Raw genomic sequence first — 113930 nt, 5'->3', positions numbered from 1 at the left:
GCCGAACATGTGGTGATGATGATCCTGTCGCTCGTGCGCAATTATCTGCCTTCGCATGAATGGGCGAAGAAGGGCGGCTGGAACATCGCCGATTGCGTCGAACACGCCTACGACCTTGAGGCGATGCATGTCGGCACCGTCGCCGCCGGGCGCATCGGTCTCGCCGTGCTGCGCCGTCTCGCACCCTTCGACGTGAAGCTGCACTACAATGATCGCCACCGTCTGCCGGAATCGGTTGAGAAAGAGCTGAATCTCACCTGGCACGCCAACCCTGAGGAGATGTATCCCCATTGTGACGTGGTGACGCTCAACTGCCCGCTTCACCCCGAAACAGAGCACATGATCAATGAGGAAACGCTGAAGCTGTTCAAGCGAGGCGCCTATATTGTCAACACCGCGCGCGGCAAGCTATGCGACCGCGACGCGGTCGCGCGGGCGCTCGAAAGCGGACAACTTGCGGGCTATGCGGGCGACGTGTGGTTCCCGCAGCCGGCGCCGAAGGATCATCCATGGCGCAGCATGCCCTATAATGGCATGACGCCGCATATCTCGGGCACGACGCTGACCGCGCAGGCGCGCTATGCGGCGGGAACGCGCGAGATCCTCGAATGCTTCTTCGAGGGACGTCCGATCCGCGACGAATATCTCATCGTCGAAGGCGGTCATCTCGCCGGAACGGGCGCGCATTCCTACAGCGCCGGCAACGCCACCGGCGGCTCCGCCGAGGCTGAGAAATTCAAGAAAGCGGTCTGATCTTCGGCGGTGAGCGGAGCATCAGACATTCACGCTTGAACGTCTGATGCTCCAACAATCGTTCTACCCGAATGTAATGCGCATTGGCGAGGTGTAGGTTTTTGCGCCGTCCGCCTGTTTGCCCGCAAAGTAGATCTGTCGGAACCCGTGCGGGCCGTTCTCCGGCTCGATCTCGACAAAGCCGCAGATGTCGCGCGCAAGCGGCGCGTCGGGGATGCGTTCGAGAGAAATGAAGAGATCGGCGCCGCCGAGCGCCTGATCGATGCGCCGCCACGCGAAAAGTTCGGCGCCCGTTGTCTTACAGGCAAAGGACGGGCAATGGACGAAGGGATTGGGTTTCGACGGGTCGCCGACCTTTACATAGCCGCTGATCGTTCCCTCGACGGAGATCTCGCAGCGCTCGAGCCCGGTCAGTTCGATCTCGATTGAATCCGTGTCGCCAAACGTATCCGAGCGAAAACCGATTTCGCTGGGGCCAAGGCTCCAGACCGCCTCTTCCTGGTGTTCGAAACCGAGCACGCGGAAACTGCGGATGATTCCATTGCGAATGGCGATGCGGCCTTGCCATTGCGCCGCGCGGTAGCGGTCCTTGATCCGCGCGCCGCCCCAGCGCAGGCGGATGCGATGGTCGGAGAGGCCGGCTTCGACCTCAAGGTCGCGGCGCCAGAAACAGCCGCTGTGATCATAGGCGGCGATCTCCTCGAATCCGGCCTGACCGAGAAAACGGTAGTTCGCGCGCAAAGGACCGTTATGCGCAAAAGCTTCGCCCTGCCAAGAGTCGCCGGCCCAGGCGAGCGCAACGCTGCGTTCCCCGGTGGTCGCAAAAGTCTTGCGCGCGCGTAAAGCCTTGCCGATCGTGGAGCGGTCGAGTTTTTCGGCAATGACGCCGGTGAGGCCGCCGCGCACGCCGAAAACCGCCGTGCCGGGCGCGCCTCCGCCACAGCGTCCGCGATGCTCGTCGCTCGCCGCCGAAGCGCCGAGATGATAGCCGCGCCGCACGGCGTCCTGCAGCATCCAGGGAAAATGCCCCCAGGTCGAGCCGATCTCGATCAACCGCTCCAGTTCGGGGTGATGCCAGCCGAGATTGGCCCGGCGCCCGCCGACATGGGGGATCAGAAGATGGCCTTCAGGGTCATGCGCGTAAGCCGCGTAAAGCTCGTCGAGCGGCCACGCGCCGGGCGTGATCTCGTTGCTCGCCATATCCTCGCTCCATTCGAAGGAGCGCAGGCTCTCGCCTTCGCGGCCGCGCGGAAACAGCGGCTCGCCGTCGCCGAGAAAAACGACGTTATGGTCGCCGCCGGCGCAGGAATTGCCGCACCATTCCGTGCCGGGATAGCAGACGAAAGAGCCGTCGACGCTGATCTTCCGGATGCGCTCGACCGAGGCGCGCCAGCGCGCTTCCGTGATCTGAAAATCATTGGCGGTATAGCCGAGCACGTCGAGCCCGGCGACGTCGCGCCCGTAGGAGAGATTATAGACGGTGTCGTTGGTTCCGATCGTGTCGTCCGAATGGACATGCAGATCGGCGTAAAAAATGCGCGGGACCGGGCTTTGCGGGTCGATCGTCACATAGGCCTGACCGGCGTCGGCGAACGGGCCGTCGGCGATCTGCGCCGTGATGACGAGTTCGCCCTTGGCGCCGGTCGGGATGTCGTCGAGGCGTAGGATCGCCCAGCCGTCGGAAGCGAGTTGCGCCTGCCGGCGATAAATCTCGACGCCGCCCTGCGTGGCGGAGACCTCGACCGCGACGGAAAGGTTGCGGCACGTATTGCCCCAGGAATCCTCAAGGCGGATATGACAGGGAAGATCCGCGCCCGGCTGGATCAGGCGCGGCGCGGTGACGACAAGGCGGCGCGGCGCATCCGGCTCGATCTGCAGCACGATATCGCCCGGAACCGCGGCGAAGCGCGAGGTGCCGACCGGATCGATATAAAAGCGGAAGCGGAAATCCTTCTCGACGAAGGTCTGCGCGCGAGTGCCCGGCCCGCCGTGGCGACGGTCGCCAAGCCGAATCAGAATATGGTCGCCGGGATTAAGATAGCCGTCGACGATATCGACGATGATCGCCTTCTGGAATGGCCGCTCATGGCCCTTCTGGTCGAAGCGGCAGGCAAGGCTCTGCACCGTCGCCGGCTCTTGCCCCGGCAGCAGCGGGGCGGCCTGATATTCGGCGGACACATAATTCGCCGCGCGCGGATCAGAGGTCTGGAACAGCGCCCAGTCCGAATAGAATTTGAAGGTCGCCTTGATCCAGGCGCCGTCGGCGAGGCCCGAGGCGCCGACCTCATAGTCGAGCAGCAGTTCGGTCCACTCGCCGGCCTTGATGACGCTGGCGCGGCATGTGACGTGGCCGAGGAAGGGCATCGCCTTCGTCTTTTCATAGTAGCCCTGCGGGGCGATATAATCGCCGGCGGGCGGACGGTTCGAGGTCTCGCTCATATCTCGAAATCGACGAGTTCGCCGTCCTCTTGCAGTTTGGCGCGGATTTCGGACATGAGCCGCCATGTGCGCGGGTCCGACCGCAGATGCGGCCGCTGCGGCGTCGCAAAGCATCCCTGCACCCGCGCTGGGGATCCCGCGAGCACGATGACGCGGTCGGCGAGGTAGATCGCTTCGTCAATGTCGTGGGTAACGAAGAGGATGGTCTTTTGCGTGCGGCTCCAGAGCGTCAGAAGCTCATCCTGGAGATCGGCCCGCGTGATGGCGTCAAGCGCGCCGAAGGGCTCGTCCATCAGCAAGAGTTCGGGCTCGACCGCGAGCGCCCGCGCGAGGCCGACGCGCTGGCGCTGGCCGCCGGACAATTGATGCGGCCAGCGGTCGATCTGCGCGTTCAAACCCACAAGATCGAGCGCCGCCTCAACGCGGGCGCGAATCTCACGCCCCGAGAGGCCGAGCCCTTCAAGTCCAAAGGCGATATTGGCGCTGACTTTACGCCAGGGCAGCAGCTTGGCGTCCTGAAAGACGAGCGCCATGCGACGGCGCCCCCGGCCTTCCGGAATTTCGACGCGGACCTCGCCGGCGCTCGGATTGACGAGGCCCATCAGCACGCGCAGCAGCGTCGATTTGCCGGCGCCGGAGGGGCCAAGGATCGCAACAAATTCGCCCCGCTGAAGATGCAGGTCACAATGTTCGAGAATCTGCACGCGGTCCGCGCCCGATCCGTAAGACAGGCCGACGCCGAGCAGCTCGGCTATGATTGCCATGCGGTCAGCCTCCGCCGGACGGCGACGAACAGAATGTCGGTAATGGCGTAAAGCAGCGCCATGGTCAGCATATAGACGACGACGAGATCGGTGGCGAGAAGGCTTGCGGCCTGCATCATGCGCGCGCCGATGCCCGGCACGCCGAACAATTCGGCGGCGACCACCGACATCCAGGCCTGGCCGAGGCCGGTCCGGACGCCGGCGAGAATGCCCGGCGTCGCGGCGGGCAGCGCGATCTTGAACAGGCGCCCGAAAAAGCCGCCATGGCCGAAGGCGCGCGCGACCTCCATCAGATCGCGGTCGATCGCCTGCACCGCGCCGAAGGCGGCGTAAAAATTGATCCAAAATACCGCGATGGCGATGACGAAGGCGGCGGCTGTGGACGACAGGCCGAACCACAGAATCGCGAAGGGCACCCAGGCGAGGCCCGGGATTGGCCGCAGCAGGCGCACGAGGCCGGACAGCAGCGCTTCGAACCAGGGCAGCACGCCGCAGACGAGGCCGAAGGCGACGCCCAGACTGGAGCCGATGGCGACGCCGATCAGATAATGCGACAGGCTGTTCTTAACCGCGGCGAGCCAGAAGCCGCCTGATATTTCATCGAGCCAGGCGCGCGGGATCTGGCTCGGCATGGGGATCAGCGCGGACAAGGACGGATTGAGCCGCGCCGCGATCTCCCAGCCGGTGAAAAACAGAATCAGTCCGAGCGCGGCGAGCAGATGCGGCGTGGCGGCGCCGCCAAAATTGGTTATCCCGCGCCAAACCCTCCGGGCCGGAGTCGTCGGCGCGGCGAGAGTCATTTTGCGGCGGCGACGCGCTGATAGAAGGCGAGATCGAACAGATCCGCGACCGGCGTCGCGTTCTTGACGGTTCCAAGCTTGATCTCGAACGCCTGGAGCTTTTCCACCGAATCGACGATGCGCGCCGGATCGGTGACGAAGGACGACAGCGATCCCGCCAGCGCGCGATCGATCTGCGCCGGCGTCAGAATGCCGGAGCCAAGCGCCTTGAGGATGAAGGGCGCGGCCTGATCGGGATGCGCCTTGATCAGCTCGGTCGCGCGCAGATGCAGGCGCAGCAGCTTTTCGCCGGTCGCGGCGTTTTGCGGCTCGCCGGGCTTATAAAGCGCAAGCACCGAGCCGGGCTGATCCGGCATGAATTGATGGCCGGTGACGAGGACCTTCGAATCTTTTACCCGGTCGCGCACGACGGTCAGGGCCGGCTCGCGCAGCACGGCGGCGTCGACCGATCCGGCGAGGAAGGCCTGCTGCGCCGCGTCGATGTCGAGGCCCGTGATGTCGACGCTTGACGGATCAATCCCGTTTTCGACCTGCAGCCAATAGCGCAGCAGCGTGTCGGGAACCGAGCCCTGCGGCTGCGCCGCGATTTTTGGCTTGCGGCCCTGCGTTGCGGTGAAATTGGCGATGGCGGTCTTGAAGTCGGCGCCTTCCGTCGCGGCGAGCAGGAGGCCGCGCCCGACGAGCTGCAATTCCTCAATGGCGGCGGCGGCGACGACCCTGACGTCGACGCCCTTGGAGCGCGCGACGAGAAGCGGCAGGACGCCTGCAAGATAGGCGTCGAGCTGGCCTGCGGCCAGCGCCTGGATCGCCTGCGTGCCGGCTTGAAAGCGGATCAGTTCGAGGTCGAGGCCTTCGTCCTTGGCCCAACCCTGGCCGTCGATGACAAAGAGCTGCGCCGAGCCGAGGACGGGGATATAGCCGATCTTCACCTTGGTCTGCGCCGAAGCGTCATGCAGGGGAAAGAGGGCGCCGGCGGCCAGGGCAAGACCGAGCCCCAAACCGCGCGCCAGTTTCATGAAATTCATTCGTCCCTCGCAGTTGAACGGACCAAGACTTTGCGCCGGACCGCCGATTTCGGCGCGCATAAACCTTGTCATCATCAAGGACTGGCTCTTATTTTACTCCATATTTTTAGTCAACTTGTGGGAGCGGCCCTGACGTCGGCAGACGCCCGAGGCTTCAAGCCAAGCAGTAAACGCAAGCAGATTTTAAGAAGAGCCAGTCTCAGAGGACCCGAAATTTTCTGAACTCCCCAAGCAGGACGAGACGACTTTTTTGGAAGCCGTCGTTGCGGTCAATCTTGCTGAAGGCATCGGCCAGCTCAGACGAAATTGAGTCTCGCCCGCAACAGTTCAGGCGCGGGCGGGAGGCGCCATGAACTCCGGCCCGACCGGATCGGGGATTTCTTCGCGCAAGATTGTCTCGATCTCGGCCTTTGCTGCGGCGTCGAGCGTCCAGCCGGAGATCTCATCGACCGGCTTCAATTGGCCGGGATGGCGCGCGCCCCACAGCGCCGACGAGATCCCCTGGTCGAGCGCGAAGCGGACGGCGAGATCGATCACTGTCTTGCCGAAGCGCTCGCGGGCCAGCCGGTCGAGTCGCGCCACCGCGGCGAGATAATGGGAAAAGCGCGGCGGTTGAAATTTTGGATCGACCCGGCGCAGATCGTCGCCTTCGAAAAGCGTGTCGATCTTCATGCGGCCGGAGAGCAGGCCGCGGCAAAGCGAGCCATAGCCGAGGACCGCGACGCCGTGCTCGAGGCAGTAGGGCAGAATGTCTTTCTCGACCGCTCGCTCGAAAAGATTATAGGGCGGCTGCGCTGTATGCAGCGGCGCAACCTTGCGGAACCGCTCCATCTGATCGACGGAAAAATTGCTGACGCCGATCGCGCCGATGACGCCCTGATCGAACAGCGCCTTCATCGCCTCTGCAGTTTCCTCGATCGGAGTTTTCGGGTCGGGCCAATGCACCTGATAGATGTCGATATGATCGGTCTTCAACCGGCGCAAAGACTGCTCGATCTCCGCGTTGATCCGGTCGCGGCTGGCGTTGCGGAAGACTTTTCCGTCCTTCCAGTCGAGTCCGACCTTTGTCGCGATCAGCGCGCGGCTGCGCAAACCATGTTCGGACAGGGTCGTGCCGACCACCTCTTCGGAATGGCCGAAGCCGTAGACGGGCGCCGTATCGATCAGGTTGATGCCGTGATCGAGCGCGGCGCGGAGCGTTTCCATCGATTGCGCATCGTCGGCGCCGCCCCACATCCAGCCGCCGATCGCCCATGTGCCGATCGCGATCCGCGAAATTCCAAGCGACGTCCCCGCGATCGGAACGTAATCCATTTTGGGCGCGGCGTTGGCTGCGGGGGCGGGCGCATTCGACATTGGAAACTCCGTTTTCGACAGCCGAACCCGGCCGCGGCTTAGGCCGTCTTGACGCTCATCCCGTCGGATACATTAGCGGGCGGGCTCAGGATGATTCGATCGCCGTTCTTGAGGCCGGAGCGCACTTCGACATTGGCGCCATTATCCTGTTCGAGCTCGATCTTGCGCAGCTCGATCTTTCCGTCGGAGACGACCGCCACGCGCAAACCATCCTTGTTGAAGATCACCGCCTGCGAGGGGATGACGATCACAGGATTGGGCCGGCGCACCGCGAGGTGGACGATGCTGTAGAGGCCGGCGCTGAGGACGCCATCCTTGTTGTCGACGTCGACCTCCATCAGCAGCGTCCGCGTGCCGGCCGAGAGCGCTTCGGCATTGCGCGCAACATGGCCGGTGAAGGTCTTGCCCGGCAGTTCGGAGACGGTGATCGTCGCGGCGTCGCCGTCCTTGATGCCGAAAGTAGCCGATTGCGGGACAAACGCCTGCACGCGCAGGACGTCGGTGCGGGCCATCGAGAACAGCGGAGTTCCGCTCGCCGCATCCGCGGTCACGAGACTGCCGACGTCGACGAGGCGGCTGGTGACGACGCCGTCGAAGGGCGCCGTGATCCGCTCGAACTCGGTCAGTTGCTGCAGCCGGCTCACGGCCGCTTCCTGCGCGGTGACATTGGCCTTGGCGACGGCGACCGCCGCGGTGCGCGCCGCGAGCGTCAGCCGGTCGTTGTCGCCTTGTTGCGCGCTCGACCAGCCCTGCGCGACGAGGCGCGAGGTGCGCTGGTCGGTGACGCGGCCGAGATCGGCGTTGGCTTGCGCCTGTTGCACGGCGGCCTGAAACTGCACGAGCTGGGCCTTCGCCTGCACGAGCTGCTGATCGAGGTCGGGCGCGGCGATGACCGCGAGGACGTCGCCCTTTTTCAGCTTGGTTCCGATGTCGGCGTGGCGGACGCTGATATAGCCGGTCGCGCGGGCAAAAAGCGTCGCGCTGTCGAACGCGGTCATATTGCCGGTGAGCTCGATGGTGCGCGGCGTCGAGTCTTCCTTGACGATCGCCGTTCGCACGGTCGGCGTCGCATTCACCCGCGCCTCCATCGCGGCGTCGGCTTCCGCATTGCGGCTCGACTTGGTCCAGAGGCCGAAGCCGACCAGCCCGGCGACGATCGCAACCGCCAGAAAGCCGATCAGGCGCGCGATGATCCGGCGGCCGCGCTCGCGCCGTTCCGTCTCGCGCGGGGGCTCCTTGCGCTTGTCTTCCCCCTCTTCATTGGCGCGGAGGCCCGTCTGATGCAAAGCGGGATCCGGAGGCATGCTGTTCATGACGGCGATCCTTGGGGCGTTCTCTGGGGCGATCCGTGCGCTGACCCTTGCGGGGTGGGATCCTTGTGGACGTGCGGCTCCGCGCGCTCAAACCGGCCGACGATGGAATAGAGGAAGGGCACGAACAGCAGAGTGGTCAACGTGCCGACGGCGACGCCGCCGATCACCGAGCGCGCCAGCACGGCGTTCTGCTCTTCGCCCGGGCCGCCGATCGCCATTGGAATCATGCCGACGATCATCGCGGCGGCCGTCATCAGCACGGGCCGGAGCCGGGTGACGCCGGCCGACAGAGCCGCCTCGAAGGGCGTATGGCCGGCCTCGCGCTGCTCGCGCGCGAAAGTCACGAGCAGGATCGAATTCGCCGAGGCGACGCCGATCGCCATGATCGCGCCCATCAGCGACGGCACGCTCAAGGTCGTGCCGGTGACGAACAAAAGGAGGATGATGCCGGCGCCGGCGCCGGGCAAGGCGAGAATCACCGCCAGCGGATCGACGAAGCTCTGATAATTGACCACCATCAGCATGTAGACGAACACGGCGGCGAAGATGAGCCCCAGCGCCAGATTGCCGAAAGCCGATTCCATGCTCTCGATCTGGCCGCGGATGACGATCTTGTTGCCCGGCTTCAGCTCGGGCGAGACCTCGTCGACAATTCGGCGGACCTCCTTCGCGACGGAGCCAAGATCGCGGTCCTGCACGCTGCCATAGACGTCATAGACGGCCTGGATGTTCGAGTGATTGTAGACCGATTGCACGCCGAGGCGCTCCGCCGTCGCAATATTGCCGAGCAGGGTCGGTATCGGCGTGCCGTCCGCGTCGGAACTGGTCGCCAGCGGCGTGTTGTCGAGCTGGTTCTTGGTGGCGAGTTTATATTCCGGCGTTTGCGCCGGCATGAAATAGGGGATGCCGGTCTTGGGATCGGTCCAGAAATTCGGCGACACCTGTTCCGACGAGCTGAGGCTGATGTTCAAATTGTTGGCGACCTGCTGCATGTTCAGCCCGAGCTGCTGCGCCCGGGTGCGGTCGACCGTGTAATAGAGCATCGGCGCGTTCAGCTCCTGCTGAATGTGGGCGTCGACAAGGCCGGGCACGCGGCTCATCTTGTCCTGCAGCAGCGCGGCGACGCGCTTGTTGTTCTCGCGGTCGCGCCCCTGAATCTGGACGTCGATCTGCGTCGGCACGCCGAAATTCAACACCTGCGTGACGAGATCGGCCGGCTGGAAATAGAACATGACGTCGGGAAAAGCGACGCTCAACTCCCGCCGCAGGGTTCGGATGATGTCGGCCGTGCCTTGATGCCCCTCGGCGAGTTCGATCTGGATCACGCCGTCATTGACGCCGATGGCGCTGCCGTCGGTGAAGGCGAGATTATAGAGCCGCTGCGGCAAGCCGATATTGTCGAGAACGAGCTTCAGGTCCTTTGCTGGAACGACCTCGCGAATCTTGTCCTCGACATCCTGGAAAATTTGCTCCGTGCGCTCGATGCGGGTGCGCGCCGGGACGCGAGCATGCAGCTGAATGAGGCCCGCGTCGACCGTCGGAAAGAAATCGGACCCGACGTTCAGCGAAAGGAGGCCCGCGCCGGCGACGACGAGGAGCGCGATCGCAGGCGTCAGGATCCTCCGCCGCAAAATGCCGGTCAGCAGCCACGCATAGAAATCGCGGAAGCGGTCGAAGCCGGCGTTGAAGCGCGCGTGAAACCTTGCGAGCCAGTCCGTCGCCTCGCCATGCCGCTCATGCTCCTTGCGGATCAAAAGGCCGATCATGATCGGCGTCAGCGTCCGCGAGATGCAATAGGAGGCGAGCATGGCGAACACGACGGCCATCGCCAGCGGCGCGAACAGATAGCGCGCGGCGCCCTGCAAGAAGAACACCGAGATGAAGACGCAGCAGATCGCCAGCGTCGAGATCAGCGTCGGAACGGCGATGCCGGCGGCGCCCTCGAGCACGGCCTTGTCGAAATCCATGCCTTCCTCGAGAAGGCGATGCGTATTCTCGATTGTCACCGTCGAATCGTCGACGAGAATGCCGACGGCGAGAGCGAGGCCGCCGAGGGTCATGGTGTTGATCGTCTGGCCGAGGACAGACAGGATCGCGACGGAGGTCAGGATCGAGAGCGGTATCGACACCATGACGACCAGCGTCGAGCGCCAGGAGCCGAGGAAGATCAGGATCATCAAGGCGGTCAGGGCGGCGGCGATCGCGCCTTCATGCAGCACGCTGTCGATGGCATTCTGCACGAACACCGACTGATCGAACAGGAGCTTGATGTCCATGCCGGGCGGGGCGGCCTTCTGGATGTCCGGAAGCGCCGCCTTGACCCGATTGACGACGTCGAGCGTCGAGGCGTTGCCGTTCTTGATGATGGTGAGGAGAACGGAGCGCTTGCCCTCGGCGCGCACGATGTTCTGCTGCACCGCCCAGCCGTCGCGCACATGGGCGACGTCGGACAAAAAGACGGTGGCGCCGCCGACCTTCTTGATCGGAATCTGGTTCAGCGCGTCGATCGAGGGCGCCGCATTATTGACTTTGACGATGAATTGCTGGTCGCCAAGCTTCACGTCGCCCGACGGCAGGGTCAGGCTCTGCGCATTGACGGCGTTGACGATGTCGTTCGGCGTGATGCCTCGCGCGCGTAGCGCGTCGGGATCGAGATCGACCATGATCTGGCGGTATTTGCCGCCATAGGGCGTCGGCAGCGTGATGCCGGGGATCGGCGCCAGCGCCTGGCGCATCTGATAGATGCCGTAATCATAGAGCTGTTGCTCATTCAGCGTATCCGAGCTCAAGCTTAGCTGAAGCACCGGCACCGACGAGGCGTTGTATTGGATGACGATCGGCGCCTGAATGCCGGTCGGCATCAGCGCGCGGATCGAATTGGAGCCGGAGACGACCTGGGCGATGGCCAGATCGATATTCACATTGGGCTGGAAATAGATCTTCTCGACGGCAATGCCAGCCATCGTCTGGCTTTCGATATTCCGGACGTCGCTGACGCTGGAGCTGATCGAATATTCGCTATAGGTGGTGACCCGCTGCTCCATCTCCTCGGGCGTCAGGCCGGTATATTGCCAAATGACGGTGACGACCGGGATATTGATGTTCGGAAAAATATCCTTGGGGGTGGTGAAAATCGCCGCGCCGCCCAAAAACAGCATCATCAGCGCCAGCACATAAAATGTGTGGCGGTATCGCAGCGCGAAACCGACAATGCCCATTTTTAATCTCCGAACTTCGGTCTTGACGTATTGTATTGTACAGTACACATCAAGAGGCGAGTCCTTTTTGTCACATGCTTGTGAATGACCGACCAGACAGATAAATTCGAACCTCCCGCGCCTGCGCCAAGCAAGCGCCTTGCCGCGCGCCGGCAGGCGTTCCTTGAGGCGGCGCGCGTCGTGTTCGAGGATAAGGGCTTCGCCGCCGCAACGATCGACGAGGTGATCGCCTTGTCGGGCGGATCGCGCCAGACCCTTTATACGCTTTTCGGCGACAAGCAGGGCCTGTTCGAGGCTCTCGTCACGGGAACCTGCCAATCGATCTTTCACGGCATGACGCCGGAAAAACTGGCGCCGCAGGAGCCGGAGGCGGCCTTAACCGGATTTGGCGCCCGCTATCTTGGCATCATTACCTCTCCCGCGGCTCTGAGCCTCAATCGTCTCATGGTCGCCGAGGCGCCCCGCATTCCCGACATCGCGGAACGCTATTGGACGCTTGGCCCGGGACGCAGCCGCGCATTTCTCGCCGAATTCTTCAGGCGCCAGGGGAGCGCCGGCAAGCTCCGGATCGACGACGCCGAAACGGCGGCCGACCATTTCCTCGAAATGCTCTCCGGCACGATCCGGTTCAAATGCCTGATCGGCGTGCGCAAGCCTCCGGACGCCGCGGAAATCGAGGCGATCGTAGCCAAGGCGGTCCGCCAATTTCTCGAAGGCGCGGAGCCTCGCCGCGTGGTCGCTGGGCAAGCGATCCGCCAGCCTTGCGCCGTTCCGGGCGGCTCGGCGGCGAGAGACTGACGCCGATCGTCACAGTCCGCGGCGCCGGGCCGAGAAACCCGGTCGCCGCCTTGAGTTCTTTTTGCCGGCGGTCTTGTGGAGGCGCTGCGCCCCGCGTTAGAACGGTCGCGCCTACGCAAAATGTCGGATGGCGCGGCGATGCTTCGGAGACGATCCTGAATGTTTGTAAAAAAGTCCCTGACCCTTGCCGACGCCAAGGCGATCGCGGCGGCGGCCGAAGCCGAAGCAATCAAGAACGCCTGGAACGTCACCATCTCCGTGGTCGACGACGGCGGTCATCTTCTGGTTCTGCAACGGCTCGACGACGCGCCGACGGGCTCCGTCACGGTTTCGCAGGAGAAGGCGCGCACGGCGTTCCTCTTCAAGCGCACCACCAAAAGCCTCGAGGAAACGGTCGTCGGCGGCCGCACTGTGATGCTGACCCTGCCCGGCGCGACGCCAATCGAAGGCGGGCTGCCGCTGATCAATGACGGGCGGGTGGTCGGCGCCATTGGCGTGTCGGGCGTTCAATCCTCCCAGGACGCGATCATCGCCCAGGCCGGAGTCGACGTCGCCGCCAAATTGTAGACGGCCGCACGCGAAACACGCGGCGCCGTCCGTTTGACAAGGCCTTCGCGATCATCCACCAAAATGCGCGCCCGCCGATGCGGCAGGGCGCGAATCCCATGCAGCGATCGGAGACATTATGGTTGAGGCGCAATGCAGGTCTGTCGAAGGGACTTTGGCCCGATCGGCGCGGGCGATTTTCGCCGCCGCGCTGCTGGCCCTGTCGGGAGGAGCGGCCCTTGCGCAAGGGTTCGAGGGAACCGCGGAGGAGCGGGAAGCCTGCACGCCCGACGCTTTGTCCATTTGTTCCTCGGCGATCCCCGATCCGACGAAGGTCAAGGAATGCCTGGTCCAGCACGTCAGCGAGCTTAGCCCCGGCTGCAAAGAGGTGTTTGAGCAAAGAGGCAAGGCGGAGAGCGAGCGGGCGCGTTAAGGCGTCAGGGCCCGGGAATGGTTCGCCGGAAGAGATAATGATTTAACAAAGGGCTAGGGATATTTTCCAGTTCTGGCGCGGGAGCGGCCTGCGATGACTATGGCGGAGATGCAGCCGGCGCAGCTGTTCTCTCTCATCGCCGAGCATTCCGATATCGCCGTCATGGCGGCGGCTCTCGGTCTCGGCTGCATTTCCCTCGCAATCCTCGCCCTCCGTCGGGACGCCATGTGGCGGCTCGCTGGCAGGATCGGCTCCTTTGTCGCCTTGACGGCCGCGCTCGCCAGTCAAGGCATTCAGCCCTATCAGCCGCGCCATGACGCCGAGCAAAGCTCGGCGCATCAGATCGGGCTCTATTTCATCGAAGTTTTGTGGTGGATTGCGCTCGCGCGCAGTCTTGTCGGCATCGTCGACGCCTTTGTCATCTTCGAGCGCAAGCCGCAGGAAAGCCGGCTGTTTCAGCAGCTGATCGCCGGGCTGATCTATCTCGGCGTCGCCTTCGCCATTGTCGGCCAGGTCTTCGAGGTTCCGGTCGGGGCGCTGTTTGCGACCTCCGGCGCGGTCGCCATCATCGCCGGCCTCGCGCTGCAAAGCACGCTTGCCGATGTTTTCTCAGGGATCGCGATCAGCCTCGGCCGATCTTACCGCATCGGCGACTGGATCGTCGTCGATAGCGCCGTCGAGGGACGCATCGTCGAGACGAACTGGCAGAACGTGCATCTTTTGACGTCGACGCATGATCTGGCGATCATCCCGAACAGCGTCGTCGCCAAGGCGAGGCTGCTCAACCAGAGCTGGCCCGATTCGGCGCGCGACGCGCGGGTGCTGGTGCGGCTGAGGCCCGCCCTCTCGCCCGCCGCCGTCGTCGAACTGGGGCTTGAGGCGATGGCCAGTTGCAATCTGATCCTGCATGATCCGCCGGCGACCGCCACGGTCAAATCGCTCAACGGATCGGCAATCGAGGTCGAACTGAAATGCCGAGTGCATGACCGCACGCTCGTCGATGGCGCCACCAATGAGGTGTTTGACCGTTTCTTTCGCCACGCCGTTGCGGCCGGCCTCAGCTTTGCGCCGGACGCCGGCGATTCTTACGCTCCGGACATCGAATTCGAGACGGCTGCGGCCGCCGCGGGCAGGATCACGATGCGCCTGCCTTTGTTCGCCTCCCTCGCAAAAGAGGACAGGGCTGCGCTCGCGGCGAAGATGAAGCGCAAGGAATATGCGTCGGGCGAAGTCGTCATCGGGCCGGGCGAGCTGGCGCAATCCCTTGGCATCGTGCAGGCCGGCGCCCTTGCGCTCTATCACGCCCGCGACGATCGCGAGCTGACGCGGCTGGCTCCCGGCGATTATTTCGGCGAGGGCGGCCTGCTGCTCGGCGAGCCGCAGCAAAATGCGTTGCGCGCCGTGACCCGCGCCGTCGTCTATGAGATCGGCGCTGCGGACCTTGCTCCCGTGCTGCGTTCGCGGCCCGGCCTGTCGCATCAGCTCGGCGAGGCGCTGGCGCAGCGGCGGGCGATGGAGCAGAAAAACGAAGTGGACGTCAAACACCATACCGGTCACACGGCCAAGCGCTTCGCCGATCGCATCATGGAGCTGTTCCAGCTCGATCTGACCTCTGCGCGCTGACAGCGTACGGGAGACAGCCGCCGATGCAAGCCATGATCTTTGAAGGCAAGGGCAAGCCGCTCGTCCTGCGCGAGGTGGCGACCCCTTCGCCGGGCGCGGGGGAGGTGCTGATCAAGGTCCATGCCTGCGCCGTCTGCCGCACCGACCTTCATGTCATCGACGGCGAGCTGCCGCGGCCCAAGCTGCCGCTGATCATCGGGCACGAGATCGCGGGCGTGGTGACGCAGCTCGGCGCCGGAGTCAGCCGCTTCAAGCTCGGCGACAGGGTCGGCGTTCCCTGGCTCGGCTGGACCTGCGGCACGTGCAAATTCTGCCGCTCGGGGCGCGAAAATCTCTGCGATCAGGCCCGCTTCACAGGTTACGACATCGACGGCGGCTATGCGCAATTTACGCGCGCCGACGAGCGCTTCGCCTTTCGCCTGCCCGATGACTATACGGACATCGACGCGGCGCCGCTGCTTTGCGCCGGGCTGATCGGCTACCGGACGCTGCGCCTTGCCGGCGAAGGCCGCCGGCTCGGCCTCTACGGCTTTGGCGCCGCCGCGCATATCGTCGCGCAAGTCGCCCGGCATTCAGGCTGGGCGATCTACGCCTTCACCCGGCCGGGCGACGCTGAGGCGCAGGAATTTGCGAAAAAATGCGGCGCGGTCTGGGCGGGCGGCTCAGATGATTTGCCGCCGCACAAGCTCGACGCCGCGCTGATTTTTGCGCCCGTCGGACCGCTGGTCCCGGCCGCCCTCAAGGTGGTGGACAAGGCCGGAACGGTGGTCTGCGGCGGCATCCATATGAGCGATATCCCAAGCTTTCCCTATGCCGATCTGTGGGAGGAGCGGACGATCCGCTCTGTCGCCAATCTCACCCGGCGCGACGCCGAGGAATTTCTGGCGCTCGCCCCGAAAATACCGGTGCGGACGGCGACGACGATCTATCCGCTGGAGCGCGCCAATGAGGCGCTCGACGATCTGCGCCAGGGACGGCTATCGGGCGCCGCCGTGCTGACGCCGCCGGAGAGCTCGGCTTGAGGCAAATGGCGATGAATTCTCCGCTAATGGCGACAATCGCCGAATTTGTGCTTTCGAACTTTGCGCCGCTGTTGTTCGTCGCGGCGCTGCTTATCGTCGCTTTCGATCGCGGCAAGCCCTTGGCCGATCGCACCTTGTCATGGCTCCTGCTGCTGCCGATCGGTCTCGGCGGGTTGTGGAGCGCATTTTTCCATCTCGCTTTCCCGGAAGTCGCCGCGCGGGCCATCGGCTGGATGGACAGCCCGTTCCAGTTCGAGGTCGGCATGGCCGATCTCGGCATCGGCGTCGCCGGCTGTCTGGCGTTTCGGGCGAGCTGGGGGTTTCGCGCCGCGGTTGTCGTGATCAGCGCGATCTTCTTTTTTGGCGATTCCATCGGGCATTTGCGCCAGATGATCGTGGCTCGCAATTTCGCGATTGATAACGCCGGGCCGGTGTTCTGGCTCGACGTCGCGCTGCCGGTGCTCAGCCTCATCGCGCTGCTGCTGTCGCGGCGCGCGCGCAAATAGGTCGACCGCTCAAGCGCCGGCGCCCCCCGCCGCATCCAGAATTTCGTCGAGCGATCCGCCAAGATGGGCGACGTCCCCCCATCCCTGCACAGCCCATCGCCCGTCGCGCCGTTCGATCCAGTTGAGGGCGGCGTTGAGCAGCGTAAAATCGCGTTTTTGCCGCAAATCCTGACCGGACGCGAGGCGACGCGCCATGTCGAGGACGCCGCCATGGGCGACGATCAGGATGGTCTGGCCGGCAAGCTCATCGGCGAGATGATTGAGCGCGCCGCCTACGCGACGTGAAAAGGCGCAGAGGCTCTCGCCGTCGCCCGGCAGCGGCGCCTCGGGATCGCGAGCGGAAAAACGCGCATAATCGGCCGGAAAAAGCGCCTTCGCCTCGGCATGCGTCAGGCCCTGAAACGCGCCGAAAAACCGCTCGCGCAGCGCGGGCGTCGGCTCGACCGGTAGGCCGAGCGCCCGCCCGGCCGGGACCGCCGTGTCATAGGCGCGTTTGAGGTCGCTGCTGAAGATCGCGTCAAAACGGCAGGCGGTGAGCCGCGCGGCGACGGCTGCGGCCTGCGCGCGACCGCTGGCGTTAAGCCCGATGTCAAGCTGGCCCTGGAGGCGCCCTTCGGCGTTCCAGTCGGTCTCGCCATGGCGCACGAGGCAAAAACGGGTCGTCATAAGCCTCGTCTGGCAAGCGTTGCGCCAACGGATGATTTGATATGAACCGGGGGTCAGCCTCGTCCGTTCATGCTAGACTAGCGAAAGCTAGCCATGCCGCCAACGCTCAAGCAAGCGGGGTTGTTCATGTTCGATTTTCTCCTCAAAGGCGCCGAATTACGCTTCGACCTGTCCGAACCTTTGCCCTTGCGCGATCTGGTCGCAGGGCTCCGATCCGGCGGCATTGAGGCCAGCGCCATCCTCAACCGCCTCGACCCGGACCTTGCCGACGAGATTCACGCCGTCGCTGTGCATCGCGGCGTCACGACCGAGAGCTATCTTGCCGGCGCGCTGGTCAATTTTGCGCTGGAGGCCGCCGACGAAGCCTGGCGGCGGCTTGGCGAGCGCGCCGCCCCCATCGACGCCGATCAGGAGGCCGCGGCTTTCGGCGTGCTGCTGTCCGAGGCGCTGCGCCGCACGCTGACGCGCGATGCGCGCATTTCCTCGGGCGTCGGAGCCGAGCCGGCGGCAAAAAAAGGCCGGCGCGTCGCGACGCTTCTGTCGTAAGGCCCGCGTTCCATCTGGCGCGAGGCCGGTAAAGGCCTTGCGCGTGGGGACGGATCTACCGCCGCGCGCTCGATCGGCTCGACGGAATTTTGCGCAGCCGGCTTGACGCCCTACAGCGGCGCGAAGGCGGCCTCCATGGGCGGCGGCGGCTCCGTCGGAAATGTCGTCTGCCAGCCGCCGCCGAGCGCCTTGTAGAGCTGGATCAGGCTGATCGACACATTCGTCGTGCTCTGCGCCTGCTGTTGCATCGCCTGGAGCACCGTGCGCTGCGCATCGAGCACGGTCAGAAAATCGGCGACGCCATTGTTGTAGCGCGTGCGCGAGATCGCGAGAGCCTGACTGGCGTGATCGACCTGCGCCTTGAGGCTGTCGCGGCGGCGCTGCTCGGAGCTGTAGGCGTTCAGCGCATTGACAATCTCGTGCCAGGCGGAAAGCACGGTCTTGTGGTAGGCGATCGCCGCTTCCTGCTGCTGTTGCGACCGGAGGTCGAGGGTCGATTTCAATCGCCCCGCTTCAAAAATCGGCAGCGAGACGCTCGGCCCGAACTGATATTGCAGCGAGCTTCCTTTCCACAAATTTTTGGCGTCGAGCGCGTTCAGCACGAGATTGCCGTTTAGCTTCACGCTCGGATAGAAATCGGCCACGGCGACGCCGATATCGGCGGTCGTCGCATGCAGCTGCGCCTCCGCGGCGCGGATGTCCGGCCGCCGGCGCGCGAGTTCGGACGGAACGCCAAGGGGCGGGCGCGGCGGCGCCGGAATGCGGCTTTTCGCCTGCATCAACTCACCCTTGAGCGAGCCTGGCTGCTCGTCCAGGATGAAGCTGATCGCATTGGCGTTGACGTCGACGTCGTTTTGCAGCGCCGGCAGCTGCGCCTTGATGCTTTCGACCAGCGCCGCCGCATTCTGCACGTCGAGGTCGCTTGTCAGCCCTTTGGCGGTTCTCGTGCGCGTCAGCTCGAGAATGTCGCTCGCGCTTTTGAGATTCTCGGTCAAGATCGCGATCTGCGCCTGCGCGCCCCGCAGCGTTACATAATCGCGCGCGAGCTCGGCCAGCGTCGACACGAGAATATCGCGGCGCTGATATTCCGAGGCCTCCAGCGAAGCGTCCGCGGATTCGACCTGCCGTCTCACGCGGCCCCAGATGTCGAGCTCCCATGACGCGTCGAAGCCGGTTTGCCAGACGCTGATCGGCGGCGCGTTGATGTTGGGACCGGCGAGACTCAATATGCCGTTCTTGCTGTAGAGTTCGCGCTGGTAGGACGCCTGGCCGTTGATCGAGGGGAAGGCGGCGGAGGCGACGACTCCGCGCTGCGCCCGGCTTTCGCCGAGCCGCACGGTCGCGGAGGCGATGTCGAGATTGGCGCCGGCGACCCGCTCGGCGAGGGACGTCAGCGTCTTGTCGTGAAAGGTCCGCCACCAGTCGGCGCCCGAGCCCTGTTCGCTCAAACGTGGCGGCTCCGGCTCCGCGCGCGGCTCCGGTTTGCCAAGGAAAGACGTACGCGGCAGCAGCGGATCAGGCGCCGTGAAATCCGGTCCGACCGAATAACAGCCGCCTATCGTGAGGCACGCCAGCATAGCCGCAGCAAGGCCTGTGGCTTTTCTCGTCGTCATGACCATTCCGGCGCGTTGCAAAGGCAGGAGGAATTGCGCCAGTCTAGGGCGTAAAGATGGCGCAAATTATAGTCGCTGTGATGAGGCGGCATGACGGACGTCATCGTCAATGCGCCGCGCCGGCGGCGCCGCGCGACGCCTTCTTGCCCGTCAGGAAGAAGCAGAACGGCACGATGCAGAAGGCGACGACGCCCGTATACAGAAAGACGTCGGAATAGGCGAGGATCTGCGCCTGGGTGCGGAACGATTGGTAGACCATTCCGACCGCGATATCATGCGCAGCGTCCGCAGCGTGGCCCATCGCGATCAACGATTGCTGGTAAGTCGCGATCAGCGCATTGAAGGGTTCGTGGAAGGGGTTCGCCCATTTCGACAGCTGCGCCTGGTGAACCTGCCCGCGCTCGGTGATCATCGCGGTCGCGAGCGCGATGCCGATCGAGCCGAACACATTGCGGAACATCGAGAACAGGGCCGTGGCGTCGCCGTTGAGGCGGCGCGGCAGCGTGATGTAGGCGATGGTCGAGATCGGCACGAACAGAAAAGCGAGGCCCATCGTCTGCGCGGCGCGCATCATGACGAGCGTTCCGAAGTCGATGTTCGGCGTCAGCCGCGACGAATAGAAGAACGCCGAACCCATGACGAAAAATCCAGCGGCGATAATGAAGCGCGTCTGCACGAAACGCATCAGCATGCCGATGATCGGAATGAGCACAATGATCGCCACGCCGCCGGGGGATAGGATAAACCCGGCCCAGGTCGCCGTGTAGTGGATCACCGACTGCGCGAATTGCGGAATCACCACCGCGCCGGCGTAAAGCACGCCGCCGACGGCGGAGATGCAGACGCAGCCCATCGCGAAATTGCGGTCCTTGAAGACGTCAAGATTGACGATGGGGTTCTTGGCGGTCTTCAGCCAGATGATTCCGCCGACAATGCCGATGAAGGCGAGGACGGCCATGAACTGGATGAAGCCTGATCCGAACCAGTCGTCATCCTCGCCGCGATCCAGCATGACCTGAAGCGCGCCGAGACCGAGAATGATGAAGCCGAGGCCGACAATGTCGATGCGCTTGCTCGCAAGCTTTTGCAGCCAGGGCGGATCCTCGACCAGAATCGAGACAAAAAACACGGCGATGATTCCAACCGGAATATTCGCAAAGAAGATCCACCGCCAATTGTAGGTGTCGGTGATGACGCCGCCGAGCGTCGGCCCCAGCACCGGGGCGACGATGGTCGCGACCGCCGTGACGCCGAAGGCCGCGCCGCGCTTTTCCGGAGGGAAGGTGTCGAGGATGATCGCTTGCTGGCTTGGCTGCAGGCCGCCGCCGAAAAATCCCTGCAGCAGGCGGAAGAACACGAGCTGCGGCAGGCTGTCGGCGATGCCGCACAGGAAAGAGCACACCGTGAACATGCCGATGCAGATCATGAAATAGCGCTTGCGGCCGATCACCGACGAGAGCCAGCCCGAGATCGTCAGGACAATGGCGTTGGCGACGAGATAGGAGGTCAGCGCCCAGGTTGCCTCGTCATTGCTCGAAGAGAGGCTGCCGGCGATATGCGGCAGCGCGACATTGACGATCGTCGTGTCGAGGATCTCCATGAAAGCCGCGAGCGTGACCACGACGGCGATCGCCCAGGGATTGCCCGAAGGCCGCCACCCTGCATGCGCGTCCACCGCAGTCATTTCAGCCGCACCGTGGGCACGGCGGAGACGCCGAGCGGCAGCGGCAGGGCGGGATCGAGCCCGCTGTCGATGACGATCTTGACCGGCACGCGCTGCACGATCTTGACGAAATTGCCGGTCGCGTTTTCGGGCGGGAAGGCGGTGAACTTCGATCCTGTTCCAAGCTGGATGCTATCGACGTGGCCTTTCAGCTTCAGCTGGGGATAGGCGTCGATCTCGATATCGACCTCCTGCCCCGGCCGGATGCGGTCGAGCTGCGTTTCCTTGAAATTCGCGGTCACCCAGACGTCCGGCGAGACGATCGAAAAGATCGACTGGCCCGGCGTGACATAGCTGCCAACCTCGACATTGCGTTTGGTGATCCAGCCGTCCTGCGGCGCCCGCACCACCGTCCACTCGAGGTTCAGATTGGCCTGATCGAGCTGCGCCTGCGCCTGCTCGACTTGGCCGGTCAGCCGGCCGACGTCGGCGTCGGCCTGGCCGATGCGCTGGGGCACGGGCGTCGCCGCGTCAAGCTGCGCCTGCGCCAGCATTACTTGCGCCTGCGCCTGACGCAGCGACGCCGTCGCCGCATCGACTTCTTGCTGCGTGGTCGCCTGTTTCGGCAGGCTTTTCTGACGCTGATAGTCGGCGTCGGCCTTCGCGGCCGCCGCCTGAGCGGATGCGAGTTGCGCCTTCGCCTGCTCAAGCTGCGCCGGGAAGTTTTTCCGCGCGATTTCGACGCCGAGCTTTAAGCCCTCGAGCTGCGCGCGCGCGATTTCGAGCGCGCCCTTCGCCGAATCGCGATCCTGCAAATAGCGGCGCGGATCGATATGGATCATCGCATCGCCCTTGCGCACGAATTGATTGTCGGTGACGTCGAGCGAGACGACGAGACCGGAGACCTGCGGCGCGATCGTCACCGCGCGGCCGTCCGTGAAGGCGTCGTCGGTCGACTGAATGTCGCGCGTCGAGAGGTAAAGATAGCCGCCGCCGGCGATCAGCGCGGCAAAGATCAAAAGGCCGATGCGCAGCAGGGAGCGCTTCTTTTTCGGCGGCGCGACGGGCTCTTGCGAAGCCTCTTCGGCCTCTACGGCGGCCTCCGCCGCCTCCTGTGGTCGGGCTTCGTCCTCGTGCGGCCCCGCGGGCTCCTGCGGCTTTTCCGCCGTTTCGCCAAGGTCGTCGTGGTCAGCGCGTTGATCCATGGTCATTGCCGCCGTGGTGATGCAGGAACTGGAACGGCGGCTTGCGCAAAGGCCGCGAAAAGCGCATAAAGTAGCCGAACCATTTGGTACGGTTAATGCCAAACCAACCTTGAGTCAATTCGCGCCGGCTCCATGCAGCAAAAGTCCGTCAGACGCCGATCCACAGACGCCCCATGCGCGCCCGCTCGCGCGAAAATCGTGCCGCGCGGGGAGAGGAGGCGCGACGAGATCGCGGCCGTCGCAGAGGCGGTTTTCCTCGATGGCGGCTATGCCGATACGACGATGCAGATCGTCGCCGCGCGGGCCGGGGCCTCAAAGGAGACGCTTTACCGCCATTTTGGCTGCAAGGCGGAACTCTTCGCCGAAGTCGTGCGGCGGCGCTCCGCGCTGATCTCCGGCGGAGAGGATAATTTGCGCGGGCCCCCAGAGCAGGCGCTTCTACGTTTTTCTCTCAATTTCCTTGAGTTCCTGACGCGCCCGGATTCGGTGTGCCTTTATCGCGTCGTCGTCGCCGAGGCGCCGCGCGAGCCCGAACTCGGCCGCATCTTTTTCGATCAGGGTCCGGGCCGGCTGCTGCTGCGGCTCGCCGCCTTTCTGAAAAGCGCCGCGGAGGCGGGCGAACTCCACTGCGCCGATCCGACGCTCGCGGCGCGCCTGTTTCTTGGCTCCGTCATTTCCTACTATCAGCTCTCGGTGCTGACGGGCGGCCGCTCGTTCGACAAGAATGACATTCTGGCTCACGCCCAAGGCGCGGTGAGCCTGTTCATGGCGCGCTACGGCGCCAAATCGCAATGATCCTCAATCGGAAGGCCGCGGATCGACAATGAGGCCGTGCAGGAAGGCCGGGCCATGTGCGCCCCGAACGAGCCGTCCCTCGATGTCGGAGGTGCCGCTCGCGCCGGTGATGAAATTGATGTTGCGCGGCGGCTTGGCCCCCGCTTCAGCGATCGCGTAATCCTCAAGATGAGCGAGGATGCGGTCGGCTTCGATAATGCACAGATGATGCATCGGCAGATAAGACAGCAGCACGGGGGAGGCCGGCCCCGAATGAAACACGAAGGTTCCAGTTTCGGCGATCGCCCAGCGCGCTTTGGCGACCGCGATCGCTTCATCGCCGCCGATCTGGGAATGAAGCTCAAATCCGCTCCAGTCGAGCGCCGCAAGCTCGGGGTCTGGCTGCAAGGCGATGGCGAGGCCAAGCCCATGCGTCTTGCAATAGCGGGCGACGGCCGCGGGCGCGTCTTCAATCCGGGCGATCCGGTCAATGCTCGCTCCGACGACTTTGACCGAGGTCAGGCGGGCGGCGAAGGCCTCGACGAGATCGGCCAGCGGCAGCTCCGGCCGGCTCAGCGCCGATTCCGCGGCAAGCGCCTCCGCCTCGGCTGAAACCGCGCCGGGGTTTTTCGCCGGCGCGCCGAGACTCTGCCGGATCGCTGTCAAAATATCGTCGCGGACGCTCAATTCTCTCGCTTTCGCTCTTGCGCGTCGAACTCCTGCCAGAAGGTTCGGGCGGCGGGTTTTGGAAAGTCGCGGTAGCGCGTCCAGCCCGAGGCCAGCGGCAGGCTGGAAATCCAGCCGCCGCGCCCGAACAGCCGCAGCGCCTTGACGGCGAGGCCGGTCCCGAACCGATACAGCGCCGGACGTTCGGCGGCGAAGGCCCAAAGCCCGAGAAAGCTGCGCTGCGTCTGCGGCTCGAGGCCGTCTGCCCAGCTTTTCTCGCGCCAGCCGCGCAGCATGGCCGGCAGCGGGATGTCGACCGGGCAGACCTCCTGGCAGCGACCGTTGAGCGTGCAGGCGCTGGGCAGATCGCGCGAGGCCTTGAGCCCATCGAAGACCGGCGTCATTGCGGCGCCCATGGGGCCCGGATAGACGCCGCCATAGGCGTGGCCGCCGATCTCGTTGAAGACCACGCAATGATTCATGCAGGCGCCGCAGCGCAGGCAGCGCAGCATCTCCTTGATGCCCTCGCGGATCATCCGCGTGCGGCCATTGTCGACGAGCACGATATGGAATTCGTCCGGACCGTCGCGGTCGCCCGGCTGCTTCGGTCCGCAGTGAAAGGTCGTGTATTGCGTGATGTCGGAGCCCGTCGCCGAGCGCACCAGCAACCGCAGCAGCGCGAAGGCGTGCGAGAGGCCAGGCACGAGCTTCTCGATCCCGGCCGTGACGATATGCACGCGCGGGATCGTCGTCGTCAGCTCGGCGTTGCCTTCATTGGTGACGGTGCAGACGGCGCCGGACTCGGCGATCAGAAAATTCGCGCCGCTGATGCCGATGTCGGCGCCAAGGAAGCTTGGACGCAATTCGCGCCGGGCGCTGGCGACCATCGCGCCGACGTCGTCGCTGTTTGGCGGCGCATGGTGATGTTCGCGGAAAAGCGCCGCGATGTCCTCGCGCTTGTGATGCAGCGCCGGCCAGATGATGTGCGAGGGCCGGTCATGCGCGAGCTGCACGATATGTTCGGCAAGATCTGTCTCGACGCGGTTGAGCCCGGCGTCGTCGAGAGCGTGCGGCAGGCCGATTTCCTCGCCCAGCATGGATTTGGAGCGGGTGACGGTGTGGCCCTTGGCCTTGCGGCAGATATCGATGACGATGTCGCAGGCCTCGCTCGCGGTCGCGGCATAATGCACCTTCGCTCCCGAGGCGGCAGCGTTGCGCTCGAATTCGACGAGATAGTGATCGAGGTTTTCGATCACATGATCCTTGATGCGCCGGCCGAGATCGCGCGCCCGCGCAAAACCCGGCCAGTCGGCGACCGCGGCCTCGCGTTTCTGCCGCGCGGTCCGCGTCGTGCGGTCGATGGCGATCTTGAGGTCGGGGTTGGCGAGAGCCGCGGCGACCCGCTGCTTGAACGAGCCCGACGCGGCGTCCGTCGCAGGCGCGTCGTCGATGGCGGCGGACATTACGGCTCCTCGCCGATCGCCGGTCCATCGCCCATTCCGGCGATGATTTCGGCGAGGTGGAACGCGCGCACGCGCGAGCCGCGGCGGTGCAGCTTCCCGGCCATGTTCATGAGGCAGCCGAGATCGCCGCCAAGCAGCAGATCGGCGTTGGTCGATTCGATGTTGCGCGCTTTTTCATCGACGATGGCGTTCGAGATGGCCGGATATTTGACGCAGAACGTGCCGCCAAAGCCGCAGCAGGATTGCACGTCGGGGAGCGGGACGAGGCTCAATCCCTTGACATTGGCGAGAAGGGCGCGCGGCTGCGGCTCGACTTTCAGTTCGCGGAGCCCCGAGCAGCTGTCGTGATAGGTGGCCAGCGCTTTGAGCTCCACGCCCAGCGGCCGATAATGGCAGACGTCGACGAGAAAGCTGAGCAGCTCGTTAGCGCGCCCCGCGAAATTTTTGGCGCGCTCGCGCCAAGCCGGATCATCGGCAAATAATTCGGGATAGTGCTTCAGCATTCCGACGCAGGAGCCGGAGGGCGCCACCACATAGTCGAAGCCTTCAAAGGCCTCGATCACGTTCTTGGCGAGCTTGCGCGCGTCGGCGCTGTCGCCGGAATTGAAGGCGGGCTGTCCGCAGCAGGTCTGCGCGCGCGGCGTCTCGACGTCGCAGCCGGCCCGCCGCAGCAGGATCAGCGCGGCGAAGGCGGTGCGCGGCCGAAACAGATCGGCGAGACAGGTGACGAACAGCCCGACCTTCATGGCCTAGTGAATCACCATCTGCGTGAACGGATAGACATAGGCCTGCAGCATCACGAGAAGGCCGACGAGGCAGGCGAGCACGATCGAATGCGGAAACACGAAGCGCAGGATCGAGCCTTCGTGACCGAACCAGTTGGTCGCCGTCGAGGCGACGACGATCGATTGCGCGTCGATCATCTTGCCCATCACGCCGCCCGAGGAATTGGTCGCCGCCATCAGGATCGGCGAAAGCCCGAGCTGCCGCGCGCTGACCGTCTGCAATCCGCCGAACAGCACGTTGGACGCCGTGTCCGATCCCGTCAGGGCAACGCCGAGCCAGCCAAGCAGCGCGCCGAAGAACGGATAGAGGAATCCGGTTTGCGCGAAGGTGAGGCCGAGCGTCGCGTCAAGGCCCGAGAATCGGGTAAGCGTGCCGAGCGCCAGCATGGCGGCGATGGTGATCAGCGAATTGCGCACCACGCCCAGCGTGCGCCAATAGGATTTGACGAGCTGCAGCGGCGAATAGCCCATGACGAAACCGCTGACGATCGCCGCCAGCAAGATTGCCGTTCCGGTCATGGTGAGGATGTTGAAGCTGAACACGGCGTGTTCGATCGTCTCCTTTGGCACGACGGGCGGCACTTTGGTGACAAGGTCATGCAGGCCGGCGACCTCGAATTTCGGCAGCCACAGCGCGTTGATCGGCTTCTTGAAGGATTCCGTGCCCCAGATAAAGACGAAAACGCAAAGGATGATCCAGGGCGTCCAGGCCTTGATGACGACGCTGCGGTCGTCGGCGATATGCGGCCTGGAGAGATCGCCCGGCGCGAATTTCGATTCGCTGGCGAGCGCGAGGTCGCTCTCGCCGCCATGGGCGAGAATGGTCGGCGGGGCTTCCGGCGCCGAAAGGACGGAGTGCGCCGCGCTGTGGTCGACGCGCCCGACGAGAGACGGATTGGTCCAGATCTGGGCCGGCTGCCAGAATTTCAAGAAAAGCGCGAGGCTGCCCATCGAGACCAGCGCCGCGATCACATCGACGAGCCAAGGTCCGTGGAAATTGGAGACGAGGAACTGCGGCACAGCGAAGGTGACGCCGGCGACCAGAACTGCCGGCCAGATCTGCAATGCGCCTTTCCATCCGGCGAAGACGATGATCAGCCAAAACGGAACGAGCACCGAAAAGAACGGCAGCTGCCGGCCCGCCATGGCGCCGAGCGCGACAGGGTCGAGGCCGGTCACTTGGCCCAGCACCACGATCGGCGTGCCGAGCGCGCCATAGGCGACGGGCGCCGTGTTGGCGATCAGCGACAGGCCAGAGGCGGCGAGCGGCGAGAAGCCAAGCCCGATCAAGATCGCGCCGGTGACGGCGACCGGCGTGCCAAAGCCCGCCGCGCCCTCGAAAAAGGCGCCGAAGCAAAACGCCACCAGCAAAAGCTGCAGCCGGCGGTCGGAGGTGATTCCGGCGATGGATCTTTGCAGCACGGCGAAGGAGCCGTTCTCAACGGTGAGACGGTGCAGAAAGATAACGTTCAGCACGATCCAGCCGATCGGGAAGAGGCCGGTCACCGCCCCGAGGAGCGACGCCCTGATGGCCATCGGCGCCGGCATGGTGAAGGCGAACACCGCGACAATAAAGGCGACCGCCAGAGCGATCAAAGCGGCGATATGAGCCTTCGTCTTCGTGAAGGCGATGAGGCCGAGCAGTGTGACGATAGGCAAACATGCGACGAGCGTCGAAAACAGGCCGTTGCCGAATGGATCGTAAACCTGGCGCCACATTGAGCATCTCCCCCCAAAACGATCGGCGCATGCGCGCCGGATTTTCTTTAAGCAGTCGGTTTTCCGTCCCGCCGCGCTCCTGGCGACGCGCGCTCCGCCGCGGCGACGGCAAAGGCGCGCGCAAACGGCTTTAGCGGATAGGGTTCAATGCAATGCTTTGAAGCTATTCGGATTTCGGCTGAGGCGCGCGCTGGGATTAAGCGGAAGGTTATAGAACGCTAACCGGCTTGACAAGCGCTCCGGCGTCGCCTCCAAGACCGAATTGCGCGTCTCCGGCGACCCGGCGACGCGGCGCTTGCCTCGCCGATTGGAAAGCGCGCCGCGTTGGGTCATTGTCGCGAGGTGGAGCGGCTTGCGGCGAACGGCCTCCTTCGTTAGAACTGCAGAATAAATCCGCAAATTACGAGCTATAACAGAATGATAATGTTAAATTGGAGCGCGGCCGTTGCAGCGCGTTGATCCCTCGCAACTGCCCGGCCCAGCGCTCAGCGCCGAGCAATTGCGGCAGGTCAATGATCTGTCGGCGTCGCTGAACGCGCGCCAGGCGCTATGGCTCAGCGGCTATTTCGCCGGCCTTGAGGCGGCTTTGGCGCAAGCCGGCCCGGCCTTGGCCGCGCCGCCGCCTGCTGTCGCCCCCACCGTCGCGTCGGCCCGCACGCTGACCATTCTCTACGGTTCGGAGACCGGCAACAGCGCTGCGCTCGCGAAAATCGCCGCCGCCGAGGCCAAGGCGCTGGGGCTCGAGGCGAGCGTCGTCGACATGGCCGACTACAAGCCCCGCCGGCTCAAAGAGGAGCAGGATCTGCTGCTGGTCGCCAGCACCTATGGCGAGGGCGATCCGCCGCAGCCGGCGATCGGCTTCTTCGAATTTGTCGAAGGGCGCAAGGCGCCGTCTTTGGCGGGCCTTCGCTTTGGCGTGCTGGCGCTCGGCGATTCCACTTATGAAAAATACTGCGAAGCCGGAAAGCGGCTCGACCGACGCTTTGAGGAGCTCGGCGCGACGCGCCTTCTGCCGCGCGTCGATTGCGACGTCGATTATGACGAGGCCGCCAGCGCCTGGACTCGCGAGGCGCTGGCGCTCCTCGTCGCGGACATAGGCGGCCAGCTCGCTCCGGGCGTCGGCGCCGCGCCGCTCGCCGAGCCGCAGCAATCGGTCCACGACAAACGCAACCCCTTCGTCGCGCGCATCCTCGATAATCTCGTGCTGACCGGCCGCGGCTCCAGCAAGGAAACGCGCCACATCGAAATCTCGCTCGAAGGCTCAGGGCTCACATTCGAGCCGGGCGACGCGCTTGGCGTCATGGCGCGCAACAATCCTGCCGTCGTTGACCGCGTGCTGGAGGCGCTCGGCCTTGACGGCGCGGCGGGTGTGAAGGTCAAGGATCGCGAGGCGCGGCTGGCGCTGGCGCTCGAGGAGCATTTCGAGATCACCACGGCGACGCCTCGCTTCCTCGAACATTGGGCCGGGCTGTCCGGAGCTGATGATCTCGAAAGGCTGATCGGACCCGAGCGCGCGGAAGAGCGCGCCGCCTTTCTGCGCGAGCATCATATCATCGACGTGATCCGGGCCTTTCCGACGTCGGAAGTCACGCCCGAATCCTTCGTCGCCGGGCTGCGGCCGCTGCAGCCGCGGCTTTATTCGATCGCCTCGAGCCTTGCGGCCAATCCAGACGAGGCGCATCTGACCGTCTCCACCGTCCGCTACATGCTTCACGGCGAGGAGCGCTGCGGCGTCGCCTCCGGCTTTTTCGCCAAGCTCGCCGCCCCCGACACGCGCGCGCCGGTCTATGTCCAGTCCAATCCGCATTTCCGCCTGCCGGCGGACGACGTTCCGATCATCATGGTCGGCGCCGGCACAGGGGTTGCGCCCTATCGCGCCTTCATGCAGGAGCGCGAGGCGCGCGGCGCTTCGGGCCGCTCCTGGCTCTTCTTCGGCGAGCGCAATTTCGTGTCGGATTTCCTATATCAGGCCGAATGGCAGGCCTATCTGAAGGACAAGGTTTTGAGCCGGATGGAGGTCGCCTTCTCGCGCGATCGCTGGGGCAAGGCCTATGTGCAGCACCGAATGCTGGAGCAGGGGCGCGACCTCTTCGACTGGCTTGAGGGCGGCGCGCATTTTTACGTCTGCGGCGATGCGGCAAGGCTCGCGCCCGACGTTCATGAAACGCTGATCGCGATCATCGAGACGCATGGCGCGCGCTCGCGCGAAGCCGCCGAAGATTATGTGCGCGCCCTGCAGGACGGCCATCGCTACCAGCGCGACGTCTACTGAGGATTTTTCAAGATGACCAACACCCTCGCCGGCCCCGACCGCAGCCGCGATATCTCGCAGCCGCTGGAAAAACTCGGTCCCGATGAAGCGATGAAGGTCCGCAGCGATTATTTGCGCGGCACGATCAATGAGGGGCTTCTCGACGCGATCACCGGCGCCGTGTCGGGCGATGACAACGCCAAGCTGATGAAGTTCCACGGCGTTTATGTGCAGGACGACCGGGACCTGCGCGACGAGCGCCGCCGCCAGAAACTGGAGCCGGCCTATTCCTTCCTGATTCGTCTGCGTCTGCCGGGCGGCGTCGCCACCGCGGCGCAATGGCTGAAGCTCGACGAATTGGCGCGCGCCTATGGCAATTCCTCGCTGCGCGTGACGACGCGGCAGACGTTCCAGTTTCATTGGGTCTTGAAGAACGACCTCAAGGCGACGATCCAGGGCCTGCATGAGGTGCTGATCGACACCATCGCCGCTTGCGGCGACGTCGTGCGCGGCGTCATGGCCTCGGTCAATCCGAGCCTCTCGAGCCTTCACGCCGAAGTTTACGATGATGCGCGGCGGGTCAGCGAACATGCGATGCCGAATATGCGCGCCTATCATGAGATCTGGTATGGCGAGGAGCGCGTCGCGACGTCGGAGCCCGAGGAGCCGTTTCTCGGCAAGCAATATCTGCCGCGCAAATTCAAGATCGGCCTCGTCATTCCGCCCTATAATGACATCGACGTCTACACGCAGGACCTCGGCTTCATCGCCATCGCCGAAAACGGCCGGCTCATCGGCTACAACATCGTTATCGGCGGCGGCATGGGCCGCACCGATCAGGCGCCCGAAACCTATCCGCGGCTTGGCGATGTGATCGGCTTCATCCCGAAGGAGCAGATTTTGGCTGCGACCGACGCGGTCGTCGGAACGCAGCGCGATTTCGGCGACCGCACCGTGCGCGCGCACGCCCGCTTCAAATACACGATCGACACGCATGGGCTCGACTTCATCCAGGGCGAGATCGAGCGCCGGCTCGGCTACGCGCTGGAGCCGGCAAGACCGTTCGAATTCGTCTCGAACGGCGACGCCTATGGCTGGGCGAAGGGCGAGAACGGCCGCTATCATTACACGCTGTTTATCGAGAACGGCCGCATCGTCAATCGTGAGGACGTCGCTTTGCTGGACGGGCTGCGGGCGATCGCGGCTGTGCATCAGGGTAGTTTCCGGATGACGCCGAACCAGAACGTCGTCATCGCCGACATTCCGGCCAAGCAGAAGCCGAAGATCGCCGCGCTGCTGCGGGAATATGGGCTCGACCACCGCAATGAACAGAGCCTGTTGCGACTCAATTCCATGGCCTGCGTCGCGCTGCCGACCTGCGGCCTCGCCATGGCCGAAAGCGAGCGCTACCTGCCGACGCTGGTCACCAAGATCGAGACGATTTTGGCGGAGAAGGGTCTGGAGAAGGAGCCGATCACGATCCGCATGACCGGCTGCCCGAATGGCTGCGCGAGGCCCTATGTCGCGGAGATCGCGCTGACCGGCCGCGCGCCGGGAAAATACAATCTCTATTTCGGCGGCGGCTTTCACGGCCAGCGCCTCAACAAGATGTATCTCGAAAATGTCGGCGAGGACGCGATTTTGCAAGCGGTCGACGCGATCGCCGGGCATTACGCGCAGGACAAAAACCCGGGCGAACATTTTGGAGATTTCACCATCCGCGCCGGCTATGTGAAGGAAGTCCGTGCGGGTCGGGAGTTCAATGATTGAGGGCCCCCGTTTTCTAGCCTTTCGTGGCGGCTTGCGCTAGATTTGCCGGTATGATCCATCTTTCTCAAGAGATCGAAGCTCTTGCCCGGCGGCTCGCCGCAGCGCAAAACCTTCCCGTCGAAGAGGCCATCAGGCGGGCGCTCCATGAGAAGCTGCGCGCCGCTGGGCTCCGTCCACGCCGGCGCATGAGCGTCGAGGGCATGCTGGCAGTCGGAGCCGAGGTCGCCGGCCTACCGCTCCTCGACTCACGTTCTCCGCGTGAAATCACGGACAACCTGAACGATTTATGATTGTCGTCGATAGCTCCGCCCTGATCGCCATTCTTGAAATGGAGGCCGACGCGGCGGTCTACGCCGCAGCAATCCAACAGGCAGACCGCCTGTTGGTGTCTGCGGTCAATGTCCATGAGGCAGGGCTCGTGTTGCGTATTCGACGCGGTATGACCGCCGCCGATCGAATGTGGCGTTTTCTTCAGGTTGAAAACGATTTTGAGATCATCCCCTTCGACGAAATTCAGGCGCGCGCGGCGCTCTCGGCGTTTGACCGTTACGGGAAGGGCGTCCATTCGCTGGCGCGGCTCAATCTCGCGGATTGCGCCGCCTATGCGCTTGCCGTGACGATGGATGCGCCATTGCTCTTCAAGGGAGCCGATTTTTCAGCGACCGACGTTCGGACCTGCATTTGAAACGATTGCTAGCCTCAAATCCATCCCGCCTTCCGGAATTGATAAAACAGATAAAACAGGTCGAGAAAATCACGCCGAGCGCGGCGAAATAGCCGTGCTGCCATTCGAGCTCCGGCATGTTCTCGAAATTCATGCCGCAGATGCCGCCTTTGATGCGGCGGCCGATCGCGTCTTGCCGCAACTGCGCATATGATCCGCCACCGATACGCTGTCGCTGACGTGCACGCGCGATCGTTGAATCGATCATCTATGGCGCGCTTTCGTCAGCCTAGGCACAAAGCGCCCGCTCAACTATCATCTCAGAAACGCGGCTTGCCAATTGTCGCGTATTTGAGGGGGTACTTATGAAAGCGCTCAAGACTGCGATGCTCGGTGTCATCATCCTTTCCACGAACTTGTCGCCGGCGTTTGCTTTAGGCGGCTGTGGTCCAAACGGCCATCGCAATGGGTGGGGCCAGTGCGTCTGGGGGGGTCAAAATCAGGATTGGTGCTTGAGACGAACGGGCCATACCGCCGTTCGCATGCCTAATGGAAACATGCGCTGCTTCAGGTGATTGCAGCTGACGTCTGCAGCAGCCGACTAACTGTCTGCCGGAGCAAGCCGGCAGGCATGGCGCAAGCCCCGTCTCGGGTCGCGACCCTGTATTGTTGCTCGCACATCGAAGTCCTGCCTACCGTCAAATCCACCCGGCCTTCCTGAACCGGTAGAACAAATAAAAACACGTCGAGAAAATCACGCCGAGCGCGGCGAAATAGCCGTACTGCCATTCGAGCTCCGGCATGTTCTTGAAATTCATGCCGTAGATGCCGGCGATCGCGGTCGGCACGGCCAGAATGGCCGCCCAGCCTGTGAGGCGGCGGCCGATCGCGCCTTGGCGCGAGGATTCCAATAACAGCCCCGCCTCGAAGGCGAAGCCAAGCATTTCGCGCAGAGAATTGATCTGCTCCAGGGCTCTGTTCACATGGTCGCCGATGTCGCGGAAATAGGGCCGGAAATCCGCGTCGATTCCGGGAATGTCGGCGTGCTCAAGCCGCCTGCACACTTCGACCGCCGGCGCGGCGACGAGATGCAACTTTTGCAGCTCCCGCCGCAGCTCATAGATCCGCGCCACCCGCGTCTCATCCAGCGGCTCCAGCACATGGTCCTCAAGCGCCTCCACCTCGGCGGCGAGCTTTTCGACGACGATCAGATAATTGTCGACGATAAAATCAACGATGGCGTAGACCACATAGTCCTCGCCATGGCTGAGCTGCTTCGGCGTCGCCTCGGCGCACTGCCGCACCCGCGTATAGGACGCCGAGGCGCCGTGGCGCACCGAGATGACATAGCCCTTGCCGACGAAGATCTCGGTTTCGCCGAGCGCGATATGGCCGTCGATCAGAAAGGCGGTGCGCAGCACCAGAAAGCTGGTGTCGCCATAGACTTCGACCTTCGGCCTTTGATGCGCGTTGAGGGCGTCTTCCAGCGCGAGCTCATGCAGGCCGAATTGCTTTTGCAGCGCGCGCAGCTCGTGCTCGCTCGGCGCCTCTATGCCGATCCAGACGAAATGGCCGGGGCGGTTGGCCCATTCGCCGCTCTCCGCGATGGAAATATCGGCCACCTTGCGGCCGGCGCTATAGGCGGTCGCGGCGATTACCTTGCCCATTGACGGCTTCTCCAGACCCGTGGCGGCTTTTGTTATGCGCGAAGGCTACAGGCGAACTAGCGGCCTGCAAAGCCGAGATAGGCCGCGATCGTGACGGCTGAGAGCGCCGTCGAGATCAAAATGACCTTGGACGTCAGGCCTGCGTCCAGCCGGTAATATTCGGCGAGCATGAAGGAGCCCGTGCCCGTCGGCAGCGCGGCCATGACCACCGCCGTTTTCGCCGCGACCGGCTCCAGCGCGAAGATTTTCTCGACGAGCAGAAAGGCGATCAGCGGCTGCGCGATGAGTTTTAGACCGATCAGAAAAGCGGCGGCAGCCGCCTCCCGCTTTGGCGCCGCCTCCTCCGCCCGATCGCGCCCGCCGGCGAAGAACAGGCCGAGCGCGACGAGAGCGCAGGGAGAGGCGGCGGAGCCGAGCAGCTTGAAGAAGACCTCGGCCTGATCGGGGATTTTGAACCCCAGCGCATTGATGAGCGCGCCAGCAGCGGGCGCCGCCACCAGCGGATTGCGCAGCAGCGATTTCGCCACCTTGAAAATCAGCGGGGCGATCCGCTTTTCCGCCTGCAGCCCGATCTCGATCAGAACGATCGCGCCGCCAAACAGAACGCAGGCGGTGAAGATCGTCGCGATCACGGCGCCCGTCTGGCTCGCCGGGCCGAGCGCGACGAGGCACAGCGGGATGCCGATATAGCCGGTGTTGCCATAGGCGGCGTTGAGGCCGTCGACGCCGGCGTCGGCCAGCGGTCGTCCAGCGGCGAGGCGGACCGCGACGGCAAGCGCGAAGACGATCGCTGAGCTGAGCCCGAAGGCGCCGATAAAACCCGGCTGCCAGATCGACGACCAGCTGGCGTGCGCCATGATGTCGAACAACAGCGCCGGCAGCGCGAGAAAGACGACGAAGCGGTTCAGCTCGCGCGAGGCGCCGGGACCCAAAATCTCCCAGCGCCGGATGGCGACGCCCGCGACGATCAGGGCGAAGATCGGAATGACGGCGCCGAAGGCGCTCAGCATCAAAGCGCCTCAGCGGTCATGGGCGCCGCTCCGAGCGCAGGCGCATTGGCGACGCCCTCAAGGTTCGAGACGGCTCTTCCAGCCTCCTCCGCATGAGGGATATGGGAGAAATGGGAATTTCTCCAAACCGACTTTCAGATCCCGCCGCCGTCGTGAAAATCCTCGCTGCGAAGCTGCGCCTGCGAGATCGTGCTGCCGGGCGGCACGCTGCGCGTCAGCCAGACATTGCCGCCGATCGACGAGCCGCGGCCGATCGTGACGCGGCCCAAGATCGTCGCGCCGGCATAGACGACGACGTCGTCCTCGACGATCGGATGGCGGGCGCCCCCCTTCAGCAGCGCGCCGTGTTCGTCGGTGGCGAAGCGCTTCGCCCCCAGCGTGACCGCCTGATAGAGCCGCACGCGCTTGCCGATGATCGTCGTCTCGCCGATGACGACGCCGGTGCCGTGATCGATGAAGAAGCTCTCGCCGATCTCCGCGCCCGGATGGATGTCGATTCCGGTCGTCGAATGGGCGATCTCGGCGATCATGCGGGCGAGCAGCGGCGCGCCGAGCTTATAGAGCACATGGGCGATGCGGTGATGGATGATCGCCGTGACGCCGGGATAGCAGATCAGCACCTCGTCGATGCTGCGCGCCGCCGGATCGCCGTCGAAGGCGGCGCGGATGTCGGCGTCGAGCAACGCGCGGATCCTGGGCAGCTCTTTGGCGAGCGCGCCGACGACCGGCGCCGAGAGGTCGTTTTCGGGGGGGATGACGACGCCGCGGGCGCAGGTGAACTCGAACTCGAGCCGGACCTGCTGCAATAGCTCGGTCAGCGTCAGGTCGAGCGTATGTCCGACGAAAAAGTCGACGCCTTCGTCGCTGATTTCACAAAGGCCGAGGCGGTTCGGAAACAAGGCTGCGCTGAAGCCCTCCATAACCTTGACCAGCGCCTTGCGCGAAGGGAGCTTCACCGGTCCTTCACGCAGCTCGTGGTCCTTGACGCGCAGCTCGCGCAATTCGGCGGTTATCGCCTTGATATTCCAATGCGGGCTGGCGCTACGCAAAGCGCTCGCCTTTCTCGATACGGGACTCATGCTGCGACCTTTCCGATCCGCGGCGGGATTTGAGGGCTATCTACCCAAACAAGCGCGCGGCCGTCGATAGAATTAAAATCTCCCGCCCCTGCGGCCCGGCGCCTCATTCAAGCCGGTCGGCGCGGCGCAGCTCGGGGAATCGCCAGGCCCAGAGCGCGACGACGAGAAGCGTTCCGACGCCGCCGATCACGGCCGCGCCCTTTGCCCCCGCGAAAGAGGCGACGACGCTCGATTCGAAGTCGCCGAGCTGGTTCGAGGCGCCGATGAAGACATAATTGATGGCGTTGACCCGCCCGCGCATCGCATCCGGCGTGCCGAGCTGCACCATGGTGAAGCGGATGACCATGCTGACCATGTCGAAGCCGCCAAGGGCGATCATTGCGGCGACGGAAAGCGGCATCTTCGTCGAAAGCGCAAAAAGGATCGTCGCCGCGCCAAAGGCGGCGACCGATGCGAGCATGATCGCGCCGACGTTCCGGCGCAGCGGGAAGCGGGCGAGGATGAGGCCGACGACAATCGCGCCCATCGCCGGGCCGCTGCGCAGCAATCCGAGCCCGACCGGGCCGGCGTCGAGAATGTCGCGGGCGTAAATCGGCAAGAGGGCGGTGACGCCGCCAAACAGCACGGCGAACAGATCGAGCGAGATGACGCCGAGCAGGAGGCGGTTGGCGCGAACATAGGAAAAGCCGGCGAGCAGGCTTTTGAAGCCGGTTTCTTTCTCCGCTTCGCCGCGGCCCTGCCGCGCTTTGATGAAGGCAATCATAAGCGCCGCCGCGGCGTTGAGCGCCGCCGCCAGCGCAAACAGCGCCGGAGCGCTCCAGGCCATCAGAAGACCGCCCGCCGCCGGGCCGGCGATCATTGCGACCTGCAGCGAGGAGGTCGTCATCGCCACCGCGCGGGGAAAATCCGCAACTTCGACGATACCGGGCAGCAGCGCCGCGAGCGCCGGCTGGGCGAAGGAGCGCGCCGTCCCGAGAAAAAATACGATGGCGTAAATGAGCGCGAGGTTCGGCGAGGCGCTGGCCGCCGCATAAAGGAGACAAACCGACGCGAAGGCCTGCGCCGCAGCGCTGACGACGCCAACCTTGCGGCGATCGAGCCGGTCGGCGACGCCGCCGGTCACGAGGATGAACAGCACGGACGGAAGAAATTCGACAAGGCCGATCAGGCCGAGGCTCAACGGATCGCCGGTCAGCGCATAGACGGACCAGGCGATGGCGACATGCTGCATCTGCATGGAGAAGGCCATCGCCATGCGCGCGCCGACGAACAGCTGCACGCTGCGCTGGCGCAGCAGGGGCGTCGCTGGGGCCGCGATTGCGTCGGGCGTCCTGTCATCCATGCATGCGGCTTTACCAAAAATAAAACGGAGAAGCAGGGGGCTTCTCCGTTTCACACGCGATTGTGGTCTGGCTCTGGGACGATCAGGCGCCCGCGGCGCGCAGGCGGATCGGAACCGATTTATAGGCTGGCGTGCCGCTGCGATGATCGTAAGACTCGAGCGCGATCAAATTATTGGCTTCCGGGTAGTAGGCGGCGACGGAGCCTTCGGCGATCGTGTAGGCGACGGCTGTGAGGCCCCGCATCCGGCGCGGCGCGCCGCCTGCGCCGTCGGCCGGCACCGTCTCAAGATCAACGGCGTCGCCGTGCTTGAGCCCCCTCGCGGAAAGATCCTTGGCGTTGACGAAGACGACGTCGCGCCGCCCGGTTATGCCGCGATAGCGGTCGTTGAGGCTGTAGATCGTCGTATTGTACTGGTCGTGGCTGCGGATTGTCGTCAAGACCAGCGCGTCGGCGCCGACGGCCGGATCCTCGGCCAGCCCCTCGGCGGGGATGAAATTGGCCTTGCCGGACGGCGTGCGCCACTCCCGCTCCGAGGAGGCGACCTTCAGCCGAAATCCGCCGGGCTGCATGATGCGTTCGTTGAAATTGAAAAAATCAGGGAACACCTCTTCGATCTTGTCGCGGATGCGGGAATAGTCGGCGATGAGATGGTCCCAGGCGACCTTGCTTTGCGGCAGGGCGGCCTTGGCGATGCCGGCGACGATCGCCGGCTCCGAGCGGAGCTCGTCCGACGCCGGCTTCAGGCCGCCACGCGAGGCATGCACCATCGACATTGAATCCTCGACGGTGACCGCTTGCGGCCCGGTCTCCTGCACGTCGATCTCGGTGCGGCCGAGGCACGGCAGGATGATCGACTCTTTGGCCAGGATCAGATGGCTGCGGTTGGGCTTGGTCGCGATATGGACGGCAAGATCAAGCTTGCGCATCGCGGCGAAGGTGGCCTCCGGGTCTGACATCGCCACGGCGAGGTTGCCGCCAAGACAGATGATCGCCTTTGATTTTCCGTCGCGGATCGCCTCCACCGTCTCGATCGCATTATGGCCCTTCTCCCGTGGCGAGGCGATGCCGAAGGCGGCGTCGAGCCGAGCGAGAAACGCTTCGTCCGGAATTTCGGTGACGCCGACGGTGCGGTCGCCCTGGACGTTGGAATGGCCGCGCAGCGGGCAGATTCCCGCGCCCTCCCGGCCGATATTGCCGCGGAGTAGCAGAAGATTGGCGAGCTGATGCACGTTTGAGGTGCCATGCCGATGCTGGGTGACGCCCATGCCATAGCAGAGGATGACGCGGCTCGCCTTGGCGTAGACCGCCCCCGCCGCCTCAATGTCAGCGCGCGAGAGGCCGGACTGGCGCTCGATCGCCGCCCATTCGGTCCCTTCAAGATCAGCCGCGAGCGCCTCAAAGCCCGATGTGTGCTCCGCGATGAAGGCGCGGTCAAGCACGCCCGGGCCGCCGCTCGCAAGAGAGGCGGCGTCGAGCGCGAGCGTCGTTTTCATCATGCCCTTCAGCACGGCGAGGTCGCCGCCGACCTTGACCTGATAGTAGGACGAGGCGATCTCCGTCGAGCGCATGGTCAGCATCTCGATCGGATCCTGGGGCGAGGCGAAACGCTCGAGGCCGCGCTCGCGCAGCGGGTTGAACACGACGATCGGCACGCCACGCCTGGCCGCCTCGCGCAGCGTCGCGAGCATGCGCGGATGGTTGGTGCCGGGATTGTGGCCGATGCAGAAAATGGCGTCGCAATGGTCGAAATCTTCGAGCGTGACCGTGCCTTTGCCGGCGCCGAGCGAGTCCGGCAGGCCGACGCTCGTCGCCTCATGGCACATGTTGGAGCAGTCGGGAAAATTATTGGAGCCGAATTCCCGCACGAACAGCTGATAAAGAAACGCCGCCTCGTTGGAGGCGCGCCCCGAGGTGTAGAATTCCGCCATGTTCGGATCGGGCAGGGCGCGCAACGCCGCGCCGATGCGCGTGAAGGCTTCATCCCAGGAAATCGGCAGATAGCGGTCGCTCGCCGTATCATAGGCCATCGGATGGGTGAGCCGCCCCTGTTTCTCGAGATCGAAATCCGACCAGGTCCAGAGTTCGGCCACGGGATGCGCGGCGAAAAACTCCGGGGCCGCGCGCTTGGCCGTGGCCTCCCAGGCGACCGCTTTCGCGCCGTTTTCGCAAAATTCGAAGGATGATCGGTGGTCGGGGTCCGGCCAGGCGCAGCCGGGGCAATCGAAGCCCATCGGCTGGTTCGCCTTGAGCAGGGCTCGCACGTCGGACGTGACGGCAGTCTGGTCTTTGATCGCCTTGGCGACGGCGTGAAGCGCGCCCCAGCCGCCCGCGGGACCGTCATAGGGTTTCACGCCCGGCGGGTCCATCTTGCTCATCTTGGGGATCTCCTCGGGGCTCGTAAAGGATGAAAGGCCGGCGCTGCGGGATGAATCCCGTTTGCGCCAGATCAATCCTTATCATCGAGATGCGGTTTCCATAAACCGCCTTGCCCGGCTCGCGCGGCGTCGAATCGCCGCGTTGGCGCGCCGGCGGCAGGGCAAAAAAAAAGCATGATCGCGCAAGCTTGCGGCGATCATGCTGGTCCGAAGTTCGGAGCGGCGCCCAAAGGGCGCCGCTTGATCAGTTATGCGTAAGATTGGTCGCCGAGCGGGTCCAATCGAGCAATTTGGTCGTGGCCCCGCTGATCGAACTCACCGCGGTGTCGACGAAGGCGAGCGGATTTGGCTTCGGCGCCGGCGCCGGCTCGATCGGCGCCGAGGCGACTTGAACGGGCTGCGGGTCTTGCTGCGCTTGAGCCGCGCTCTTCGGACGGTTGTTCGCGTCATTGTGGGCGGTTTTGGCGGCGGCGTCGGCCGGCTTGGCGGCGACCTTGGCCGGCCGCGCCGGCGGCAAAGCGGCCGTTTTGGCGGGAGCGGGCTTTGCGGCGTCTCTGGCCGCGGTTTTCACAGCCGCCTCCTTGGCGGCGACATGAGCGGCCGGTTCGGCCTTGGCGATCGTGCCATCCGGCCGCACCGAGGCCGTCTTCACCTTCTTCGGTTCGCCAAGGGCCACCGGGGCCGATGCGGCCGGCGCCTGCGCCACGGTCGCGGCTGCGGGGGCTGCCGCCGCAGCGGCCGAGGTGCGAGCGGCGCCATAGGGCGGCGGGGCGAGCAGGCTGCCCATCGCGGCGGTCGGGGGCGTCGCGGCGTCCTGGAGCGACAACGCGCCGCCTGCGGCTTGCGCCGGAGCTGCGTCGGCGGCCGGCGTCTCAGCCGGCGCCTGCCCGATCGAGGCAAGCTGCGGCGCGGCGGCTTGCGGGGCGGACGTTTCCGCGCCTGCCGCAGGCGCCGGGGAGGCCGCGGACGAGGCTTCGGCGGCAGCAGTCGACGCGGGCGCCATCGCTGCAGTCTGCATCGGCTCGCTGCGATCGTCGGAGCCGGCGTCGCGTTTCAGCGCCGAGCTTGTGATAATTCCGGCCATGCCGGCGATGACCACCGCGGCCATCAGATAGAGCGGCCGGCGCGACCGCTTTTCTTCTTCGTAGAGGGCGGCTTCGCCGGACACGGCCGCGTCGTCGACATAGACGAAGTGGTCGACCGGGGCCTGCGTCAGGAGGCGCTCGTCGTCGAGGGCGGAGAACGCGGCCGGCTGTCCTTCGCCGGTCTCGGCGGCGAAAGCGCTGAACGGGGCGCTGGCGAAAGCGAACGGCTCATCCTCATGATCGCGCGTCGCGCGCAGGGCGGGAAGAATGATGGGCTGGAAGGCCTGGGCGTCAGCGTCCTGTCGCGCCGGGTCCGCGACGAGGGCGGCGCGCAGCAGGGCCGCCTCGATCTCGGCGAAATCGCCGCCGATCACCGGCTCGGCCGCTTCGAACGGGATGGCGTGGTCTTCGGCGTAGGCCGGGAAGGAGGTGTTCTGGCGAGAGGCCATGATGGGCGCGTGCTCCGGTTCCGCGCCGGCCGAAGCGTCGGCCTCGCGCTCAAAAAACTTTCCATCCCCAATCGCCAGGGCGGTTTCGCCGCGCATGCGACGCTCAAATTCATAAAGATCGATCAGTGGCTGCCGTTTCGGTGCTGGCTCGCTCATGGTTCCGACCCCTCGACTCCATACTTAAATCTTGCCGCGCGTCTCAAGCTGCGCCTTAATTCTTAACCGCCATTAAGACTGTGCAATTGTGGCTGTTCTTTGCCGCGGGCGCAGAACATTCGTCATTGATCCGCCGGATCGGTCCGGCGCGCCTCGCACGCGCAACTCTGTAAAAAATGGGCGAAAGCTCATTTTGCCTTATGGATATCGGCGAGTTGGGTCTAACTTTACGTAAAAACCGGCTTGTTTTTCGTTCGTCATGCTTAACGCCCCTTGAACGAAGCGCTCCAAAAACGGCGAGGAACGAAATGGCGCACAGCGCAAAGCTATGGATCGTCGTGGCTGATGGAGGGCAGGCGCGCGTCGTGATCCCGCGCCCCGAAGATTTTACCCTCGAAACGCATGATCATATGACGTCCGAAAGCGCCCATTTGCGCTCCTCCGACCTTGGCGCGGATCGGCCGGGCCGCGTCCATGAAAGCGCCTCCGCGACCCGCCATAGCGCCGAACCGCGCACCGACCCGGCCGAAGCGGCCAAGCAGCATTTTGCGCAGAAGCTGGGGCGCTGGGTGGCGGACGCCTCGCGGCGGGGCGAATTCGATGAGCTCGTGCTCGTCGCGCCAAGCCATATCCTGAGCGAACTTAAGGACAGCCTCGACAAGCCGGCGGCCGATAAGCTGCGCGGCGCTCTCGCCAAGGATCTGACCAAGGTTCCGGACCACGAACTGCAGCCGCATCTTAGCCAATGGGTCCGGCCGCCCCATCGGATTCGTTAGGCTTCAAGGACGGGTCCCCATCTTGCATGGGGACCGCCGGCCTGCGTGACGCTCGGCGGGGATCTGATCGGGGCAGCGTTAAGGGGGAACTTCGCATGGAAGAAGCACATGGGCATCATGTTGGCGTCGTAACGCATCATGAGCTGAAGCAGAGTCTGTCGACTCTCCAGCTTTGGGCCATCGCCGTCGGCCTCGTCATTTCCGGGGAATATTTCGGCTGGAGCTATGGCTGGGCCACGGCGGGAACGCTCGGCTTCACCGTCACGGCGCTGTTCATCGCCGCCATGTATACGACCTTCATTTTCAGCTTCACAGAGCTCACGACCTCCATCCCTCATGCGGGCGGCCCGTTCGCCTATGCGCGCCACGCCTATGGCCCGACCGGCGGTTATTTCGCCGGGGCGGCGACGCTGATCGAATTCGTTTTCGCGCCGCCGGCGATCTCGCTCGCCATCGGCGCCTATCTTAACGTGCAATTTCCGGCTCTCGATCCCAAAGTCGCGGCATTGGGCGCCTACATCATATTCATGGGGCTCAACATTATCGGCGTCGAAATCGCCGCCACTTTCGAACTTGTGGTGACGGTGCTGGCGATTTTCGAACTGCTCGTCTTCATGGGCGTCGTCAGCCCGGGCTTCTCGATCGCCAATTTCGTCAAGGGCGGCTGGTCCGGTCAGGATCAATTCAGCGGGGCGGCGATTTCCGGCATGTTCGCGGCGATCCCCTTTGCGATCTGGTTCTTCCTCGCGATCGAAGGCGTCGCCATGGCCGCCGAGGAAGCCAAGGATCCAAAGCGCTCGATCCCGATCGCCTATATCACCGGCATCCTGACCCTTCTGTTTCTGGCCATCGGCGTCATGCTGTTCGCCGGGGCCGCGGGCGACTGGACGTTGCTTTCGAACATCAATGACCCGCTGCCGCAGGCCATGAAATTCATCGTTGGGGAAAAGAGCGGCTGGCTGCACATGCTGGTGGCGCTTGGCCTGTTCGGCCTCGTCGCCTCCTTTCACGGCATCATCATCGGCTATTCGCGGCAGATTTTCGCGCTGGCGCGGGCGGGTTATCTTCCGCCCGTGCTCGCCAAAGTGCATCCGAAATTCAAGACCCCGTGGATCGCGATCCTCGCCGGCGGCGCCGTCGGCATCGCGGCGATCTTCAGCGACAATCTGCTCGTCATCGGCGGCCAGCCTCTGACGGCGAACATCGTCACCATGTCGGTGTTCGGCGCGATCTTGATGTACATCATCAGCATGGCGAGCCTGTTCAAGCTGCGCCAGACCGAGCCGACGATGGCGCGTCCGTTCCGCGCGCCGTTCTATCCGTGGTTCCCGGCCTTCGCTCTGATCGCGGCCGGCGTCTGCATGATCGCGATGATCTACTATAATTTCCTGATCTTCATCATCTTCTGCGTCCTGCTGGCGATCGGCTATCTCTACTTCCTCACCACCGCGAAGCGGCGCGAGGAGTCGCCGATTGACGCGCTCATCGAGTCGACCGATGAATTGAAGGCCGAAGGCGTCCAGCCCTAAGTCTTGCGGCTTTGAGTCTGAACGAGGGGAAGCGATGACCTATGCGAAAAGCGTCGGGGGGCGAACCTATCGCTTCCCCGACCTGAAGACGCTTCTCGCCAAGGCGAGCCCGGCGCGCTCCGGCGACTATCTCGCCGGCGTCGCGGCCGAGGATGATTCCGAGCGCGCCGCGGCGCAAATGGCGCTGAGCGACACGCCCCTCAAGGCGTTCCTCAACGAGGTTGTGATCCCTTACGAGGACGATGAAGTCACGCGGCTGATTATCGATCGGCATGACGCCGACGCCTTCGCGCCGGTGAGCGGGTTGACGGTCGGCGATTTCCGCAACTGGCTGCTCGGCGCCGAGGCCAATGAGGCCGCGCTGACGAAGCTCAGCCCCGGCGTTACCCCCGAAATGGCCGCGGCCGTCTCCAAACTGATGCGCGTGCAGGATCTGATCCTCGTCGCGCGCAAATGCCGCGTCGTCACCAGGCTGCGCAACACCATCGGCCTCGCCGGGCGGCTTTCGACCCGCCTGCAGCCGAATCATCCGACCGACGATCCGGCGGGCATCGCCGCGAGCATCCTCGACGGCCTCCTCTACGGCAGCGGCGATGCGGTGATCGGCATCAATCCGGCGACCGACAGCGTGCCTGCCGTCTGCGCCCTTTTGACCATGCTCGACGAGGTGATCCATAAATATGAGATCCCGACCCAGTCTTGCGTCCTGACCCATGTCACGACCTCGATCGAGGCGATCAATCGCGGCGTGCCGGTCGACCTCGTCTTCCAGTCGGTCGCCGGCACGGAAGCCGCGAACAAAAGTTTCGGCGTCGATCTCGCGGTGCTCAAGGAAGGGCGCGAAGCGGCGCTGGCCTTAAAGCGCGGAACGGTCGGCGACAATGTGATGTATTTCGAAACCGGCCAGGGCTCGGCGCTTTCGGCCAACGCCCATCATGGCGTCGATCAGCAGACCTGCGAGGCGCGCGCCTACGCCGTCGCGCGCGAGTTTCATCCGCTGCTCGTCAATACGGTGGTCGGCTTCATCGGGCCCGAATATCTCTACAACGGCAAGCAGATCATTCGCGCCGGACTTGAGGATCATTTCTGCGGCAAGCTGCTCGGCCTGCCGATGGGCTGCGATATCTGCTACACCAATCACGCCGAGGCCGATCAGGACGATATGGACATGCTCTTGACCCTGCTGCCGGCCGCCGGCTGCAGTTTCATCATGGGCATCCCGGGATCGGATGACATCATGCTGAATTATCAGACGACGTCCTTCCATGACGCGCTCTATGTGCGTGAAGTTCTGGGTCTGCGCATGGCCCCCGAATTCGAAAGCTGGTTGATCCGCAAGGGCGTCTTCGAGGGCGCAGATCATCCACGTCCGCGCAAAGCCCTGTCGTCCATGTTCGCGCCCGCGCTGGCGCGGATCGCGTAGAACTTGTGATATTGAAAGGCCCGCGATGAACGATCTCGTCGTCGTCAATCCCTGGGAAGGGCTGCGCCGCCTGACTCAGGCGCGCATCGCGCTCGGCCGCGCCGGGGTCAGCATTCCGACCAAGCCCCTGCTCGACTTTCAATTCGCCCATGCGCGGGCGCGCGACGCCGTGCATTTGCCGATGGATCGCGAGGGGCTTTGCGCGCGCATGGAGGCGGCGCAGTTTCCCGTCATTGAATTGCATAGCGCTGCGCCCGACCGCACCACCTATTTGCAGCGCCCCGATCTCGGCCGCAAGCTCGGCGCGGACTCGCGCGAAAAGCTTGCGGCGCTTGCGGCCAAGGGCGCGCATGGCTTCGACATCGCCTTCGTCGTCGCCGACGGCCTATCGGCTTTCGCGGTCAATGAGCACGCGCTGTCGATGCTGGAGGCGATCCGCCCGAAACTGACCGAGGCCGGCTGGCGCATGGCGCCGGTCGCTCTTGTCGAACAGGGACGGGTCGCGATCGGCGACGAGATCGGCGCGATTTTCGGCGCGGAGATCGTCGTCATTCTGATCGGCGAGCGACCGGGCCTTAGCGCGCCGGACAGTCTCGGCCTTTATATGACCTACGCGCCGCGGGTCGGTCTCACCGACGAAGCGCGCAATTGCATCTCCAATGTGCGGCCGGAGGGACAGAGCTTTGGCGCTGCGGCGCACCGCCTCGACTACCTCCTCAAAGAGGCGAAGCGGCGGAAATTGTCGGGCGTTGACCTCAAGGATGAATCCGAAATGAAGGTTCTTCCCACGGAGGGGAAACAGGACCAGACCAATTTCCTGATCAGCGAAGGCGCGGTCCCTCCGGTCTGACGCGAGCTCAGGGCCGCGGCAGCCGCGGCGGCGGCAGGCAGAGTCTTGTGCCGGGAATGGGCGTGCAAGCCTGTTTCGGCGGCGGGAAATTGCCGCAGACCCATTCTCCTTCCCCGGGGACGAAGCGCCCATCCGGCCCGATATGGCCGCCCGGGCGAAAGAAACAGACCTTGTCCGTCCGCATCGTGGCGAAACGCATCGTATGCGCTCCGGCGCCGGCGCTCGTGTCGACTTCCACGCCGACAACGGTCAGGCGCCTTGTGTCTTCCGGCTGGTCGAGATCGAGCCCGGCGAGCAGAAGATTGCCAAGGAGCGGGCTCGCCGCCGCGAACGGCCGCTTGAGGAGCGTGGCCGCCTTTTGCGCCACGCCCGCCGCCGTCAGATTGAGGTCCGCGATTTTCTGGTCGAGAAAAGCATCGGCGGGCTGTTTGTTGAAATGCTCGATCGAGATGCTATCCAGCGTGAAATCGACCGAATTGGCGTTGACTGCGATCTCGCCGCGATGCGACTGCGGATTGACCCGCACGGACAAGCCATAGTCGACGACGATATGGCCGCCGCGCAGGGTGACTGCGTGCGGTCCATCGGGAGCCATGGATTCGAGCAGCGAATTCGCGACGTTCTTGTTCGAGCCAAAGCATTTGAGGTCGGTCGTAATATTCGCCGTGGCCTGCGGCTGTGCGGCGTCGAGATCGGCCGTGAGCCGCAGCACGCGAGCTCCGCGCGCGCCCCGCTCCCACGAGAATTGGATAGACGTGAAGTTGAGGGCGTTCAGCGTAACATTGACATTCGTCTTGAACGTGCAGCCCGCCCCGCCAAGCAGCGAGCGCACCACCTGCATGATCGCGTCGCGAGCGAAGCTCGGCAGATCGTCCATGCCGTCCACCTGCCGCTGGAACATGGGAATGAGCCAGGTCAGCAGCTGCGCCTGCTGCGTCGTCTCCACTGACAGCAGCCGGGCGGGGATCGGCTGCGGCAGCTCGGCATTGATCACGGACATAATCGTGGCGGCCGCGCGCGCTCCGGCGGGATTGGCCGAGCCGCGTTCGATGCGGGCGAAATCGATTGCGCCGCCGGTCTTGCAATCCGCCAAGAGCGTATCGGAGCCGTTGAGTCGCGTCTGGCCCGGTTGAAGCGTGAGCGGCGTCGCGCAGACGTCGATGACATGCTCGATGTCGCGGAACACTTTTTCGTCATAGGTGATGTCGTCGCCGACGGGCGTCTCGACCCGTTGCTGCCAGACGGCGCCGGAGCACGCGGAGAGGCAAAGGGCGGCGGCCAGCGCAAGAAGCGCCCGCAGGAGAGCAGAACGGCGACGCATCGGACCCCGCTTTCCCGCCAAGTTTAATCCTCTGCGGCCAAAACGCCAAGCTGCCGGACGCGCCCACCCGCCGGCGGATCCTCGGTGGAACGCTATGCGGGGAACGAGATTGCGCTATAGCGGCGGCAACCTCTCGTTCTCTCAAGGCAAACAATGAATTCCAGCTTCGATGACTCCGTGAGGAGCGCGCCTGAAGGTCTTTGGACAAGGGTTGGGCGGGCGCTCGGCCCCGGCCTGATCACGGGCGCCGCCGATGATGATCCAAGCGGGATCGCGACCTACAGCCAGGTCGGCGCGCAATTCGGCTTCCAGCTCTCCTGGATTTTATTGTTCAGCTATCCGCTGATGGCGGTGACTCAGGCCATCGCGGGGCGCATCGGCTGCGTCACCGGACGCGGCATCGCGCAGAATTTGCGCCGGAACTATCCTCGCTCGCTGCTTCGCGTCGTCGTGCTGGCGCTGCTTGTCGCCAATGTCGCCAATCTCGGCGCCGACCTCGGCGCAATGGGCGCCGCGGTCCAGCTTCTCATCGGCGGCCCGGCGCTGGCCTATACCGCTCTGCTCGCCGGCCTTTGCATTGTCCTCCAGATCTGGCTGAGCTACGCGCGTTACGCCTCGATCCTCAAATGGCTGACGCTGTCGCTGTTTTCCTATGTCATCGTCGTGTTCATGGTCGATATGCCCTGGCGCGAGGCGCTGAAGAGCATCTTGATTCCGTCGATGTCCTTCGATTCGGCTCATGTCATGGCGCTTCTCGCCGTGCTTGGCACGACGATCAGCCCGTATCTTTTTTTCTGGCAGGCCTCGCAGGAAGTCGAAGAGCAATTTCGCCGCTCGACCCAGCCGCTTTATGTGACGCCGGGGGACGATACCGGCGAGATCGAGCGCGTCAGCATCGACACCTGGGTCGGCATGGGTCTTTCCAATCTGATTTCCCTCTTCATCGTCCTCGCGGCGGCGGCGACGCTGCACGCCCATGGAACGACGGATATCCAGACCTCGGCGCAGGCGGCCGAAGCCTTGCGTCCGATTGCCGGAGAGTTCGCCTTCGTCGTTTTCGCGCTGGGCATCGTCGGCACGGGCATGCTGGCGACGCCGGTTCTTGCCGGCTCGGCCGCTTACGCCGTCTGCGAAACTTTCAACTGGGTCGAAGGCCTCGACCGCAAGCTCAAGGACGCCCGCGCCTTCTATGGCGTCATTGTCGTCGCGACCTTGATGGGGCTCGGCCTCAATTTGCTGAAGGTCGATCCGATCAAGGCCCTCTATTGGAGCGCGGTTCTGAACGGCGTGCTGGCGGCGCCGATCATGGCGGCGATGCTGCTGATCGCCAACAATAAAAAGATCATGAAAGAGTTCGTGCTGTCTTGGCCGATGACGCTCGCCGGCTGGTTCGCGGCAGCGGTGATGGCGGTCGCGAGCCTCGGCTTTATCGTGTTGTCGATTATCGAGCCGTAACGATTCGCGGTCGAGCGATCATTTTTTTCCGGGTCCGGCCTCGTGGGGATGCGCGCTCCGCTCCTTCAGCGAATCATACAGCGGCTTGCCGCCAAGCAGCGTCGCAAATCCCATCGCGGTGAAGCAGGCGCCGAGCATCGGCAGCAGCGCCGCCGACGAGCCGGTCATTTCGGTGACGAGGATCATGCCGGTCAGAGGCGCGCGAACGACGGCGGTGAAGAAGGCCGCCATGCCGACTACCGCGAAAAGAACCGCATGCGACTCGCCGGCAGCCATGAAAGGGTGCAGCGCCGCCCCGAAAAAATAACCGATCTGCGCGCCCAGAACGAGCATCGGCGCGAACAGGCCGCCGGGCGTCCCCGCCGCGTAGGACGCCGCGCTGAGAAACAGCCGCAGAAGGAAGGCGAGCGGGATCAGCGCCAGCGCGGGCGCGCCGGTGAGAAGGGCCTGCGTCATGCCGTCGCCGCCGCCGACGAGGCTTGGAGCGAACCAGCCCAGCGCGCCAATGAAAGCTCCGGCCACGGCCGCCTGCAATTCGATTGGCACACGAACCATGGCGTCGGACCGATCCAGCGCTTCCAGCACAAGGTGATTGTAGAGCGAGCCAAACCCGCCGGCGACGACGCCAAGACCGAGGCAGAGGGCAAAATCCCGGGCGTCCGGCAGCGGAAGCTGCGGCAGCAGGAAGTCCGGCGCGGCGCCGGTAAACAGGCGCGCGACGACGATGGCGCTCATCGACGCGCCGAGCCCTGCGAAAGCCGCCCGTAAGTCGAACCGCCGCAGCAATTCCTCGAGCACAAAGGCGGCGCCCGCAAGCGGCGCATTAAAGGCGGCGGCCAGCCCCGCGCCGGCTCCCGCCGCGAGCAGGGTCTGCCGGTCGGGCCAGTCGCGGCGAAAAATTTGGCCGAGAAGCTGGGCGAGCGTCGCGCCCATCTGCACGCAAGGGCCTTCCCGGCCGAGGGCGAGGCCGGAGCCCATCGCCAGCACGCCGCCGATGAATTTCACCGGCAGAAGGATGAAGGGCGCGGGCGGCGTCTCGACGGCGATGACCGCCTCGACATGCGGGATGCCGCTGCCGATCGCGGTCGGCGCAATGCGCCGCACCAGCAAGGCCGCCGTCGCCGTGGCCGTCGCGGCGACGCCCATCAAAATAAGGCAGCCGCTCCAGGATGACCCGGTCCATGTCTGCGGAAAGGCGGCGCGTAGCTGCGCGGCGGCGTCGAGTGCGAGACGGAACAGGCCGCAGACGAGCCCGGCGCCGGCGCCGGCGAGAACCGACAGCAGCGCCAGCGCAGTGAGGCTCGAGCGGTTGGAGGCGGTCTGCATGGACGATTCCCGGGAGGGCGCCGCAAGCTACACGCGATCCGCCGAAGGGCAAACCGCAACGCCTTCGCTGCGCCGCCGGACTATGCTCTCAGCCGATAGCCGGTGCGGAAAATCCAGGTGATCAGAGCAAGGCACAAGAGGAGGAAGCCGAGCGTCATGGCGAGGCTGAGGCCGACCCCGACATCGGCGGTTCCGAAAAAACTCCAGCGGAATCCGCTGATGAGATAGACGACCGGATTGGCCAGCGTGAGCGTTCGCCAGAACGGGGGCAGCATGTCGATCGAATAAAAAGTGCCGCCAAGAAAAGTCAGCGGCGTCACAATCAGAAGCGGCACGAGCTGCAGCTTCTCGAAGCCGTCGGCCCAGACGCCGATGATGAAGCCGAACAGGCTGAAGGAGACGGCGGTGAGGATCAAAAACGCGGCCATCCAGAATGGGTGGGCGATGTCGAAGGGGACGAAGCAGCGCGCCGTGATGAGAATGATGACGCCGATCAGAATGGATTTGCTCGCGGCGGCGCCGACATAGCCGCAGACAATCTCGAAGGCCGACGCCGGCGCCGACAAAATCTCATAGATCGTTCCCGCGAAGCGCGGAAAATAAATGCCGAAGGAGGCGTTGGCGACGCTGAGCGTCAGCACCGACAGCATGGTGAGGCCCGGCACAATGAAGGCGCCGTAGCTGACGCCGTCGATTGCGGCCATATGCGAGCCGACGGCGCCGCCGAAGACGACGAAATAAAGCGAGGTCGAGATCACCGGCGAGACGATGCTTTGCAAGAGCGTGCGAAAGGCGCGGCCCATCTCGAAGATATAGATCGCCCGGATGGCGTGATAATTCATGGGGCGTCTTTCGGCTCGTGGACAAGGCTGACGAAAATCTCCTCGAGGGAGCTTTCCTTGGTGTCGAGGTCGTTGATCGCGAGGCCAAGGTCGCCCACCGACTGGATCAGCGCGGCGACGCCGGCTTCCTCCGCGCCGGACCGAAAGGAATAGACGAGCTCGTGGCCGCCGCCCGTGAGCTCGAGGCCGAAGCGTGACAGCGCGTCCGGGATGCGCTCCAGCCGCGTCCTCAGCGAAAGCCGCAGCCGCTTGCGGCCGAGCTTCTTCATCAGCGCCGCCTTATCCTCGACGAGGATGAGTTCGCCCTTGCGGATCACGCCGACGCGGTCGGCCATTTCTTCCGCCTCTTCGATGTAATGCGTGGTGAGGATGATGGTGACGCCCTTCTCCCGCAGGCCGCGCACCATGGCCCACATGTCGCGGCGCAGCTCGACGTCGACGCCGGCGGTCGGCTCGTCGAGGAACAGGATTTTCGGCTCATGCGAGAGCGCCTTGGCGATCATCACGCGCCGCTTCATGCCGCCGGAGAGGGTCATGATCTTGCTATTTTTTTTGTCCCAGAGCGAGAGGTCGCGCAGAAGCTTTTCGATCAGCGCGGCATTGGGCGGCTTGCCGTAGAGGCCGCGGCTGAAGGTGATCGTCGAGGTCACCGTCTCAAAAGCATCGGTCGAAAGCTCTTGCGGCACGAGACCGATCAGCGAGCGGGCGGCGCGATAGTCGCGGACGACGTCATGGCCGTCGGCGAGGACCGAGCCCGCGGTCCGGTTGACGATGCCGCAGATGATATTGATCAGAGTCGTCTTGCCCGCGCCATTCGGCCCGAGCAGCGCAAAAATCTCGCCGGGGCGAATATCGAGATCGATCCCCTTCAACGCCTTGAAGCCCGACGCATAGGTCTTGGTCAGGCCGGATATCGAAATAATGGGCTTCAAACGCGTCTCCGGGCCGGTCGGACGGCGCTGGCCGCCGCTCTTTTGTCAAAGACGCAGTTTTCGATCTCGCCGGTCCCGATATGGGCGGCTGGCGCGCGGATCGATGCGTCCGTGGAATCTGAATCGGAACCAATTCATGAAAAGCTTGTATGCTGCAAGCTAGGATTTCGGCGCGGCGGACAAAGGTTCGCGAGGCATTGGGAGAGACGAGATGACCGAATCAATCAAGGAGCGCGTCTATTCGGATGAAGAGGTCGAGGCCAAGCTGAAGGCCGAATTGCCGCATTGGCGGCTGGAGAACGGCTGGATCCGCCGCAAGTTCAAGACGCATAGCTGGAAAGGCACGCTGATGGTGATCAATACGGTCGGCCATCTCGCCGAGGCCGCCTGGCACCATCCCGACATTGCCGCGTCTTACGCCTTTGTCGAGGTGAAGCTCAAGAATCACCACGCCAAGGGCATTACGGACAAGGATTTCACCCTCGCGAAGAAGATCGAGGATGTGGTCAGCTGGCGGCCTGGCAAAGAGGGCGGCGCGCTTGAAGGAACGCCCGAGAGCGACCCCCGCTTCGCCTATGTCAAATATGACGATTGAACGAAGCAGTCGCTGCGTGTTCTCTAGGAGCGGGAAGCAAGGTAGAGCCGCTGCGCGCGGCGGATCTACATGATGCTATAAGAATATAGGCCATATATTACGCTTATTATTCATTATATGGGTAGTTAAATACGCATATATCCGGCGAGAAAGCCGTCTCTTGCTTATCGCCAGCCCCTGGCTTTTCCGACGTCTCACGCGGAACAGAAACCTTTTGGGCGGGCCTATCGGCCGCGCTTCCAGCGTGAAGCGTTGATTTTGTAAGGAATTTGGCCCGATCCCATCAAATGTAAATAATGTCGTATTTCATTATTCGTAATTTGGCCGCCAAGCTGTAAATATCTTACAGAGCGATAGCTGGGTGGCGCCGATGGCTAAAAGAGAATTCAATCAACGTCTTGCCGGTACAATTTTTGCGGGAATTCTTGGCCTTTCCGCGCATGCGCACGCCGCCCCCTGGAGCGGCCGTCTCAATGGAAATTCCGCCTATATTTACGATGTGTCGCAGCCCGTGCGGGTGGCGATCATCAACAATATGTCGACCCCCTTGCCTGACGATGATCGCGAAATGGTCACCTTGGCGAGGCACACCAACGCGATGCTGATCGACGTCAATCTCGATTGGAGGACCCCGGACGAGAGCGCGCAGCGTGTTCTGGACGCTTTGAAGGCTGGCTCCAAAACCTTCCCCGATCATCCCGAAATTCAAAATCTGAATGTCGTGCTGATGGGCTTCTCGGCGGGGGCCGCCGGCGCGGCGGTCGCGGCGTCAAGTCCCCTTCTCTCGAACCCGGATCCGACGCAGGCGCCCCAGCGCGTCCTTGCCGTCGCGACATTCGACGAGCTGGATTTCGATCCCTATCTGCCGCCGCCATGGGTTCCCCATCTGTTTCTGTCCGATCCCGGCGATTTCTACGGCGGCCTTTTAAGCAATGTCGAGGATTTGACGCCGCCGATGAGTCACGACGCCTTCGCGCGCTCTCTGGCGGCGCAAGGGCGGCCGATCACCGTCGTCAGTCAGCCGGGCGACTGGCACGGCGGCTCAAATTATGGCTGGCAGCACAGGATCAGCGCGCGCTTCATGCGCATATGGATGGACGATATTTTAAATCGCGCTTTGCCCGCGACGCCCCCGATGACCGCGCCTGTGCTGGCTCCAGACTGGCGGACCAATGCGGGCGCCTGGCGGGCCGCCTATGATGTGGTGAGAAACACCAACACCAGCCCTTGGGGCGCCGACGAGCATATGGTCAATGTGGTCATCGCCCCAAAAAGCACATATCAGGATCCGCGCCCCTATATCTGGCTGCCCAGCCAAAAAACCGCCAATATCTGGAATGGCTACGCCACGACCGGAACATTGCCCGCAGAAGGCGCCACAGCGCCGTTCCAATCGCTGATTCCGTTCATTCGCCCCAATGCGGACGCGACGAGCCGGTCGGGCATCGATTCGCCAGTCACCACCGCTAACGGCACGACGCCCGCGGTTCCCGGCTACACGTCCAATTGTGGTTTCTCGGCGAGCGGAGACGCTAATCTTATCATCAATTTCGACAGGGCCGTCGTTTCCGCCGATGCGGTCGCTACCGGCGGTTTCTTGGCCGGCGCGCCGCGCGCCTGGTCCAATGTCCTGATCGTTCCTTTGAAAAGAAGCGTCTTTTCGCCGTCGATCGCCATTCAGCTGACGAACATCAAGCCTGCCGACGGCGGCGCGCCGCTCGACATCGCCGTCACGGCGAAATATGCGGCGCCTTGTCCCTGATCGCCGAAACACGGGGCGCGGAAGGAGGCGTCGCTATTTGATCCCCGCGCCGGGAGGTCATGAACGACCGGGCAAGAGCGTTTTCGCACAGACCCCAATGCGTTCGAGCCGGAACAATGCAGCCGGTCGCTCGGGCCCGCTTCGCCATCTGCGGCCGGGACGAAGTTTGAACCGGGGGCCGGGATGCGGAGACCGACATTTTACAGGTCGTTGAGCGACAAAGAAAAGGTCCTGTGCGAACAAGTCTACAAAGGCTCGCTGCCGCCTTATAAATATATCGGAATCGGCGATGGCCTTGGCGTCGGCGACCGTCCCTGGACGGATTGGGGATCGGGTATGTCGCCGGACATGCTGCCAGACATGTTATATGAGCTAAACCTTGGCGATTATGCGAGCGCCGACCTCACAACAACGCAATGGACTCCCTATGACGGCAATGTCTCGGATCTCCTGATTCATGAGATGGCGCATGTCTGGCAATATTATTATGGCTACACCGTGAAGGCCAGCAGTCTCTGGGCCAGTACGCTTGGCAGCTATGATTTCAAGCCCGGCAAGGCGTGGGACGACTATAATGCAGAGCAGCAGGCGTCCATTGTTGAGACTTGGCACAAGCGCGGCAGGAAAAAGTCCGACGAATTATATCCCTACATCGCCCGCATCATTCACGGGGGCGCATCGCCAAGACTGACCAAGATGACGCTCGCCGAACTCAAGGTAGACTTTTTCTATCTACCCGACCCGCCTCCCAACCCGACAGTCATCGCGGTCGCCCCGGTCGACGCCTTGTTGCTGCCGGTTCTGGCAAAGCGCTACGACCCCAGCGATGTCGCGGGATTTGGCGGCCGCGTGAAACGATTGGAGGAAATCTTCCGCAGCCTCAACGAACTTCAGGCGGAGGCGCTCCTGGCCCGATTGTCGTCACGGCGCAGCGGCGATCAGGTTTCGATCACTTTCCACGATCACCTCAGCACGCCGACGCGGGCCAGCCTTCTCCACATCCTGCGGGGAATAAGCGCGCCGATCCGAGCCTGATTGCGCGCCGTTAGCCGGGGAAGAAAATCTCGCCCTTGCCCAGCACCGAGGTGTCCCCGGCGAATCGGTTCAGCCGCTTGGCGAGAAGCTCTGCCGCCGGTTTGCTATAGGGGGCCAGGAACCGCGCGAACAGACCGGCGAAGGCGAGGCTATAAGCGCCGCAATCGACATAGGTCGGCGCGAGCTCCGGCGCGGCGCCGAGGATGATGGTTCCGCGCCGCAGGAGATAGCCCGGCAGGATCCCCGCTCCCTTGACGGCGATGAGCGTGCCGGCGATGAAGCGGCTAGCCGCATAATCGCCGGCCGAGCCTTCGATGACGATCGTGCCGCGCCGCAGCCGGTCTCCGGCGCGCGCGCCGGCCGAGCCGCGGACGATCAAAAGTCCGCCGCTCATGCCTTCGATTTCGCCGTCGAGCGGACCGCCGAGGAAATCGCCGGCCTCGCCCTTGATCTCCATGATCCCGCCGGACAGCGCCGAGCCCGCGAAGGGTCCGGCGCTGCCGGAAATGACGAGGCTTCCGCCGCTCATGCCGCGCCCGGCGGCGTGGCCGCAATCGCCTTCGAGCGTGATCTCGCCGTCCTTCAGCCCCGCGCCGAGATGGTCGAGGCGCGACGAGCCGCCCTTGACATGAATCTTGTCGAAGCCGCCTTCGAGCTTGACGTCGAACACATCTCCCACCGTGCGCTTCTCGCGCGTGGTCTGCAGTTCAATCGCCGCAACGTCCGCCGCCGACTTGCCTTCGAGAAGGTGCGGGACAAGCGGGGCGAGATCGAGCCGCTGATCCGGCTCCTGTTTGAGCGCAAGTACGAGGGTCACGGCAGCAGATCCTTCAAATGGAAGTGGAACGGGCCGAGCTTGCCGCCGTAATTACCGGCGCCCACGCGCAGTGCGCCGTCCTTGGGCCCGAGCTTGACGATGGCCGCAAGGCCGGCGCGCATCGCCTCCGCGACCGCCTTCTCGTCGAGGCCGTCGATGACGATCTCGAGCACGCAGCCGATGTCTTCCTCGAGCGCGCTTTTGGCGACGCCGCGCAGGGTCGGACAATAGGCGTCATTGGTCGAGGCCGGAACGCCGGCATATTTGGAGCCGACCTTCGATCCCGAGCGCACGATGCCGCCCGGAAACGGCATGATCGCGCCGTCGACCGCATTCATGGCCTCGATGGCGTGTTCGCAGGCGTTCATGGTGGTCGCGAAATTCGCGCCCATGACGAGAAGATTGCCGCCGCCGACGGCCTTTTTGGTGAGGCCGACGGTCCCTTCGCACAAGAATTCGCCGTCCATCACCGGCACGCGCCAGAAATGGCGACCGAGAAATTTCTTCGAAATCTGCCAGCCGTCGCCGAAATAGCGCAGCTGGTCGCCGATCGGCATGCGGTCCGGCGCGTCGAGGTCGTTGAAGCAGGCCGATCCCGGCGAGGTCAGCACGCATTGGCCCGCGCGCGTCACAAGCTGCGTCTGCAGCATGTCGGTCGACATGGAAAACATGAGGACGCGGACGCCGGGCCGTCCGTCCGGCGTCTCGCTCTCCGGGGCATCGCGGTCGATTCCGGCCTCGACCTTGCAGCCGATGACGGAGGTGGCGAAGCCGGTCATCGTCACTGCGGCCTGCCGCGCCCATTTCAGATTGGGCGCGGTGATGATGATCGCGGTTCCGCGCATCGGGAACGCTTCGGCGAAGGATTCGTCGATGCGGACGCCATTGGCGATCATAGCGCGCATGCGACCTCCTTGAACGGATTGTTGCGCGGCAGGATATGCTCCGGCACGGCGAACATATTATGCGACACGCCGTAATGATGCTCATAATAGGAAGCAAGGCGCTTGTTGATCGCCTTGTCGTACTCCGGCCGAACCTTGAGCGCCTTGCCCCAGCGATAATGGCTGATCTCGCCGTCGCGCACGACGAGATCGCCATCCTTGAAGACGAGATGGGCGCGGCGGAACATTTTGGCGATGTCTTCGCCCGGGCTGTAGACGGCGACGTCAGCAACGGCGCCTTCGCCAAGCTGGCCGCGATCCTTGAAGCCGAACAGTTTCGCCGGCGCGGCGCGGGTCATTTTGGCGATGTCGTTGAAATCATATTCGCGCGTGATCGAAGGCAGCGAGGTCAGCGCCACCGCGCCCTGCGGCACGCGCGACAACACCTCAGTTCGCTTGTCGCGACTCATCAGCAGCGCGAAAATGTCCGGATAGGCGGTGAAGGGCGCGCCGTTCGGATGGTCGGTCGTGAAGAAGATGCGGTTGGCGTCGGTGATCAGCAGGAAGAGTTCGAGGCCGCAGGCCCATTGGATGGCGTTGACGAAATCGCCCTCGCGGTAGAGGTAGGGCACGATGCCGCCGCCATTGGCGTCGCCGTCATAGATCACCGACTTCTTCGGCTTCGCGCTGCCGGTCGCGCTATATTGGCGCAGGACGTCTGACGAAATCGTCACCGTCTGTCCGAACATCACCTGACCGATGTCGATCGTCACATTCGGCGTGGCGTTAACGGCCGCGGCGAGGGTCGAGGCCGCCGATGAGAAGCCGAGCTCGCCCTCCGAGCCATAGCCATAGAATTGCATATGGGCGAGGTGCAGCGGCATGCCGCGCGCGGCCTCGATCGTTGCGAGCGCGGTTGCGACATTGCCCGGCACGCCGAGATTGTTGGTGTGGAGATGCAGCGGATGCGGCACCTTGAGATCGACCAGCGCCTGTTGCAGCGCCTGCATGATCTGTCGCGAGGACAGGCCGTAGAAGGGCACGACGTCGTCGAGGCCGAACGTGCGGGCGTTGAATTTGAACGCCTCGGCGCCGCCGGGGTTGATGCATTTGAGGCCGAGGCTGTTGGTCGCCGTCAAGGTCGCCGCGACATAATCCGCAACGGCCGCCGAGCTCTCGCCGTCGCGAAGCAGGCTCAGCAGAAAATCATCATTGCCGAGGATGGTCAGGGTCGCCTTGTCGATGATCGGGATATCCGACAATTCGAGATGCGCCTGTAGCGCCTGATGCGGAGCGACGGCCGGCTCGACCACTGTGGTGAAGCCCATTCCCGCGTAGATCGTCCCGGTCTCATAGGTCGACCATTTCGCCGTGCCGAGCGGCAGCATCGGCGCCATGCGGGCGCGATGCAGCTCCGGCAGCAGCAGCCGGGCGGTGTTCACATTGCCGCCGGCGATGTGGGAATGGATGTCGATCGCCCCCGCCATGACGATCTTGCCGGCGACGTCATGAGTCGCGTCGGCCTGCCGGCTCTTGGGCGGGGCGACGATATGGCCGTCCTCGATCCAGACGTCGCCGATCTCGTCACGCCCATTGTAGGGATCGATGACCCGGCCGCCTTTCAAAAGTGTGAGCATCAGGCGCCTTCTCCACTCTGTCGGGCGTTGCTTGCGATCTGTTCAGCGATGCTTTTCAGGACGGACGCGGCGCTCGGCGCGTCGCTACGATTGCTGGCCTCCCGGGCGACCAGAGCGCTGACCTCGCGCGAAAAATCGGCGCCGTCATGATCGACGCCGGGACGGCCGATGTCGACGCGCACCGCGGGCTCGCGCGCAAAGCGCGTCTCTTTCGCGACAAGAGCAATCAGCGGAACCTCCCGCGTCCATTCCGGCGTCGCGGGGCTATAGGCCGAGATCCACAACGCGGCGTCGGCTTCGCCGCTGTCGATCAGGCGAACCGCGTCGAAGCGCCATGTGTCATGCTCGGGGTAGCCGCGGCCGAAGGAGGTGCGCATCGGAAAGCCGGTGCTCCAGCCGGAGGTCTGCGTGACGCCGGCGGCGTTGTCGCTCGCGCCTAACGGCAGGCTTGTAAACCGCGTTGTCTTGTTGAGGTCGATGATGAGGCCGGTCGCCATTTCGACCAAAAGCCGGTCGAGCTTGCGCGGACCCCAAACGAAGACGCCGAAGCGCGCTTTGTTCAAGATCGCCGCGACCGTGTCGAGTTCCGCGAGCGCCTCAGCGGCAAGGGCGACCGGCTTGCCGGCGACGCGGGCGCGCAGGGCGGCGAGCGTCACGTGAAGATTGGACGTCTCAATGGATGTGATGCGGACGCCCTCGATCGCGGCGCCTTTCGGCGGCGCGATCCAGATCAACTGGCGTGGCGTTTTCTCAAGATCGAAAAGCGGGATTTCGGCGGGAGCGAGACGGTCGATCAGTTCCGGCCAGATCTCGGTCAGATCATCGCCGATGAAGACCAGAACATCGGCGCGCAGCCGGGCGACGCTCGGCGTCGTCGCCATGGCGCCGGCCTGACGCAGCACGTCGAGGTCGGTGAAAATCTCGTCCGAACGCAAATGATCATAGGCGCCGCGGATAAGCTCCGCGAGCAAAACGGCCGCGCTGGTCCCGGCGACGTCCGCCCCGAGCCCGGCGACGACAGGCAGCCTGGCCTGGACCAAGATCTCCGCCGCGCGCGCGGCGGCGGCCTCGAGCGAAGCGGGTTTCCCATCGATCAGCGCGTCGGCCATAGATTCTTTCTCCAGATGCCGCTGGCGCCCGAACGCCGAAGCTGCAAGTCGACGGGCCTTCCCCGTAAAGCATTTTCCGCTGCGGCGGAATCATAAAATCTCGATGCGTCGAGGATCTTGGCGGCTTGCGCGGCGGCAGGGGGCGCAGTCCTCGAAGGGCGCCGCCCAGGACGAATTTTTCAGCTAGACCCGCGCCAAAACGGTCGAACCCTATTGATTTGGCTGGATAAAGCAAAATCGATCACAGCGTCAGCCGAGCGAGGCTGCTTAGGCGATATCGGCGACATGACTCTGAGGGCTTGAATGGCGGGAAGGCGATCTGCTCCGGCCGAGCTATCGGTGGGGCGACGCGCGGCGGGACCTCCAGAATGCTACGTTAGTCGTAAGACCCGCGCAAGACGATCGCCTGGCGAAATCGCGGCGCGTGGCTGCGACAGGATGCGCCGCGAGAGTTGACGCCTTCGGTCGGAATAGGCATATGGCGCTTCGAATGTTCTCTCGAAATGCGCGATCACGCGCTTTTTGACGAGCGAACCGAGCGCCGGGAGAGCGAGCCATGCTGCATCAAGCTCAATTGGGAGAGTCGGGCAGCGCGCGCTTTGGCGCCGCCGCGCTTCACGCCTATAAGGGGCGCCCGAAGCCAGTCGAGCCGGCGTCCGCTCCTGCGCCGGCGCCGAAAGACGGCGCGAAACCCCAAGGCGATCCCAAAGCGCCTGCGCCGAAGCCGGCCGAGCCGAAACAGCCCAGCTAAGCCCGCCGTCTGTTCCCGGCAGGTCCTTCCGGCCCCCGATATGCATGAGCCGCTTTCGCGGCCTGCTTGCGCAGGGCCGCAACGCCTCCGATCTAAGAAGACGGCCGGCAGGGCCGTTTGGCTCGCAGCTTAGATCGGCGGGGGCGGCGGCCGGTCGGGGGTCTTTGGGCGCGATCATGCATGTTATCGAAATTGATTTCACGGACCCGGTCGAAACAGCCGCCGCGCTGAGCCGGCTGCCGTTCCTGACCTTTCTCGACAGCGCGATGCCCGAGGATGCGCTCGGCCGTTACAGTTTTGTCGCCGCCGATCCCTTCGACCGCATCGAGGGCAAGGCGGGCGACGCCAGCTGGGCGGCGCGCTTGAAGACGGCGCTCGCAAAGTTTCACACGCCGCTTGCGCCAGGCTTGCCGCCGTTTCAGGGCGGAGCCGCGGGGCTTTTTTCCTACGATCTCGGCCGCAGCCTCGAGCGGCTGCCGGAGCCCGCCGCCGACGATCTCGCTTTTCCCGATCTGTCGCTCGGCCTTTACGACGTCGTCGTCGCGTTCGACCTGATCCAGCGGCGCGCCTGGATCATCTCGACCGGCCTGCCCGAAACAGAGCCCGCGGCGCGGCGCGAACGCGCGATCGCGCGGGCGCAAGAATTCGAGGCGCACATCGCCAAAGGCGCGCCGCTCTCCAGCGGAAAAATCTCGCTCGCCGGCTGGACGAGCAATTTTACGCGCGCCTCCTATGAACGAGCGGTCGCCGAGGTGATCGAACGCATCCTCGCAGGCGATATTTTTCAGGCCAATCTGTCGCAGCGCTTCGAGGCGCCGACGCCGCCGGATTTCGATCATTTCGGCTTCTACCGGCGCCTCCGCCGGGTCAATCCCGCGCCTTTCGCAGCCTATCTCGATCATCCCGGCTTCAAGATCGCCTCCGCTTCGCCCGAGCGATTCCTGCGCGTCGACGGCGAGTTCGTCGAGACCCGCCCGATCAAGGGCACGCGGCCGCGTTTCGCCGATCCGCTGGTCGATATGCTGCAGGGAAAGGCCTTGAGCGAAAGCCGCAAGGATCGCGCCGAGAACGTCATGATCGTCGATCTCCTGCGCAATGATCTGTCGAAGGTCTGCGCGCCGGGGTCGGTCAAGGCGCCGCAGCTCTGCGCGCTCGAATCCTATGCAACCGTGCATCATCTCGTCTCGACCGTGATCGGGCGGCTGGCCGAAGGGTTCGGGCCAGTCGATCTCCTCGCCGCCTCCTTTCCCGGCGGCTCGATCACGGGGGCGCCGAAGCTGCGCGCGATGGAGATCATCACCGAGCTCGAAGGCCATGCGCGCGGCCCCTATTGCGGCGCCATCGGCTATATCGGCTTCAATGGCATGATGGACCTGAATATCGTCATCCGGACCGCGAGCTTTCGCGCCGGCGTCTGCGTCGTCCAGGCGGGCGGGGGCATCGTCACGGCGTCGGACCCGGCCTCCGAATATGTCGAGACGCTGGACAAGGCGCGGCGCATCTTCGAGGCCTTCGGCGCGAGCGAATTCGCGCAATGATCCTCGTCGTCGATAATTACGATTCCTTCGTCCACACCGTCGCCGGCTATCTGCGCGAGCTTGGCGAGACGCCGGTCGTCATTCGCAACGACGCGTCTCTGCCGGCCGAAGCGCCCGAGGCGATCGTGATTTCACCGGGTCCCTGCACGCCGAACGAAGCCGGAATGTCGATGGATTTGATCCGCGACTGGTCGGGGCGCGTGCCGATCCTCGGGATCTGCCTTGGCCATCAGGCGATCGGGCAGGTGTTCGGCGGGCGGGTGACGCGGGCGCGGCGGCCGATGCATGGCGAGGCGAGCGCCGTCCGCCACACCGGCGCCGGCGTGCTGGCGGGGCTGCCGCAGCCGCTCCTCGTCGGGCGCTATCATTCGCTGATTGTCGAACTCGATGGCGCGGAAACGCCGCTCGAGGCGACCGCCTGGTCCGACGAGGGCGAGATCATGGCGCTGCAGCACCACGCGCATCCGACCTATGGCGTTCAGTTCCATCCGGAATCGATCTTGACGCAGGAGGGGCACCGCCTGTTGCGGAATTTTCTGGCGGGCGCCCGCCGCGGCGCTGACCGCCACGCTTCGACGTAAGGGGCGACCCGGTTTGCCCAGCGCCCGGCGGGGACAAGAGGGCGTCTCTTGGCAAAACTTGCCGCGCCGTCAAAAAAATTCGGTAGACAGCGCGAAGCGGTTTATGCGTTGAAACGGGCTTATTCGATCGTTTGGGCGCTCCGACCGTTCTCGGGCGGCGGCGTTGAGGCGCGTCGCGGCGGCGCTCGCGCTTCGGCCGGAAAGGTTTTTCGATGACAGCGATGCTCGCGAGCGTGATCAATGGGGCCGAGGCCGAGACAGCGCTGGCGAGCGCTGTCGATATGATCGACCTCAAAGATCCGGCGCGCGGCGCCCTTGGCGCGCTTCCGGCCGGCCTCGTCGCATCCATCGTCGCGACGGTGGCCGGGCGAAAAAAGACCAGCGCCGCCGCCGGCGATCAATTTGCCGCGCCGGCCGACGCGGTCGAAGCGGCGCGCGCTCTGGTGGCGACCGGCGTCGATTTCGTCAAGATTGGTTTGCAGGGCGGCGCGGCGGGAGCGGCGATCGTCGACGCACTCGGCGCGCACAAGGGAGACGCCGCGCTCATCGGCGTCCTCTTCGCCGACCAAAATCCCGATCTCGACCTTTTGAACAGGATGGCCGAGCGCGGTTTCAAAGGCGCCATGCTCGACACCTTTGAAAAGGGCGCCGGGCGCCTGCTCGACCATATGGATGTGGCGGCGCTGGCGCCGTTCGTCGACCGCTGCCGTGAGCTCGGCCTGATCTGCGGGCTCGCCGGCTCGCTTGAGGCGCCGGATGTTCCGCGGCTCTTGCCCCTGCGGCCGGATTATCTCGGCTTTCGCGGCAGTCTCTGCAAGGGCGGCGAACGCGGCGGCGCGCTCGATCTGGCGGCCGTCGCGATGATCCGCGATCTGATCCCGCATGTGGCGGAGAACGGCTCTGGCGCCGGCGCGGCGGACGTCGATTGGCGCCTGCTCGGCCGCGGCTACGTTCCGGTCAATGAGGCGACCGAGACGGATCTTATCTTCGTGCATGACCTCATCATGCCGTGCTTCATCGGCGCCTATGAATATGAGCGCGCCCGGAAGCAGGACGTTCGCTTCAACATCGACGTCGACGTCGCCCGCGCGCGCCTGCATTCCGACGATATGCGCGACATTTTTTCCTATGACCTCATCGTCGATGCGATCAAGATCATCACCGGCCGCGGCCATATCGAACTGGTCGAAACGCTGGTGCGGGAGATCGCCGAGTCCGTGCTGGTCCATCCGAGCGTCATCAGCGTCCGCGTCCGCGCCGAAAAGCTCGACGTCATCCGCGGTTCCGTCGGCGTCGAGATCAAACGCGAGCGCGCCAAGGAGGCCGCGGCCTTCGAGGGTCTGTTCGGGGTCGACGCCGCTGCGGCGAAACTGAAGAAAACGAGGAGCCCGAGGAGCCATTGAGCCTGATCGTCGCCAAGCTCGGCGGGAGCCTTGCCGGCTCGCCGCAGCGCGACGCCTGGCTGGCGGCGCTCGTCGCCTCGACGCGGCGCCTCGTCCTCGTCACAGGCGGCGGACCCTTCGCCGGCGCTGTCCGGGCCGCGCAGGCAGCTATGGGCTTTGACGAGGCGATAGCGCACCGGCTGGCCCTGCTGGCGATGGAGCAATACGCCATCGTCATCGCCGCGCGGCAGGACCGCTTCGCGCTTGCCGCGACGCGGGACGACATTGCGGCGGCGCTGGCCAGGAATCGCATTCCGGTCTGGCTTCCCTCAGCCATGGCGCTTGCGGCTGCGGAGATTCCACAATCCTGGGACATGACCTCGGATTCGCTCGCGGCCTGGCTCGCCGGGGAGCTGGCGGCGGCCCAGCTCCTGCTCATCAAATCCAGCAACGTCGAAGAACCGGCGTCCGCGCGTGGACTTGCCGGGGACGGCGTCGTCGATCCGCTGTTTCCGCATTTCGCCGCGCGGAGCCGCGCGTCGGTTTTTTTCGCCGGACCCGCCTGCCTGCATCATGCGCGCGAACGTTTTTCCAGCGGCGCGACGCCCGGCGTCGGGATCGCCTGCGAGGCGATCGGCGCGGCGCCGGCCGCCGCATGAGCGCGCGCTCGCCCTCGCCTGGCGCCGCCGGGAGCGCCGCGCCATGAGCGAGCGCTTTTTGTTCGTCACCGGCCATCTCGCCTATCCGCGCCTTGAGCGGATGATGCGCTCGCTTGGGGACACGCCGTTTGCCTGGGACATCGCCAATATCGGCGTCAAGGTTGCGGCCCTGATGACCGAGGCGATCTTGCTGCGGCGCCTGCCGTGTCCGCTCAACGCCGATCGCATCATCCTGCCCGGCCGGTTTCGCGGCGATCTTGCGGCGCTTTCAAAGGAGCTTGGCGTGCCTGTCGTGCGCGGCCCCGACGAGATCAGCGATCTTCCCGTGTATCTCGGCCGCGGCGGGCAGGAGCCTGACCTGTCGCGCTATGACATCCGCATCTTTGCGGAGATCGTCGACGCCTCCGCCCTATCGGTCGAGGCGTTGCTGGCGCGGGCGGACAAACTGCGGCGCGCGGGCGCCGATGTGATCGATCTCGGCAGCCTGCCGGATACGCCTTTTCCGCATCTTGAGGACGCCGTGCAGGCGCTCAAGGCGACGGGCGTTCGCGTCAGCGTCGATTCTTTCGATCATGTCGAATTGCGGCGCGGCGCGAAGGCCGGCGCGGATTTTCTTTTGAGCCTCGACGAGAACTCTCTCGACATCGCGGACGACACTGGGACGACGCCCATCCTCGTCGGCGCGCCGCTGCATGACATCGACTCGCTGGCGCGCGCGGCGGAAGCCGCCCAACGGCGCGGCCTGCCCTATATCGTCGATCCGATTCTCGACCCGATCCATTTTGGTTTTTCCGACTCGATCGCCCGCTATGTCGAGACGCGGCGCCGGTTGCCGGAAGCTGAAATGATGATGGGAACGGGCAATCTGACGGAGTTGACGGAGGTCGATTCCGGCGGCCTCACCGGAGCGCTTCTCGGCATCTGCTCCGAGCTGAAAATCCGCAATGTGCTCACCGTTCAAGTGAGCCCGCATACGCGGCGTACGATCGAGGAGCACGATGCGGCGCGGCGCATGATGTTTGCGGCGCGGGCCGATAATTCGCTGCCAAAAGGCTATGGGACGGCGCTGTTGCAACTGCATGACAAAACGCCCTTTGCCTCGACGTCGGAGGAAATCGCCGAACTCGCCGGCGATGTGCGCGACAAGAATTTCCGCATCGCGACAGCGGTCGACGGCGTTCATATCTACAATCGTGACGGTCATCATATAGCGAAAGACGCCTTCTCCTTATTTCCCAAACTCGGCGTCGAGGCGGACGGCCCGCACGCCTTTTATCTCGGCGCCGAACTCACCAAAGCCGAGATCGCTTTTGCGCTTGGCAAACGCTATGCGCAGGACGAGCTGATTGATTGGGGCGTCGGCGCGGACCGGCCGGACGAGCAGCGCGATCGACTGCGCGAGGCCGGGCATACGCTGCGGCGCAAGGAGGAGCCATGACGGGCGCGCTAATCCGGCCGGCGATGCCAACATGATCCGCGAAATCGTGGTCACAACCATGGACGTCTCTGGCAAGCCCCATCTCGCCCCGCTTGGCGCGATTGCGGATGGCGAGGGGTGGATTCTCGCGCCGTTCCGCCCGTCGACGACGCTCGACAATCTCAAGGCGGTTCCCTTCGCCGTGATCAACTACATCGACGACGCCCGCGTCTTCGCCGGCCTCGTCACGGGGCGGCGCGACTGGCCGCTACAGAAAACCAGCGAGGGGCGCCCGCCGCGTCTCGTCGCCGCGCTCGCGCATGCGCAGCTCACGGTGATTGATGTCGAAGATCATATTCAGCGGCCGCGCTTCCGCTGCCGCGTCGCAAGCGTCGAAACTCATGCGCCTTTCGAAGGGTTGAACCGCGCCAAAAACGCCGTGCTCGAAGGCGCGATATTGATCACGCGGCTCAAGATGCTGCCGCGCGAAAAGATCGATGGCGAGATCGCCTATCTGTCGATCGCCATTGAAAAGACGGCGGGGCCGGATGAGCGCGAGGCGTGGTCCTGGCTGATTGCGGCGCGCGACCGGTTCTACGCCGAAAACTGACGCGCGGCGATGAGCGCGACCGCCGCCGCCGGCGCGCAATCGGCGGCTTTTTCCCGCGCCTCGGGCGTCGCCTTGATCAAGGTGTCGAAGGCGATGAAGCTCCGGCGAAGCCGCCGCGCGATCTCCGCGACGATCGCTCGTCCGACGCCGGCGCCGACGATAGGCGCATCCTCGCCGACGACGCCGCGTGAAAGCACAAGGCAGGCGGCGTCCATGATTTCGCGTAGCTGCGCTTCGGCGAAAAAGCTGGCGAGCCGTCGCCATGCCGCCTCATCCGCATCGGGCGCGTCCATCCCGATCATCCGCGCCAGCCTAGCGCAGGAGGCGGCGACGCTTTTGTCGCGCCCGTCCGGCGTATCCATCGTGTCGGCGCCCTGGGGTAAGCGCTGCAGGATGCGATTGACGTCGGCCATGTCGGCGAACCATTCATTCATCAGCGCCGTCCAGCCGCCGGAGAAGGGGACGCGCTTTGGCCCGGCCATCAGGAAAGTCCGCGTCAGGCCCGTATAGACGAGTTCGCCGTGCGCCAGCCGCTCGGCGTCGGTGAAGCCAAGGCTCGCCGGGGCGTGATCCGCGACCGGGATGACGTCGGTCGTGGTCGATCCCATATCGATCAAGAGGGCGTCGCGAAAATGCGCGCCCGTCAGCGCCGCGCTTGCGTGCCAATTGACGGAGCCGATGTCGGCGGCGAAGACGGGCGCCTCGGAGGCTTCGATCAGGCCGGCCCGCGCTGCATAAAGCAGGACGCGAGCTGGGGCGAGCAGGCGCTGGGCGATCGCCGCAACGCCCGCGACGCCGTCCGTACGCGTGGCGAAGGCGTCGGAGAGCTCGCCCGTCATGGTGACGACATTGAGCTCGGCGCGGCCGACGGCCTCGAAGGCCTCCGCGAAGGCGCGGTCGAGCTCGGCGAGGCCGAGCCAGAGCGGACAGGGGATCTGCGCCGCGGCGGTAATGACGCCGTCCTGCGCGCGGGCGGCTTTCAAATGCGCCCCGCCTATATCCCAGCCGATGATGTCCTGCATTGCGCCGCACATATACAAAAACGAGAAAAAGTTAAGATGATCTTAGAAAAGTCGCGGATGGCTTGCACTTTATCGTGAATGTAAGAGCGGAGCTTAAGTATGGAAGTCATTCCCGTCATCGACCTGAAGGATGGCGCGGTGGTGCGGGCGCGCCTTGGCCGTCGCGAGTTTTACGCGCCGATCGAGAGCCGCCTCGCCGCAACAAGCGCCCCGGGCGATATTGTCGCAGGCCTTTTATCCCTGCATCCTTTCGCCACGATCTATATCGCCGACCTCAACGCGATCGACGCGCGCGGGGACCATGAGGATGTGCTTTTTTCTCTCGAAGAAGCGTTTCCTCAGGTCGAATTTTGGGTGGACGCCGGCGTGAAGGACGCCGGCGAGGCGAGATCCTGGCTGCTGCGGCACAAACGCGCCATTCTGGTGCTTGGGACGGAAACGTTGGGGAGTTCGGCGACGCTCGAGATCCTGAAGGATGAAGAGCGGATTATTCTGTCGCTCGATTTCCGCGGCGAGACATTTATCGGGCCTGAGGCGTTGCTTTCGGCGCAACATATCTGGCCCTCGCGCGTCATCGCCATGACTTTGGGGCGCATCGGCGCCAATGCGGGGCCGGATCTCAGCCGGATCGCCTCCGTCAAGGCCCTGTCGGACAGAAAAGTCTATGCCGCTGGCGGCGTCCGCGGGACGGAGGATCTTGCCGCTCTGGATCGCGCGGGCGTCGACGGCGCGCTGGTCGCCTCCGCTCTGCATGACGGCCAGCTGACCAGCCAGGAGCTTGCCGCCCCGATCATGGCGAAAGGGATCCTTTGAGGATCCCTTTACGCATTTTGTCCGACGCCCGCTGAGCGGCGCGTCTTCAAGCAGATCGCACGCCGTCCATTAAGCCTCGCTTTCGACGCATGGAGCGCGCGCGCCAAACGAGATCGCGCGCTCCTCTTTTCGACAGAATGATCGCAGCTGAAGGGCCGTGGGCGTTCTGAAGACTAGATCTGCAATTCAATCCGACAATGCGGGGTTCGGATCAACTGTCCGGCCTTGCGGCGGACAGGCGGAAGATGCGTCTTGTGCTTAGTTCGGCGCGAAGGGGTGCTTGGCCGTGTTGCGCTGTTCGACAACGGTTTGCGGGCTCGGCTCGCCGGCGACGGCGCGGGCGATCGCTTCCTTCGTGGCCTGATAGTTGTAGTCTTGGATCTTCTGGTCGTCCTTGGCTTCCCAATGGATGAAGACGCCAACCGAGATGAAGATATCGTTGGCTTCCTGGATCGGGATGACGCCGTCGGCGACGCTATCGGCGACAGCCTTGGCGACGCCGCGCTGAGCCGGGCCAAACATCTGGACGGCCTGGGTCGCGTTCTTGATCGTCACCTTGTTGAACATGACGGTCGCCGGCTTGGCGAGCAGGTTCGGAGCGACGACGGCGAGCAGGGAGGTGAAGCCGTCCTTGTTGTTGACCAGCGCGTTCGCGAAGGCCGTTTCGGCGGCGCTGCCGCGCGGTCCGATGAGCAGGTCGATGTGGGCGACTTCATTGCCTTCGCCGACAAGCGATTCGCCAACCAGCAGTTTGTTGATTTTGGTCACGTTAAAAAACCCTCCCATTGAGACTTCCTTCGTAGATTGCTACCGAAGAAATCAGCAGAAATTGGACTCAATCCTTGTTCTCAGCGCCCATCTTTGCCGGGCCGGTTAGCCGGATAGAAGCGGCACTGGTCCGCTGGCGCGCACTCAACCATTATTGCCGCCCGCAATCAAGATCGATTAGCCGATCGGCAAAAAGGGTCGCCACGGTCAAGTCGGCGCTTGTTCCGGGATTACGGCCGGCGGCCTTCAGGCGGCGGTCGAATGCAAGAAGATTTTGGCGAAAATCCGCCGGATCGTCGCAGACGGCGAATCCGTCGCGCAGCGGCGCTGCGTCGTCCCGCACCGCTTCCGCCGCCTCGATCCCATATTTGCGGGCGATGTGGCTGTCGGGAAATTCCGCAAGAAAATCAAGGTACGCAGCCACGGCGAGCCACGGCGCGCCCCAGCCTTTTCCGCGCGCTGCGGCAAGGGCGCGCAGCCCGAGGCCGAACACATCGGCAAAACCGCTGGCGTATTGCCGCGCTATGGCGTCGCGGGGCGCCGCCTCCCGCATCGCATCAAGCAGCGTCGTTTGCGCCGGGGCGCGGACGTCATGGCGAGCGGCCGCGCCAAGACCGCCGGGCGAGGCGATCACAATCGCAGCGAAAGCCGATTGCGCGTCGTCGCGGCTGAGCCCTGCCAGCGTCGCCCCGAGCGCAGTGGCGAGCGCGCCGGCGCGGCCTTCTCTCGTCATCGCGGCGTCATCAGGCGCTGCAGCCGGCCCGGATGACGCCGCGGCGGCGGCGAGCGGCGCGCATAATAGAATGATGCCAAGATTGGTGTTGAGGCCAACGCTCGCGAATGTCGCCTCGACCGCGCCCAGAATGCGCGCGCCTACAGACGCGCCCGGCGCGCAGAGCGGCGCGGCGGCGACCTCCGCGCTACGGAGAAATTGCGCAACCGTCATGCCATGCCCATCGCTGAAAACATGCACATTGCCGGGTTTTGGCGCCTCCACCTCGTCGCGGCAGGATTTGATAAACGCCTCTTCTATGGCTGCGTTACGCGAGGCAGCGACGGCGTCGCTCTGTTGCGTTGCGATCATGCGACGCGCTCGACGCTCGATGTGGGCGCCTCTTCTACAGGCGCCCGCCCGGCGTGCTTTAAAAAATCGCGGACGAGCCGGTCGGCGACGCAAAAAGGCGCCACTTTCTGAAGGCCGCGCCAGCCGGGCATGCTGTTGACTTCCAACACTTGCGGCGCGCCGTCGGCGTCGAGAATAATGTCGACGCCGGCGAATTGCGCGCCGACGGCGGAAGACGCGCGCAACGCCAGCGCGGTCAAAGCGTCGTCCGGCTCGAGCCACTCCGGCCGCGCGCCAAGCTTGATGTTGGTGATCCAGTTCGCGGCGCGCCGGATCATGGCGCCGATCACTTTCCCGTCCGAGACAAAAAACCGCATGTCGGAATAGACGTCTTTGCGCGGTCCAATGAATCGCTGCAAATAATAGACATATTCAACCGCCTCGATGGGCGGCAGATCGTCCTCGCTCTGTATGAGCCTCAAGCCAAAACCCTGCGCGCCGAACAGCGGTTTTAAAACAAGGGGCCCGCGCGAGATTTCGCGGCGAAGGATTTTCCGCGCCGCATCGGTCGATTGCGCGGCCCATGTCGGCGGCGTTGGAATTTTGGCGTGCGCCAGCGCAAAACTCGTCGCCGCCTTGTCGACGCAGATTTCCACCGCGCGGGCGGGATTGGCGACGGGCACGCCGAGGTCGCGCAAGGCGTGCAGCACGCTGAGGCGCAATGTCACGCTTTCGAACGAGCCCGAACCGATGGCGCGGACGAAGACCGCGTCCGGCAGGTCCGACCCGAAGCCGTGGATGACCAGCCCATGTTTGCGCTGCGTGTCGAATCCGCATTGCGCCAGCCTTATCGGCGTCGCCAGCGCGCCGGCGCGGGCGAAAGCCGCGGTCAGATCGCGCGCGTGCCAGTCATAAAGATCGACCGCGATCGCGATTTTTGGCGCGCCCTCTCCAAGAAGCGCTGCTTTAGGAGAAGCAGGCATCAAGCAGGGCGTTTTCGATCTTGCCGGCGCGGAACGTCCGTCCGCTGTCGACCGAGGTGACGATCGCTTCGGCCGGGCTGAACAGCATCGGGTCGATGGCGTAGAAATCCCCCTTGTTGGCCTTGAAAATCTCCGCGAACGGACGGCCATGATCGCGCGAGTTCTTGCTCGGCAATTGTTCCGCCAGCGCCTTGGCGTCGTCGGCCGGGCCGGTGACGAAGAGCTGGATCTGGCCGCCATAGATGATCGCGTCATTGGTGCGGCCCATCGCCTCGACGAAATCGGGATGAGGCGGCGACAAGGGGGCGCAGGCGAGGCCGTCGACGATCCGATCGAGCGGGAAATGCAGCTCATGGGCCTTGTGCAGCGCGACTTCGAGTACGCGGGCGACCACCTGCACGCTGCCGGCAAGGCTCTGCGTCGGGGCGAAGATGAAGGCGAGGTTTTCCGGGCTGACGCCGCAGGCCGCGGCGACCTTGTCGGTGACTTCCGGCGGCGGCGGCCGGTCGCTCTCAAGCACCAGCGTCGCGCGGGTCGCCGCGTCGCGATAGGAAAGATCCTGGAACAGCGGCTCCTTGCGCGCGAGCGCGCGGCCGGGGCCGGAGCCCAGCGCGAAGAAAGATCCTTTGCCTTCGCCATGCGACAGCGCCCAGCCGGCATATTGGCTGGCGAGGCAGGCGATGACCGGATCGGTCGAGCGCACCGAGATTTCAAACGGCCAGTTTGGATTTTCATTTGTCGGCGACAGGGTGACGGTTCCAAGACCGCCAAGGCAGATTTCCGCGAGCCTGAGGCCGGCTTCGATGCCGCCGCGCGCGGATTTGCCGGCGTCGATGATGGTCTCGCCGCGCGCGCCCTTGGTGACAATGACGCGCAATTTCGCCGCGTCGGCGATCATCGCGTCGACAAGACGTCCGGTCAGCGTGTTGATGCTCAGAGCCGTCTCGCTCACGATGCTTCTCCCCCCAGTTTACAATTTATGGCGTCGAACAAAGCGCCGGCGCGCGCCTCAACCAGGGCGCGCGCGGCGGACGTCTGCGCTGCGCAGGCTTTAATGGTGCAGAGCGGATCATACAACCCCACGGCGCTTTGCGGCTTTTGCCGGTCGGCCGTCCAATCCGGCCAGTCGAGCTCAGGCATCGCCGCAATATCTCTTTGCGCATAGGCGATTGCAGCGGCCGTCGCTGCTTCGAATTCGAGCGGCCGGACCGGAAGCCGCCCCAGACATGCGTCGATGTGCGCCTGAAACAGACGGCCTTCGCGGTCTTCGAAAATATCGAGCGCCGCGCCCGGCCGCGGATTGACCTCGATCAGATAAAAGTCGTTCTCGTCGACAAGAAAGTCGACGCTGTTCAGCCCGACGAGCCCTTGCGCGCCGACGATCGCGCAGGCGGCGTCAGCGAGGCGCGTTTCGAGATCGGAGGAAAGTCCGGCGGGGCGCACGCAGCCGCCATAGCGGAAGGGTTCGTCCGGCGCGGGCGACGTCCATTGCCGGCTGAGGCCGAGCGAGATGGCCCGGCTTCCGTCGCAAAGGCATTGGACGGAGATCGGCTGCCCAGGGGCAAGCCGTTGAAAATAAATGCTTTCGTTTTCAGGTCGCGCGGAGCCCGCGGGGGCGACATGGGAGCCGCCGGCGCCGCCGACGCTTTTGACGAGCCAGCCGCCGCAGGGGTTCGGCAAGCCGAGGCGGATCTCCGGATGGGGAACGCCAAGCGCGTGGCAAAGCGCGGCGAGCGCCATCGGGTCCTTGGCGCGTCGCAGCCGCTCGGGCGGATTGCCGAAAACTGGCCAGCGCCCGGCGATCTCCTCCAAAAGGAGTGGCCGATCCTCGAATCCCGCGCCGTAGACAAGGCCGATCGGCGAGGCCGCTTTCGCCAGTGTTTCCAGTGCGGCGATCAGAGGATCGCGGGAAAACCCCGCGCGCCAATCCCCCGCAATCAGGCTTGCCGCGCAGAGGCTGTGCGTGTCGCAATCGTCAAAAAGATCGGCGACGAGGGGACGAAAGCCCGCGCGCCGCGCCGCGGCGGCGAGAGCTCGGCCGGAGGACGCCGCGATCAGAACCGCGGCGCCTGCGTGCGTTTTCAGGCCGGACAAGCTTGCGGCTTGCTCAGACCAGTTCCCGCGCCAATGTGAAGGCGTCGCGAAAGTCGATGCAAAGCGGCTTCGACGACGTCGCCATGCGCTGGAACAGGCCGGATTCCGTCTTGTATTTGATGTCGCCGATGGCGAGCGGGCCGACCCCGAGGGCGCCGCCCGCGAGCTCCGCGCCATTATCGAACAGCTGCAGCCCTTCGATGCCGGCGGGCGGAACGGCGTTGACGTCGGCGGCGACCAGAAGGCTCTTGGCCTCCGCGAGCAGCTCTTTCGATAGTACCTGAACGCCAGCGGCAGCCGCGCAATAGACGACCTCGACGCCTTCGAGCGCCTCGCGCTTTTTCTCTTCGGTGCTGCCGTCGACGGCCTTGAGGTCGACACCGAAGCGGGCCTTGATGTCGTCCGCCTTGGCCTGAACGCGCTTTGGTCCGTCATAGCCGGCGAGCGACACTTCGGCGCCTTCAAGGGCCGAAATCACGCCTGCGGCATAGCCGACGACGCCGGTCGCGCCGAAAATCAGGATCTTGGTCTTGTCGAGGCTTTCGTTTTTCTTGGTCTTCAGCAGCTTTTCGACGCAGGCGACCATGGCCGCGGCCGTGGTGAAGGAGCCGGCCGGATCGGCGAAGGCCGAAATCTCGAAAGGCTTCAGAAGGGTCGCCTTGAAGCGCTCCAGCATGTCGAGCGCAAGGCCGGCGTCCTTGCCGGCGATGAACACGCCGGTGCGCACGGCGTCCCGCGGCGAGCGCGAAAACATCGCGTCCTGCACGAGAGCCGTGACTTCATCGAGCGTGACCCCGGTATAGGGCGTGACCGAATCATAGCCCGCGTCGAGCGCCATGTTCACATCGAACGGGCTCATATGCTTCAACGGGCTGAACATGTGCAGAATAGTCTTGGCCACGCGGTTCCCCTCTATGCTTTATGGCGTTTGCTCTGGATCACGGCTCGTGAACGTGATCGATTCCAACGATTGAGAGCATGGCGTCCGTCCAAAAAGCCTTGCTGCTTTCGGCGTCACGCTCTAAAGCCGGAAAAATTCAGACGGGCGTCTGAAATCGAAATCCCACCTTCATGATCTTGTCGGCCGGTCTGTCCCGATGGTCGCAGTCGCCCGCGCCGGCGCCGGACCGTCAGGAAGATCGCCCCTTACGATCGCGCCGTGATTAAGTCCTTTGCATATCGCAATGTCTACTCCCAAGGCATTAGATTTTTCGCGCGAAAGCGCGCAAATGCGCGCAGCGTCGGCGGCGTCGGCGGCGAAGGCGAAGCCGGTCGGACCCCAGGAGGATTGGCCAATTCCTTTGGCGCCATGGCGGGCGAGTTCGGCCATCGCCTGCGCCACGCGCGGGCTCGTAAAGGCGCCGCCGCCCTGCGCCGGCGCGAAATAGTCGCCGACGATCTCCTGAATCCGCGTGATCGCCGCCCCGAAGGCGTCAATGTCGGCTTCGACCAAAGCAGGAAGCGCCTGGATCAGCACGAGACGGCAGATTTCGCCCGATGCGGAGGCTTCAAAAGGCTTTAGCGCCGCGAAGGATCGAATTTCCTCCGGTCCGTGGATGCCTTTCAGGGTGGGGTCCAGCACAAGGATGACGCGCCACGCCGGCGGAAAGTCGAGCCGCGCGATCACCGGGGGCGTGATCGTCCGCTCGCCGCGGCCGCCGTCGACGATGACGCCGCCGCGCTCAAAAATCGCCGCGCCGATCCCGGAGCGCATCGTGCGCTGCAGCAACAGCGCGTCGTCGGCGGGGTCGGCCGGCAGCCCTTCGAGCAGGCGAAGTCCGGCGCCCAGCGCCAGCGCCAGCTGCGTGCCCGAGCCAAGCCCGACATGATCGGGGATCGCTGTCTCGATGGCGACGTCATAGAAAGAGGACAGGCCATGGCGCCGCTGCAGCGCCTCGACATGCGCCAAAGCGCGCTCGGAGTCGGGCCCGGCCGCAGCGTTCCTCGCCGCGCGAGAAATATGAAGCCGCGTCGCCGGCCGGTCGATCGCCAGCCCGATGCTGCCAAAACGGCGCTTGAGCCCGCCGTGAAGATCGAGAAAGCCGAGATGCAGCCGCGCGGGGGCGACGACGGTGACGCTTGCAGGCATAGCTTCTTTCGCCGGAGTCTCCACGCGACGCCGCGCTCAGGTCATCCGCAATATGTGACGAGAGGCGCGCCGCCATGCGCCAGGCGCCTCCCGAAGAAGGCGGCTTTTCATACTCACGGCAAGCGCAGAGTTCAAGGACCGCGCAGCAGAGGCAGCCTCGAAGCGTTGCGCCTGCGCCCTACGCGTCCAGTTCGGAATAGTGCCGGAAAATGCCATCCTCGTTGAAGGGAATGCGGCGCGGGCTGGCAAGATAGGCGCTAAGGCGCGGGCGTTCGGCGACCGCCTGCCGCAGCGCCGCGACCCGCGGCGCCTGTTTCAGCGTCCCCTTCATCGCTTTCGGAAAAGCGTAGGAGAGCCCTTCGACCAGCTGAAACAGCGACAGATCGGCATAGGTCAGGCGCTTGCCGACGAGAAAGCCGCCGGGATTGCGCGTCAGGACGGTCTCGAACCAGCCGAGAAATTTGGGAATGCGGGCGCGCCGGAACGCTTCGGCGCGGCGGCGCGCCTCCGGTTTCTGGTCTTTATAATAGAGCTCAACGTCGATCGGGTGGTGCGTGTCATGCGCCTCGGCCACGGCGTCGGCGATGGTGAGCTGGATCTGATGAACCCATAAGCGGCCGGCCTCCGCCCGTGGGGCGAGGCCGAGCTTTGGGCCCAGATAGAGCAGGATCGCAGCGGTCTGGCCGATCAGGACGTCGCCGTCCTTCAGAAAAGGCGGCGCGAAGGGCGGCCGATCGGCCTGCTCCATCACGTCGATCAATGTCGCGATGCCGTTTTCGCCGCGCGCGACGTCGACATAATCGGCTCCGGCCTCTTCGAGAGCGAGACGCACGAATTCGCCGCGGCCCTGAATCTCCGGCCAATAATAAAGCTTATAAGCCATCAGAAGCCTTCCGACTGCACGCCAAAGCCGAACGTCGAAAAGCAGCGAGGGTTTTTCGGGCGGCCTCACTTTGTAAAGTTTTGGAATCGACCGCGCTTCATAATTTTGGACCGATTGGACCCAAAATCATCGTGATCGGGAAAGCGCGCCGCCGTTCGCCCGCGCCGCGCTATTTGGCGACGAAATAAAAGCTCTCGCCCGGCAGCGAGCCATAGGTGAAAGGCTCCTGCCGCTGGTTGGTCGCCTGCCGCACCTCGTCGCGGATCTGCCGGAACAGCATATTGATCTCAAGCTGAGGCTTGACGATATTGCGCAGGAAAGCCTGGGTGAAGGGGCTGTGATCGCCGTCGCCGTCCTGCGCGACCTGCCCATCGCGCGCCGCATAGGCGACGAGGGTGCCGCCCTCCGGCTCGACGCGGGCGAAGCCGCGGCCGATGGAGCGGGAGGCCATGGTCCGCTGCATGCGCGCCGCGAACGGATTGTCGCGGCAGGCGTCGAGAATGACGAGCCGCAGCTTCTTGGCGCGCTCCGTCGCGATCAGGACGCGCTCGAGGGTGATCGCTTCGTCCTGCACGTCGCGGTCGGCCCGGAGCTTTGCGTCGACGGGAATGAGATAATTGACGCCGCCGATCTCCAACCCATGGCCGGCGTAATAGACCACGGCCCAATCGGCGGTTTCGACCTTGTCTTCGAAGGCGCGTAGCGCGGCCAGGAATTTTTCGCGCGTCAGATCCTGCTCGGCGAAGACGGTCTGGAAGCCAACCTTGCGGAAGGCCGCCGCGACCGCCTGGGCGTCGCGCTGCGGATTGGGCAGCGTCGCGACCTCGCGATAGCTGGAATTGCCGATGACGAGCGCGACGCGATTGCCGATCGGCGGCGCGAGCGCGGCGCTTTTGGCTTGCGCCGCCTCGACGACGGCCTTGGCGCGCGCCTCGACCTCGGCTTTTAGCCGCGTGTCAAATTCGGCTTTCGCCTGCGCCTCATAGGCGGCTTTCGCCTTGGCGTCGGCGTCGGCGCGCGCGCGGGCTTCGGCGGCGGCCTGCGTTTCGAGCCGCGCCCGGGCCGCCTCGGCGGCGACCTTCGTGCGGGCTTCCACCTCGGTCTTGATTCGGGCCTCAATGGCGGCCGCCTGCTGCTCGGCCTCGGCCTTGGCGCGCGCCTCGGCGTCGGCTTTCGCCCGCGCATCGGTCGCGTCGGCCACGGCTACGCCGGCGACGATCTTGGCGCTGGAGGCTTCGCTCGCCGCGAGCGCGGCGAGGCGCGCGCGGGCCTGATTCTGCGCCGGCTTGGCGAGGGCGGCGTCGGCTTCGCCGGGCAGGCTCAGCGCCTTCTGGTAATCGGCCTTCGCTTTCGGCAATTGGCCGGCTTTCTCGTAGGCCTGGCCGCGGCCGGCGTAGGCGGCGACGAAATCGGGCGCGACGCGAAGCGCCTCGGTAAAATCGGCGATGGCGCGATCGCTCGAGTCGCGCGCGAGAAAGACGTCGCCGCGGAAGCTGAGCGACACGGGCAAGCGCGGATCGATCGAAAGAGCCTTGTTGAGATCGCCGAGCGCGCCTTCAAGGTCGCCGCTGAGCCGCTTCACCCGGCCGCGCTGCGCGAAGGCGAGATCATATTTCGGCCGGAGCAAAAGCGCCTCGTCGCAATCGGCGATGGCGAGATCGAGCTTGCCCTGATCGGCATAGACAAGGGCGCGATTGACATAGCTTTCCGGCGTCGCGGCCAGCTCGATCGCCTTGTTCTGGTCGAGCAGCGATTTTTCGAGATCGCCCTGCAGGCGGCGCGCTTCGCCGCGATGGCTGAAGGCTTCGCCATTGCCGCCGTCGACCTTGATCGCCGAATCATAATCGGCGATCGCGCCGAGGACGTCGGCCTTGGCGAGCCGCGCATCGGCGCGCTGCACATAGCCCTTGGCCTCATTGGGCGACAGCTTGATGAATTCGTCGAAATCGGCGATGGCGCGATCGGGCTGATTCTTCAGGTAGCGGGCCTGGCCGCGATTGTAGAACGCCTTGGCGAATTTGCCGTTGAGCCGGATCGCCTTGTCATAGTCGGCGATCGCCCGGTCATATTCGCCCTTGTTGACGAGCGCAGCGCCGCGCGAATTGTAGAGGTCCGGCGATTTTGCGTCGATCCGGATGGCCTGATTATAGTCGGCGATCGAGCCGTCGTAATCGCCCTCGATCTGGCGCGCGAGGCCGCGATTGCGATAGGCGTCGATCGAGTTGGGATTGCGGTCGAGCGCGCGGGAAAAATCCGCAATCGCGCCTTCAAGGTCGCCCTTGCGCACCTTGGCGACGCCGCGATTGTTGAGAAGGCCGGGCGTCGCCGCTTCGTCGGCAGAGCTCTCGATCAATCTTGTGCAGGCGGGAATGCCGGCGTCGGGATTGCTAAGCGAATGATTGCAAAGCTCGAGGTCGCCGTCAGCGGCGAGGGCGCGCGAGCCAAGCGCAAAGGGGGCGGCGAGCAGCACGCTGCACACGAACACGAGAATGCGGCCGATAATCATGTCCAAGCTCCGGCGGAAGACGGCGCGCGCATGAGGCGGGAAATCGAAAAATGACCGCCCGATGATCTTGCCGCGCCTGTTCTCCGAAACCAAGCATAGGTGGACACGCTGTGCATAAATGTGCGTCCCGGCACTCCAGACGCGAAGCTGCGCAAAGAATAGATCAGTGTTGTTGCAGATACAACACAGATCACGTGTTCGTTATGGTCTATTGTTCGGCGCAAAGCAGGGGAGCTTGTGATGCGCAGGACCAATTCGATCGCCATGAAAGTCGCGGCGTCAGCCGCCGTGTGGTTCGGAGCAGCCATCACTGCGCAGGCGGCGTCTTTTTGCCCGGCGACAGTCACACAGCAGAATGTGGTCCAGACAAGACAGGTTTGTGTGACGCGCGATAGCTTCGGCAATTGCACAGAGTTCAGAACGGAAACCTTTGTGGCGCCAGCCACATTTTCCGGTTTTTCCGCGCAGCCCGTCAACGGGCAGTGCACCAATAACGGCCAGGGCCCCGACCCGGCGGCCTTCTCCGGCGCAGCCCTAGCGAGCCAGGCGCTGAGCGAGCTGTCGCAATCGACGACGCAGGAGACCGCACGCAGCGCCGAAAATTCGATCACCAATCGGCGCGACGAAGAGCGGGAGCGCTGCTCCGCCGGATTCTCCCGTGTGAATGGCGCCTGCGAACCCATTGCCGCTCCTGCCGCCGAGCAGGTCGCGCCTCCTCCTCCGTCGCCCGCGCCGGCAAAGAAGCACGCCGCGAAGAAGAAAGGTAAAGCCGCCGTCGCCGAGGTCGAGGAAGCTCCTCCGCCGCGGTCTGCCCCGCCGCGCGCGCATCCGAAAGCGACTTTCGTCAGCAAGGACGGATTTGTTCCGCCGCCTCCGCCACTTGAGGCACCGTTCCGCTACAGCGTTTGGGGCCAGGTGTTCGGCGAATATGAAAAGCGTAACGCCAGCGGTTTTGGGGCCATCAGCGGACCGGATTTCAATGGCGGCGCTCCGGTTGGAGTCAATACCACCGTCGACAGCAAAACCGGCACGGTGGGCTTCCAGGCCGGCCTCGACTATACGGCGCACGGCCTGTTCGCTCCGACCGACGGCGTGATCGTCGGCGCGCTCGTCGGCTATATCTCGTCCACGCTCAATCTGGATACGGTGTCGGCCTCGTCGAACCCCGCTATCGTCGGCACCGGAACGACGCATCTCCACGCCAAGCTCGACGGGCCCTCGCTCGGCGTTTACGGCACTTATTTCTCCGGCCCGTTCTCGGCCGACATCCTCGCCAAATTCGACCTTCTGAGCCTCGATCAGAATTTCACTGACAATCTCGCCTTCGCCGGACCGTTCGGACCGTTCTCCTCGACCTTCTCGGGCCAAGGCTCGGCGAGCCTCCTCAACTCGACGGTCGCCGGCAATCTCAACTATCGCTTTGACGTCTATCCGAACTTCTGGTTCGAGCCGACCGTCGGCGCGCAATTCACGGCGCTTGGCTATGGCGGCGGCGCTGCGGCCCTCGGCCTTGAAAACGGCAATCAGGTGATGGTGCAGGGCGGCGCGCGCGTCGGCACGGCCTCGGTCTTTGATAAGGTAATCATCAAGACCACGCTGACCGGCCTCGCCTATAGCGACGTCGCCGTCAATGGCGGCTTCATCCCGGGCGCCTCGTTCAATGGCAACAACATCCTGGCCGACGCCGATCGCGGACAGGTGCGCGGGCGCGGCATTCTTGCCTTCAATCTGGATTTCGGCCAGGGGCTCACCTCTTTCGTGCTCGGCGACGTGCATGGCGGTCAGGGCCTGTTCGGCGCCGGCGGCCGGGCCGGCATCCGCTACCAGTGGTGAGCGGCTCGTGGCTGGCGGGCAGCTGGCCGCGCAGGGAGTTCGTCGCCGCGCAATCATCGCCGCGATTCTGTGTTTCGCGGCGAGCGGCGCGCGCGGGGCCTGCTCCGGCCATGACCTCTTCCCGCTGATCGAAGAGAAGGCGCCGGACGCTTTCGCCGCCATAAAGGCGCAGGCCGCCGAGACGCCGTTTGGTCGCGGAACCCTGTTTCGCCTCAGCGACGGCGCCAATGCGCCATCCTATCTGTTCGGCACGCTCCATCTTGCCGATCCCCGCGTGACGGATTTTCGTCCCTCTGTCGTCGAGGCGCTCGCCGCATCGAAAACGCTCGCCGTGGAATCCATCGAGACCGGCGCGCGGCTGGCGAGCGTGATCCGCAAGGATCCAAAGGCGATGCGCGCCGCCGTGCAGGCGGAAGGCGCCGATCGCGCCGCGGACCTGCTCGATCGAACGGATTTTGCCGCGCTCAGGGCGCTTGTCGCCGCCGCCGGAATGAAGGCCGCCGCCGCCGGCGAGCTGAAGCCGGCGGTTCTCGCCCTGCTGCTCGATCTTCCCGCCTGCGCGCGCACAAACGGCGCCCGGCCCTACGCCGACCAGCGCATCGCCGCGATGGCACGCGCGCGCGGGCTTAAAGTCGTCGGCCTCGAGACCATGATCGAGCAACTCGACAGTCTGGACGGACTGCCGCCGGACGAGTCCCGCGCATTGCTGGTCTCGACGCTGCGACAGGCGAGCGAGGCCGAAGACGTCGTCGAGACGACGATCGCCCGCTATGTCGAGCAGGAGACCGGCGCGCTTCTCGCCTGGATGCGCTCGCCCGATTTTATTCCCGGCGTCGCGGGCGCGGCGACGCCGGCGCTGTTCCTCGACCGCCTCATTTCGGGCCGCAATCAGCGCATGGTGGCGCGCGCCACGCCGCTGCTTGCCGAGGGCGGCGTCTTCATCGCCGTCGGCGCGGCGCATCTTCCTGGAGAAGACGGCCTGCTGCGGCTGTTCGAGAAACAGGGATTTGCGGTCGAACGGGTGGAGTGAGAACCGGCGTCAGGAGGCGTGAGCCATATGACGCCGGATCAAACAAAAGGCCCGCGAGCCGCGCCGCGGGCCTTCCATGTCTGGATCAATTATAGATCAGGATTTTCTGCCAGAAGTCGCATTTGTGGGCGGCTGCGAACTCCTTGCCCGTGAAGGTCGTCTGCACCGGAATATTCTGGGCGAGATAATAGCTGCCGGGCTTCCCCTTGTATTGCGGCCAGGGGTTGTTTCCCTGTCCGTTGGGATTGCCTGTCCAGGCGAAATTGGTCCAGGCGCCGGTCATCTGATCGGCAAGAACCTGCTGCTTTTTGTTCAGATCGTGAGCTATGCCGTCGGGGCCGCCATGAAAGAGCGGAAACAGAAACTGGATATCGGCGGTGTGATAGGCGAGCGGGAGGAAGCCCGGCATTTTGGGAAAATAAAAGGGCGCCGTTCGCTCCTGGAACTCATAGCCGTAGACGGGCGTCTGACTTGCAAGAAGTTCGCTCGCGTAGAAACTGCGGCAGGCCGACACATCGGTCGTGACCGCATCCATCGCCAGTTGCGGCGAGGCATAGGCGTTGAGAGGATAGCGCGCCAGAACCTTGTTGACGGTTCCCGCAGGATAGGCGGGCGGCGAGCCCCCCGGCCCGGCGTTGCCGCTGTAGGTCGACGTCACGAGATTTTTGAAGTCGTCTTCGGTAAAAGGCGTGCGCGGTTTCTTGAAATATTCCGTAATTCCGAGGGTGAAATTGGCTTCGTCCTGCACCGTGCCGTTCATGACCGGCACCTGGTTGAACTGGCCTGACTGGAAGGATGACGTAAACGACCGCGGCAGGATCTGGCCGTCTTCGACCAGATAGGTGATATAGGGCCCATTGCCCGTTTGCGTTCCAGATAGCGCCTCGACCTTCTCAGCCGGGAGGTTGCGCAGGCACTGCGCGGTCGCCGAGTCAGCCCCCGAACCGCATCCCGCCGCAGCCGCGAAGGCGACGCCTTTGGCTTCGGCGACGGCCAGCGGCGCGAGCCCGCTGAAATAGCTCACGCCGCTTTGCAGGATCGCGCGATGGAACAAGCCGGCGGCGAGGGGCGAAATCATCTGGGCGGCTGTATTGGAGGCGCCAGCCGATTGACCGCCGACGGTCACATTATTCTTGTCGCCGCCGAAAGCCGAGATGTTGCGCCGTACCCAATTGAGGGCGAGCTGCTGGTCAAGAATTCCGTAATTGCCGAAAAGATGACCTTCTGCGTCGAGCGCCGGATGCGCCAGAAAGCCCATCAGGTTCAAGCGATAGTTGATCGTGACGACGACGACGTCGCCCTCCGCGGCGAGCTTGCCTGCGTCGTAATCATTGCTTTCGCCATCGACATTTCCGCCGCCATGGATCCAGAAGATGACGGGAAGCTTTGTGCGGCTCGCTGGATCAACATTCGGTGAGAACACGTTCAGATAGAGGCAGTCCTCATTGTTGTTGGCGGGTCCTGCGAACAACCCGAGCGTGGTGATTTGCGCGCATGTCGGGCCGAAATTCTTTGCGTCCAGCACATCGGTCCAGGCGGCGTGTTTTTTCGGCGGCCGCCAGCGCAGATCGCCTACAGGCGGCTCGGCGTAGGGTATTCCGAGAAACACCGCCACCCCGCCAGTCTTGAGATAGCCCTTTACGGGTCCTTCCTTGGTTTCGACGCGAAAACTATTGTCGGCCTGCGCCGGGGCGTGCGAGAGCAAAGCCCCCGCTGCGACGATCAAACCCGTTGCTAAAGTTCTCTTGGCGAAACACGCCGCCGCGCGTATGCGCAGCCATGAAAGCCGGGACATCCGTTTCCCCCCATTTGCTTTTCGCTCACGTTCGGTGAGGTGGGGGAGAATAGTCGTCGGTCTGCGGGGCGATCTTCCACGAAGTTCCGCCGCCTACAATAATTTGGATATCTTGCTTGCTGCGGCGCGCCGGCATTGAACGCGGCGCCAGCGCAATCTCAATCCGCGAGCGCGCGGAACCGGCGTGGCTCGTAGCCGCGTTCGAGCAGCGAGGCCAGCGGATAGACGTTGCGGCAGACGCGGCCGTTGCAGCCGCCGGGGGAGGCCTCGAGCACCTCGGCTTTGCGATCGGCCGTAAATCCCATGAACAGCATCACATGCGAGCCCGGCTTGTTCAGCGCGTCGCCGGGCTTCAGATCCCACGGATTTTGAAGCAGCGCCGCGATCGAGGGGATGGCGGCGGTGGTGAAATGGGTCGAAAGGCCCCAGGCCGCGCTGACGAAGGACGAGCAGTCGACTCCGACAACGTCGTAGCGCGGATCGTTGCGCGTGCAGACATTGCCGGCGAGGGCGCCGCGCGAGACGCGCGCCGCAAATTGCGGCAGCGATCCCTGACAGCCCCAGCAATAGGGCACGCCACGCACATCCTGCCCGGCGCGGCCGATGAGATAGCCGGGCCGTCTGATCCGGTTGAATCCCGAGCATTGCGCGTCGGGATCGGGGCCGTAAGTCGCCGGCGTCAGGCGCCAGGTGAAGGCCTCAAAGGCGAGGCCTCTTTGCGTGATGCTCGCGCGGGTCACGGGACCAATGGCGGCGATCGCGCCCTTGCCGAGCTTCGCCAGCGCCGCATAATCGGGCGAGGGCCCGCGCATATCGATGGTCTGACCAATTCTCATTGGCTGGAAGCCGACGCCGATGACGTCGACGACGCCCTTGCGCGTGCGCAGGAAATAGATGTCGCCTTCGGGCGAGACGGTGACGAAGCGGCGCGAGAGCGCGACATTTGGCGTCAAGGGCAGTTCATAGACGCCCTCGAACGCCCCGGTCGGGCTGAACCGCGCGATAAAGGTCGAGGCGCCGATGCCCGCAACGGGCGGAATGTTTTCGGCGAGCACATACATGCGGCCGGATCGATCGACGTCCAGAAACTCGACCGCCCCGAATTTGTCGCTTACTTTCATCGCGAGCTTGGCGAAGGGCGTCGAGGCGCCCTGCTGACTGACCTCGATCCGCACCGCGGCGCCTGTCTGGTCGGGCGTGACCGTCACAGCGATGGGCCCTTTGCCGCGCGAGGCGACGAGCTGGCGGGTCCGGGCCGGCGCGGCGGAGATGGTTCGGGTCGCCGGGTCGGTTTCTTCGGAGCCCATTTGCGCGAACATCGACTGGGTGGTTTCGTCGACCGCGCCGCTGCTTTGCGCCAGGCTGCGGGTCAGACCGCCGCCGCCCTCGCGCGCTTCAAGCGCGATCGGCTTGCCGTCCCAGACATAGATGCCGCCGTTGGCGACGATCAGATCGGTCGGATCGACGCCTTGCGGAAGGGCGAGCGAACGGGTGCGTTCGCCGGGCGCCTTGGGCTCGAAGCCGACGACGCGGCTGTTGACCTGATCGAGCAGGAGAATCTCGCCATTTTCGCCGGCATAGATCGCCTGCGGGCCGGCGATTTCGGTATCTTCCGCCGCGTCGACGACGCCGACGGAGTTTGGTCCGAACCCCGCCTTGAATTCCTTGACCACGGAATCTTTGCCGACAGATTCCTTCACCGCCGAATCCTGCGCAAAGGCAAAAGACGCCGCCAGCGCGAGGCCGGCGGCGATCAGAGCGGCACGAAAAAACGGTCTAATCGCTTTCACAGGATCATCGCCTTGAATGGGCGCGCGGGGCGGCATGGCTCCCTCACGTCGCGGATCATACGCGAAATTCGCTCCGCGCCGGTGTGCTGCGTCACTCTCGCGCCCCGTGGCATGTCCCGCGAACCGGGAGCGGCCGCGTCATTTCACCGGACCGGTGATCGACGATTGCGATTTCTTCTCCTGCGGCCCAAGCTTAAATGCCTTTTTGCTAAAGTCGACGAGCTCGAGAAAATACATCGTTCCCTTGATGTCCTTGCCGCCGTCGGACGGCTTGCTGTCGGTCTGAATTGTCGCTGTGAACTCCACGGTCTCTCCGGCTGCGGTCTTCAAGTCGCTGAAGTTGCAGTTGATGTGTCGGTCCGTAACATCCATCTTGAGCGTCGCCGTCGAGCCCGCGGGTCTGCTGATCAATCCGTCGAGGCCGATTTTTTTCTCGAAGGTATGATGGTTGAAAGCCGGAACGTCGTGATGGCCGAATTTCTTGGGGGTCGTAGCTGCGTCTTTGGCGCATTGACCTTTTAGCGAGGAAAAAAGATACCAGGCGAGCTTGGTTTCCTCGTCGTCGAAGACGGCGAAGACAATGCGCGTTTTGGATTGATCGCCACAGGCGACCGAATAGCCAGCATAACCCGATATACGAAATGTGACTCTAGACATAATGCTCTCCCTCACGGCGCCGCTCCTAGGCGCCTTGGATACGGGGGTGCTTCTTGTCGCGAATTTTTCGCGCGGCGCGTGCGGCTCTGCACAACCTGTTCCCGGAGAGCTGTAGAGAGTGCGTGCGCCCGTTCAAAAATATTTGAATATCACCAGGCGCGCGCCGCACGGCGCAAGATCATGTGGCGCCGCCGGTGATCAAAATTTGCGAATCCTTCCCCTGCGGGCCGAGATGAAACTTTTTCTCGTCAAAGGACGCCGTTTCCAGAAACAACACTTTGCCCTCGATGTCCTCGCCTGCGCGCGAGGGTTGTGAATCCTGCTGGGTTCCAAAAGGAAAAGTAACGACCTCCCCGGCTTTGGTCTTCAGCTTGTCAATACGGTAGCCGATCATGCGCGAGGTTTTGGTCGAGTCCATATTAAGGGTCGCGTAAGTCCCTTTTGGATTCTGGGCCAATTCGTTCATCGCGATTTTTTTCTCGAACGAATGCGGGATCGTCCGCCCGATATCGGTGCGATAGCCGAATTTCACAGAGGCGGGCGCATCGTTGGCCGCGCATTCCTTCTGCGATTTCTTGTCGGCGGTTGAGGTGAACAGATACCACGCGACCGTCGTTTTTTCATCGTCGATCATGCCGAACACGACGCGGGTTTTCTTATGATGGCCGCAATCGACCTCATAGCCGGCCTGCCCGGAAAACTTGACGCGCATTCTGTCCGTCATAACTTCGCCCTCTTCAAAATTCGAAGTCGTCGTCGCTCCGCCATTGTCGAGGCAGAGGCTCATCACACAGCCGGACGCGCCCGGCTCCGACGGGAGCTTCAAACCACGCCGCCGGATATTTTGATCTTCGAGTCTTTTCCCTGCGGGCCGAGATGAAACGTCTTTTCGTCGAAAGGTCCTGATTCCAGAAACAGCACCTTGCCTTCTATGTCTTGATTCGCTCTCGCTGGCTTTGAGTTCTGCTGAAAGCCGAACGGAAAGGTTACGACCTCTCCGGCCTTGGTTTTCAATTTCGCGATGCGGCAGCCGATCAGGCGCGATTTGTCAGTCGCATCCATGTTGAGCGTTGCGAAGCTTCCCTTCTTGTCGGCAAGGCCGTCCAAGCCGATTTTCTTTCGGAACAAGACCCGAATGTGCCGTCCGACGTCCGTACGAAAGCCGAATTGTTCGGTGACGAGCACATCTGTCGTTTCACATTCTTTCTGTGATTTCTTGTCGGCCGCCGAGGCGAACAGATACCAGGCGATCGATGTCTTCTCCTCGTCGAAAATTCCGAACACCACGCGCGTTTTTGTGTGGTGACCACAATCCACTTCATAGCCAGCCTGACCCGAAGCGCGAAAGAACACATCGTCCGCCATAAAAACCTCCCCGGAGTTGATCGTCGAACCAGCGACCAACGGAAATCAACATGAGGAGCAAGATGCAGCAGCGACGCCAAGGCGTCTGTTCCCTAGGGTACAGCGGCGCAAAAGAACGCCTCGCGGCTGGCGGCCGATCAATATTTTCCGATCAACAGGATCTTTAGATCCTGCGCCGGCGTAAAATTCTCAAGCTTCGCCTCGAAGGCTGTCGGTGAAATCTTTTTCACATTGTCGAAGCAGAAGCTGACCAGCCGGTCGGGCTTGCCCTTGTCGACGATGAGGTGAAAATTCTTGATCGGCCCGGACCAGTTCGCGCCGGTCTTCAGCACATAGGCGATGCGCCGTTCCTGCAGCCGCGCTGTATTGGTCGGCTCCGAGCCGGCGATCTTGTCGAGGCCGCGGAAAAAATCATCCGGCAGGCAGTAATCCTTGCGGTAGCGCTCGACGGTTGGGCCCATGCCTTCGGCGTCGCGCAGCGCCTTGCGGAGCGCGGTGTCCTGGCTGGCGCCAAGGCTTGTCCTGTAGCGATGCTCGACATTGACGCTGGAGCCCGGCGGGAAAACCTGCTTGCGGGTGAAGGCGGTGGTCGCGGTCCAGGCCGGCCCGTAGAGCGCCTCGCCCGTTTCGCTGGTCCCGGCCGGAATGAGAAGACCGGCATCGATCAGCGCGGTCCTGGCCTCCGGCGTGATGGCGGAGATTTTCTGCTGCGCGTCGGCGCCAAGAAGCGCGATGGGCAAGCCTGACGCGCGGACAGCGGCGGTGACGTCGCGGGCGCCCATTTTCGCGCGCTGGACGACGTCGAATTTGATCGGCTTGCCGTCGATCCGGGTTTTGAAATCGACGAAATTGACGGGATCGGCGCCTGGAATAGCATAGGCGGAATCCTGATCCGAAAGATCAAGGTCGGGCAGTGGAAAGCCGACGTTGAGCGTAACCGGCGCTTGCGTCTGGTTGAGGAAGCGGTAGTTGACGGTCACCGTTTCAGGCGTGATCGTCAGCGTCTCTTCCTCCATCGACACATCCGGCGACTGCGTGAAGGTGACGCCGCCAACCGCAAGCTCGACTGAACTGTCGTTGGCGGCGGCTTTCGGCATGGTCGCCGCCAAGGCGACGGCGCAGGCGAAAGCCCGGCCGAGCGCCGCGCGCGCGCATGCTTCGTTTTTCGCCTTCATGTGCCAATCCTGCTAATGCGCCGGCGCCGTCTTTGAGGTAAGTCTCAGCCGCCAATCATGACCGTCGGCAGGCCCATGACGATCACGCCGCCATGCACGGTGGGGTCGCCGATCCGCGCCGCCATGAGGCCGCCAATCAGGACGCTGGTCGATCCCATCGCGATCATGTCGGGCGGTCCGACGCAGGTCGCAAGATCGGTGACGCGCGCGGCCGGCAGGCCGCCGATCAGCACATTGATGCAACAGGGCGGCAGGATCGGGCCGCCGACATGCGGCACGACTCCGGTCACGGCGGGACAGACATGCATATCGGTCAGGCGGGCGGCGGGCGGCATGGCGTCTCTCCGATAAGGCTCCAAATCCTGCGACGGGTCCGACGGCTCAAAAGCGCATAGTCGGCGTCTTCGTTCAATTGCTTTTTACGAGGGCAGGCGCTGTGCGGCCCCGCACCGAGCTTTGAACCGGATCGGCGTTGGAGTAAAATCGCAGCGCCCGTTCAATTGAGGCGGTTTTCTGCATCAGTCGGAATCTTGCGGAAATGAGCGTCATGACGGAGTCCGGGTTTTCTTATGCACGCGCTTTTGGCGCGATCAGGCGGATGGGCTTCGGCTGCGCCGTGCTGGCGGCCTGCGTCCCGGGCCTCTGCGCTCCAGCCTTGGCGGACGCCTGCGCCGCGCGCCTCGATTCTTTCAATCGGTCGGTCGACGCCGCCCCGAATGAGGCGGCGCAGGCGCAGATCGACGCGCTGGTCGGCGACCCGAATTGCGGCGGCTATATCATCCCGGCGCAGCGCCGCCTCGCCGCCGCGCGCCTCGCCGCCGCGCAAAAACTGATCGCTGGCGCCGCGCCGCAGAGCGCCTATCTCAATTTGATCGTTGCGGCCGACCAACCCGCCGTCCTCTGGCAGGCCGCGGCGACCCTGGCCGAGATCCGCTTTGGCGACAGAAACTTTATCGAAGCGGCGAAAGGCTTCGACCGCGCCATCGAAATCGTCAACAATGAGACGATGACGCCGCGCGATCCGGGACGGCCGACGATCGAAGGGCTGTTGCAGCGGGCCGCTGCGGCGCGCCTCCTCGCCGCCAACGCCGGGCAGGGCAAATCCGGCTATGTCATGACGGCGACGCGGGACGGGCGGCTTGGCGGGATATTCTCGCCTCGGGTCCGAGGCGTCGTGCCCCGCGCGGTGCCGATGCCGATCACCTTCGAATACCGCTCCGCCAGCCTGACCGATGAGGGCCGCCAGGCGGCGGATGAGCTCGCCCGCGCCATCCGGGAGCAACAGCCGCAGATCGTCCGCCTCGTCGGCCACACCGATCTGCGCGGCGGCCCGGAGTACAACATGAAGCTCTCCGTCGCCCGCGCCGAGGCCGTCGCGGCCTATCTGAAGGAAAACAACATCGCGGTTACGGTTGAGCCGGAGGGCGTCGGCGCCGCGGAGCCGCTGCAATTGTCGGACGCCAGCGGCCTCACTCAGGATGACGTCTACGCCCTCAACCGGCGTGTCGAATGGCGGCGCGAATAAGATGAAAAAACTCCGCTGTCTTCTTGCGCCGGCGTGGCTTGCGGCGATCCTCACGGGAGTCCCGGCGGCTTATGCGGCGCCGGCGCCGGTCGCCGTGCAAAATCCAAGCGAAGTCCACGCCATTGTGGTCGGCATTGACCAATATCAGCACCTTGCCCAGCTTCGGGGCGCCGTGGCCGACGCCAAGGATATCGAAGCCTCGCTGCGCGTCATGGGCGTCACGGACATCGCGGCGCTCTACGACGACAAGGCCGACCGCGATTCGATCCTGAAGGCGGTCTATGACCTCAGCGCGCGGGTCAAGCGCGGCGATCTTGTGATCCTGTCGATTGCCGGCCATGGCGCGCAGGAGCCGGAGCGCGTCAAGGGATCGGAGGCGGACGGCAAGGACGCCGTCTTTCTGCTTGCCGGATTCGAGCCGGCCGGCGCCGGCACGCGCCAGCGCATTCTCGACAAGGAATTCAATCATCTGATCAAGATCTTTGAATCGCGCGGCGCGCGCGTCGCCTTCGTCGCCGATTCCTGCTCCGGCGGCGGCCTCGCTCGCGAAGTCGATCCGCGCGGCGAACAGCTGATCTACCGCGCCGTGCCGACCTACCAGATCACCGAAGACGAGCTGAAGCCGGTGTCGTCGCCGTCCGACGCCTTTTCGACCGAGCTCGATTTCGACCGCTCGATTTTCCTCGCCGCCGTCGACAAGCACTCCAAGGCGCCGGAAGTGAAGGTCCCGGGCGTCGAGGGCTATCGCGGCGCCTTGAGCTACGCCTTCGCCCGCGCGCTGGAAGGCGCGGCCGACGCCAATGGCGACGGGAAGATCACGGTCGAGGAGCTGTTCGCCTATGTGCGGCAGGTGACCTATCAATTATCTGACCAGCGTCAGATGATCGTCTCGGCGAGCCCGCCGTCCGTCAAGGCGAGCGTCGAGCCGGTGGTGGAGCTGACGCGCTCTGTCACCTATATCGCGCCGCCGAGTCCTTCGCCGACGGGAGCCTTGTCCGCCCGCATCGGCGCGGGCGCGGGCGTCAATCTGCCGCCGAAGAAGCCGACGCTCGCGGTCGAGCGGCCGGTGCGCATTGCGACGCTCGACGGCTCCAATACGGAGCTGATAGGTCTCGCGCCGCTGGAGGCGAAATTCGAGATCGTGTCGCCGCGCCAGAATCCCGAGCTGGTGTGGGATCCGAAATCCGGCGACGTGATCGCGGCGGGCGACGTCATCGCGCATGAGGTCAGCCGCGACGATCTGCCGGCGGTGATCGATCGCGCTGCCGCCATCCGCGCCTTGAAGGCAATGGCGACGCGATCCGTGCAGCCGATCCTGCTCATGCCGGACAGCAAGCTACACCGCCTCGGCGCGCAGGTCGACGTGTCCATCGATCAGCTGAGCGATCGATCGCTGATCATGTTCAATATCGCTGGCGACGGCACGGTGCAGCTTCTCTACCCGCAGAACGCCGCCGAAGCGGGCCCGATGGAGAAGCCGCAATTCCGCCTGCCGATCAAAGTGCGGGCGCCCTTCGGCGCCGATCAGATCGTCGCGATCTCGGCGCCGGATCGCATGCCCGAGCTCGCCCAGGCGCTCGGCCGGCTGAACGCGCGCCGCACCGCGGGTCAACTCGTCAAATTCATCGCGCAGAATTCGGACGCGGATATGCGCGTTGGTTCGGTCGGCGTGTTCACCTCGCCCTGAGCGGTGGAGATGATTTTGCAAACGGAAGGGCGCAATGGCTAGTCTTGATGCGGTAAAAGGCGCGATGATCGTTGCCGTCTTTCTCTCCGCGGGCGGCGCATTGGCTGAAGGCGTCACCCGTGCGGTGACGGTGGTGACGCCGTCAAAACAAGAGCAGCTCGATCCTGACAATTCAGCAGGCATGACGATCGACATACTGCCGGGCGAAGAGTTTGCGATCGGCTCCAAGGTCGGATTTCGCGTCGGCGCGCAAAAGCCCGGCTATCTCGTTCTTGTCGATGTCGACGCCTCCGGCAAGGTGACGCAGCGCTATCCCAATCTCTATTCGATGGCGCTGCCGGCGGGGGCGAGCGAAAAGGCCAATCTGGTTCAGCCGGGGCGAATCGTGTCCATCCCCGACAATTTCAATCCCTTCGCGCATTTCGAATATGTCGCGGAGGCGCCGGCCGGAAAGGGCATGATTCTGGCTCTGCTCAGCCCGAAGCCGGTGCATGTGGTCGATCTGCCCGACGTGCCGCAGGACATGGTCGGCACGCGGGCGGCGGTCGCGTTTTTATATGATGCGGCGAAGCGTCTGCGCATTGCCGATCGCGACGGCAAGGCGCCGCTTGCCGATCCGAACTGGTCGTTCGCGGTAAAGTCCTATTCGATCACCCCCTAGGCATGATCTGAAAGAATTGCAGACTTAAATTGAGGTGAAGAGCGGGAAGCGATTGAGCTTGAACGCCTCCCCAACGCCCTCTTCGACCGGGATGCGCTATGACGAACCCCTATGATCTCGTGCGCTATCCCAACTGGCCGGTGTCGGAGACGCATCCGGCAAGCCTCAACACATTCGCGAGTCTTTACGGGCGTCCTGCTGCGCAACTATCGGCGTGCCGCGTGCTCGAAATAGGCTGTGGCGAAGGCGTCAATCTGATGAGCATGGCGGTTGGCGCGCCAAAATCGGAATTCGTGGGAATCGATCTTGCCGAGGCCCCCGTCGAGATGGGCCGCACGATGGCGCGCGCGGCGGGGCTCGCCAATGTAACGCTCTTGGCGCGGGATCTCTGCGAGGATACGTCTGACCTCGGCGAGTTCGATTATATTATTGCGCACGGGGTCTATGCCTGGGTTCCGGCCGTCGTGCAGCGGGCGCTGATGCAGGTCGCCGCCGAGCGGCTCCGTCCGGACGGCCTGTTCTTCGTCAGCTACAATGCGCTGCCGGGCTGCCGGCTGCGGCAGGCGTTGCGCGATCTGATGTTAAGCCGCGCGCAAGGCGTCTCCGATCCGATCGAAAGGCTCGCTATCGCGCGCGAGGCGCTCGCACGCTTTGCGCAAACTTGGTCGGCCGACGATCCGTTCCAGAACGCTCTGATCGGAGAGGCGCGCGACATTTTAGAGCGCCCGCGCGCCCGTGCTATACCACGACGAACTGGGCGGGATCTATGCGCCGCAGCTCGTGAGCGAAGTGGTCGCCGCGGCTCACGCCGAAGGCCTCATCTATCTCTGCGACGCAAAACAAAGCCTCAGTTCTGAAATCCTGTTTCCGTCGGAACTGCAAGCAAGCGAACCTCGCGCCGATTTCGCTGATTTTGAGCAGACGCTCGATTTCGCTACGATGCGCCGCTTCCGTCGCTCGATTTTCCGGCGCGGTGGCGCGATGGATCGGCGCCTTGAGCCGGGCAGGCTGCGTGGTCTGTGGGCGAGCGCCGAGATAACGCCGCTGGACAGCGCTTCCGGCGATCCAGAGGACTTCGCTTTCAGGGCCGGGAATGGGGCTGAGTTCACGACGCGGGATCAGCGCTTCGCAAGGCTTCTGACACAAATGGGCGAAGCTTATCCGCAGAGCCTTCAGCTTGATGGGGAGGACTGCGAGGCAGCCCACGCCGAACCGCTTCTGCGGCTCTTCACCGCCAAGATCGTAACGCTCCTGACGGAGCGGCTAGCGTTCACCTTGTCGCCTGGCGAGCGTCCTCGCGCCAGCCCGCTCGCCCGCGCGCAAGCCGCGCAGGGCGACGCCTTTCTCGCTTCATTGCTTCACAAGCCGGTTCGGATGGAGGACGCCACGGCCCGCAGTTTCGTCGCGCTACTCGATGGAAGTTTGACGCGCGATGAACTCGCCCACAGGATGGAGCGCAAGGCTGGCGTCGAAGGCCCGGCGGCGCTGGCCCGCACCCACGCCGCGCTTGCCGACATGGCGCGGCTCGGGCTTTTGATGGCGTGACGCAGCGCCGGCCGGCGCTGCTCAGGACTCCGCTTTCGTCGGCCCGCCGATCGCCTGGTCGACAGCGTCGCTCTTCTCCATGACGGCGGATGCGCTGGCGAGCTCAACCGAGCCGCGTGCGATTTCTTCGCGCTGCAGGCCGATGCTGAGGTCCGAAGCGTAGGGGTCTTCACTCGGATTTTGAGTCATGCGTCCGTCCATGACGTAATGCTCGCCAATATCGTCCGAGGCGGCGCCCTGCCTGGCCGAGAAATCCTGCAGAAAGGCCTCGCGTTGACGCGACCGGAAGGGCGGCGCGGGCAGCTTCCCCAGCGGTTGATTTTGGGCGAGCGAGGCGACGCCCTTGCGGACAGTATCGAAGTCGTAAAGCTGCTTGCCCCGACGCGCCAGTCGCGATGTGAAATCATCAGCGACGTCGTCATGAACCTTGACGAGATCTTCCTTCAAGACGCCGATGAGGTCGGCGCACATATTGACCTCAAGCGCCGTGCCAGGCTTTTGCCGCTGGATGAAGCTTTGCAGACGCGGCTCTACGCGCAATTTGGCCAGGCGCTCGATCGGACCGTCGCCATAATTGACCGCGCCCGGCTGCACGAAATCCGTTGCGGCGTCCGTCGACCAGAGCATTTTGCGCAGCGCCGGAGGCGCGGCGATCCGCGGCGACACGTCGATGCTGACGCCGTTGACATAAACTCCGCCGATGGCGCGATGGGCCGCGGTGTAGCCCGGGCCGCCCGGAAAATCCTGCACGGCGGCGCCGCCGAAGGAAATATAGTCGGCGTCGCCAATCTTGCCGCGCGATTTGAGCTTGAGCAACATGAACGCCTGCCCGGCCAGCGATTGCATGCGGCCCTGCGCATGCGTCGTCAAACTGTCGAACTGGTGGAGCGAAGGCCAGTTTGGAAAATCGCGTATCGGATGCCCGCCCGGAACCGGGCCTACATAACGTCTCGACATGGCATCACCAAATGATCGGCGTCATTCCACAGGCTGTTGCGTTTCCTCCAGACTGAACTCGGCGGAATGTTCGGTCTGTGCCGGGGCGCACGGCGAGGCTCCGATCCATTCATAAGCGAAGGCGCCGTCTTTCATCGCCACACGCGCCTCTTTCAGTTCCTGTTTCGCAAGCGTGCGCTTCAAAAATTCGCGCGAGAGCGCCGGCAACAGCGTGTTGTTGATGATGTTGTCGATGATGCGGCCGCCCGAATCCGGATCGTTGCAGAGCGAGACGATATGATCGACCACGGCGTCGTCATAGCTGAAGTCGGCGTCCTGCGCCGCGCGGATGCGCTTGCCGATCCGCCCGAGCTGCAGCCGCACGATGCCGGCCAGCATGGACGGCGACAGCGGCAGATAGGGGATGGTCACGAGACGCCCGAGCAGCGCGGGCGGAAAGACCTGCAACAGGTCGGGCCTGAGCTCCGCCGCCAGAGCCTCTGCGTCTCCGGCGAAAGCGGGGTCTTCGGCTCTCCGCATGATGGTGTCTGTGCCGACGTTCGACGTCAGTATGATGAGCGTATTCTTAAAATCGATGCGCCGCCCCGTGCCGTCCTCCATGACGCCCTTGTCGAAGACCTGAAAGAACAGCTCATGCACGTCGGGATGGGCCTTCTCGATCTCGTCGAGCAGCACGACGCTATAGGGCTTGCGGCGGACGGCCTCCGTCAGGCGGCCGCCCTCGCCATAGCCGACATAGCCGGGGGGCGCGCCTTTCAGTCCAGAGACGGTGTGCGCCTCCTGAAATTCCGACATGTTGATCGTAATGATATTCTGCTCGCCGCCATAGAGGGCCTCGGCCAGCGCCAGCGCCGTCTCCGTCTTGCCGACGCCCGAGGGTCCGCACAGCATGAAGACGCCGATCGGCTTTGACGGATTGTCGAGGCCGGCGCGATTGGTCTCGATGCGCTTGGCGATCATGGCGAGGCCATGCGACTGGCCGACGACGCGCCGGTTCAGAATTTCCGGCAGGCGCAGCACATTCTCGATCTCGTCCTTGACCATGCGGCCGACCGGAATGCCGGTCCAATCCGAGACGACGGCGGCGACCGACTGGTCGTCGACATGGGCGTAGATCATCCGCTTCTCGGGATCGACGCCGCCGAGGGAGGCGATTTTGTCCCTGAGCGCGACGCGCTTTTGCTCCGCGTCCGCCGGATTTTCGCTGATCTCCCGGCGCAGCTTCACGATCTCCTCGATCAGAGCGCGCTCCTTCGCCCATTCTTCCTCGAGCGCCGCGCTCTTTTCCTTAAGCTCGGCGAGTTCGGCGTCGATCTCGCCGATGCGCTCCTCGTCGAGATCGCCAAGATCGGCGTCGGTGGTGAGGGCGGCTTTTTCAGCCTCAAGCGCGTTTGCCGCGACGCGCGCATCCTCGACCGCGGCCGGCGTCGCGTTCTGGCTAATCGCGACCCGCGCGCAGGTGGTGTCGAGCAGGCTCACCGCCTTGTCCGGCAACAGGCGCGCGGGAATATAGCGATGCGAGAGATTGACCGCAGCTACGATCGCGGCGTCGGAAATGCGCACCTTGTGGTGCTTTTCCATCGGCGCGAGCACGCCGCGCAGCATCACGCAGCAGCGCGCGACGTCCGGCTCGTCGACCTGCACCGGCTGGAACCTGCGGGTGAGCGCCGGATCCTTCTCGAAATACTGCCTGTATTCGGCCCATGTGGTCGCGGCGATGGTGCGCAGCGTGCCGCGCGCGAGCGCAGGCTTTAGAATGTTCGCCGCGTCGCCCGTGCCGGCCGCGCCGCCGGCGCCGATCAACGTATGCGCCTCGTCGATAAAGAGGATGATCGGCTTTGGCGAGGCCTGCACCTCGTCGATGACGGAGCGCAGGCGCTGCTCGAATTCGCCCTTCATCGAGGCGCCGGCCTGCATCAGCGTGATATCGAGCGCGAGCAATCGAACGCCGCGCAGCGCAGGGGGAACGTCGCTTGCGGCGATGCGCTGCGCCAGCCCTTCCACGATTGCGGTTTTGCCGACGCCGGCCTCGCCGGTCAGGATCGGATTGTTCTGCCGCCGGCGCATCAGCACGTCGATGATCTGGCGGATCTCGTCATCGCGCCCGAGCACGGGGTCCATCTCGCCGGTTGCGGCCCGGGCGGTGAGATCCTGTGAGAAGCGATCAAGCGCCGTCGTGCCCTTGGCGCCTTGCGCCTGCTCGGCGCCCGGCGTTCCCGCGGCGCTGAGGCCGGAGCCATCCATCGGCTGCAAATTCTCTTCATCCGAGCCGGCCCAGAGCGAGCGATACTCATTGGTCAGAGCGTCGCCGGGGATTTTCGCAAACTCCGGCGAGATCGACGTGAAGGCGCGGCGCAGCTCCAGCGACTTCAGGGCGCCTGCCAGAACGTGCCCCGTGCGGATCTGCGTTTCGCCGAAAAACAGCGTCGCATAATGCCAGCCGCGATCGAGCAGATCGACGAGCGTGTTGGAGACGCCCGGCATCTCCGTTTCGTTGCGGCGAAAGCCGTCAATGGTCCGCGCGATGTCGCTGGCGAGCTTTGCGCGATCGAGCTTGAAATGATCGGCTGTCAGGGCAAGGTCGGAGCGCTCCTTTTGCATGATATGCGCCAGCCAATGCGCGAGCTCGACATTGCGGTTGCCGGCGCCCTTCGCCTGGCGCAGCGCCTGGATGAAGGTCTCATAGCCGATTCTGTTCAGCTTCCCCGTTACGGCTTCGAGACTGATGTCAGCCATTCTCTGCTCCCGTCTTGCCGCGGCCTTGTTGATGTTTCGTCCTTGCCGCGCGCGCCCGCGCTTCGCGCATGCGTTCGGCCGGATGGAATCGCGCGTCCCGGCGCCAGGCGTCCGCCGCCGCCCAATCGGGCGCAACCCAGCTCGTCCAGCCAAGATCGCCGGAGCGTCCAAGTTTGACAGGCTCGGCCGCCTTGGCCGGGATCGCAAGTTCGAGGTCCCAGTCGAGCTCCTCGCCGACATAGAAGAAGACGATGTCGGCAAGCGGTTCGCAGAAATCGCCGTCCGGTAAAAAGCGACGGTAGGCTTTCATGTCCGGCACATAGATGCGAATGCGCACCTTGTCCTGCACGCTGTAGAAACTTGCGCCAAGCAGCATATCGACGCCGAGCGAGGCGGAGCCAAGCTTCGATTGGTCGGCGGGCTCAAGCTCCAGCCGCGAGCCGACAAATTCCTCAATCTCCGCCTCGACGTGGAAATGTCCGCAAATGAAGGCGCGAAGGCGGGAGGCGGATTTGGCCTGGGGGCCGAGCACGCCGGCAAAGCACAGCTTCGCGCGATCGTCGACCGAATCGAGATCGCGGTAGATCGGCGAGCCGAGCCCCGCGGACGCGCCGACATAAGTCTCGAAACGGTCGTCGTTCGGGCGGTCATGTTGCGCGACAGGCCGCGAATCGGCCCAGGCGCGGAAGAACAACTGCAAAAAGCGATGGTTGATGATGTCGAGAAAGCGCGGGAAGGAATCGTCCTGCGCAAGGAACCAATTGTAGGCTTCTTCTGTAGTAGCCAGCGGCAGCGCGCCTTGCGGGCCGAGGAAGCCGAGAAATTTTGTGAGGATTCGCGTATGCGTCTCGCGCGTCTCGAATTTCGAGAGCGTCGAGGCCGGAAAATCCATGTAAGGGTCCTGGCCGAGCCTTGCATATTCCTCGCGCAGCGCGCCGGCGTCGCCAATGCGCGGCAGCGTGGGGTTGGCGCGTTCGAGCGCGCGCATCGCCGCGAAGAAGTCGAAGCGCCAGGGTTCGCTTTCGGCGCCCTCAAGGTTCATAGCGGTCTCCGTAAGCCGGCGCGCACCGGCCAGCGCATGATCTCGCCGCGATCGACGCTGCGGATCACCGTCTGCGTGAAATGATTGAAGCCCGCATATTCGCAATAGAAGCGGTCGAGGATCGCGCCGAGCAAAAAGGCGCCGCTGCCCTCGAACGCTTTTTCGTCGATCGTTACGGTGACTTCGACGCCGCGCGCAACGCCGACGCCGCCGCTCTGGCGGATGCGCCGCACGATGGGGCGGCTGTCGACGCTGCGCAGGCCGCGGATGCGCCGCTCCGTGGCGCTGTCGGAAAGATCGGCGAACATCGAGACGGTTTCGCGCAGCGCCTGCGCATTGCGGCCGGCGCCGCGCTCGACGAGGCCGAGATGATTGAGGCTGAGCAGATTGATGAGGCGCCAGGTCACCTTGCCGGCGTAGGCCGATTCGCTGCGGCTGCGCAATTGCGCGATGATCGGCTCGCGCGGCCGCGTCGGTCCGGCGATGCAGCGCAGATCGATCGCGGTGTTGTCGATCAGGCGGAAATCGGCGCCGCCCTGACCGACCGGAAGCTGCTCGGTCAGATGACGGTTGGAGCAGAGCGCCGTGACGCTGAGCTCGGCGATCGGCCGCTCCTCGCCCGCGCGCGAATTGTCGACGAGGGCGATAAACATGTCGGTGCCAACATAATCGGAGGAGGCGCCATATTTGTTTTCCCGCGCCGTGCGCCGGCGCGGCATGCGGCGAACGGCGTAATGCAATGCGCCCGCGCCGCCTTCCGCCTCGGAGGAATATAGCGGGCGCACGGGCGCCGCGTCCGCCCCGCCGCGATAATGCGCGAAGACCGAAAGCAGCCGGTGCGGTTCATAGTCGAGATAGCGGCTGCGATCGGGCACGATATGATATTCGTGCTGGTTGGATTTGACCTGCACGCGATCGATGGTTTTTTCAAAGAGGTTGATGGCGGGGGCTGCATAGAGCGCAAACATGTTGCGCGTGACGGCGACCTGCAGGCGCGGATTGAGCTCCTTGAAGCTGATGATGATGTCAATGTTTCGCGCGGGCAGGCGGGCGAGGATCGCGCGCAGCCCGGTCAGCCGCATTCCAAGAAACTTGCGCGGGAACATGAAATATTCGCGCAGCCATTCGAAGCCGGAAAAAATGCGCTCGTTCTTGGGAAACAGCGCCTCGTCGTCGCGAAAGCCGATCTGCTCGATGATGTCCGTTCCGGCCGGGACGACGACAGGGTCGCCGAAAGGGTCGAGATAGCGGAAATAGACGCCGGCCGCGCTGGCGAAGATCTGCTCGTAGAGCGCGATCGCGTCGGGTTCGGGCCCGAGGAAATGGAGCGGCAATTCGTTGATCCGGCAACCGTCGAACCAGAGGTCCGGCCGTTCGGCGGCCTCGGCGTCGCGCGGCTCGTCCTCGACGCGCGCGGCGCTGCGGTGGGTCAGCGAGATCTTCAAGCCGGCCAGCGCCTCGGCGCCGACGGCGACTCCGAGCGCCTGCAGCGGCGCCGGCGAGCCATAATATTCGGCGGCGGTGATTTCGAACGGCAGCAGCGTGATTTTGGAGGCGAGGCGGAAGCGGCAGGCGACCTGGCGATCCTGCTCGCGGTAGACCGCCTCGAGATAGGAGCCGCGCGCAATGTTCTGCCCGTCGCGCAACGCGGCGTCCTCGTAAGGGGGCTCGGCGCGCAGAAGCAGAACGGAAGGCGTCGGCGCAAGATAGTCGGGAACGAGCTGCTCCAGCAGATTATTGGTGAATTCCGGAAACTCGTGTTTCAGCTTCAATTGCACCCGCGCCGCGAGAAAGGCGGCGCCCTCGAGCAGGCCGCCGATCATCGGATCCATGCGCTCGTCGAGCAACCCGCCGAGGCGCTCGGCGACGCCCGGATAATCTTCGGCGAATTCACGCGCCTGCTCGTGCAGAAGCTTCAGTTCGCGATCGTAATGGTCGAGGAACTCGCGATTCATGAACCTCAGGCTTTCTTCACAACAACGTCGCCGCTGTCGATCTCGACATCGGCGATGAATTCAACCGGCACATTGACCGGCGCGCAGATGAGATCGGCCCGCACGAGAAAGCGGACTTTGAGCTCATCCTTGTCGAGGTTGTCGTCGCGCGAGACTTTGATGGTGTTGGCGACAAGCCGCGGCTCATAGCGCCGCAAGGCGTTGGCGATTTCATCTTCAATGAGGTTGACGCCGGCCTCGTCGATGGTGCGGTGAATGAGATCGGGCAGGCCGTAATTGAGGATCGATTTGCGGACGCCGTCAAAGTCGGACAGATCCTCGGTCGATTCGAACGCCACGGCGTTGACGAGCGCCTCAAGATCGCGCGCGACTTCGCGGCGCAGATTGGGTTCGCTGATCGTCGCGCGCACGGCGGCGCGGCGCGGCGCGATGATGCGGTCGCCGGCGGCGTCGCGCAGATCCTGTTTCTGGCGCGAGTCCTTCTGCTCGAAGGCGCTGCGGAAGGCGTGCATGAAGGGCGGACTGAGACGATTTTTTCGTGTCGGAACGGACATCCAGCGTCAATCCTCGACGGAGCGCAGGGGGCCGGACCTGCAGCAAAGCGGCGCCTTGCTTTAAGATAGGCCGATAGAGGAAAAAGGACCGGCGCGCCAGAGGAGAGGCTGACGCGCCGGTCGATTGACTAGACTTTCTTGTTTTCCTTGATGTTCCAGCCGGTGGTGACGGCGCCGCCGAGGGTTCCGTCGGGCTTCTGCGGCTTGTATTCGGTCTCGATCTTGGCGTAGGCGAGCGAGATGCTCTCGTGAGCGAGGTCGCCGCCGGCAGCATGGTCCTGAAACGAGATCGACGACACCATGACGTCGGTCAGCGTAATCTTCAGATATTCTTGCTGGTCCTTGCCGGATTTGCGGAAGGTCAGCGTCGCCGTCTTGATATGCTCGCCGGAGGCGCAGGCGAGGAACAGCTTGGGGCTGCCCTTGTCCACCTTCTTGGTCAGGTGGATGTCCTGCAGATGCGCCTTGCCGACGCCGCCGCCGCCGCCCTGCGAGAAAGAGGTGGCGTTGGAGACGCCCCAGGACACGGTTTCGACCTGCATTTCGTTCTTGTGCTTCGAGTCCTCGCTTTCGCCCTCGATGCCTTCAAGCTTCAGAAAAAGATCCCCAGACATTACAAATCCCCTTTATTGAATTGATCGCCTTTCGATGCTGTATGACAACCGCATCTGAAGTAAATCTAGCTTTTTATTCCTGGACAGTAGGTGTTCGATCACACAATACTTGCTGGCTTATTTTTGCACCGCCGGCAGGCGCGACACCAGGCTGAGCCCGATGTCCATCGCCTCGAGCTGATAATGCGGGCGCAGATAGAAGCGGGCCGCGTAATAGCCGGGGTTCTCTTCATCGGGGAAAATATCCACGCGGGCGTCGGCCAGCGGCTTGCGCGCCTTCACCGATTCGGAAGAGCCGATGGGATCGCCGTCGACATATTGCGTGATCCATTCCTGCAGCCAGATGCGCAGCTCCTCGGTCTCCTTGGTCGCGCCGATCTTGTCGCGCACCATGCATTTGAGGTAGTGCGCGAAACGCGACACCGCGAACATGTAGGGCAGGCGGGCTTTGAGATTGTCCGAGGCGGTGGCCTCGACGCCGTTCTTGCCTTCGTATTTTTTTGGCTTGTAGACCGACTGCGCGCCGATGAAGGCCGCCTTGTCGGTGTTCTTGCGGTGAATCAGCGGAATCAACCCGGATTTCGCAAGCTCATGCTCGCGCCGATCGCTGATTGCAATTTCGGTCGGGCATTTGAGATCGACGCCGCCATCGTCGGTCGGGAAGGTGTGGGTCGGCAGATTGATCACCTCGCCGCCGGACTGCACGCCGCGGATGCGGGTGCACCAGCCATATTCCTTGAAGGCGCGATTGATGTTGACCGCCATCGCATAGGCGGCGTTCATCCAGGCGTAATTCTCGCCCTTGTGGCCATCGGTGTTCTCTTCGAAAGCGAACTCCTCGACCGGCTCCGATTTCGCGCCATAGGGCACGCGCGAGAGGACGCGCGGCATGCAAAGGCCGATATATTTCGAATCCTCCGCGTCGCGAAGCCCCTTCCAGGCCGCATATTCCGGCGTATCGAACAGTTTCGACAGATCGCGCGGATTCATCAGCTCGGTCCAGCTGTCCATGCCCATCAGGGTCGGATCGGCGGCGGCGAAGAATGGCGCATGCGCGGCGCCGGCGATCTTCGAGAGATCGCGCATCAGCTGGACGTCGGCCGGCAGATGGCTGAATTCATAGTCGCCGATCAGGCAGCCATAGGGCTGGCCGCCGAGCTGGCCGAATTCCGCCTCATAAGTCTTCTTGAACAGGGGGCTCTGATCCCAGCGCGCGCCCGGGTAGTTGCGCAAATTCTTGTAGAGTTCGCTCTTCGACACGTTCATGACGTGGATCTTGAGCTGCGCGTCGGTCTCAGAATTGAACACCAGATAATGCAGGCCGCGCCAGGTGCTCTCCATCTTCTGGAAGGCCGGAGCGTGCAGGATCTCGTTCATTTGCGCGGTGAGTTTTTCGTCGAGCCGGGCGATCATCGATTCGATCGTGTCGAGCACGTCGGCCTTGATGACGCTCTGGTCGGCGAGCGCCTGCTGCACCAGCGTCGAGACGGCGTTTTCGACCTCCGTCTCGGCGCGCTCCGTGCGCGGCTTGAAGCTCTGTTTCAGAAGCGTCGCAAATTCGTCGACTTCCTGCGTCGCGACTCCCGTCTGGGGAGCGGATGCTTGTCCTTCAGCTTTGGTTTCCACAGCCATTTATCCCTCCCGAGAAATCAAGCGTCGCCGTCGGCGGTCTTGGCGGTTTCGGCTTCAGCGTCCTTCGTCGCGCCGATGCGGCTTTTCAGCGCCGCCATCAGTTCGGGATCGCTCAGCAATTTACGCAGCCGCGTTTCGGCGTCGACCTTGCCGTCCATATAGCGCAACAGATTTGCCAGCTGGTCGCGCGCCTCGAGCAGTTTGGCGAGCGCCGGCACCTGCCGGGCGACCGCCGCCGGGCCGAAGTCTTCCATCTTCTTGAAGCGCAGGCTGACCGACAATTTGGCGGCGTCCGGGTCGTCGCCAAGCCGGTCCGGCACGGTGAAGGATGTTCCAGGCTCGATCGCGCCCATGCGCTTGTCGAAATTATCCATGTCGATATCGACGAAGCCCCGATCGGCGACGTCCGGCTTCTCGACGCCGGGGTTCGGGCCGGAGAGGTCGGAGAGCACGCCCATGACGAAGGGCAGCTCTATCTTTCGCTCCGCGTCATAGGGATCCTCATAAGCAATCTGCACACGTGGCGGACGGTTGCGTCCAATGAATTTCTGTCCACTGTCACCTGCCATGTCACTCATCCTTTGATTGTTGGTCGCCGCACGGCGAGGTTCGAGCTCAAGCCGGTTCCGTTCGGGACGCAGGTTGATCTCGAAAGCTGATCCGGTCAATCGAGCGTCGCGGCCGGTTTTCCGCAAAGTTGCAGCTTATGACGCTTTGCGAACGCTCTTGAGAGCAAGCTAAGCGAAAAAGAAAGCCCTGCTGTGTGCCGACGCACCAAGCCGGAAAAATCTCTATCTTCATTATGTTATCGAATTTTTACAGCGCTTTGGCGTTCCGGGGGGCCACCCCTTGCCGAGCCGGTAGTAGCCGATTTCCAGCTGACGCGGGGGCGGGATTCAATCGGGGGGTCGATCGAAATCTTAAGCAAAACCTAAGGCGGCGGAGCAGCCGCGGCGTCTATGTTAAGGCGTCGAGCGCAAAGACCCTCGTCCCGTCCTGCGCAGGATCGGCAATTCGGGAGAAAGCGCTGAGGGCGTCAGGGCTGAGACGCATAGCTTTTCGCGCGCATGTGCCGATTGACGCCGCGCGCGGGCTTCCGCCCGCCTATCCACGGGGCAAGCTGGCGGACACAGCCTCGAGGCGGGAGCCTGATTGCAATGGCCAATTTCAAGATCGCAGAGACGGGTGAGGATATTTCCTGGTTTGACCTGCCGCTTAATCGCAAGATCAAGCTCCTGCAATGGGGCGGCGACGCAAAGGGCGACAAGCTTGACGTCGCGCTCGATCGATCCGTCGCAAATGTCGATCTGACCATCCTCCCGGACAAGGCCTCCGCCGCCTCGACGCTGTTTACCCTGTCGGGATCGGCGGCCGGAACAAGCTTTTCGGTCGCCGCCTATCTGCCCGACGGCTCGCGCACGGCGCGCTACAGCCAGGACCTGGCGGTGCGCGTTTGCGGACAGCCGATCAAGCAGCCGGGCTATGCCGTCGATCTTGTGTCCGACCTCGCCATCAGCGGAACACCGAATCAAGTCTACCTCTATTCGCGGATTTTCCGCGGCCCTGCCGACGACCGCAACGTCCTGTCGCAAGACACGCGGCCGGGCCACTACAATTGCGGCGACGTCGCCGCCGCCTATGGCGTGAAGATCTTCTCCAAGCCAACCGTCACGGCCTATTTCACCTATTATATTCCACTGAAGCAGACGGACCCGTCGGTCGAGCTCAAGATGGATGATTTGCGCTTCAACGCCGACCGCGTCCGGCAGGGCATCGCAAAAATAAAATCCTATCTTTCGACGGGAACGCCGGTCCGGGTCTGGATGATCCATCATGATGGCTTCAAGACCTTCATAACGGGGGATTGGCGGAGCCATTTCCTGACCATCGTCGGCCATTCTGCGAATAAATTCCTCTATCTCGATCCCTGGCCGCATGGCTCGCGGCTGGATTATGACGGCGGCATGTACGCCAAGACGCGCAACGTCTTCATGGGCGAGCTCGAATATGACATGGCCCATCTCGAACTTGGCATAGGCTCGCCTGCGGGAAAGCTCGGACTGCATGACTACAAGGTGATTGCGGGCCCGTGACCGGCGCTTCGCTACTTCGGCGAATCGAGCGACTTCAAACTGTCCGGCGGCAGCATGTCCTTCAACAGACCAAGGAAATCGCGGCCGGTCACGGCGCGGGCGCGCTCGATCAGATAGGAGATCGGGCTCGACGGCTCGGCCTGGTGATAAAACGCACTGATTTTAGACAGTAATTGTAGTGCATTGTCTCTAGTCGTTACTGTGAAAACCTTGTCCGTTTCTTGATCCGACGCGGGCTCCTCCACAGAGGCGAATTCCGACAATCGTTCTATTGGAAGGTTAAAAAATTGCGCCCGCCCGATTTGCAGAGCAGCTTCCTCGACATGTCCAGGGACCAGCACCCTGAGGACGTCGAGAAAGGATTTGCCGATCAGCTGCTCGGCCTGGCGCACGAGGAGCAGCGCCGGATTGGACGGCTCGCGGCGCATATAATAGGCGCTGACCGCGTTCAGCGCGGCGGCGGCGTCGGCAAAGCTCGCGATCTCTCCCGCGACGGCGGGGGCGCCGTCCGCAGCCGTCTCGGAGTCCTCGGCGATCGGAAGAGGCTCGGCCGCGGAGGGGTCGCGCAGCGCGACGAAGGACTGGATCAGCGCGCGCATTGCCTCGGCGAGCGGCGCGAGCTTTGGAAAGGCGACCGCATCGGCGGCGCCGACATGCGTGACGAAAGCCGATTTGATGCGCGTGAGCGCCTCGGTCAGCCTGCGCAATTCATCGCGGCGCCCGATGAGAATGTCGAGATCGACCTCCTCGAAGGCGCGGCGGACGAGGCCGCCGTCGGGCCGCTCTTCCTCGCCGCGGGGCGCGGCCTCGCCGGATGCGAGCAGATGCGTGCGATAGGTCACCGTGCCGAGGCGCTTGTGCTCGAACAGCGGCGCATAATGCAGCGGCAGGATGACGGGCGCCATGTCGTCGAGCGACTGAACCGCGACCATGCGCAAGGTGAAATCGCCGTCCTCCCCGCGAGGATGGACCTCGTCCCAGCGCGTCTCGAGCAGTTCGGCGAGCGCCGCCGTCGCCGCGACGAAGCCGGAAAAATCCTTGTCGAGGATGCGGAATTTGGCCAGCAGCGCGATGAGGCGCAGATCGCGGCTCAAAGCGTTGAGCGCGGCGATCGTCGCATATTGCGCCGGAAAGTCGATCTGGGTGCGGTCGAACGGGCGCCCGTCATGGCCGGAATAGAAGGTCGCCGGCAACACGCCTTCGCCAGCAGCCATGAAATTCATATAGGTGGCGTCGCCTTCGAGATCGAGATCCGGGCCGCAAGGGGAGGCTTCGGAAATGGCCCCCGTCAGGGCCTCGAAGGAGAGCGGCGAATCATCTGGCGAAGCGATGGTCAAGGGATGCAATGCCTCTTCATCAGGACCGCCGGCGAAGCGCCCGGCGCCCCTTGGCGAAGGCGGCGAGCAACGCGGCCGGAGCATCGAATATACAGTGCATTTCTTGGCGCCGCTGCTTTTTCGACAGCGACCTTGCAATAAATCGCGTCGCTTTAATCGCTCGACTGTGCCTTCATGGTTTTGTATCGTCAAGGACAACTGGGAAAGCTCCCGAGGTTCGCATGACTTCCGAACTGACCCAAGACAAACGCGTCGCCTCGCTTGAGACGCCTCTCGGCAAGGACAAGCTCGTCTGCCTGCGCTTCGACGGCGCCGAAGGCTTGAGCGAATTGTTCGAATATCGCGTCGAGGCGCTGAGCACCGAGGCGAATGTCGATTTCGACAAGGCGATCGGCAATAATTGCTCGGTCACGTTCAAATCCTATTCCGATCCCGATCGCGTCTTCAACGGCGTCCTCGTCGAGGCGCAGGCTCTCGGCGCGCAAGCTGGCCTCAATCTCTACAGGCTGACGCTAAAGCCCTGGCTGTGGCTGTTGTCGCGCACGAGCGACTGCCGCATCTTCGAGAATCAGACGGCGGTCGACATCATCAAGAAGGTGTTTTCCGACCGCGGCTTCTCCGACTACAGGGTTGCGACGACGGGCAAGTTTCCGGAGCTCGAATATTGCGTCCAGTATCGCGAGACCGACCTCGCCTTCGTCTCAAGGTTGATGGAGCAGCACGGAATCTACTATTTCTTCGAGCATCAGAAGGACAAGCACACGCTGGTGCTGGCCGACGCCAAATCGTCGCACAAGCCGGTTCCCGGCCACGCCGAGACGCCCTTCATCGGCGATGAGCGGCAGACGCGGCGCGAGCGCGAGCATATTTCAAAGTGGACGCCCGAGCGCCGCTTCCGCAGCGGCAAGTTTGAGCTCAACGATTATGATTATCTGCAGCCGAACGCCGATCTGAAAAGCGACGCCGAAGGGCAAGCGTCCTACACCAAGTCGAAGATGGAGATCTACGACTATCCCGGCAAATTCAAAAAGAAGAATGACGGCGAGACCTATGCGAAGGTCAGGCTGCAGGCGGAGCAGGCGATGGACAAGCGCCGCTACGCCGACGGCGATTCGGTCAGCCTCTTGCCAGGCGGCCTGACGACGCTGAAGGATCATCCGGAAGGCGGCGAGAACAAGGAATATCTCGTTCTGCGCGCGCTCCATTCTTATTCGTCGCAAGCCTACAGGTCCGGCGGTTCGCAGGGAGCGGACCTTTATTCCGGACGTTACGAGCTGTTGCCGAGCGACGTCAATTACCGCGCGCCTTTGGCGACGCCGCGGCCGATCGTCTACGGGCCGCAGACGGCCAAGGTGGTTGGCAAGGACGGCGAGGAAATCGACGTCGACGAGCACGGCCGCATTCTTGTGCGCTTCTACTGGGACCGCAAGAACAAGCAGTCGTGCCGCGTCCGCGTCGCGCAGGTGTGGGCCGGCAAGGGCTGGGGCGGCCAGGCGATTCCGCGCATCGGCCAGGAAGTCGTCGTCGAGTTTCTCGAAGGCGATCCCGATCGCCCGCTCGTCACCGGCGCCGTCTACAATGGCGACAACAAATACCCGTATGAAATGCCCGCCAACAAGACGCAATCCGGGCTCAAGTCGGATTCCTCGAAAGGCCATGGCGGCTACAATGAATTTATGTTCGAGGACAAGAAGGGCTCGGAAAAAATCCGGATGCATGGCGAGCGCGATCATGAGGTCGTCATCCGCCGCGCCGAGACGAAAGAGGTCGGCGAGATCTTTTCAAGCCGCAGCGATCCCTCGCGCGACACCACACTGAAGAACGGCAGCGACAATCTGTCGATCCAGAACGGCAACCAAACGGTCGACATCAAGGGCAAGCAGGACGTCAGCGTGCTCGAGACGATCAGCATCGAGGCGATCCAGAAGATCACGCTGACGGTCGGCGCCAGCACGATCACCATGGAGCCGGCGCAGATCACGATCAATTCGCCGATGATCACCGTGCAGTCGTCTCTGGCGACCAAGATTTCCGGCGGCATGGCGATCAATCTCGACGCCGCGATCATCAAGATCAATTGACGCGCGCAACGACCAAAGGCCACGCAATGCCGCGACTTCGTTTTGCAACAGCGCAGGATCTTTACGAGGCCTATCCGACCGCGCGCAGCGACATCGGCGTCGCCGCCAACGCCGCGCCAAGCCTCGATTTCCTCGCCGCGCTGTCTTCGGCAGACGCGCTGAAGGCGGCGCTGTCTTTTTGCGCCTATCTGCTGCCGCGCCGCGAGGCCGTGGCGTGGGGCTGTCAGTGCCTGCGCCAATGGAGCGGGCTCAACGCCGCCGACGAGGCGCGGCTTGCGGCGTCCGAGGCCTGGGTCCGCGAGCCGGAAGAACGCAACCGGCGCCGCGCGCTCGATCTCGCCGAGCGCTCCGACATCAAGGACGCCTCAACCTGGATCGCCTTCGCCGCCGGCCGCGCGGGCGGCCAGATCGCGATCGACGGCGATCATTTTACGCCGATGCCCCAATACGCCACCGCCCAGGCGGTGCGCATCGCTCTCATCCTCGCCGGCGCGGCGGGCTCGTTCGAAGCTCGCGCCGAAATCCAGCGCCGCTGGCTCGAACTCGGACTGCGGATTGCTGTAGAGTAGCTGCAGGCCGGGGCGAAGGAAGAGAGCGATCGAGCATGGCGCTGAAACTCGCAATCGAAAATATGACCAATCTGCCCGATGGCGGCCCGGTCAGCATCACCGTCACCGGCAAGCGCGGCGTCGATATCGGCCGCGACGCGCATCTTGACTGGACGCTGCCGGACCCGAGCCGCTTCATCTCGGGGAAACATTGCGAGATCCGCTTCGAGGGCGGCGCCTATGTGCTGACCGACGTCTCCTCGAACGGCACCTTTCTCAACGAGCAGCCGCATCGCATGCGCGAGCCGCACCGACTGCGCAACGGCGACCGTCTGCTGATCGGGCAATATGTCGTTGCGGTTTCGCTTGACGGGACGGAGGAGCGCGAGGAGTCGGCGGCGCCGGCGCTAGGGCGCCGCCCGCTCGACGCCGATTTGTGGGAATCGGGCGAACCGGTCCCCGAGCCGATCGATCCGCGCGTGCTGAAGCCTGTTCCGGAGCGGGCGAAGGGGCCGGATTTCCTGGACTGGGCGATGGATGTCTTCGATCCGTTGAGCCCCACGCCGGCAAAGCCCAATGCGGCCAGCCGGTTCGAGGACGCAAGCTGGCTGCCGCCGCCGCCAACGGCGCCGGTCGCGCCGCCCCCGCCGGAAGCGCCCGCGCCGCGCCGGCCGGTCTGGTCCGCGGACGACGCCGAGCCGCCCGCGCGAGTCTCCGCTCCGCCGGCCCCGCCCGTGATGCCGCCCCCGGCTCCGGCCGAAGCGCCGCCGGCTTCTCCCCCTCCGCCCGCGCCGATCGCGCCCGCGGCGCCGCCGGTTCGCGCGGAGAACACCGACGCGGCGGGGGCGCGCTTCGTGCGGCGCTTCGCCGAGGCCGCCGGCCTGCCGCCGGAGGCGATCGCCAAGCAGGACGCCGATGAATTGGCGGCCGAGCTCGGCGCGCTGATGAAGCTCGTCACTGAGGATTTGCGTCAGCTCCTCGGCGCAAGGCTGGAGGTCAAGCGCATGGCGCGGGCGAGCCAGACGACGATCCGCGCCGCCGACAACAACCCCCTGAAATTTTCGCCGACGACCGAGGACGCGCTGCGGCAGATGTTCGGGGCGCCGACGCGCAGCTATCTGCCCGCGGGCGCCGCGCTGAAACAGGGCTTTGAGGATCTCAAACGCCACCAGCTCCAGTCGGCCTCGGCCATGCAGGGCGCCGTGAAAATGCTCACCGAAGATCTCGATCCGGATCGGATCGAGCAGGAGATCGCGCCGGACAGCGGCCTCTCCGGGCTTTTCTCGGCGCGCAAGGGCAAGCTCTGGGACGCCTATGTGGCGCGCTTTAAAGCCAAGACACATCGCCATGGCGATGGCCTGATCGGCGCCTTCATGCTCTACTTCTCGCAATGCTATGATCAAACGCACAAACAATAGGGTCGCGACGCGGCATAGGTTGAGGTCTGCATCAAGGCTTGGCCGCAGCAAACGGGGTGATGATGTCCTGGTACAGTAAAGTCCTTTGGTCGGAAGGACTTTTCCTTCGCCCCCACCACCTTCAGCAGGCCGACCGTTACCTCGAACATCTGATCGAGGCGCGAACGCGCAGCGCCACCCCCTATCCCTGGGGTTTTTCGCATCTTGAGATCGACCGCGACCTTGCGCAGCAGAGCAAATTCGCGGTGCGCCGCGCGGCGGGGGTGATGCCGGACGGAACGCCCTTCGACATTCCCAACGACAGCCCGGCGCCGCCGCCGCTCGAAGTGCCGGATGGCGCGGCGCAACAACTGCTCTGGCTGTCGATGCCGACCGCTTCATCAAATACGCGCGAGGTCGATTCGGCCGATTCGTCGAGCGCCAGCCGCTTCGTCATCGGCGCCGAGACCTTTATCGATTCGACCTCCTCGCTGCGCATCGAGGAGGAGATCGACGTCGCCTATCCGCGCCTCGCCTTCGATCTGCGCAAGACGGCCAAGCCCGGCTTTCAGGGGCTCCCCATCGCCCGCATCGTCGAGGTGCGCGATAAATCGATCGTTTTCGACGAGAAATTCGCCCCGACCGTTCTGGTCTGCTCGGCTCATCCGACCGTCGAGGGCTGGCTCGACCGGGTGATCGGCTGGATCGACGCAAAGCTCGGCGAACTCGCCCGCTATGCTGCGGACCCGACCGCGGGCGGCGGACTGCAAAGCGTCGATTATCTGGTGCTGCAAGTCCTGAACCGCCACATCACGGTGATGCAGCATCTGCGCGGATCGCGCTATGTCCATCCCGAACGGCTCTATGTCGAGCTGATCCGGCTCGCCGGGGAACTTGCGACCTTCGCCACCACCGAGCGCCGCGCGAGGCTCTATCCGCTCTACGACCATGACAATCTGGAGGCGAGCTTCGCGCCCGTCCTGCGCGATCTGCAGGATTTCCTTTCGGCGCGGCTGGGGCGGCGGGCGATCCGCCTCGACATCATCGCGAGGGCGGAGAACGCCTTCATCTCGCCGATCCGCGACCGCAGCCTGTTCCGCAACGCAAGCCTCGTCCTCGAAGTGGCGGCGCGCCGGCCGCTGACCGAGATTCAGTCGAGCTTCCCGCATCTGTTCAAGGTCGGCCCCGGCTCCAAGATGAACGAAATCGTGCACGCCCATCTGCCCGGCGTGCCGCTGGTGCATCTGCCGACGCCGCCGCCGCAGATCCGCGCCATCACCGACCATGTCTATTTCTATCTCGACCGCACCTCGCCGCTATGGCCGGAATTCTCGACGGCGAGTTCGATCGGCATGCATTTCTCCGGCGATTGGCCCGAGCTCAGCCTCGAGCTCTGGGCCGTCCTGGAAGACCGGTCATGAGTAAGGGCCTCGCGCCATGAACGAGAAGGACCCGCCGGACAGCCTCGGGCGGCGCGACAATCGTACGATCATCGTGCCGAACCCCGGCGGGCGAAGGCCCGAGGCGGCGCGCCCTTCGCCTGCCTATGCACCGCCTCCTTCGGGCGCGCCCTATGTCCCGGCGCAGCCGGGCGCGGCGCCTGTTTGGCCGTCACACCCCTCTCATGGCGCAGAGGCCTCCCCCGGCGACGAATGGATCAAGGGACGCGCAGCGGCGGCGCAAACGCCCGATCGGATCGTGCGCGATATTCCGATCGACGATCTTCTTGTCCCCAATGAAAATCCGCTGCTGCGCGCGGCGGGGCCATTGCTGCTGCTGCTTGGTCGTCTGCGCGTCGCGCAGCTGCAGGCGTCGCCCGCGAGCCTGATGGGGCAGGTGGCGGAGGCCGTCGCTTTTTTCGACAAGGAGATTCGCGCGACGGGCGTCCCGCCGCAGCAGGCGGAAACCGCGAAATATATTCTCTGCGCCACCGCCGACGACATCGTCCAGAACATCCCGACCGAGGATCGCCACGTCTGGACGCAATATTCGATGCTGAGCCGCTTCTTCGGCGAACGCATCGGCGGCGTTCGCTTCTTCTCCGAGCTCGATAAAGCGAAGACCGATCCGCTCAATAATTACGATCTGCTCGAACTCATCTATGATTGCCTCGCGCTCGGCTTCCAGGGCGTGCACCGCAGTTCGGCGACCGGCGCCGTCAGCCTGCAGCAAATCCAGCGCGATCTTTACGAGCTCTTGCGCCGGGTCCGTCCGCGCGTCGACCGGGAGCTGTCGCCGCATTGGCGCGGCCAGAGCCTGCCGCGCGGCGTCATGCGCGCACGCATTCCCTTCTGGGCGATCGCCAGCCTCGCCGCGCTCTGCCTGTTCGGCCTCTTCATTACCTTGCGCATGCTGCTAACGGGCGCCGCCGATGTTGCAGCAGCGGACCTCAACGGCCTGATCGGCCGCGGCGACCTGAAGCTGGTGAGGCATAATTTTGCCCCGCCGCCGAAGCCGCCCGAGCCGCCGCCCGGCAAACTGACCCAGCTCCAGCGCATCAGGCTCGCGCTCGCTCCCGAAATCGCAGCGAAGAAGGTCGACGCCACCCAGACCGCGACGAAGATCAGGATCATTGTCGGCGATCTCGTGCTGTTTCCGTCAGGGCAGGCCAATGTGAAGCCGCAGTTCGAGCCGATCGCCAAGCGCATCGCGCAGACTTTGGAAAAGGAGCCGGGCGCGATCACGATCGTCGGCCATACCGACAATGTGAAGCTGCAGGCGACGTCGCCCTTCGACTCGAACTGGACTTTGTCGATGGCGCGCGCCAAGGCGGTCGCCGCCGTGCTGAAGCCGGGCCTTAGCGAACCGGCCCGCATCGAAGTCGACGGAAAGGCGGACGAGCAGCCGATCGCGCCGAACGATACGCCGGCGGGGCGGGCGCAGAACCGCCGCGTCGAAATCATGCTCGCCCGATCGGACTGAC

The 113930-nt window shown here is 64.1% G+C and carries 99 protein-coding genes (1 of these 99 only partly in view); 43 read left to right on the top strand and 56 right to left on the bottom strand.

Annotated features, from left to right (window positions below):
• A protein-coding gene (locus tag MSIL_RS12515) for an NAD-dependent formate dehydrogenase (protein ID WP_012591449.1) crosses the window boundary here: on the top strand, positions 1-753 show its 3' portion. Its footprint begins 453 nt before the window's first position; only the last 753 of its 1206 coding nucleotides appear in the window; its start codon lies off the left edge, out of view; its stop codon occupies positions 751-753.
• Between the two features lie 63 nt (positions 754-816).
• Here the strand turns inward: MSIL_RS12515 and MSIL_RS12510 are convergent, their stop codons facing one another.
• The 7 genes from MSIL_RS12510 to MSIL_RS12480 form a co-directional block, all read right to left on the bottom strand.
• Entirely contained in the window at positions 817-3192 is a 2376-nt protein-coding gene (locus MSIL_RS12510) for a hypothetical protein (protein WP_012591448.1), read from the bottom strand.
• Positions 3189-3956: an ABC transporter ATP-binding protein gene (locus MSIL_RS12505; RefSeq protein WP_012591447.1), complete on the bottom strand. Its 768-nt coding sequence runs from the start codon at positions 3954-3956 to the stop codon at positions 3189-3191. The genes MSIL_RS12510 and MSIL_RS12505 overlap by 4 nt, the downstream gene beginning before the upstream one ends.
• The gene (locus tag MSIL_RS12500; RefSeq protein WP_012591446.1) at positions 3944-4756 is read right to left on the bottom strand and encodes an ABC transporter permease; all 813 of its coding nucleotides are present in this window, start codon (positions 4754-4756) and stop codon (positions 3944-3946) included. Before MSIL_RS12500 ends, MSIL_RS12505 begins: the two co-directional genes overlap by 13 nt.
• Positions 4753-5856, bottom strand: a complete 1104-nt coding sequence (locus tag MSIL_RS12495) for an ABC transporter substrate-binding protein (protein WP_210160563.1) — start codon at positions 5854-5856, stop codon at positions 4753-4755. Before MSIL_RS12495 ends, MSIL_RS12500 begins: the two co-directional genes overlap by 4 nt.
• Positions 5857-6108: 252 nt before the next feature.
• Positions 6109-7137, bottom strand: coding sequence for an aldo/keto reductase (locus MSIL_RS12490; protein WP_012591444.1), 1029 nt, complete (start codon positions 7135-7137; stop codon positions 6109-6111).
• Positions 7138-7175: 38 nt separating this feature from the next.
• Positions 7176-8450 carry an efflux RND transporter periplasmic adaptor subunit gene (locus tag MSIL_RS12485; RefSeq protein WP_012591443.1) on the bottom strand — a complete coding sequence of 425 codons (1275 nt, stop codon included), beginning with the start codon at positions 8448-8450 and terminating at the stop codon, positions 7176-7178.
• Positions 8447-11668 carry an efflux RND transporter permease subunit gene (locus MSIL_RS12480; protein WP_012591442.1) on the bottom strand — a complete coding sequence of 1074 codons (3222 nt, stop codon included), beginning with the start codon at positions 11666-11668 and terminating at the stop codon, positions 8447-8449. The genes MSIL_RS12485 and MSIL_RS12480 overlap by 4 nt, the downstream gene beginning before the upstream one ends.
• 84 nt (positions 11669-11752) lie before the next feature.
• On the opposite strand from MSIL_RS12480, the gene MSIL_RS12475 reads away from it, so the two are divergent.
• The 6 genes from MSIL_RS12475 (at position 11753) to MSIL_RS12450 (ending at position 16596) form a co-directional block, all read left to right on the top strand.
• Positions 11753-12466 (top strand): TetR/AcrR family transcriptional regulator, encoded by a 714-nt coding sequence (locus tag MSIL_RS12475; RefSeq protein WP_012591441.1) that lies wholly within the window; start codon positions 11753-11755, stop codon positions 12464-12466.
• A gap of 159 nt (positions 12467-12625) precedes the next feature.
• Positions 12626-13033, top strand: a complete 408-nt coding sequence (locus MSIL_RS12470) for a GlcG/HbpS family heme-binding protein (protein WP_012591440.1) — start codon at positions 12626-12628, stop codon at positions 13031-13033.
• 118 nt (positions 13034-13151) lie between these two features.
• Complete coding sequence (locus MSIL_RS12465; RefSeq protein ID WP_049768167.1) at positions 13152-13445, top strand: hypothetical protein; 294 nt, start codon at positions 13152-13154, stop codon at positions 13443-13445.
• Between the two features lie 93 nt (positions 13446-13538).
• Positions 13539-15068, top strand: coding sequence for a mechanosensitive ion channel family protein (locus MSIL_RS12460; protein ID WP_012591438.1), 1530 nt, complete (start codon positions 13539-13541; stop codon positions 15066-15068).
• 23 nt (positions 15069-15091) lie between these two features.
• On the top strand, positions 15092-16090 hold the full coding sequence (locus MSIL_RS12455; RefSeq protein ID WP_012591437.1) for a zinc-dependent alcohol dehydrogenase family protein: 999 nt from the start codon (positions 15092-15094) through the stop codon (positions 16088-16090).
• An 11-nt stretch (positions 16091-16101) separates the two neighbouring features.
• A complete protein-coding gene (locus MSIL_RS12450; protein WP_012591436.1) occupies positions 16102-16596 on the top strand; it encodes a DUF6790 family protein in 495 nt (164 codons plus the stop codon).
• A 9-nt stretch (positions 16597-16605) separates the two neighbouring features.
• Here MSIL_RS12450 and MSIL_RS12445 read toward each other — a convergent pair whose 3' ends face one another.
• Positions 16606-17262, bottom strand: coding sequence for a histidine phosphatase family protein (locus tag MSIL_RS12445; RefSeq protein WP_012591435.1), 657 nt, complete (start codon positions 17260-17262; stop codon positions 16606-16608).
• Positions 17263-17355: 93 nt separating this feature from the next.
• On the opposite strand from MSIL_RS12445, the gene MSIL_RS12440 reads away from it, so the two are divergent.
• Positions 17356-17808, top strand: coding sequence for a hypothetical protein (locus MSIL_RS12440; RefSeq protein WP_012591434.1), 453 nt, complete (start codon positions 17356-17358; stop codon positions 17806-17808).
• 110 nt (positions 17809-17918) lie between these two features.
• Here MSIL_RS12440 and MSIL_RS12435 read toward each other — a convergent pair whose 3' ends face one another.
• The 3 genes from MSIL_RS12435 to MSIL_RS12425 form a co-directional block, all read right to left on the bottom strand.
• Positions 17919-19421, bottom strand: coding sequence for an efflux transporter outer membrane subunit (locus MSIL_RS12435; protein WP_012591433.1), 1503 nt, complete (start codon positions 19419-19421; stop codon positions 17919-17921).
• A gap of 106 nt (positions 19422-19527) precedes the next feature.
• Positions 19528-21105, bottom strand: a complete 1578-nt coding sequence (locus tag MSIL_RS12430) for a DHA2 family efflux MFS transporter permease subunit (RefSeq protein ID WP_012591432.1) — start codon at positions 21103-21105, stop codon at positions 19528-19530.
• The gene (locus MSIL_RS12425) at positions 21102-22289 is read right to left on the bottom strand and encodes an HlyD family secretion protein (protein WP_012591431.1); all 1188 of its coding nucleotides are present in this window, start codon (positions 22287-22289) and stop codon (positions 21102-21104) included. The genes MSIL_RS12430 and MSIL_RS12425 overlap by 4 nt, the downstream gene beginning before the upstream one ends.
• 198 nt (positions 22290-22487) lie before the next feature.
• Between MSIL_RS12425 and MSIL_RS12420 the strand changes: the two genes are divergently transcribed.
• Positions 22488-23084 (top strand): TetR/AcrR family transcriptional regulator, encoded by a 597-nt coding sequence (locus MSIL_RS12420; protein WP_187148653.1) that lies wholly within the window; start codon positions 22488-22490, stop codon positions 23082-23084.
• 3 nt (positions 23085-23087) lie between these two features.
• On the opposite strand, the gene MSIL_RS12415 is transcribed toward MSIL_RS12420, so the two are convergent.
• Genes MSIL_RS12415 through MSIL_RS12400 form a run of 4 tightly spaced genes read right to left on the bottom strand, consistent with a single transcriptional unit; the run spans position 23088 to position 27696 of the window.
• On the bottom strand, positions 23088-23750 hold the full coding sequence (locus MSIL_RS12415; RefSeq protein WP_012591429.1) for a LutC/YkgG family protein: 663 nt from the start codon (positions 23748-23750) through the stop codon (positions 23088-23090).
• The gene (locus tag MSIL_RS12410; protein WP_012591428.1) at positions 23747-25192 is read right to left on the bottom strand and encodes a lactate utilization protein B; all 1446 of its coding nucleotides are present in this window, start codon (positions 25190-25192) and stop codon (positions 23747-23749) included. The genes MSIL_RS12415 and MSIL_RS12410 overlap by 4 nt, the downstream gene beginning before the upstream one ends.
• Complete coding sequence (locus MSIL_RS12405) at positions 25192-25938, bottom strand: (Fe-S)-binding protein (RefSeq protein ID WP_012591427.1); 747 nt, start codon at positions 25936-25938, stop codon at positions 25192-25194. Before MSIL_RS12405 ends, MSIL_RS12410 begins: the two co-directional genes overlap by 1 nt.
• A gap of 3 nt (positions 25939-25941) precedes the next feature.
• A complete protein-coding gene (locus tag MSIL_RS12400) occupies positions 25942-27696 on the bottom strand; it encodes an L-lactate permease (protein ID WP_012591426.1) in 1755 nt (584 codons plus the stop codon).
• A gap of 445 nt (positions 27697-28141) precedes the next feature.
• Here MSIL_RS12400 and MSIL_RS12390 point away from each other — a divergent pair, with 445 nt between their 5' ends.
• From MSIL_RS12390 to MSIL_RS12375, 4 genes are read left to right on the top strand one after another with little or no spacing between them, the layout of a single operon-like run.
• On the top strand, positions 28142-29968 hold the full coding sequence (locus MSIL_RS12390; protein WP_012591425.1) for an assimilatory sulfite reductase (NADPH) flavoprotein subunit: 1827 nt from the start codon (positions 28142-28144) through the stop codon (positions 29966-29968).
• A gap of 12 nt (positions 29969-29980) precedes the next feature.
• On the top strand, positions 29981-31717 hold the full coding sequence (gene cysI / locus MSIL_RS12385; protein WP_012591424.1) for an assimilatory sulfite reductase (NADPH) hemoprotein subunit: 1737 nt from the start codon (positions 29981-29983) through the stop codon (positions 31715-31717).
• 50 nt (positions 31718-31767) lie between these two features.
• Positions 31768-32007: a type II toxin-antitoxin system VapB family antitoxin gene (locus tag MSIL_RS12380; RefSeq protein ID WP_012591423.1), complete on the top strand. Its 240-nt coding sequence runs from the start codon at positions 31768-31770 to the stop codon at positions 32005-32007.
• A complete protein-coding gene (locus MSIL_RS12375; protein WP_012591422.1) occupies positions 32004-32402 on the top strand; it encodes a type II toxin-antitoxin system VapC family toxin in 399 nt (132 codons plus the stop codon). The genes MSIL_RS12380 and MSIL_RS12375 overlap by 4 nt, the downstream gene beginning before the upstream one ends.
• Here MSIL_RS12375 and MSIL_RS21985 read toward each other — a convergent pair.
• Complete coding sequence (locus MSIL_RS21985; RefSeq protein WP_244406123.1) at positions 32356-32649, bottom strand: CorA family divalent cation transporter; 294 nt, start codon at positions 32647-32649, stop codon at positions 32356-32358. The two genes, MSIL_RS12375 and MSIL_RS21985, sit on opposite strands and share 47 nt — an antisense overlap.
• A gap of 97 nt (positions 32650-32746) precedes the next feature.
• Here MSIL_RS21985 and MSIL_RS22345 point away from each other — a divergent pair, with 97 nt between their 5' ends.
• Positions 32747-32956 carry a GCG_CRPN prefix-to-repeats domain-containing protein gene (locus MSIL_RS22345; protein WP_012591421.1) on the top strand — a complete coding sequence of 70 codons (210 nt, stop codon included), beginning with the start codon at positions 32747-32749 and terminating at the stop codon, positions 32954-32956.
• Positions 32957-33079: 123 nt separating this feature from the next.
• Here MSIL_RS22345 and MSIL_RS12365 read toward each other — a convergent pair whose 3' ends face one another.
• The 6 genes from MSIL_RS12365 to MSIL_RS20225 all read right to left on the bottom strand — a co-directional run bounded on the left by MSIL_RS12365 (position 33080) and on the right by MSIL_RS20225 (position 41546).
• Complete coding sequence (locus MSIL_RS12365) at positions 33080-34048, bottom strand: magnesium and cobalt transport protein CorA (RefSeq protein ID WP_012591420.1); 969 nt, start codon at positions 34046-34048, stop codon at positions 33080-33082.
• 56 nt (positions 34049-34104) lie between these two features.
• Entirely contained in the window at positions 34105-35058 is a 954-nt protein-coding gene (locus MSIL_RS12360) for an AEC family transporter (protein ID WP_012591419.1), read from the bottom strand.
• A gap of 134 nt (positions 35059-35192) precedes the next feature.
• Positions 35193-36137: a serine O-acetyltransferase EpsC gene (epsC, locus tag MSIL_RS12355; RefSeq protein WP_012591418.1), complete on the bottom strand. Its 945-nt coding sequence runs from the start codon at positions 36135-36137 to the stop codon at positions 35193-35195.
• A 103-nt stretch (positions 36138-36240) separates the two neighbouring features.
• Complete coding sequence (locus MSIL_RS12350) at positions 36241-37479, bottom strand: MFS transporter (RefSeq protein ID WP_012591417.1); 1239 nt, start codon at positions 37477-37479, stop codon at positions 36241-36243.
• Between the two features lie 82 nt (positions 37480-37561).
• Positions 37562-39856 (bottom strand): FdhF/YdeP family oxidoreductase, encoded by a 2295-nt coding sequence (locus MSIL_RS12345; protein ID WP_012591416.1) that lies wholly within the window; start codon positions 39854-39856, stop codon positions 37562-37564.
• A gap of 244 nt (positions 39857-40100) precedes the next feature.
• Entirely contained in the window at positions 40101-41546 is a 1446-nt protein-coding gene (locus MSIL_RS20225) for a hypothetical protein (protein WP_012591415.1), read from the bottom strand.
• Positions 41547-41854: 308 nt separating this feature from the next.
• Between MSIL_RS20225 and MSIL_RS12335 the strand changes: the two genes are divergently transcribed.
• The 4 genes from MSIL_RS12335 (at position 41855) to eutC (ending at position 46124) form a co-directional block, all read left to right on the top strand.
• Entirely contained in the window at positions 41855-42322 is a 468-nt protein-coding gene (locus tag MSIL_RS12335) for a host attachment protein (RefSeq protein ID WP_012591414.1), read from the top strand.
• Positions 42323-42417: 95 nt separating this feature from the next.
• The gene (gene eat / locus MSIL_RS12330) at positions 42418-43851 is read left to right on the top strand and encodes an ethanolamine permease (protein WP_012591413.1); all 1434 of its coding nucleotides are present in this window, start codon (positions 42418-42420) and stop codon (positions 43849-43851) included.
• A 34-nt stretch (positions 43852-43885) separates the two neighbouring features.
• A complete protein-coding gene (locus MSIL_RS12325; protein WP_012591412.1) occupies positions 43886-45274 on the top strand; it encodes an ethanolamine ammonia-lyase subunit EutB in 1389 nt (462 codons plus the stop codon).
• 25 nt (positions 45275-45299) lie between these two features.
• Entirely contained in the window at positions 45300-46124 is an 825-nt protein-coding gene (gene eutC / locus MSIL_RS12320; RefSeq protein ID WP_012591411.1) for an ethanolamine ammonia-lyase subunit EutC, read from the top strand.
• 7 nt (positions 46125-46131) lie between these two features.
• Here the strand turns inward: eutC and MSIL_RS12315 are convergent, their stop codons facing one another.
• Entirely contained in the window at positions 46132-47445 is a 1314-nt protein-coding gene (locus MSIL_RS12315) for a hypothetical protein (protein ID WP_012591410.1), read from the bottom strand.
• A 153-nt stretch (positions 47446-47598) separates the two neighbouring features.
• Here MSIL_RS12315 and MSIL_RS12310 point away from each other — a divergent pair, with 153 nt between their 5' ends.
• On the top strand, positions 47599-48900 hold the full coding sequence (locus MSIL_RS12310) for an NRAMP family divalent metal transporter (RefSeq protein ID WP_012591409.1): 1302 nt from the start codon (positions 47599-47601) through the stop codon (positions 48898-48900).
• A gap of 18 nt (positions 48901-48918) precedes the next feature.
• On the opposite strand, the gene clcA is transcribed toward MSIL_RS12310, so the two are convergent.
• The 3 genes from clcA to MSIL_RS12295 all read right to left on the bottom strand — a co-directional run bounded on the left by clcA (position 48919) and on the right by MSIL_RS12295 (position 52000).
• Positions 48919-50226 (bottom strand): H(+)/Cl(-) exchange transporter ClcA, encoded by a 1308-nt coding sequence (gene clcA / locus MSIL_RS12305; RefSeq protein ID WP_012591408.1) that lies wholly within the window; start codon positions 50224-50226, stop codon positions 48919-48921.
• A gap of 80 nt (positions 50227-50306) precedes the next feature.
• Entirely contained in the window at positions 50307-51068 is a 762-nt protein-coding gene (locus tag MSIL_RS12300) for an ABC transporter permease (protein ID WP_012591407.1), read from the bottom strand.
• Complete coding sequence (locus MSIL_RS12295) at positions 51065-52000, bottom strand: ABC transporter ATP-binding protein (protein WP_012591406.1); 936 nt, start codon at positions 51998-52000, stop codon at positions 51065-51067. The genes MSIL_RS12300 and MSIL_RS12295 overlap by 4 nt, the downstream gene beginning before the upstream one ends.
• A 211-nt stretch (positions 52001-52211) precedes the next feature.
• Between MSIL_RS12295 and MSIL_RS12290 the strand changes: the two genes are divergently transcribed.
• The 3 genes from MSIL_RS12290 to MSIL_RS20220 all read left to right on the top strand — a co-directional run bounded on the left by MSIL_RS12290 (position 52212) and on the right by MSIL_RS20220 (position 55392).
• Entirely contained in the window at positions 52212-52595 is a 384-nt protein-coding gene (locus MSIL_RS12290) for a 4a-hydroxytetrahydrobiopterin dehydratase (protein WP_012591405.1), read from the top strand.
• Between the two features lie 370 nt (positions 52596-52965).
• Complete coding sequence (locus tag MSIL_RS12285; RefSeq protein ID WP_012591404.1) at positions 52966-54357, top strand: hypothetical protein; 1392 nt, start codon at positions 52966-52968, stop codon at positions 54355-54357.
• A gap of 210 nt (positions 54358-54567) precedes the next feature.
• The gene (locus tag MSIL_RS20220; RefSeq protein WP_049768165.1) at positions 54568-55392 is read left to right on the top strand and encodes a hypothetical protein; all 825 of its coding nucleotides are present in this window, start codon (positions 54568-54570) and stop codon (positions 55390-55392) included.
• Between the two features lie 10 nt (positions 55393-55402).
• Here the strand turns inward: MSIL_RS20220 and MSIL_RS12275 are convergent, their stop codons facing one another.
• Genes MSIL_RS12275 through MSIL_RS12260 form a run of 4 tightly spaced genes read right to left on the bottom strand, consistent with a single transcriptional unit; the run spans position 55403 to position 59839 of the window.
• Positions 55403-56209, bottom strand: a complete 807-nt coding sequence (locus MSIL_RS12275; RefSeq protein WP_012591402.1) for a formylmethanofuran dehydrogenase subunit C — start codon at positions 56207-56209, stop codon at positions 55403-55405.
• On the bottom strand, positions 56206-57114 hold the full coding sequence (fhcD, locus tag MSIL_RS12270) for a formylmethanofuran--tetrahydromethanopterin N-formyltransferase (protein WP_012591401.1): 909 nt from the start codon (positions 57112-57114) through the stop codon (positions 56206-56208). The genes MSIL_RS12275 and fhcD overlap by 4 nt, the downstream gene beginning before the upstream one ends.
• Positions 57102-58730, bottom strand: a complete 1629-nt coding sequence (locus MSIL_RS12265) for a formylmethanofuran dehydrogenase subunit A (protein WP_012591400.1) — start codon at positions 58728-58730, stop codon at positions 57102-57104. Before MSIL_RS12265 ends, fhcD begins: the two co-directional genes overlap by 13 nt.
• A complete protein-coding gene (locus MSIL_RS12260; RefSeq protein ID WP_012591399.1) occupies positions 58730-59839 on the bottom strand; it encodes a molybdopterin-binding domain-containing protein in 1110 nt (369 codons plus the stop codon). The genes MSIL_RS12265 and MSIL_RS12260 overlap by 1 nt, the downstream gene beginning before the upstream one ends.
• Before the next feature lie 556 nt (positions 59840-60395).
• Between MSIL_RS12260 and MSIL_RS12255 the strand changes: the two genes are divergently transcribed.
• The 7 genes from MSIL_RS12255 (at position 60396) to MSIL_RS12225 (ending at position 66777) form a co-directional block, all read left to right on the top strand.
• Positions 60396-60590 carry a hypothetical protein gene (locus MSIL_RS12255; protein WP_012591398.1) on the top strand — a complete coding sequence of 65 codons (195 nt, stop codon included), beginning with the start codon at positions 60396-60398 and terminating at the stop codon, positions 60588-60590.
• A gap of 176 nt (positions 60591-60766) precedes the next feature.
• A complete protein-coding gene (gene pabB / locus MSIL_RS12250) occupies positions 60767-62128 on the top strand; it encodes an aminodeoxychorismate synthase component I (RefSeq protein WP_041369079.1) in 1362 nt (453 codons plus the stop codon).
• Positions 62125-62709, top strand: a complete 585-nt coding sequence (locus MSIL_RS12245) for an anthranilate synthase component II (protein WP_012591396.1) — start codon at positions 62125-62127, stop codon at positions 62707-62709. Before pabB ends, MSIL_RS12245 begins: the two co-directional genes overlap by 4 nt.
• A gap of 212 nt (positions 62710-62921) precedes the next feature.
• Positions 62922-64112 carry a (5-formylfuran-3-yl)methyl phosphate synthase gene (locus tag MSIL_RS12240; protein ID WP_012591395.1) on the top strand — a complete coding sequence of 397 codons (1191 nt, stop codon included), beginning with the start codon at positions 62922-62924 and terminating at the stop codon, positions 64110-64112.
• Positions 64109-64750: an amino acid kinase family protein gene (locus MSIL_RS12235; protein WP_012591394.1), complete on the top strand. Its 642-nt coding sequence runs from the start codon at positions 64109-64111 to the stop codon at positions 64748-64750. Before MSIL_RS12240 ends, MSIL_RS12235 begins: the two co-directional genes overlap by 4 nt.
• Positions 64751-64793: 43 nt before the next feature.
• Positions 64794-66188, top strand: a complete 1395-nt coding sequence (locus tag MSIL_RS12230; protein ID WP_012591393.1) for a DUF6513 domain-containing protein — start codon at positions 64794-64796, stop codon at positions 66186-66188.
• Positions 66189-66219: 31 nt separating this feature from the next.
• On the top strand, positions 66220-66777 hold the full coding sequence (locus MSIL_RS12225; RefSeq protein WP_012591392.1) for a DUF447 domain-containing protein: 558 nt from the start codon (positions 66220-66222) through the stop codon (positions 66775-66777).
• Here the strand turns inward: MSIL_RS12225 and MSIL_RS12220 are convergent.
• Complete coding sequence (locus MSIL_RS12220) at positions 66762-67799, bottom strand: hydantoinase/oxoprolinase family protein (RefSeq protein WP_012591391.1); 1038 nt, start codon at positions 67797-67799, stop codon at positions 66762-66764. The genes MSIL_RS12225 and MSIL_RS12220 overlap by 16 nt on opposite strands.
• A 99-nt stretch (positions 67800-67898) precedes the next feature.
• Here MSIL_RS12220 and MSIL_RS12215 point away from each other — a divergent pair, with 99 nt between their 5' ends.
• Positions 67899-68612, top strand: coding sequence for a HisA/HisF-related TIM barrel protein (locus tag MSIL_RS12215; RefSeq protein WP_012591390.1), 714 nt, complete (start codon positions 67899-67901; stop codon positions 68610-68612).
• Between the two features lie 258 nt (positions 68613-68870).
• Here the strand turns inward: MSIL_RS12215 and fae are convergent, their stop codons facing one another.
• The 9 genes from fae to MSIL_RS12170 form a co-directional block, all read right to left on the bottom strand.
• The gene (gene fae / locus MSIL_RS12210) at positions 68871-69380 is read right to left on the bottom strand and encodes a formaldehyde-activating enzyme (protein ID WP_085985899.1); all 510 of its coding nucleotides are present in this window, start codon (positions 69378-69380) and stop codon (positions 68871-68873) included.
• A 151-nt stretch (positions 69381-69531) separates the two neighbouring features.
• Positions 69532-70464 (bottom strand): triphosphoribosyl-dephospho-CoA synthase, encoded by a 933-nt coding sequence (locus MSIL_RS12205; protein WP_012591388.1) that lies wholly within the window; start codon positions 70462-70464, stop codon positions 69532-69534.
• Positions 70461-71426, bottom strand: a complete 966-nt coding sequence (locus MSIL_RS12200) for an ATP-grasp domain-containing protein (protein WP_012591387.1) — start codon at positions 71424-71426, stop codon at positions 70461-70463. Before MSIL_RS12200 ends, MSIL_RS12205 begins: the two co-directional genes overlap by 4 nt.
• Entirely contained in the window at positions 71410-72324 is a 915-nt protein-coding gene (mch, locus tag MSIL_RS12195) for a methenyltetrahydromethanopterin cyclohydrolase (RefSeq protein WP_244406279.1), read from the bottom strand. The genes MSIL_RS12200 and mch overlap by 17 nt, the downstream gene beginning before the upstream one ends.
• 50 nt (positions 72325-72374) lie before the next feature.
• A complete protein-coding gene (locus MSIL_RS12190; RefSeq protein WP_012591385.1) occupies positions 72375-73520 on the bottom strand; it encodes an ATP-grasp domain-containing protein in 1146 nt (381 codons plus the stop codon).
• Positions 73521-73533: 13 nt separating this feature from the next.
• Positions 73534-74421, bottom strand: a complete 888-nt coding sequence (locus MSIL_RS12185) for an NAD(P)-dependent methylenetetrahydromethanopterin dehydrogenase (protein WP_012591384.1) — start codon at positions 74419-74421, stop codon at positions 73534-73536.
• 168 nt (positions 74422-74589) lie between these two features.
• Positions 74590-75609: a beta-ribofuranosylaminobenzene 5'-phosphate synthase family protein gene (locus MSIL_RS12180; protein ID WP_012591383.1), complete on the bottom strand. Its 1020-nt coding sequence runs from the start codon at positions 75607-75609 to the stop codon at positions 74590-74592.
• A gap of 178 nt (positions 75610-75787) precedes the next feature.
• Positions 75788-76492, bottom strand: coding sequence for a glutathione S-transferase (locus tag MSIL_RS12175; RefSeq protein ID WP_012591382.1), 705 nt, complete (start codon positions 76490-76492; stop codon positions 75788-75790).
• A gap of 169 nt (positions 76493-76661) precedes the next feature.
• On the bottom strand, positions 76662-78998 hold the full coding sequence (locus MSIL_RS12170) for a tetratricopeptide repeat protein (protein WP_012591381.1): 2337 nt from the start codon (positions 78996-78998) through the stop codon (positions 76662-76664).
• Positions 78999-79238: 240 nt separating this feature from the next.
• Between MSIL_RS12170 and MSIL_RS12165 the strand changes: the two genes are divergently transcribed.
• Both MSIL_RS12165 and MSIL_RS12160 read left to right on the top strand, forming a co-directional pair.
• Positions 79239-80831, top strand: a complete 1593-nt coding sequence (locus MSIL_RS12165) for an autotransporter outer membrane beta-barrel domain-containing protein (RefSeq protein ID WP_012591380.1) — start codon at positions 79239-79241, stop codon at positions 80829-80831.
• 7 nt (positions 80832-80838) lie between these two features.
• Positions 80839-81861 carry a TraB/GumN family protein gene (locus MSIL_RS12160; RefSeq protein WP_012591379.1) on the top strand — a complete coding sequence of 341 codons (1023 nt, stop codon included), beginning with the start codon at positions 80839-80841 and terminating at the stop codon, positions 81859-81861.
• Positions 81862-81946: 85 nt separating this feature from the next.
• On the opposite strand, the gene MSIL_RS12155 is transcribed toward MSIL_RS12160, so the two are convergent.
• The 7 genes from MSIL_RS12155 to MSIL_RS12125 form a co-directional block, all read right to left on the bottom strand.
• On the bottom strand, positions 81947-83587 hold the full coding sequence (locus MSIL_RS12155; protein WP_244406122.1) for a carboxylesterase/lipase family protein: 1641 nt from the start codon (positions 83585-83587) through the stop codon (positions 81947-81949).
• A 227-nt stretch (positions 83588-83814) separates the two neighbouring features.
• Complete coding sequence (locus tag MSIL_RS12150; RefSeq protein WP_041369071.1) at positions 83815-85446, bottom strand: hypothetical protein; 1632 nt, start codon at positions 85444-85446, stop codon at positions 83815-83817.
• A 138-nt stretch (positions 85447-85584) separates the two neighbouring features.
• Positions 85585-86103, bottom strand: a complete 519-nt coding sequence (locus MSIL_RS12145) for a hypothetical protein (RefSeq protein WP_012591376.1) — start codon at positions 86101-86103, stop codon at positions 85585-85587.
• A gap of 178 nt (positions 86104-86281) precedes the next feature.
• Positions 86282-86737, bottom strand: coding sequence for a hypothetical protein (locus MSIL_RS12140; RefSeq protein WP_244406278.1), 456 nt, complete (start codon positions 86735-86737; stop codon positions 86282-86284).
• A 188-nt stretch (positions 86738-86925) separates the two neighbouring features.
• Complete coding sequence (locus MSIL_RS12135) at positions 86926-87468, bottom strand: hypothetical protein (protein WP_012591374.1); 543 nt, start codon at positions 87466-87468, stop codon at positions 86926-86928.
• A gap of 137 nt (positions 87469-87605) precedes the next feature.
• On the bottom strand, positions 87606-88643 hold the full coding sequence (locus tag MSIL_RS12130) for a DUF4424 domain-containing protein (protein ID WP_012591373.1): 1038 nt from the start codon (positions 88641-88643) through the stop codon (positions 87606-87608).
• 44 nt (positions 88644-88687) lie between these two features.
• Positions 88688-88978, bottom strand: coding sequence for a PAAR domain-containing protein (locus MSIL_RS12125; protein ID WP_012591372.1), 291 nt, complete (start codon positions 88976-88978; stop codon positions 88688-88690).
• A gap of 203 nt (positions 88979-89181) precedes the next feature.
• Here MSIL_RS12125 and MSIL_RS12120 point away from each other — a divergent pair, with 203 nt between their 5' ends.
• The 5 genes from MSIL_RS12120 (at position 89182) to MSIL_RS12100 (ending at position 94061) form a co-directional block, all read left to right on the top strand.
• The gene (locus MSIL_RS12120; RefSeq protein WP_049768164.1) at positions 89182-90168 is read left to right on the top strand and encodes an OmpA family protein; all 987 of its coding nucleotides are present in this window, start codon (positions 89182-89184) and stop codon (positions 90166-90168) included.
• A 1-nt stretch (position 90169) separates the two neighbouring features.
• Positions 90170-91855, top strand: coding sequence for a caspase family protein (locus tag MSIL_RS12115; RefSeq protein ID WP_012591370.1), 1686 nt, complete (start codon positions 90170-90172; stop codon positions 91853-91855).
• 34 nt (positions 91856-91889) lie between these two features.
• Complete coding sequence (locus MSIL_RS12110) at positions 91890-92516, top strand: DUF4384 domain-containing protein (protein ID WP_012591369.1); 627 nt, start codon at positions 91890-91892, stop codon at positions 92514-92516.
• 98 nt (positions 92517-92614) lie between these two features.
• Complete coding sequence (locus MSIL_RS12105) at positions 92615-93373, top strand: class I SAM-dependent methyltransferase (protein WP_012591368.1); 759 nt, start codon at positions 92615-92617, stop codon at positions 93371-93373.
• On the top strand, positions 93297-94061 hold the full coding sequence (locus tag MSIL_RS12100) for a methyltransferase regulatory domain-containing protein (RefSeq protein WP_187148732.1): 765 nt from the start codon (positions 93297-93299) through the stop codon (positions 94059-94061). The genes MSIL_RS12105 and MSIL_RS12100 overlap by 77 nt, the downstream gene beginning before the upstream one ends.
• Before the next feature lie 21 nt (positions 94062-94082).
• Here MSIL_RS12100 and MSIL_RS12095 read toward each other — a convergent pair whose 3' ends face one another.
• From MSIL_RS12095 to tssB, 8 genes are all read right to left on the bottom strand, one after another.
• Positions 94083-95018, bottom strand: a complete 936-nt coding sequence (locus MSIL_RS12095) for a hypothetical protein (protein ID WP_148213084.1) — start codon at positions 95016-95018, stop codon at positions 94083-94085.
• A gap of 21 nt (positions 95019-95039) precedes the next feature.
• Positions 95040-97754, bottom strand: coding sequence for a type VI secretion system ATPase TssH (tssH, locus tag MSIL_RS12090; RefSeq protein WP_012591365.1), 2715 nt, complete (start codon positions 97752-97754; stop codon positions 95040-95042).
• On the bottom strand, positions 97747-98796 hold the full coding sequence (gene tssG / locus MSIL_RS12085; RefSeq protein WP_012591364.1) for a type VI secretion system baseplate subunit TssG: 1050 nt from the start codon (positions 98794-98796) through the stop codon (positions 97747-97749). Before tssG ends, tssH begins: the two co-directional genes overlap by 8 nt.
• Positions 98793-100751: a type VI secretion system baseplate subunit TssF gene (gene tssF, locus MSIL_RS12080; RefSeq protein ID WP_012591363.1), complete on the bottom strand. Its 1959-nt coding sequence runs from the start codon at positions 100749-100751 to the stop codon at positions 98793-98795. Before tssF ends, tssG begins: the two co-directional genes overlap by 4 nt.
• Before the next feature lie 5 nt (positions 100752-100756).
• On the bottom strand, positions 100757-101305 hold the full coding sequence (tssE, locus tag MSIL_RS12075; protein WP_012591362.1) for a type VI secretion system baseplate subunit TssE: 549 nt from the start codon (positions 101303-101305) through the stop codon (positions 100757-100759).
• A 128-nt stretch (positions 101306-101433) separates the two neighbouring features.
• Positions 101434-101919 (bottom strand): Hcp family type VI secretion system effector, encoded by a 486-nt coding sequence (locus tag MSIL_RS12070; RefSeq protein WP_012591361.1) that lies wholly within the window; start codon positions 101917-101919, stop codon positions 101434-101436.
• A gap of 117 nt (positions 101920-102036) precedes the next feature.
• Positions 102037-103551 (bottom strand): type VI secretion system contractile sheath large subunit, encoded by a 1515-nt coding sequence (gene tssC, locus MSIL_RS12065; protein ID WP_012591360.1) that lies wholly within the window; start codon positions 103549-103551, stop codon positions 102037-102039.
• Between the two features lie 17 nt (positions 103552-103568).
• A complete protein-coding gene (gene tssB, locus MSIL_RS12060; protein ID WP_012591359.1) occupies positions 103569-104120 on the bottom strand; it encodes a type VI secretion system contractile sheath small subunit in 552 nt (183 codons plus the stop codon).
• A gap of 588 nt (positions 104121-104708) precedes the next feature.
• On the opposite strand from tssB, the gene MSIL_RS12055 reads away from it, so the two are divergent.
• A complete protein-coding gene (locus MSIL_RS12055) occupies positions 104709-105644 on the top strand; it encodes a cysteine peptidase family C39 domain-containing protein (protein WP_012591358.1) in 936 nt (311 codons plus the stop codon).
• Positions 105645-105655: 11 nt separating this feature from the next.
• On the opposite strand, the gene MSIL_RS12050 is transcribed toward MSIL_RS12055, so the two are convergent.
• Positions 105656-106981 (bottom strand): type VI secretion system protein TssA, encoded by a 1326-nt coding sequence (locus tag MSIL_RS12050; RefSeq protein WP_012591357.1) that lies wholly within the window; start codon positions 106979-106981, stop codon positions 105656-105658.
• 221 nt (positions 106982-107202) lie between these two features.
• On the opposite strand from MSIL_RS12050, the gene MSIL_RS12045 reads away from it, so the two are divergent.
• From MSIL_RS12045 to tssL, 5 genes are all read left to right on the top strand, one after another.
• Complete coding sequence (locus MSIL_RS12045) at positions 107203-109062, top strand: type VI secretion system Vgr family protein (RefSeq protein WP_012591356.1); 1860 nt, start codon at positions 107203-107205, stop codon at positions 109060-109062.
• Between the two features lie 26 nt (positions 109063-109088).
• On the top strand, positions 109089-109631 hold the full coding sequence (locus MSIL_RS12040) for a DUF6931 family protein (RefSeq protein WP_012591355.1): 543 nt from the start codon (positions 109089-109091) through the stop codon (positions 109629-109631).
• Positions 109632-109666: 35 nt separating this feature from the next.
• A complete protein-coding gene (gene tagH / locus MSIL_RS20805; protein ID WP_012591354.1) occupies positions 109667-111028 on the top strand; it encodes a type VI secretion system-associated FHA domain protein TagH in 1362 nt (453 codons plus the stop codon).
• Positions 111029-111090: 62 nt separating this feature from the next.
• A complete protein-coding gene (tssK, locus tag MSIL_RS12030; protein WP_041369060.1) occupies positions 111091-112428 on the top strand; it encodes a type VI secretion system baseplate subunit TssK in 1338 nt (445 codons plus the stop codon).
• Positions 112429-112444: 16 nt separating this feature from the next.
• Positions 112445-113929, top strand: coding sequence for a type VI secretion system protein TssL, long form (gene tssL / locus MSIL_RS12025; RefSeq protein ID WP_012591352.1), 1485 nt, complete (start codon positions 112445-112447; stop codon positions 113927-113929).
• Position 113930 lies beyond the last annotated feature (1 nt).

The organism is Methylocella silvestris BL2 (assembly GCF_000021745.1).
In the GTDB taxonomy this organism is placed as follows: domain Bacteria; phylum Pseudomonadota; class Alphaproteobacteria; order Rhizobiales; family Beijerinckiaceae; genus Methylocapsa; species Methylocapsa silvestris.
This window is presented reverse-complemented; position numbering and strand designations above follow the sequence as displayed.

Excerpts from the sequence above, each read along its gene's own strand:
- MSIL_RS12045 (WP_012591356.1), top strand. The coding sequence starts at position 107,203 with ATGACTTCCGAACTGACCCAAGACAAACGCGTCGCCTCGCTTGAGACG.
- MSIL_RS12180 (WP_012591383.1), bottom strand. The coding sequence starts at position 75,609 with ATGCCTGCAAGCGTCACCGTCGTCGCCCCCGCGCGGCTGCATCTCGGC.
- tssE (WP_012591362.1), bottom strand. The coding sequence starts at position 101,305 with ATGTCCGTTCCGACACGAAAAAATCGTCTCAGTCCGCCCTTCATGCAC.
- MSIL_RS12230 (WP_012591393.1), top strand. The coding sequence starts at position 64,794 with ATGAGCGAGCGCTTTTTGTTCGTCACCGGCCATCTCGCCTATCCGCGC.
- MSIL_RS12215 (WP_012591390.1), top strand. The coding sequence starts at position 67,899 with ATGGAAGTCATTCCCGTCATCGACCTGAAGGATGGCGCGGTGGTGCGG.
- MSIL_RS12425 (WP_012591431.1), bottom strand. The coding sequence starts at position 22,289 with ATGGATCAACGCGCTGACCACGACGACCTTGGCGAAACGGCGGAAAAG.
- tssL (WP_012591352.1), top strand. The coding sequence starts at position 112,445 with ATGAACGAGAAGGACCCGCCGGACAGCCTCGGGCGGCGCGACAATCGT.
- MSIL_RS12265 (WP_012591400.1), bottom strand. The coding sequence starts at position 58,730 with ATGCTCACACTTTTGAAAGGCGGCCGGGTCATCGATCCCTACAATGGG.
- MSIL_RS12245 (WP_012591396.1), top strand. The coding sequence starts at position 62,125 with ATGATCCTCGTCGTCGATAATTACGATTCCTTCGTCCACACCGTCGCC.
- tssB (WP_012591359.1), bottom strand. The coding sequence starts at position 104,120 with ATGGCAGGTGACAGTGGACAGAAATTCATTGGACGCAACCGTCCGCCA.
- MSIL_RS12125 (WP_012591372.1), bottom strand. The coding sequence starts at position 88,978 with ATGCCGCCCGCCGCCCGCCTGACCGATATGCATGTCTGTCCCGCCGTG.
- MSIL_RS20225 (WP_012591415.1), bottom strand. The coding sequence starts at position 41,546 with ATGAGCGAGCCAGCACCGAAACGGCAGCCACTGATCGATCTTTATGAA.
- MSIL_RS12475 (WP_012591441.1), top strand. The coding sequence starts at position 11,753 with ATGACCGACCAGACAGATAAATTCGAACCTCCCGCGCCTGCGCCAAGC.
- MSIL_RS12040 (WP_012591355.1), top strand. The coding sequence starts at position 109,089 with ATGCCGCGACTTCGTTTTGCAACAGCGCAGGATCTTTACGAGGCCTAT.
- eat (WP_012591413.1), top strand. The coding sequence starts at position 42,418 with ATGGAAGAAGCACATGGGCATCATGTTGGCGTCGTAACGCATCATGAG.
- MSIL_RS12105 (WP_012591368.1), top strand. The coding sequence starts at position 92,615 with ATGACGAACCCCTATGATCTCGTGCGCTATCCCAACTGGCCGGTGTCG.
- mch (WP_244406279.1), bottom strand. The coding sequence starts at position 72,324 with ATGATCGCCGACGCGGCGAAATTGCGCGTCATTGTCACCAAGGGCGCG.
- MSIL_RS12445 (WP_012591435.1), bottom strand. The coding sequence starts at position 17,262 with ATGACGACCCGTTTTTGCCTCGTGCGCCATGGCGAGACCGACTGGAAC.
- cysI (WP_012591424.1), top strand. The coding sequence starts at position 29,981 with ATGACCAACACCCTCGCCGGCCCCGACCGCAGCCGCGATATCTCGCAG.
- MSIL_RS12350 (WP_012591417.1), bottom strand. The coding sequence starts at position 37,479 with ATGGATGACAGGACGCCCGACGCAATCGCGGCCCCAGCGACGCCCCTG.
- fhcD (WP_012591401.1), bottom strand. The coding sequence starts at position 57,114 with ATGCGCGCTATGATCGCCAATGGCGTCCGCATCGACGAATCCTTCGCC.
- tssK (WP_041369060.1), top strand. The coding sequence starts at position 111,091 with ATGTCCTGGTACAGTAAAGTCCTTTGGTCGGAAGGACTTTTCCTTCGC.
- MSIL_RS12505 (WP_012591447.1), bottom strand. The coding sequence starts at position 3,956 with ATGGCAATCATAGCCGAGCTGCTCGGCGTCGGCCTGTCTTACGGATCG.
- MSIL_RS12375 (WP_012591422.1), top strand. The coding sequence starts at position 32,004 with ATGATTGTCGTCGATAGCTCCGCCCTGATCGCCATTCTTGAAATGGAG.
- MSIL_RS12480 (WP_012591442.1), bottom strand. The coding sequence starts at position 11,668 with ATGGGCATTGTCGGTTTCGCGCTGCGATACCGCCACACATTTTATGTG.
- MSIL_RS12285 (WP_012591404.1), top strand. The coding sequence starts at position 52,966 with ATGGCTAAAAGAGAATTCAATCAACGTCTTGCCGGTACAATTTTTGCG.
- MSIL_RS12115 (WP_012591370.1), top strand. The coding sequence starts at position 90,170 with ATGAAAAAACTCCGCTGTCTTCTTGCGCCGGCGTGGCTTGCGGCGATC.
- MSIL_RS22345 (WP_012591421.1), top strand. The coding sequence starts at position 32,747 with ATGAAAGCGCTCAAGACTGCGATGCTCGGTGTCATCATCCTTTCCACG.
- MSIL_RS12440 (WP_012591434.1), top strand. The coding sequence starts at position 17,356 with ATGCCGCCAACGCTCAAGCAAGCGGGGTTGTTCATGTTCGATTTTCTC.
- MSIL_RS12315 (WP_012591410.1), bottom strand. The coding sequence starts at position 47,445 with ATGCGTCGCCGTTCTGCTCTCCTGCGGGCGCTTCTTGCGCTGGCCGCC.
- MSIL_RS12405 (WP_012591427.1), bottom strand. The coding sequence starts at position 25,938 with ATGAAGGTCGGGCTGTTCGTCACCTGTCTCGCCGATCTGTTTCGGCCG.
- MSIL_RS12140 (WP_244406278.1), bottom strand. The coding sequence starts at position 86,737 with ATGATCGACGATGAAAAAACGACGGTCGCGTGGTATCTGTTCACCTCA.
- tagH (WP_012591354.1), top strand. The coding sequence starts at position 109,667 with ATGGCGCTGAAACTCGCAATCGAAAATATGACCAATCTGCCCGATGGC.
- pabB (WP_041369079.1), top strand. The coding sequence starts at position 60,767 with ATGCATGTTATCGAAATTGATTTCACGGACCCGGTCGAAACAGCCGCC.
- MSIL_RS12095 (WP_148213084.1), bottom strand. The coding sequence starts at position 95,018 with ATGTCGAGACGTTATGTAGGCCCGGTTCCGGGCGGGCATCCGATACGC.
- MSIL_RS12130 (WP_012591373.1), bottom strand. The coding sequence starts at position 88,643 with ATGAAGGCGAAAAACGAAGCATGCGCGCGCGCGGCGCTCGGCCGGGCT.
- MSIL_RS12435 (WP_012591433.1), bottom strand. The coding sequence starts at position 19,421 with ATGACGACGAGAAAAGCCACAGGCCTTGCTGCGGCTATGCTGGCGTGC.
- MSIL_RS12345 (WP_012591416.1), bottom strand. The coding sequence starts at position 39,856 with ATGAGCAAGATGGACCCGCCGGGCGTGAAACCCTATGACGGTCCCGCG.
- MSIL_RS12260 (WP_012591399.1), bottom strand. The coding sequence starts at position 59,839 with ATGGCCGACGCGCTGATCGATGGGAAACCCGCTTCGCTCGAGGCCGCC.
- MSIL_RS12290 (WP_012591405.1), top strand. The coding sequence starts at position 52,212 with ATGACCGAATCAATCAAGGAGCGCGTCTATTCGGATGAAGAGGTCGAG.
- MSIL_RS12410 (WP_012591428.1), bottom strand. The coding sequence starts at position 25,192 with ATGTCCGCCGCCATCGACGACGCGCCTGCGACGGACGCCGCGTCGGGC.
- MSIL_RS12380 (WP_012591423.1), top strand. The coding sequence starts at position 31,768 with ATGATCCATCTTTCTCAAGAGATCGAAGCTCTTGCCCGGCGGCTCGCC.
- clcA (WP_012591408.1), bottom strand. The coding sequence starts at position 50,226 with ATGCAGACCGCCTCCAACCGCTCGAGCCTCACTGCGCTGGCGCTGCTG.
- MSIL_RS12145 (WP_012591376.1), bottom strand. The coding sequence starts at position 86,103 with ATGTCTAGAGTCACATTTCGTATATCGGGTTATGCTGGCTATTCGGTC.
- tssG (WP_012591364.1), bottom strand. The coding sequence starts at position 98,796 with ATGAACCTTGAGGGCGCCGAAAGCGAACCCTGGCGCTTCGACTTCTTC.
- MSIL_RS12510 (WP_012591448.1), bottom strand. The coding sequence starts at position 3,192 with ATGAGCGAGACCTCGAACCGTCCGCCCGCCGGCGATTATATCGCCCCG.
- MSIL_RS12220 (WP_012591391.1), bottom strand. The coding sequence starts at position 67,799 with ATGCAGGACATCATCGGCTGGGATATAGGCGGGGCGCATTTGAAAGCC.
- MSIL_RS12135 (WP_012591374.1), bottom strand. The coding sequence starts at position 87,468 with ATGGCGGACGATGTGTTCTTTCGCGCTTCGGGTCAGGCTGGCTATGAA.
- MSIL_RS12465 (WP_049768167.1), top strand. The coding sequence starts at position 13,152 with ATGGTTGAGGCGCAATGCAGGTCTGTCGAAGGGACTTTGGCCCGATCG.
- MSIL_RS12325 (WP_012591412.1), top strand. The coding sequence starts at position 43,886 with ATGACCTATGCGAAAAGCGTCGGGGGGCGAACCTATCGCTTCCCCGAC.
- MSIL_RS12175 (WP_012591382.1), bottom strand. The coding sequence starts at position 76,492 with ATGGCTTATAAGCTTTATTATTGGCCGGAGATTCAGGGCCGCGGCGAA.
- MSIL_RS12205 (WP_012591388.1), bottom strand. The coding sequence starts at position 70,464 with ATGATCGCAACGCAACAGAGCGACGCCGTCGCTGCCTCGCGTAACGCA.
- MSIL_RS12110 (WP_012591369.1), top strand. The coding sequence starts at position 91,890 with ATGGCTAGTCTTGATGCGGTAAAAGGCGCGATGATCGTTGCCGTCTTT.
- MSIL_RS12455 (WP_012591437.1), top strand. The coding sequence starts at position 15,092 with ATGCAAGCCATGATCTTTGAAGGCAAGGGCAAGCCGCTCGTCCTGCGC.
- MSIL_RS12300 (WP_012591407.1), bottom strand. The coding sequence starts at position 51,068 with ATGAATTATCACGCCATCCGGGCGATCTATATCTTCGAGATGGGCCGC.
- MSIL_RS12430 (WP_012591432.1), bottom strand. The coding sequence starts at position 21,105 with ATGACTGCGGTGGACGCGCATGCAGGGTGGCGGCCTTCGGGCAATCCC.
- MSIL_RS12335 (WP_012591414.1), top strand. The coding sequence starts at position 41,855 with ATGGCGCACAGCGCAAAGCTATGGATCGTCGTGGCTGATGGAGGGCAG.
- MSIL_RS12450 (WP_012591436.1), top strand. The coding sequence starts at position 16,102 with ATGAATTCTCCGCTAATGGCGACAATCGCCGAATTTGTGCTTTCGAAC.
- MSIL_RS12055 (WP_012591358.1), top strand. The coding sequence starts at position 104,709 with ATGGCCAATTTCAAGATCGCAGAGACGGGTGAGGATATTTCCTGGTTT.
- MSIL_RS12310 (WP_012591409.1), top strand. The coding sequence starts at position 47,599 with ATGAATTCCAGCTTCGATGACTCCGTGAGGAGCGCGCCTGAAGGTCTT.
- tssF (WP_012591363.1), bottom strand. The coding sequence starts at position 100,751 with ATGAATCGCGAGTTCCTCGACCATTACGATCGCGAACTGAAGCTTCTG.
- MSIL_RS12165 (WP_012591380.1), top strand. The coding sequence starts at position 79,239 with ATGCGCAGGACCAATTCGATCGCCATGAAAGTCGCGGCGTCAGCCGCC.
- MSIL_RS12070 (WP_012591361.1), bottom strand. The coding sequence starts at position 101,919 with ATGTCTGGGGATCTTTTTCTGAAGCTTGAAGGCATCGAGGGCGAAAGC.
- tssC (WP_012591360.1), bottom strand. The coding sequence starts at position 103,551 with ATGGCTGTGGAAACCAAAGCTGAAGGACAAGCATCCGCTCCCCAGACG.
- MSIL_RS21985 (WP_244406123.1), bottom strand. The coding sequence starts at position 32,649 with ATGATCGATTCAACGATCGCGCGTGCACGTCAGCGACAGCGTATCGGT.
- epsC (WP_012591418.1), bottom strand. The coding sequence starts at position 36,137 with ATGAGTCCCGTATCGAGAAAGGCGAGCGCTTTGCGTAGCGCCAGCCCG.
- MSIL_RS12255 (WP_012591398.1), top strand. The coding sequence starts at position 60,396 with ATGCTGCATCAAGCTCAATTGGGAGAGTCGGGCAGCGCGCGCTTTGGC.
- MSIL_RS12360 (WP_012591419.1), bottom strand. The coding sequence starts at position 35,058 with ATGCTGAGCGCCTTCGGCGCCGTCATTCCGATCTTCGCCCTGATCGTC.
- MSIL_RS12225 (WP_012591392.1), top strand. The coding sequence starts at position 66,220 with ATGATCCGCGAAATCGTGGTCACAACCATGGACGTCTCTGGCAAGCCC.
- MSIL_RS12120 (WP_049768164.1), top strand. The coding sequence starts at position 89,182 with ATGAGCGTCATGACGGAGTCCGGGTTTTCTTATGCACGCGCTTTTGGC.
- MSIL_RS12240 (WP_012591395.1), top strand. The coding sequence starts at position 62,922 with ATGACAGCGATGCTCGCGAGCGTGATCAATGGGGCCGAGGCCGAGACA.
- MSIL_RS12495 (WP_210160563.1), bottom strand. The coding sequence starts at position 5,856 with ATGATGACAAGGTTTATGCGCGCCGAAATCGGCGGTCCGGCGCAAAGT.
- MSIL_RS12460 (WP_012591438.1), top strand. The coding sequence starts at position 13,539 with ATGACTATGGCGGAGATGCAGCCGGCGCAGCTGTTCTCTCTCATCGCC.
- MSIL_RS12170 (WP_012591381.1), bottom strand. The coding sequence starts at position 78,998 with ATGATTATCGGCCGCATTCTCGTGTTCGTGTGCAGCGTGCTGCTCGCC.
- MSIL_RS12365 (WP_012591420.1), bottom strand. The coding sequence starts at position 34,048 with ATGGGCAAGGTAATCGCCGCGACCGCCTATAGCGCCGGCCGCAAGGTG.
- MSIL_RS12470 (WP_012591440.1), top strand. The coding sequence starts at position 12,626 with ATGTTTGTAAAAAAGTCCCTGACCCTTGCCGACGCCAAGGCGATCGCG.
- MSIL_RS12400 (WP_012591426.1), bottom strand. The coding sequence starts at position 27,696 with ATGTGGCGCCAGGTTTACGATCCATTCGGCAACGGCCTGTTTTCGACG.
- MSIL_RS12200 (WP_012591387.1), bottom strand. The coding sequence starts at position 71,426 with ATGCCTGCTTCTCCTAAAGCAGCGCTTCTTGGAGAGGGCGCGCCAAAA.
- MSIL_RS12500 (WP_012591446.1), bottom strand. The coding sequence starts at position 4,756 with ATGACTCTCGCCGCGCCGACGACTCCGGCCCGGAGGGTTTGGCGCGGG.
- tssH (WP_012591365.1), bottom strand. The coding sequence starts at position 97,754 with ATGGCTGACATCAGTCTCGAAGCCGTAACGGGGAAGCTGAACAGAATC.
- eutC (WP_012591411.1), top strand. The coding sequence starts at position 45,300 with ATGAACGATCTCGTCGTCGTCAATCCCTGGGAAGGGCTGCGCCGCCTG.
- MSIL_RS12490 (WP_012591444.1), bottom strand. The coding sequence starts at position 7,137 with ATGTCGAATGCGCCCGCCCCCGCAGCCAACGCCGCGCCCAAAATGGAT.
- MSIL_RS12485 (WP_012591443.1), bottom strand. The coding sequence starts at position 8,450 with ATGAACAGCATGCCTCCGGATCCCGCTTTGCATCAGACGGGCCTCCGC.